At 46.6% G+C, this 115,343-nt stretch carries 105 protein-coding genes, 1 riboswitch and 1 other annotated feature (2 of these 107 only partly in view); of the genes, 62 read left to right on the top strand and 43 right to left on the bottom strand.

Annotation, left to right across the window (positions count from 1 at the left end; all coding sequences use genetic code 11):
• Window positions 1-1,089, bottom strand: partial view of a peptidoglycan DD-metalloendopeptidase family protein gene (locus tag OX890_RS17125; RefSeq protein ID WP_259527086.1) — the 5' portion only. Its footprint begins 318 nt before the window's first position; 1,089 of the gene's 1,407 nt are visible here — the first part of the coding sequence; it begins with the start codon at window positions 1,087-1,089; the stop codon falls past the left edge of the window.
• 126 nt (window positions 1,090-1,215) lie between these two features.
• Here OX890_RS17125 and tyrS point away from each other — a divergent pair, with 126 nt between their 5' ends.
• Window positions 1,216-2,409, top strand: coding sequence for a tyrosine--tRNA ligase (gene tyrS, locus OX890_RS17120; RefSeq protein ID WP_107402375.1), 1,194 nt, complete (start codon window positions 1,216-1,218; stop codon window positions 2,407-2,409).
• Between the two features lie 151 nt (window positions 2,410-2,560).
• On the opposite strand, the gene OX890_RS17115 is transcribed toward tyrS, so the two are convergent.
• The 8 genes from OX890_RS17115 to gltB all read right to left on the bottom strand — a co-directional run bounded on the left by OX890_RS17115 (window position 2,561) and on the right by gltB (window position 12,599).
• Window positions 2,561-2,989, bottom strand: coding sequence for a hypothetical protein (locus tag OX890_RS17115; protein ID WP_006085051.1), 429 nt, complete (start codon window positions 2,987-2,989; stop codon window positions 2,561-2,563).
• 126 nt (window positions 2,990-3,115) lie between these two features.
• Window positions 3,116-3,607, bottom strand: coding sequence for a nuclear transport factor 2 family protein (locus OX890_RS17110; protein ID WP_006080750.1), 492 nt, complete (start codon window positions 3,605-3,607; stop codon window positions 3,116-3,118).
• Window position 3,608: 1 nt separating this feature from the next.
• Complete coding sequence (locus tag OX890_RS17105) at window positions 3,609-4,235, bottom strand: trimeric intracellular cation channel family protein (RefSeq protein ID WP_006080751.1); 627 nt, start codon at window positions 4,233-4,235, stop codon at window positions 3,609-3,611.
• Window positions 4,232-4,609, bottom strand: a complete 378-nt coding sequence (locus tag OX890_RS17100; protein ID WP_006080752.1) for a DUF2721 domain-containing protein — start codon at window positions 4,607-4,609, stop codon at window positions 4,232-4,234. The genes OX890_RS17105 and OX890_RS17100 overlap by 4 nt, the downstream gene beginning before the upstream one ends.
• A 56-nt stretch (window positions 4,610-4,665) precedes the next feature.
• On the bottom strand, window positions 4,666-5,655 hold the full coding sequence (locus OX890_RS17095) for a cobalamin biosynthesis protein CobD/CbiB (protein ID WP_268649612.1): 990 nt from the start codon (window positions 5,653-5,655) through the stop codon (window positions 4,666-4,668).
• A 23-nt stretch (window positions 5,656-5,678) separates the two neighbouring features.
• Complete coding sequence (locus OX890_RS17090) at window positions 5,679-6,389, bottom strand: 5'-methylthioadenosine/adenosylhomocysteine nucleosidase (RefSeq protein ID WP_006085054.1); 711 nt, start codon at window positions 6,387-6,389, stop codon at window positions 5,679-5,681.
• 348 nt (window positions 6,390-6,737) lie between these two features.
• The gene (locus OX890_RS17085) at window positions 6,738-8,144 is read right to left on the bottom strand and encodes an FAD-dependent oxidoreductase (protein ID WP_126492502.1); all 1,407 of its coding nucleotides are present in this window, start codon (window positions 8,142-8,144) and stop codon (window positions 6,738-6,740) included.
• Window positions 8,145-8,150: 6 nt separating this feature from the next.
• Window positions 8,151-12,599, bottom strand: a complete 4,449-nt coding sequence (gene gltB, locus OX890_RS17080) for a glutamate synthase large subunit (RefSeq protein ID WP_268649611.1) — start codon at window positions 12,597-12,599, stop codon at window positions 8,151-8,153.
• A gap of 588 nt (window positions 12,600-13,187) precedes the next feature.
• Between gltB and OX890_RS17075 the strand changes: the two genes are divergently transcribed.
• The 3 genes from OX890_RS17075 to oxyR all read left to right on the top strand — a co-directional run bounded on the left by OX890_RS17075 (window position 13,188) and on the right by oxyR (window position 15,898).
• Window positions 13,188-14,117 carry a TIGR01212 family radical SAM protein gene (locus OX890_RS17075; RefSeq protein ID WP_268649610.1) on the top strand — a complete coding sequence of 310 codons (930 nt, stop codon included), beginning with the start codon at window positions 13,188-13,190 and terminating at the stop codon, window positions 14,115-14,117.
• 204 nt (window positions 14,118-14,321) lie between these two features.
• On the top strand, window positions 14,322-14,687 hold the full coding sequence (locus tag OX890_RS17070) for an Hpt domain-containing protein (RefSeq protein WP_006080758.1): 366 nt from the start codon (window positions 14,322-14,324) through the stop codon (window positions 14,685-14,687).
• Between the two features lie 299 nt (window positions 14,688-14,986).
• The gene (gene oxyR, locus OX890_RS17065; protein ID WP_087486463.1) at window positions 14,987-15,898 is read left to right on the top strand and encodes a hydrogen peroxide-inducible genes transcriptional activator OxyR; all 912 of its coding nucleotides are present in this window, start codon (window positions 14,987-14,989) and stop codon (window positions 15,896-15,898) included.
• Between the two features lie 72 nt (window positions 15,899-15,970).
• Here oxyR and OX890_RS17060 read toward each other — a convergent pair whose 3' ends face one another.
• Entirely contained in the window at window positions 15,971-17,038 is a 1,068-nt protein-coding gene (locus tag OX890_RS17060; RefSeq protein ID WP_006080760.1) for an adenylate/guanylate cyclase domain-containing protein, read from the bottom strand.
• A 122-nt stretch (window positions 17,039-17,160) separates the two neighbouring features.
• Window positions 17,161-17,832: a DNA mismatch repair endonuclease MutH gene (gene mutH, locus OX890_RS17055; RefSeq protein WP_006080761.1), complete on the bottom strand. Its 672-nt coding sequence runs from the start codon at window positions 17,830-17,832 to the stop codon at window positions 17,161-17,163.
• A 690-nt stretch (window positions 17,833-18,522) separates the two neighbouring features.
• Here mutH and rppH point away from each other — a divergent pair.
• The 10 genes from rppH (at window position 18,523) to OX890_RS17005 (ending at window position 27,220) form a co-directional block, all read left to right on the top strand.
• On the top strand, window positions 18,523-19,047 hold the full coding sequence (gene rppH / locus OX890_RS17050) for an RNA pyrophosphohydrolase (RefSeq protein WP_006080762.1): 525 nt from the start codon (window positions 18,523-18,525) through the stop codon (window positions 19,045-19,047).
• Between the two features lie 23 nt (window positions 19,048-19,070).
• The gene (gene ptsP / locus OX890_RS17045; protein WP_012088598.1) at window positions 19,071-21,305 is read left to right on the top strand and encodes a phosphoenolpyruvate--protein phosphotransferase; all 2,235 of its coding nucleotides are present in this window, start codon (window positions 19,071-19,073) and stop codon (window positions 21,303-21,305) included.
• Between the two features lie 59 nt (window positions 21,306-21,364).
• On the top strand, window positions 21,365-22,165 hold the full coding sequence (locus OX890_RS17040) for a sulfite exporter TauE/SafE family protein (RefSeq protein WP_012588262.1): 801 nt from the start codon (window positions 21,365-21,367) through the stop codon (window positions 22,163-22,165).
• 42 nt (window positions 22,166-22,207) lie between these two features.
• Window positions 22,208-23,017 carry a prolipoprotein diacylglyceryl transferase gene (gene lgt, locus OX890_RS17035; protein ID WP_268649609.1) on the top strand — a complete coding sequence of 270 codons (810 nt, stop codon included), beginning with the start codon at window positions 22,208-22,210 and terminating at the stop codon, window positions 23,015-23,017.
• Window positions 23,014-23,808, top strand: a complete 795-nt coding sequence (thyA, locus tag OX890_RS17030; RefSeq protein WP_006080766.1) for a thymidylate synthase — start codon at window positions 23,014-23,016, stop codon at window positions 23,806-23,808. Before lgt ends, thyA begins: the two co-directional genes overlap by 4 nt.
• A gap of 117 nt (window positions 23,809-23,925) precedes the next feature.
• Entirely contained in the window at window positions 23,926-25,095 is a 1,170-nt protein-coding gene (nhaA, locus tag OX890_RS17025; protein ID WP_006080767.1) for a Na+/H+ antiporter NhaA, read from the top strand.
• Between the two features lie 2 nt (window positions 25,096-25,097).
• Window positions 25,098-25,484, top strand: a complete 387-nt coding sequence (locus OX890_RS17020; protein WP_126492497.1) for a hypothetical protein — start codon at window positions 25,098-25,100, stop codon at window positions 25,482-25,484.
• 72 nt (window positions 25,485-25,556) lie between these two features.
• Window positions 25,557-26,465, top strand: coding sequence for a transcriptional activator NhaR (gene nhaR, locus OX890_RS17015; RefSeq protein WP_063884532.1), 909 nt, complete (start codon window positions 25,557-25,559; stop codon window positions 26,463-26,465).
• Window positions 26,466-26,550: 85 nt separating this feature from the next.
• Entirely contained in the window at window positions 26,551-26,799 is a 249-nt protein-coding gene (locus OX890_RS17010) for an FAD assembly factor SdhE (RefSeq protein WP_126492496.1), read from the top strand.
• Entirely contained in the window at window positions 26,780-27,220 is a 441-nt protein-coding gene (locus OX890_RS17005; RefSeq protein ID WP_268649608.1) for a protein YgfX, read from the top strand. The genes OX890_RS17010 and OX890_RS17005 overlap by 20 nt, the downstream gene beginning before the upstream one ends.
• Before the next feature lie 51 nt (window positions 27,221-27,271).
• On the opposite strand, the gene nadB is transcribed toward OX890_RS17005, so the two are convergent.
• The gene (nadB, locus tag OX890_RS17000; RefSeq protein WP_168823426.1) at window positions 27,272-28,885 is read right to left on the bottom strand and encodes an L-aspartate oxidase; all 1,614 of its coding nucleotides are present in this window, start codon (window positions 28,883-28,885) and stop codon (window positions 27,272-27,274) included.
• A gap of 189 nt (window positions 28,886-29,074) precedes the next feature.
• Between nadB and rpoE the strand changes: the two genes are divergently transcribed.
• The 12 genes from rpoE (at window position 29,075) to OX890_RS16940 (ending at window position 39,166) form a co-directional block, all read left to right on the top strand.
• Window positions 29,075-29,653 carry an RNA polymerase sigma factor RpoE gene (rpoE, locus tag OX890_RS16995; RefSeq protein ID WP_006080773.1) on the top strand — a complete coding sequence of 193 codons (579 nt, stop codon included), beginning with the start codon at window positions 29,075-29,077 and terminating at the stop codon, window positions 29,651-29,653.
• A gap of 41 nt (window positions 29,654-29,694) precedes the next feature.
• The gene (locus tag OX890_RS16990; RefSeq protein WP_006080774.1) at window positions 29,695-30,321 is read left to right on the top strand and encodes a sigma-E factor negative regulatory protein; all 627 of its coding nucleotides are present in this window, start codon (window positions 29,695-29,697) and stop codon (window positions 30,319-30,321) included.
• Window positions 30,322-30,333: 12 nt separating this feature from the next.
• Complete coding sequence (locus tag OX890_RS16985) at window positions 30,334-31,266, top strand: MucB/RseB C-terminal domain-containing protein (RefSeq protein WP_006080775.1); 933 nt, start codon at window positions 30,334-30,336, stop codon at window positions 31,264-31,266.
• Window positions 31,267-31,276: 10 nt separating this feature from the next.
• Entirely contained in the window at window positions 31,277-31,750 is a 474-nt protein-coding gene (locus OX890_RS16980) for a SoxR reducing system RseC family protein (RefSeq protein ID WP_006080776.1), read from the top strand.
• A gap of 166 nt (window positions 31,751-31,916) precedes the next feature.
• Entirely contained in the window at window positions 31,917-33,707 is a 1,791-nt protein-coding gene (gene lepA, locus OX890_RS16975) for a translation elongation factor 4 (RefSeq protein ID WP_006080777.1), read from the top strand.
• Window positions 33,708-33,890: 183 nt separating this feature from the next.
• A complete protein-coding gene (gene lepB / locus OX890_RS16970; protein WP_063884535.1) occupies window positions 33,891-34,808 on the top strand; it encodes a signal peptidase I in 918 nt (305 codons plus the stop codon).
• A 1-nt stretch (window position 34,809) separates the two neighbouring features.
• Window positions 34,810-35,490 (top strand): ribonuclease III, encoded by a 681-nt coding sequence (gene rnc / locus OX890_RS16965; protein ID WP_006080779.1) that lies wholly within the window; start codon window positions 34,810-34,812, stop codon window positions 35,488-35,490.
• Entirely contained in the window at window positions 35,487-36,503 is a 1,017-nt protein-coding gene (era, locus tag OX890_RS16960) for a GTPase Era (protein WP_006085067.1), read from the top strand. Before rnc ends, era begins: the two co-directional genes overlap by 4 nt.
• Before the next feature lie 28 nt (window positions 36,504-36,531).
• Complete coding sequence (gene recO / locus OX890_RS16955) at window positions 36,532-37,224, top strand: DNA repair protein RecO (protein ID WP_126492492.1); 693 nt, start codon at window positions 36,532-36,534, stop codon at window positions 37,222-37,224.
• 89 nt (window positions 37,225-37,313) lie between these two features.
• Window positions 37,314-38,051 carry a pyridoxine 5'-phosphate synthase gene (gene pdxJ / locus OX890_RS16950; RefSeq protein ID WP_126492491.1) on the top strand — a complete coding sequence of 246 codons (738 nt, stop codon included), beginning with the start codon at window positions 37,314-37,316 and terminating at the stop codon, window positions 38,049-38,051.
• Complete coding sequence (gene acpS, locus OX890_RS16945) at window positions 38,051-38,434, top strand: holo-ACP synthase (RefSeq protein WP_126492490.1); 384 nt, start codon at window positions 38,051-38,053, stop codon at window positions 38,432-38,434. Before pdxJ ends, acpS begins: the two co-directional genes overlap by 1 nt.
• A gap of 210 nt (window positions 38,435-38,644) precedes the next feature.
• Window positions 38,645-39,166 carry an Mpo1 family 2-hydroxy fatty acid dioxygenase gene (locus OX890_RS16940; protein ID WP_126492489.1) on the top strand — a complete coding sequence of 174 codons (522 nt, stop codon included), beginning with the start codon at window positions 38,645-38,647 and terminating at the stop codon, window positions 39,164-39,166.
• A 100-nt stretch (window positions 39,167-39,266) separates the two neighbouring features.
• Here OX890_RS16940 and OX890_RS16935 read toward each other — a convergent pair whose 3' ends face one another.
• Together OX890_RS16935 and OX890_RS16930 are read right to left on the bottom strand one after the other, a co-directional pair.
• Window positions 39,267-40,541, bottom strand: coding sequence for an HlyC/CorC family transporter (locus OX890_RS16935; RefSeq protein ID WP_006080785.1), 1,275 nt, complete (start codon window positions 40,539-40,541; stop codon window positions 39,267-39,269).
• A 99-nt stretch (window positions 40,542-40,640) separates the two neighbouring features.
• Window positions 40,641-41,429, bottom strand: coding sequence for a cytochrome C assembly family protein (locus OX890_RS16930; protein ID WP_006080786.1), 789 nt, complete (start codon window positions 41,427-41,429; stop codon window positions 40,641-40,643).
• Between the two features lie 289 nt (window positions 41,430-41,718).
• Here OX890_RS16930 and ffh point away from each other — a divergent pair, with 289 nt between their 5' ends.
• The 11 genes from ffh (at window position 41,719) to OX890_RS16875 (ending at window position 52,822) form a co-directional block, all read left to right on the top strand.
• Complete coding sequence (gene ffh, locus OX890_RS16925; RefSeq protein ID WP_006080787.1) at window positions 41,719-43,092, top strand: signal recognition particle protein; 1,374 nt, start codon at window positions 41,719-41,721, stop codon at window positions 43,090-43,092.
• A gap of 218 nt (window positions 43,093-43,310) precedes the next feature.
• The gene (gene rpsP / locus OX890_RS16920) at window positions 43,311-43,562 is read left to right on the top strand and encodes a 30S ribosomal protein S16 (RefSeq protein WP_006080788.1); all 252 of its coding nucleotides are present in this window, start codon (window positions 43,311-43,313) and stop codon (window positions 43,560-43,562) included.
• Between the two features lie 20 nt (window positions 43,563-43,582).
• Entirely contained in the window at window positions 43,583-44,113 is a 531-nt protein-coding gene (gene rimM / locus OX890_RS16915) for a ribosome maturation factor RimM (RefSeq protein ID WP_006080789.1), read from the top strand.
• A 15-nt stretch (window positions 44,114-44,128) separates the two neighbouring features.
• Window positions 44,129-44,875, top strand: coding sequence for a tRNA (guanosine(37)-N1)-methyltransferase TrmD (gene trmD / locus OX890_RS16910; RefSeq protein ID WP_126492488.1), 747 nt, complete (start codon window positions 44,129-44,131; stop codon window positions 44,873-44,875).
• Window positions 44,876-44,909: 34 nt separating this feature from the next.
• Complete coding sequence (gene rplS / locus OX890_RS16905; protein ID WP_006080791.1) at window positions 44,910-45,263, top strand: 50S ribosomal protein L19; 354 nt, start codon at window positions 44,910-44,912, stop codon at window positions 45,261-45,263.
• 260 nt (window positions 45,264-45,523) lie between these two features.
• Entirely contained in the window at window positions 45,524-46,615 is a 1,092-nt protein-coding gene (locus OX890_RS16900) for a 3-deoxy-7-phosphoheptulonate synthase (RefSeq protein ID WP_006085074.1), read from the top strand.
• Between the two features lie 27 nt (window positions 46,616-46,642).
• Window positions 46,643-47,782 (top strand): bifunctional chorismate mutase/prephenate dehydrogenase, encoded by a 1,140-nt coding sequence (tyrA, locus tag OX890_RS16895; RefSeq protein WP_126492487.1) that lies wholly within the window; start codon window positions 46,643-46,645, stop codon window positions 47,780-47,782.
• Window positions 47,783-47,998: 216 nt separating this feature from the next.
• Entirely contained in the window at window positions 47,999-49,663 is a 1,665-nt protein-coding gene (hcp, locus tag OX890_RS16890; RefSeq protein ID WP_126492486.1) for a hydroxylamine reductase, read from the top strand.
• A 130-nt stretch (window positions 49,664-49,793) separates the two neighbouring features.
• On the top strand, window positions 49,794-50,972 hold the full coding sequence (locus tag OX890_RS16885) for a hybrid-cluster NAD(P)-dependent oxidoreductase (RefSeq protein WP_126492485.1): 1,179 nt from the start codon (window positions 49,794-49,796) through the stop codon (window positions 50,970-50,972).
• Window positions 50,973-51,138: 166 nt separating this feature from the next.
• A complete protein-coding gene (locus OX890_RS16880) occupies window positions 51,139-51,474 on the top strand; it encodes a hypothetical protein (RefSeq protein ID WP_006080796.1) in 336 nt (111 codons plus the stop codon).
• Between the two features lie 43 nt (window positions 51,475-51,517).
• Window positions 51,518-52,822: a cation:proton antiporter gene (locus tag OX890_RS16875; protein ID WP_071939190.1), complete on the top strand. Its 1,305-nt coding sequence runs from the start codon at window positions 51,518-51,520 to the stop codon at window positions 52,820-52,822.
• Between the two features lie 165 nt (window positions 52,823-52,987).
• Here OX890_RS16875 and OX890_RS16870 read toward each other — a convergent pair whose 3' ends face one another.
• The gene (locus tag OX890_RS16870; protein WP_126492484.1) at window positions 52,988-54,982 is read right to left on the bottom strand and encodes a chorismate mutase; all 1,995 of its coding nucleotides are present in this window, start codon (window positions 54,980-54,982) and stop codon (window positions 52,988-52,990) included.
• Window positions 54,983-55,023: 41 nt separating this feature from the next.
• Window positions 55,024-55,140 (bottom strand) — a sequence feature (Phe leader region).
• Between the two features lie 1,664 nt (window positions 55,141-56,804).
• On the bottom strand, window positions 56,805-57,161 hold the full coding sequence (gene hpf / locus OX890_RS16865) for a ribosome hibernation-promoting factor, HPF/YfiA family (RefSeq protein WP_006080799.1): 357 nt from the start codon (window positions 57,159-57,161) through the stop codon (window positions 56,805-56,807).
• A 300-nt stretch (window positions 57,162-57,461) separates the two neighbouring features.
• On the opposite strand from hpf, the gene OX890_RS16860 reads away from it, so the two are divergent.
• On the top strand, window positions 57,462-58,154 hold the full coding sequence (locus tag OX890_RS16860; protein ID WP_006085081.1) for a cytochrome b/b6 domain-containing protein: 693 nt from the start codon (window positions 57,462-57,464) through the stop codon (window positions 58,152-58,154).
• A 75-nt stretch (window positions 58,155-58,229) separates the two neighbouring features.
• On the opposite strand, the gene OX890_RS16855 is transcribed toward OX890_RS16860, so the two are convergent.
• From OX890_RS16855 to pepA, 4 genes are all read right to left on the bottom strand, one after another.
• Window positions 58,230-58,679: a c-type cytochrome gene (locus OX890_RS16855; RefSeq protein ID WP_006080801.1), complete on the bottom strand. Its 450-nt coding sequence runs from the start codon at window positions 58,677-58,679 to the stop codon at window positions 58,230-58,232.
• Window positions 58,680-58,996: 317 nt separating this feature from the next.
• On the bottom strand, window positions 58,997-61,888 hold the full coding sequence (locus tag OX890_RS16850; protein WP_126492483.1) for a valine--tRNA ligase: 2,892 nt from the start codon (window positions 61,886-61,888) through the stop codon (window positions 58,997-58,999).
• A gap of 20 nt (window positions 61,889-61,908) precedes the next feature.
• Complete coding sequence (locus tag OX890_RS16845) at window positions 61,909-62,412, bottom strand: DNA polymerase III subunit chi (protein WP_126492482.1); 504 nt, start codon at window positions 62,410-62,412, stop codon at window positions 61,909-61,911.
• A 343-nt stretch (window positions 62,413-62,755) separates the two neighbouring features.
• Window positions 62,756-64,264 (bottom strand): leucyl aminopeptidase, encoded by a 1,509-nt coding sequence (gene pepA, locus OX890_RS16840; RefSeq protein WP_106649869.1) that lies wholly within the window; start codon window positions 64,262-64,264, stop codon window positions 62,756-62,758.
• A 243-nt stretch (window positions 64,265-64,507) separates the two neighbouring features.
• Between pepA and lptF the strand changes: the two genes are divergently transcribed.
• Both lptF and lptG read left to right on the top strand, forming a co-directional pair.
• Window positions 64,508-65,620 (top strand): LPS export ABC transporter permease LptF, encoded by a 1,113-nt coding sequence (gene lptF, locus OX890_RS16835; protein ID WP_268649607.1) that lies wholly within the window; start codon window positions 64,508-64,510, stop codon window positions 65,618-65,620.
• The gene (gene lptG, locus OX890_RS16830; RefSeq protein WP_006085768.1) at window positions 65,617-66,675 is read left to right on the top strand and encodes an LPS export ABC transporter permease LptG; all 1,059 of its coding nucleotides are present in this window, start codon (window positions 65,617-65,619) and stop codon (window positions 66,673-66,675) included. The genes lptF and lptG overlap by 4 nt, the downstream gene beginning before the upstream one ends.
• 127 nt (window positions 66,676-66,802) lie before the next feature.
• Here lptG and OX890_RS16825 read toward each other — a convergent pair whose 3' ends face one another.
• From OX890_RS16825 to OX890_RS16805, 5 genes are all read right to left on the bottom strand, one after another.
• Complete coding sequence (locus OX890_RS16825; protein WP_006082594.1) at window positions 66,803-67,312, bottom strand: RDD family protein; 510 nt, start codon at window positions 67,310-67,312, stop codon at window positions 66,803-66,805.
• Window positions 67,313-67,366: 54 nt separating this feature from the next.
• Window positions 67,367-67,624, bottom strand: a complete 258-nt coding sequence (locus OX890_RS16820; protein ID WP_006082593.1) for a DUF2960 domain-containing protein — start codon at window positions 67,622-67,624, stop codon at window positions 67,367-67,369.
• A 29-nt stretch (window positions 67,625-67,653) separates the two neighbouring features.
• Window positions 67,654-68,004 (bottom strand): DMT family protein, encoded by a 351-nt coding sequence (locus OX890_RS16815; RefSeq protein ID WP_006082592.1) that lies wholly within the window; start codon window positions 68,002-68,004, stop codon window positions 67,654-67,656.
• A complete protein-coding gene (locus OX890_RS16810; RefSeq protein ID WP_006082591.1) occupies window positions 68,001-68,498 on the bottom strand; it encodes a GNAT family N-acetyltransferase in 498 nt (165 codons plus the stop codon). The genes OX890_RS16815 and OX890_RS16810 overlap by 4 nt, the downstream gene beginning before the upstream one ends.
• A gap of 152 nt (window positions 68,499-68,650) precedes the next feature.
• Window positions 68,651-70,156: a carboxypeptidase M32 gene (locus OX890_RS16805; protein ID WP_268649606.1), complete on the bottom strand. Its 1,506-nt coding sequence runs from the start codon at window positions 70,154-70,156 to the stop codon at window positions 68,651-68,653.
• Window positions 70,157-70,219: 63 nt separating this feature from the next.
• Between OX890_RS16805 and OX890_RS16800 the strand changes: the two genes are divergently transcribed.
• The 3 genes from OX890_RS16800 (at window position 70,220) to OX890_RS16790 (ending at window position 73,343) form a co-directional block, all read left to right on the top strand.
• The gene (locus OX890_RS16800) at window positions 70,220-70,786 is read left to right on the top strand and encodes a DsrE family protein (RefSeq protein WP_259569559.1); all 567 of its coding nucleotides are present in this window, start codon (window positions 70,220-70,222) and stop codon (window positions 70,784-70,786) included.
• Between the two features lie 106 nt (window positions 70,787-70,892).
• Entirely contained in the window at window positions 70,893-71,528 is a 636-nt protein-coding gene (locus OX890_RS16795; RefSeq protein ID WP_006085764.1) for a YqiJ family protein, read from the top strand.
• A gap of 36 nt (window positions 71,529-71,564) precedes the next feature.
• A complete protein-coding gene (locus tag OX890_RS16790; RefSeq protein ID WP_006082587.1) occupies window positions 71,565-73,343 on the top strand; it encodes a flotillin family protein in 1,779 nt (592 codons plus the stop codon).
• A 193-nt stretch (window positions 73,344-73,536) separates the two neighbouring features.
• Here OX890_RS16790 and OX890_RS16785 read toward each other — a convergent pair whose 3' ends face one another.
• Entirely contained in the window at window positions 73,537-75,903 is a 2,367-nt protein-coding gene (locus OX890_RS16785) for an OmcA/MtrC family decaheme c-type cytochrome (protein ID WP_268649605.1), read from the bottom strand.
• A gap of 355 nt (window positions 75,904-76,258) precedes the next feature.
• On the opposite strand from OX890_RS16785, the gene OX890_RS16780 reads away from it, so the two are divergent.
• From OX890_RS16780 to OX890_RS16770, 3 genes are all read left to right on the top strand, one after another.
• Window positions 76,259-76,903, top strand: coding sequence for a 4Fe-4S dicluster domain-containing protein (locus tag OX890_RS16780; RefSeq protein WP_006085762.1), 645 nt, complete (start codon window positions 76,259-76,261; stop codon window positions 76,901-76,903).
• 16 nt (window positions 76,904-76,919) lie between these two features.
• Complete coding sequence (locus OX890_RS16775; RefSeq protein ID WP_310473067.1) at window positions 76,920-79,043, top strand: aldehyde ferredoxin oxidoreductase; 2,124 nt, start codon at window positions 76,920-76,922, stop codon at window positions 79,041-79,043.
• 81 nt (window positions 79,044-79,124) lie between these two features.
• On the top strand, window positions 79,125-79,646 hold the full coding sequence (locus OX890_RS16770; protein WP_310454482.1) for a hypothetical protein: 522 nt from the start codon (window positions 79,125-79,127) through the stop codon (window positions 79,644-79,646).
• Window positions 79,647-79,846: 200 nt separating this feature from the next.
• Here the strand turns inward: OX890_RS16770 and OX890_RS16765 are convergent, their stop codons facing one another.
• From OX890_RS16765 to OX890_RS16755, 3 genes are all read right to left on the bottom strand, one after another.
• Window positions 79,847-80,599 carry a substrate-binding periplasmic protein gene (locus OX890_RS16765; RefSeq protein ID WP_006082582.1) on the bottom strand — a complete coding sequence of 251 codons (753 nt, stop codon included), beginning with the start codon at window positions 80,597-80,599 and terminating at the stop codon, window positions 79,847-79,849.
• A 159-nt stretch (window positions 80,600-80,758) separates the two neighbouring features.
• The gene (locus tag OX890_RS16760; protein WP_012197426.1) at window positions 80,759-81,394 is read right to left on the bottom strand and encodes a DUF2913 family protein; all 636 of its coding nucleotides are present in this window, start codon (window positions 81,392-81,394) and stop codon (window positions 80,759-80,761) included.
• A gap of 99 nt (window positions 81,395-81,493) precedes the next feature.
• Window positions 81,494-82,141: a peroxiredoxin-like family protein gene (locus OX890_RS16755; protein ID WP_006085757.1), complete on the bottom strand. Its 648-nt coding sequence runs from the start codon at window positions 82,139-82,141 to the stop codon at window positions 81,494-81,496.
• A 416-nt stretch (window positions 82,142-82,557) separates the two neighbouring features.
• On the opposite strand from OX890_RS16755, the gene OX890_RS16750 reads away from it, so the two are divergent.
• The 3 genes from OX890_RS16750 (at window position 82,558) to OX890_RS16740 (ending at window position 85,553) form a co-directional block, all read left to right on the top strand.
• Window positions 82,558-82,773 carry a TIGR02450 family Trp-rich protein gene (locus OX890_RS16750; RefSeq protein ID WP_107402354.1) on the top strand — a complete coding sequence of 72 codons (216 nt, stop codon included), beginning with the start codon at window positions 82,558-82,560 and terminating at the stop codon, window positions 82,771-82,773.
• A 467-nt stretch (window positions 82,774-83,240) separates the two neighbouring features.
• Window positions 83,241-84,143: a homocysteine S-methyltransferase family protein gene (locus OX890_RS16745; RefSeq protein ID WP_268649603.1), complete on the top strand. Its 903-nt coding sequence runs from the start codon at window positions 83,241-83,243 to the stop codon at window positions 84,141-84,143.
• Window positions 84,144-84,152: 9 nt separating this feature from the next.
• Window positions 84,153-85,553, top strand: a complete 1,401-nt coding sequence (locus OX890_RS16740; RefSeq protein WP_006085754.1) for a basic amino acid/polyamine antiporter — start codon at window positions 84,153-84,155, stop codon at window positions 85,551-85,553.
• A gap of 142 nt (window positions 85,554-85,695) precedes the next feature.
• Here OX890_RS16740 and OX890_RS16735 read toward each other — a convergent pair whose 3' ends face one another.
• Complete coding sequence (locus OX890_RS16735) at window positions 85,696-86,997, bottom strand: DEAD/DEAH box helicase (RefSeq protein WP_011847413.1); 1,302 nt, start codon at window positions 86,995-86,997, stop codon at window positions 85,696-85,698.
• A 406-nt stretch (window positions 86,998-87,403) separates the two neighbouring features.
• Window positions 87,404-88,972 carry a methyl-accepting chemotaxis protein gene (locus OX890_RS16730; protein ID WP_268649602.1) on the bottom strand — a complete coding sequence of 523 codons (1,569 nt, stop codon included), beginning with the start codon at window positions 88,970-88,972 and terminating at the stop codon, window positions 87,404-87,406.
• Window positions 88,973-89,552: 580 nt separating this feature from the next.
• Here OX890_RS16730 and OX890_RS16725 point away from each other — a divergent pair.
• Window positions 89,553-90,818 carry an HD-GYP domain-containing protein gene (locus OX890_RS16725; protein ID WP_268649601.1) on the top strand — a complete coding sequence of 422 codons (1,266 nt, stop codon included), beginning with the start codon at window positions 89,553-89,555 and terminating at the stop codon, window positions 90,816-90,818.
• Between the two features lie 195 nt (window positions 90,819-91,013).
• On the opposite strand, the gene OX890_RS16720 is transcribed toward OX890_RS16725, so the two are convergent.
• Window positions 91,014-92,801 (bottom strand): aminopeptidase P family protein, encoded by a 1,788-nt coding sequence (locus tag OX890_RS16720; protein ID WP_268649600.1) that lies wholly within the window; start codon window positions 92,799-92,801, stop codon window positions 91,014-91,016.
• 392 nt (window positions 92,802-93,193) lie between these two features.
• Here OX890_RS16720 and OX890_RS16715 point away from each other — a divergent pair, with 392 nt between their 5' ends.
• Together OX890_RS16715 and OX890_RS16710 are read left to right on the top strand one after the other, a co-directional pair.
• Window positions 93,194-93,979: an ROK family protein gene (locus OX890_RS16715; protein WP_268649599.1), complete on the top strand. Its 786-nt coding sequence runs from the start codon at window positions 93,194-93,196 to the stop codon at window positions 93,977-93,979.
• Window positions 93,980-94,290: 311 nt separating this feature from the next.
• Window positions 94,291-94,379: riboswitch (cyclic di-GMP riboswitch) on the top strand.
• 115 nt (window positions 94,380-94,494) lie between these two features.
• Entirely contained in the window at window positions 94,495-97,101 is a 2,607-nt protein-coding gene (locus OX890_RS16710; protein WP_268649598.1) for a glycosyl hydrolase family 18 protein, read from the top strand.
• Between the two features lie 96 nt (window positions 97,102-97,197).
• On the opposite strand, the gene OX890_RS16705 is transcribed toward OX890_RS16710, so the two are convergent.
• The gene (locus tag OX890_RS16705) at window positions 97,198-97,668 is read right to left on the bottom strand and encodes an FKBP-type peptidyl-prolyl cis-trans isomerase (protein WP_012587130.1); all 471 of its coding nucleotides are present in this window, start codon (window positions 97,666-97,668) and stop codon (window positions 97,198-97,200) included.
• Between the two features lie 234 nt (window positions 97,669-97,902).
• On the opposite strand from OX890_RS16705, the gene OX890_RS16700 reads away from it, so the two are divergent.
• The gene (locus OX890_RS16700; RefSeq protein ID WP_012587131.1) at window positions 97,903-99,258 is read left to right on the top strand and encodes a short-chain fatty acid transporter; all 1,356 of its coding nucleotides are present in this window, start codon (window positions 97,903-97,905) and stop codon (window positions 99,256-99,258) included.
• A gap of 74 nt (window positions 99,259-99,332) precedes the next feature.
• On the opposite strand, the gene OX890_RS16695 is transcribed toward OX890_RS16700, so the two are convergent.
• The 5 genes from OX890_RS16695 to OX890_RS16675 form a co-directional block, all read right to left on the bottom strand.
• Window positions 99,333-99,800 (bottom strand): Sbal_3080 family lipoprotein, encoded by a 468-nt coding sequence (locus OX890_RS16695; protein ID WP_012587132.1) that lies wholly within the window; start codon window positions 99,798-99,800, stop codon window positions 99,333-99,335.
• An 81-nt stretch (window positions 99,801-99,881) separates the two neighbouring features.
• Window positions 99,882-100,421, bottom strand: a complete 540-nt coding sequence (locus tag OX890_RS16690) for a DUF1294 domain-containing protein (protein ID WP_126492471.1) — start codon at window positions 100,419-100,421, stop codon at window positions 99,882-99,884.
• Between the two features lie 29 nt (window positions 100,422-100,450).
• The gene (locus tag OX890_RS16685) at window positions 100,451-101,656 is read right to left on the bottom strand and encodes a DUF418 domain-containing protein (RefSeq protein WP_172599600.1); all 1,206 of its coding nucleotides are present in this window, start codon (window positions 101,654-101,656) and stop codon (window positions 100,451-100,453) included.
• Window positions 101,657-101,823: 167 nt separating this feature from the next.
• Window positions 101,824-102,261, bottom strand: coding sequence for a nucleoside deaminase (locus OX890_RS16680; RefSeq protein WP_006082562.1), 438 nt, complete (start codon window positions 102,259-102,261; stop codon window positions 101,824-101,826).
• A gap of 65 nt (window positions 102,262-102,326) precedes the next feature.
• Window positions 102,327-103,244: a LysR family transcriptional regulator gene (locus OX890_RS16675; protein ID WP_126492470.1), complete on the bottom strand. Its 918-nt coding sequence runs from the start codon at window positions 103,242-103,244 to the stop codon at window positions 102,327-102,329.
• A gap of 134 nt (window positions 103,245-103,378) precedes the next feature.
• Here OX890_RS16675 and xapA point away from each other — a divergent pair, with 134 nt between their 5' ends.
• Window positions 103,379-104,206, top strand: a complete 828-nt coding sequence (gene xapA, locus OX890_RS16670) for a xanthosine phosphorylase (protein ID WP_126492469.1) — start codon at window positions 103,379-103,381, stop codon at window positions 104,204-104,206.
• A gap of 306 nt (window positions 104,207-104,512) precedes the next feature.
• Here the strand turns inward: xapA and OX890_RS16665 are convergent, their stop codons facing one another.
• Window positions 104,513-105,013, bottom strand: a complete 501-nt coding sequence (locus tag OX890_RS16665) for a hotdog fold domain-containing protein (RefSeq protein WP_006085741.1) — start codon at window positions 105,011-105,013, stop codon at window positions 104,513-104,515.
• Between the two features lie 224 nt (window positions 105,014-105,237).
• On the opposite strand from OX890_RS16665, the gene OX890_RS16660 reads away from it, so the two are divergent.
• Window positions 105,238-106,152 carry a DUF368 domain-containing protein gene (locus tag OX890_RS16660; RefSeq protein WP_126492467.1) on the top strand — a complete coding sequence of 305 codons (915 nt, stop codon included), beginning with the start codon at window positions 105,238-105,240 and terminating at the stop codon, window positions 106,150-106,152.
• Window positions 106,153-106,241: 89 nt separating this feature from the next.
• Here OX890_RS16660 and OX890_RS16655 read toward each other — a convergent pair whose 3' ends face one another.
• Genes OX890_RS16655 through OX890_RS16645 form a run of 3 tightly spaced genes read right to left on the bottom strand, consistent with a single transcriptional unit; the run spans window position 106,242 to window position 108,634 of the window.
• The gene (locus tag OX890_RS16655; RefSeq protein WP_006085738.1) at window positions 106,242-106,901 is read right to left on the bottom strand and encodes a helix-turn-helix transcriptional regulator; all 660 of its coding nucleotides are present in this window, start codon (window positions 106,899-106,901) and stop codon (window positions 106,242-106,244) included.
• A 50-nt stretch (window positions 106,902-106,951) separates the two neighbouring features.
• The gene (locus OX890_RS16650; protein WP_126492466.1) at window positions 106,952-108,226 is read right to left on the bottom strand and encodes an L-cysteine desulfidase family protein; all 1,275 of its coding nucleotides are present in this window, start codon (window positions 108,224-108,226) and stop codon (window positions 106,952-106,954) included.
• A 24-nt stretch (window positions 108,227-108,250) separates the two neighbouring features.
• A complete protein-coding gene (locus OX890_RS16645) occupies window positions 108,251-108,634 on the bottom strand; it encodes a RidA family protein (protein ID WP_126492465.1) in 384 nt (127 codons plus the stop codon).
• A 256-nt stretch (window positions 108,635-108,890) separates the two neighbouring features.
• Between OX890_RS16645 and OX890_RS16640 the strand changes: the two genes are divergently transcribed.
• The 4 genes from OX890_RS16640 (at window position 108,891) to OX890_RS16625 (ending at window position 112,212) form a co-directional block, all read left to right on the top strand.
• Window positions 108,891-110,162 (top strand): amino acid permease, encoded by a 1,272-nt coding sequence (locus tag OX890_RS16640; protein ID WP_006085735.1) that lies wholly within the window; start codon window positions 108,891-108,893, stop codon window positions 110,160-110,162.
• A gap of 292 nt (window positions 110,163-110,454) precedes the next feature.
• Window positions 110,455-111,597, top strand: a complete 1,143-nt coding sequence (locus tag OX890_RS16635) for a transglutaminase-like domain-containing protein (protein ID WP_126492464.1) — start codon at window positions 110,455-110,457, stop codon at window positions 111,595-111,597.
• Between the two features lie 16 nt (window positions 111,598-111,613).
• Window positions 111,614-111,931 carry a hypothetical protein gene (locus OX890_RS16630; protein WP_126493515.1) on the top strand — a complete coding sequence of 106 codons (318 nt, stop codon included), beginning with the start codon at window positions 111,614-111,616 and terminating at the stop codon, window positions 111,929-111,931.
• Entirely contained in the window at window positions 111,928-112,212 is a 285-nt protein-coding gene (locus tag OX890_RS16625) for a heavy-metal-associated domain-containing protein (RefSeq protein ID WP_106649907.1), read from the top strand. The genes OX890_RS16630 and OX890_RS16625 overlap by 4 nt, the downstream gene beginning before the upstream one ends.
• Window positions 112,213-112,475: 263 nt before the next feature.
• Here OX890_RS16625 and OX890_RS16620 read toward each other — a convergent pair whose 3' ends face one another.
• Window positions 112,476-112,982 carry a hypothetical protein gene (locus tag OX890_RS16620; protein WP_012089770.1) on the bottom strand — a complete coding sequence of 169 codons (507 nt, stop codon included), beginning with the start codon at window positions 112,980-112,982 and terminating at the stop codon, window positions 112,476-112,478.
• A gap of 301 nt (window positions 112,983-113,283) precedes the next feature.
• On the opposite strand from OX890_RS16620, the gene OX890_RS16615 reads away from it, so the two are divergent.
• The 3 genes in view from OX890_RS16615 to phrB are tightly spaced (at most 59 nt apart) and all read left to right on the top strand, a layout consistent with a single transcriptional unit that may run on beyond the window.
• Window positions 113,284-114,237 (top strand): YbgA family protein, encoded by a 954-nt coding sequence (locus tag OX890_RS16615; RefSeq protein WP_006082548.1) that lies wholly within the window; start codon window positions 113,284-113,286, stop codon window positions 114,235-114,237.
• A 59-nt stretch (window positions 114,238-114,296) separates the two neighbouring features.
• The gene (locus OX890_RS16610) at window positions 114,297-115,307 is read left to right on the top strand and encodes a MerR family transcriptional regulator (protein ID WP_126492463.1); all 1,011 of its coding nucleotides are present in this window, start codon (window positions 114,297-114,299) and stop codon (window positions 115,305-115,307) included.
• Window positions 115,294-115,343 carry the beginning of a deoxyribodipyrimidine photo-lyase gene (phrB, locus tag OX890_RS16605; protein WP_126492462.1) on the top strand. It continues 1,453 nt past the right edge of the window, so 50 of the gene's 1,503 nt are visible here — the first part of the coding sequence; the start codon lies at window positions 115,294-115,296; the stop codon falls past the right edge of the window. The genes OX890_RS16610 and phrB overlap by 14 nt, the downstream gene beginning before the upstream one ends.

The raw sequence follows: 115,343 nt of genomic DNA, 5'->3' as shown, positions 1-115,343 counted from the left end.
GAATTGATTGTAGCCCGCCTCGATGACTCGTCCGCTACCCGCCGCTTTAATGGGCGTGCCAATGGCGGCGACGTAGTCCACACCGCGATGGGCTTTGACTTGGCCCGTTACTGGGTGCAAACGTCTTGGATTGAAGTTTGAGCTGACATATTTAAAATCGACTGGCGAGCGCAAGAAGGCTTTACGCATGCTAGTGCCATTCTCGGAATAATAGTTACCGTCGGTATAGCGAATGGCAGTATAGCGCTCATCTTGGTTTACAAATTCTGCGGCTAAGATATTGCCGTTACGCAAAAATTCGCCATCGGCATATTCTTGCTCATAAATAATGGCAAAGCTGTCGCCTTCGCGTAAATCTAAGGCAAAGTCGATATCCCAGCCGAATACGGTCGATAACTGCATGATCTGGTTTGCATTCATGCCTGCATCGACGGCAGCGTTCCAGAAGTTGCTCTTAATCTTAGCGCTGGTGAAATGGCTGCGGATTTCCACATCCTTCTCAGAGATTTTTTCTTGGTATTGATTTTGATTCTTGGTGATGATGAGCGTCGAAATTGCATTCACGCGATAACGCACTTCGGTCAAATCACCATTTATATCTTTCGAAATCACGATTTCTTCGCCCGGCATAATCTTAAGTAAATTTTGCTTGGCTAAGGGGAGTTGGGTGATTTCATACACGTCTTTACTGGTTAACCCTGCGCGATCAAATACTGCGGCTAATGTATCACCATTTTTCACGTTAAAATGCTCGACATCCCTGTGATGGGCACTCTCTAAGGATTCAGTGGCTGGATTATTAGCATCACCCGCGGCAAGCGCGTCGGTTGACGATAATGGCGTAGCATTTGTGGCCGCATTGTCTGTTTGGCCCTCTAATAACTCAGGACGTTCAGGCGAGCGAAACGCTAAAGGCACATCATAACGGGTGTTGATTTGAGCTTGGTCATCTATGCTGGTGGTTTGTCTTGAAGCTTGCGCTTCTTCAGAAGGTAGTAGCATGGTTATCATAGTGATAACTGAAAGAATGCTGAGGAGAATTTGATGCTTTTTAGGCAACAATTTAAATAACGTTATAACCTTTCCCATTGACGCCGATACCGATAACCAGAGACTTAAATAATCCCGTTAGTGTACACACTTTCAATTGTGGTGGCTAACAAGTAACATAAGTCTCTTCATTTTATGATCATGGCCTTAGGAGTCCCTGCCGAGATGGCTGATTTAGACCAAGTATTAGCAGAAATTAGACGTGGTACCGATGAGATTTTACTCGAAGCGGATCTGCTGGAAAAACTCAAAGAAGGACGTCCACTCCGTATTAAGTTAGGCGCCGATCCTACCGCTCCGGACATCCATCTTGGACACACAGTAATCTTAAATAAACTAAGGTTATTCCAAGAGTTAGGTCATGAAGTCATTTTCTTGATCGGTGACTTTACCGGTATGGTGGGTGATCCAAGCGGAAAAAACAGTACGCGTCCACCGCTAACCCGTGAGCAAGTATTAGCGAACGCAGAAACCTATAAAGAACAGGTTTATAAGATACTTGATCCAGTTAAAACCCGTATCGAGTTTAACTCAAGCTGGTTAGAGCCATTGGGTGCGGCGGGGATGATCCGCCTTGCTTCGAAGCAAACTGTGGCTCGTATGATGGAGCGCGATGACTTTAAGAAGCGTTATGCCTCGGGCCAATCTATTGCTATCCATGAGTTTATGTATCCTTTACTGCAAGGTTATGACTCAGTTGCGCTGCAGGCCGATGTAGAGCTGGGTGGTACAGATCAAAAGTTCAACCTGTTAATGGGCCGTGAACTGCAAAAAGCGGAAGGCCAAAAGCCACAAGCTGTGATCATGATGCCGCTGCTCGAAGGTTTAGACGGCGTGAAGAAAATGTCTAAGTCAGCACACAACTATATTGGCGTGAGCGAACCTGCCAATGAAATGTTTGGCAAGCTGATGTCGATTTCGGACGATTTAATGTGGCGCTACTTTGAGCTGTTGTCATTCCGTCCACTGGCTGAAATTGAGCAGTTTAAGCAAGATGTGGCAAATGGGTCTAACCCACGCGACATTAAAATCGCCTTGGCGAAGGAAATCATCACACGTTTCCACGATGAAGCGTCTGCAGAAAGCGCACACCAAGCCTTTGTTGATCGTGCTAAGGGCATGATCCCTGACGATATCGACGCTGTCGAGTTAGTGGCGGGTGAAGGTCTGGCGATTGCTAATCTGTTGAAAGATGCTGATTTAGTGGCGTCGACTTCAGAAGCCATGCGGATGATCAAACAGGGCGCGGTGAAGATGGACGGCGAAAAGCTAGACGATAGCCGTATGACTTTGTCTGCTGGTACTGTCGCGGTATTCCAAGTCGGTAAACGCAAGTTTGCCAAAGTGACTTTGGTTTAAGTCGCTTTAGTTCAGATGACAGTGGTTTACCTGGCTCTAGTTTGACTTACAATGGTTTAAGCCATTGTCTGTTAAATGAAAAAGTCGTTAATCGAACAAAAAGAGCGCCTTAGGGCGCTCTTTGTTTTTAAGTCTGTTTCACCCCATAAGATTAAGGCGCTGTGTTGGCCTCGTGCTCGGCGATATTACATCTGTCGGTGCCAAAGTGTTGCCCACCACTGCATTTCCACGCCAGTTGCGCCGAACTCACCTGCCATTGTTTAGCATTCTGCTTCAAGGAAATAATCAACAGCATTTGTGGATGTTGCTTGGAGAGCTCGCTCACCTGATAGGTCAAAATGCTGTCTTTATTGGTTTGGGTTCGCACTAAGGTAAATTTGTTGCCTGCGTATTGGCTGCTGATCTGACTTGGGTCTTCCGACCAAGGTTGATGTTGTGCCTGAGCGACACGCAGTTGCTGATTAAAATGACTGACTGGCTGAACGGCGTAGGACACAATTATGGGCTGTAAGGCCTGTGCTTTGGGAGCCAGCATTAAGCCATTAAGGGCGAGTAGGGCTATCAATCCAAAAAACTTCATACAAACCTCATTGAAACGAAACGACTCAGTCAACCTATCGAAGGCGAAACACTCAGTGGTATTGACTCATTGTTTGTTTCGACCCGTTTTTAGGGATCAAGTTTCAAAGACAGCTAAATTTTGTGACTACTGCATCGCTAATTGGTCAGACATGGTCTGGTAATCGATAAGATCCACATGCTCAGTCACCCTATGGTTGAGCATATCGAGTTTAAGACTCGTGACGCCAGGAATCGCTATGTCGATGATTTTGCCGGGTTTACCGAATTGTTCACCGGGTCCCTTGAAGTGATAGTTACCTATCATCACCACTAAAGAGCCGGCGTTATACATATGTTCTATGTTGAAGTCGTACTCGAGCACGCCCTCGTGGGCGCGCTCGAGAAAGTCGATGATAAAGCGGCCGCCAGTGTATTTACGGTTGGCGGTTTTGTCGAAGAAGACGCTTTCACGGTTATAGAATTTTCTGAGTGTCTTGTAGTCGTGTTCGGTTAGCGCATTCATATACTTTACGGCTAACTGCTGTTCTTGTGGCATTTCACCTGAGTTGGCTTGCGCCGCTGCAGGATTGAGGGCTGGAACAAAAATGAGGCACAAAATAAGACACAATATTCGCAAACTATTCCCTCTTGGTTTTGAGATCAAAGGCCGGTAACGACAGATGCCACTTGATGGCGCTTAAGCGGATAAATAGGGCACTGGTCATCGCCAGAAACAGCGCCGTTTTTTCGCCCATACCGTAGGCTAAACTCACGGTATAGCCGATACCACCTATGATTGAAGCTGTGGCATAGACTTCTGTACGTAACACCATAGGAACTTGTCTGCACAGTAAGTCTCGAATAATGCCTCCTCCCACGCCTGTGATCAAGCCCATTACCACGGCAATCATGCCACTCAAGCCCATATTGAGGGCTTTTTCGGCACCAATCACAGTAAATAAGGCTAATCCAAAGGCATCGGCGACCGGCAAAATATATTCAGGCACCTTACGAGGCCGACGCACTAACAGCAAACAGGCGAGCACAGTTGCGAGAATTACTATGATGTAATTGGGATCGCGGATCCAAAACACAGGTGTTGCGCCAATCAAGGCATCCCGAATACTGCCGCCGCCCACAGCGGTGACTGAGGCGAGCACTATGACGCCAAAGGGGTCCATTCTATGACGCCCCGCGGCGAGTGCGCCAGATAGCGCAAATACAGCGGTACCCCATAAATCAAAAAAGTAGATCCACTGGCTCATTTACTCATCTCTTTGATATGGATATTTAATGCGTCCACAGAGATGCGGATTTCAATCACAGATAAAATCAGTGAATAGAGCAGCAGTAGCAGGCTAGCGCCGAAGATCACTGAGCCAGTTTTATTAAAGCCGACATAGATGAAAATCATGCACAGTACGCACAGGGCAAAGCTCGATACGCCCGCTTCTTGCATACGACGAATAATGGTAATGCGCTGGCTCAGGTTTTTGATTTGATCTTTATGTACGGGTTTTTCACCACTGCTTAAGCTTCGGATTAATGCCGCGAGGGCAAAAAAGCGATTGGTATAAGCAAGTAGTAACAATGAGATAGCAGGAAATAACAACGCAGGGGTTGTTAATGAAACATGCATGTTTTCGAGCAAGATAGTCAGCCTTTAACTTCACGTTGAGATAATGCGGCATCATATCACAGGCTATGTAACCAACGTAAACCTGCCCATAACAAGGGCAGGATAATGATAAAGCTAAACCAGATGGCACAGGCGCGGGAGGTCAGCTTGATTGCAGGGGCAATTGCATCACTGGTCGGCTGCGGACCATAACCTAGTTTGTCCACATTGATACGCACGCCAGCAAACTTTTGAGGTCCACCGAGTTCGATGCGTAAAATACTCGCCACCAGATTCACACTGAGGATATAGCCTCGAATCGCGGGATGATTTTTTGGCGTACGAAATAGCTTAGCGAATGCCTTAGGGCCGCCTTGAATGGCAATTGATAGACTCCACAGCCAAGCGGGGATCGCTAGTAATATGGTCGATACGCCATTCACAGTACTGCAAAAATGTTGATACTTAGGCTGAATGGGTGGCCAGCTTAATTCGAGTTGTTTGAGCATTCGCACCGCCAGCACTAGCGGTGCTCCGGCGATAGCGAAAAAGAAAATGGTCGATGCTGTGCCGTAAATAGGCGCTGTGGCGAGTTTTTCTATGGTGGCTTTGGCTAAGCCGATTTCCGACAAACTATCGGTATCGCGCACTACCCAAGGCTGTAACAGCTTTTTTGCGCTGGCATTGTCTCCACGCTTTAAGGCTTTAGCGATTTCATCGGCGACTTGGCTAAACCCTGCATCGGTTAAGCATAGATAAAGCACCAAAAATTCGAAAAACCATGGAAAGGCGGCCAGTTCGAGCAAAAAGGTGATAATGGCCCAAAACGGAAACAGTAACAGCATCATAGCTAAAAAGCCTGCTGTGGCTTGTTGGCTTGGAGAGCGTTCTGGACGATTTACCTTGGCGGCGAGTTGCTTAGCTAAATGGCCAAACCAAATAAGCGGCTGCATTTCACGTGGCAATGGCGCTAACCGCGCCAATAACAAAGCAAAAAAAAGTACCAAAAAGCCTTCAAACAAAGCGCCATCTATCTCGACAAGTTGTTGATAAAAAGAGGTGTGCATTCGGTACTTTTCCGCTTAAGTGATTATTTTACTGCGCTAGGATTCAGTTGCTCTAGTAGCAGCATCACCATCAGCGCTGAGTGGTAACCCGCTTTGACAATATAAGAATCAAAATCCACTGGCGAGTCATTGTTGGCGTTATCCGATAAAGAGCGGATAACCACAAATGGCACACCAAACTGATGACAAACTTGAGCAATTGCCGCGCCTTCCATCTCACAGGCGGCCATAGTCGGGAAGTTTTTGAGCATGGCTTGGGTGCGAACAGGATCGCAAATAAAGCTGTCGCCAGTACAGATCAACCCTTCAATCGCTTTGACTTCACCCAGCTGAGCAATGGCCTTGTTGGCGGCTTCAACTAAATGTGCGGCAGGAATAAACGCAGCGGGTTGCTGTGCCATTTGGCCAATTTCATAACCAAAGGCGGTGACATCCACATCATGGTGACGTACTTCAGAAGAAATCACGATATCACCAATGGCCAACGTATCGACAAAGCCACCGGCAGAACCTGTGTTGATCACGGCATCCGGCGCATATTTTTCGATGAGCAGTGTGGTCGCAATACTTGCGGCGACTTTACCTATGCCAGAGCGAGTTACGACAACGTCTTTACCCGCAAGAGTGCCAGCAATAAATTCAATACCAGCAATAGTTTGCGATGTCGCATTTGTCATGGCGGCGATCAGGTGAGCGACTTCTGGCTCCATTGCGCCAATAATTCCAATTTTCATGGGAGACCTTTTTGATTCAACACTTAAGAGTGGGACACGAGAATGCTGGCTAATATACCACACAGTTTTGTGCTGTCGTTATGGTGAGATTGGGATTGCTTAATAATGGCAGGGTAAAAAGCGGGAAGGGTTAACGAAAAAAGTGCGTACCCTAAGATGCACACTTTTATCTATTTATTTCATCTGTCTATTTTACTTATCTATTTTTCCATCAACCGATGGCGACAAATCACAAACAAATGGCTGGACTTGTTTGCCTAAGTCCAGCCATTGCAGTGCTTATTAAACGACAGCGGAAAAACAATGTTTCAGCGATAAAACCAACACATTGGCGTTTAAGTTTAGCGCTTAGTCTAGGTAGTTAAGGATGCCTTGAGCAGCATCGCGACCTTCGGCAATGGCTGTCACGACTAAGTCAGAACCGCGCACCATATCACCACCGGCAAACACTTTAGGGTTGGTGGTTTGGAATGGATTTTCGTCTAACTTACTCGCTTTAACTCGGCCCCATTGATCGAGCTCGATACCATGGTCGGCAAACCAAGGTGCTGGACTAGGTTGGAAACCAAAGGCAATAATTATCGCATCGGCTTCGAGCAACTGTTCGCTACCCGCAATCGCTTCGGCCCGTTGACGACCGCTGGCATCGGCTTTACCCATGGCGGTTTCGACGCATTCAATGCCAACTACTTTGCCATCTTGGGTTTTAATTGCCACAGGTTGACGGTTAAACAGGAAATTAACGCCTTCCTCCCGCGCATTTTGCACTTCGCGGCGTGAACCCGGCATGTTGGCCTCGTCACGGCGGTAAGCACAGACTACGCTGCTGGCACCTTGTCTGACGGCTGTGCGCACGCAATCCATCGCGGTATCACCACCACCTAATACCACGACACGTTTACCTTCAAGGTTCAGGTAGGGTGTTTCGTCATTCTGGGTGCCCATTAAATGATGGGTGTTACCAATCAAATAGGGCAGGGCTTGGTATACGCCTTGAGCATCTTCACCCTCAAGGCCCGCTTTCATCGCGGTATAGGTGCCCATCCCAAGGAATACGGCATCGTACTCTTCGAGCAGTTTAGTAAATGGGATGTCTTTACCGACAGTAACCCCGAGTTTGAACTCAATGCCCATGCCTTCTAATACACTGCGACGGGTCGCCATGACGGCCTTGTCGAGTTTAAAAGACGGAATACCGTAGGTGAGTAGACCACCAATTTGTGGATATTTATCAAAGACCACGGCTTTAACACCGTTGCGAGACAGAATATCCGCGCAGCCCAAACCCGCAGGACCCGCACCGACAATCGCTACTCGTTCAGCGCGCGGCGTGACCTTGCTCATATCGGGGCGCCAGCCTTGGGCGATGGCAGTGTCGGTAATGTATTTTTCGACATTACCGATAGTGACAGCACCAAAATCGTCGTTAAGGGTACAAGCGCCTTCGCAGAGTCTGTCCTGTGGACAAACACGGCCGCAGATTTCGGGCAGAGTGTTGGTCTCATGCACTAAATCCGCCGCTTCCATGATGCGACCTTGCTCCGCTAGCTTGAGCCAGTTAGGAATATAATTGTGTAGCGGACATTTCCACTCACAATAAGGATTGCCGCAATCTAAACAGCGATCCGCTTGCTGTGCCACTTCAGGCTGAGCAAAAGGCTGATAAATCTCAATAAACTGAGTCGCACGTTTAGCCGCAGGGTGTTTGGTGGGGTCTTTGCGACCCACTTCAATAAATTGAAAATCGTTACTCATGCGCCATTACCCCGCTTTTACAACTAATTCTGGGCTCGATTTCTCTAACTTGAGCAGATCGGCCACGGCAATATTTTTAGGTTTCACTAATACGAAGCAATCTAACCAGTTACCAAAATCACTTAAGATCATCTTGGCATGTTCACTGCCCGTTTCGGCCACGTGGGCTTCAATCAGACCTTTCAAATGTTGTTGATGAATGGGTGATTCGAGTTTTTGAGTATCGACAAGCTCAGTGTTCACTCGGCGATTGAAGCGGCCGAATTGATCGAATACATAGGCAAAGCCGCCTGTCATACCTGCGCCGAAGTTCACCCCTGTTTTACCAAGGACAACCACTATGCCGCTGGTCATGTATTCACAGCCGTTATCACCGAGTCCTTCGACCACAGCAATCGCCCCTGAGTTACGGACCGCAAAACGCTCGCCCGCTTGACCCGCGGCGAAGAACTTGCCGCCTGTCGCGCCGTAAAGGCAAGTGTTACCGACAATGGCGCTGCGCTCACTTTGGAACGGGCTGCCAATAGGCGGATAAATCACTATTTGGCCGCCAGACATGCCTTTACCGACATAGTCGTTGGCATCGCCGCAGAGTTTTAACTCAAGGCCTGGGCTATTCCACACGCCAAAGCTTTGGCCGGCACTGCCGTTAAAGCTCAGTTTAACCGGCGCTTTGGTGCCTTTGACGCCGAGCGTGCTCGCGATATAGCCTGACAATGTCGCGCCAACGGAGCGGTCGGTGTTGTTGATGCTGTAAGCGGCATCGAAACACTCGCCCTTATCGACGGCGCTTTGGCACTCGTTTAATAAATGTTGGTTAAGCAACCCTAAATCCGCTGGTGGATTGGTTTCTTGCCAAGTGCGTGACGAGGTTGCTGGCACTTTGGGTTGATACAAAATCGGTGACAGATCTAAGCCTTGTTGCTTAGCGGTTTGGCCTTCGAGGGCATATAACCATTCACTGCGACCAACTAAGTCTTCAAACTTACTCACCCCTAAGGTCGCCATCCATTCACGGACTTCCTCGGCGACAAACTCAAAGTAAGTCATCACTCGCTCTGGCAGACCATGGTAATGGTTGTCACGCAGGTTTTTATCTTGCGTAGCTACGCCAGTCGCGCAGTTGTTCAAGTGGCAAATACGCAGGTATTTACAACCTAGGGCGATCATTGGCACTGTACCAAAACCAAAGCTTTCGGCGCCTAACAACGCGGCTTTAATCACATCTGTACCGGTTTTTAAGCCGCCATCGACTTGCAGGCGAATTTTATGGCGTAGACCGTTTTCCACGAGCGATTGATGCACTTCGGCTAAACCTAGCTCCCACGGACTCCCCGCATACTTCACTGAGGTGATTGGGCTGGCACCTGTGCCGCCGTCATACCCTGAAATCGTGATCATATCCGCATAGGCTTTAGCTACGCCGGTGGCGATCGTGCCCACGCCGGGTTCAGACACAAGTTTGACTGAAATCAGCGCTTTCGTGTTGATTTGCTTCAAGTCGAAAATCAGCTGGGCTAAATCTTCGATAGAGTAAATATCGTGGTGCGGCGGCGGTGAAATCAAGGTTACACCTGGGCGCGCATGACGCAGTCCGGCGATTTCAACGCTGACTTTATGGCCGGGTAACTGGCCACCTTCTCCGGGTTTTGCCCCTTGGGCGACTTTAATCTGCAACACATCGGCGTTGACTAAGTAGTGCGCCGTAACGCCAAAGCGCGCCGAGGCAATCTGTTTAATCGCAGAGTTGCGTTCAGTATTAAAGCGGCGAGCATCCTCACCACCTTCACCTGAGTTCGATCGGCCGCCTAAGCGGTTCATCGCGATAGCCAGCGCTTCATGGGCTTCGGGGCTGAGGGCGCCGATACTCATTGCCGCGCTGTCAAAGCGTTGATACAAGCCCGCTGCGCCTTCGACGTTAGCGACATCAATTGATGCCTGCGCCCCCTTGATACCGATTAAGTCACGTAGCGTGGCTATTGGACGATTGTCGACAAGGTCGGCGAACTTTTTATAGGTCGCGAAGTTTTTGTCAATCAATGACGCCTGCAAAGTGTTGACCACATCAGGGTTGAAGCAGTGATACTCACCCCCTTCAACGTATTTCAGCAGGCCACCTTGTGGCAATGGCACATGGGCGCGGTAGGCCGCTTTGTGCAGAATCGCTTGGTCTTGGGCGATTTCTGCAAAACTGACGCCTTCGATACGGCTGATCACGCCTTTAAAGCACAGTTCAATCACATCGCTGGCGATGCCGATGGCTTCAAACTGTTGGCTACAACGGTAGGAACCGACAGTACTGATGCCCATTTTGGACATGATCTTACGCAAACCTTTTTCGATGCCGTAACGGAAGTTCAGCATCAATGCTGTGGTGTCGGTTAACTGGTGACGTTTCGCCAGTTCAGAGATTGATTCATACACTAAGTACGGATAAATCGCGGTGGCACCAAAGCCAAGTAATACGGCAAAGTGATGTGGATCTCGCGCCGATGCGGTTTCAACAATAATGTTGGTGTCACAGCGCAGGCTCTTATTTACCAGCATTTGTTGCACAGAACCGACCGCCATGGCCGCAGGGATCACTTGTGCCGTTTTACCTATGGCTCTATCCGAGAGGATAAGTAAAGTCGTGCCGCTGCGGGCTAAACGCTCGGCTTCGGCTGTGATGCGGCGAATGGCACTTTCTAATCCTTCCTGTGGTTCGTAATTCAAATCGACAATGTTGGCGCGGTAGTAAGTACTATCTAATCCCAGTAACTGATTAAAATCACTGAATAATAAGATAGGTGAGTTGAACATGACGCGGTAGGCATTACCCGTCGTTTCATTAAAGAGGTTCTGCTCACGGCCAATACAAGTGGTCAAGGACATAACGTGTTTTTCACGTAATGGGTCTATGGGTGGGTTAGTCACTTGAGCGAATTTTTGCCTAAAATAGTCATACAGTGAACGTGACTTTTTCGACAATACCGCCATAGGCGTATCGTCGCCCATAGAACCTGTGGCTTCTTCGCCTTGTTTTGCCAGTACCCAAATGACTTGCTCTAATTCTTCACGGGTATAGCCAAATTGTTTTTGGTATTGCAGCAAAAGCTCAGGGCTTAACTCGCTGGCACCATGTTGTTCAGAGGCTAAATCTTCCGCTGGCGTTAAAGTACGGCTGTTCTTCGCCATCCACTCTTTGTAAGGGTGGCGACGTTTCAAGTCGTTATCAATTTCAAAGGATTGGTACAGGCGGCCGTTCAAGGTATCGAGTACCAGCAGCTCACCAGGCCCAACTCGGCCTTTTTCAATCACTTCATCGGCGGCGTAATCCCAAATGCCGACTTCGGAGGCCAAGGTCAAAATACGATCTTTTGTGATCACATAACGCGATGGACGCAGACCATTACGGTCAACTGCGCAGGCGGCATGGCGACCGTTGGTCATCACAATACCTGCCGGACCATCCCAAGGCTCCATGTGCATGGAGTTAAAGTCGTAGAAGGCTTTTAACTCGTCATCCATTTCTGGATTACTTTGCCAAGCAGGCGGGATCAATAGACGCATGGCACGGTATAAGTCCATGCCACCGGATAACAGCATTTCCAGCATGTTATCTAAGGAAGAAGAATCTGAGCCTGTTTCATTCACAAAGGGAGCGGCCTGCTGCAAATCTGGCAGTAGTGGTGAATTAAACTTATAGGCGCGGGCGCGGGCCCATTGACGGTTACCCGTAATCGTATTGATTTCGCCGTTATGGGCTAAATATCTAAACGGCTGAGCTAATGGCCATTTAGGAGAAGTATTCGTTGAGAAACGTTGATGGAATAGGCAGATAGAGCTTTTTAAGCGAATGTCCGCGAGATCGGGATAAAACGCGGGCAAGTCTACAGGCATCATTAAGCCTTTATAGACGATAACTTGGCCAGACAAACTCGCGACATAGAAGTCTTTGTCATCGGTGATCTGCTGCTCTAAACGGCGACGCGCCATATAAAGGCGGCGTTCCAAGTCTTTTTCACGCCAGCCAATAGGGGCGTTGATCAGCACTTGGTAGATTTGTGGCAGGCTAGCCTTGCCGATTTCACCTAATACATCTGGATTGACCGGCACTTTGCGCCAGCCTGCAATACTTAAGGTTTCACGCTCGAGTTCGCGCTCAAGAATAAACTTAGCTTGGTCAGCCAGTTCATCATCTTGACTTAAAAACAGCATACCTACTGCAAATTTACGGCTCAAATGCCAATCATTTTCCGCGGCAATCGCTTCAAAAAATTGCACTGGCAATTGCATTAATAAGCCACAGCCGTCGCCAGTGCGACCGTCGGAGGCAATACCACCGCGGTGCTTCATACGATCTAGACCATGGATTGCCGTGCGCACTATACGATGACTGGCTTCGCCATCCATCTGTGCTATCAACCCAAAACCACAATTGTCCCGCTCAAAACTGGGATGATATAAGCTCATACAAAAACCTCCCTAGACCTCAACTGATTACTACTCGGGGAGAAAATGTAAAGACTTTCTATAGATATGCACCCGAACCACCCAAATTAGCCTGAGATTCAATAAAGGTCAAACCAAAAATTTGCATAAAACATGGGTATTAATTCATGTTTCATACACAAGTCATAATTGCTTTACGTTAACGTCAACAGTAAAAAGTGCTGTATAACATTATGAATAAAAAGAATTTTAAAAATGAAGAAACTGTGGGTTTACCAAAATGTAACATGCAGGTTGGATTGTTTTTGATTTAGAAATAGTGATTTTTATTGCAAACACAGTAATTAAATAAAAAATTATAATTGTTGAATTATTATTCATTATCGATGTGAGCAAGATCTCAGTGGTTAGTGTGTTAATTTGAGGATGCGCACATTTATGACAATAAGGGTATGAGTCAGGCGGGAATTTGATGTAGCGCCAAGAAACCACTCGCTACCTTGTTTACACTAAGCTTTTTCTTCTATTTGTTCACGTATTTTCTTTTCTATTTGTGATTTTATCTTGGTTATTCTCAATGAAGCGATATGAAATTTGGTGGGTGCTCTGATGGGGCTTGATGCATATGTGAACACCTTTGGTGCCGTTTGCAAGGCGCGATATGGTACGCGACTGCGAAAACTCACCATAGATGCCAAGTTTACTTGCCCCAACCGTGATGGCACCTTGGGGCGTGGAGGTTGTACTTTCTGCAATGTGGCGTCATTTAGCCACCAAACTGCTGATGTGCTGAGTATTACCGAGCAGCTCGAACAGGGTAAGAGTCGTTATCGTGAGGCGAAACCTCAGGCGCAAGCCGATAAATTTATAGCGTATTTTCAGGCTTACACTAGCACTTATGATGAGTATCAGGTGTTAATGGCTAAGTACGATGAAGCCGTTAAAGATGGCGAGATAGTGGGTTTGTGTGTAGGAACTCGCCCCGATTGTGTGCCAGATAATGTACTGGATTTACTGGCAAGTTATCAGGCAAACGGTGTTGATGTGTGGTTAGAACTTGGGTTGCAAACCGCTAAAGATGAAACGCTGCGCAAGATCAATCGCGGCCATGATTTCGCCTGTTATTGTGACACTGTGTCGAGGGCGAGAGCTCGCGGTCTTAAGGTGTGCACTCATCTTATTCTTGGCTTACCCGATGAAACCCATAGCGATTATATGGCGACCTTAGCCGCGGTATTGCTGCAGGGCGTTGATGGCTTGAAGCTGCATCCTTTGCATGTCGTCGAAGGTAGCACTATGGCCAAGGCGTGGCGAAGTGGGCGCTTACCTTTACTGAGTCTTGAAGATTATGCTCGCAGTGTCGGCGAGATGATCCGCCATACACCCGCGGAAGTGATTTTCCACCGCGTCACCGCTTATGCGAAAAAACCTATTCTATTAGCACCAGATTGGTGTGCCTATCGATGGGATGGATTGGTGGCAATTGTGGATAATTTACAGCTTTATGGTGGACAAGGGCACGTATTAGCGCAACGATAGAGGCAAGTTAGTGGGATACATTTCCTCCTTAAATGCTATGTCGTCGCTATTATTTTGTAAGTGTTTACTTACGACTATTAGTTTGTTTTTTGTTAATTTTAATCTGAATTTGACCATGGATATCGCTATAAGTTGCACAGACAATTTTAGTGGGTATCATGTGATAAATTCGTTTTAAGCATTGGACCACTTAAGGGAGGCCTCATGGCCACAGTTGAATTAGAAGTAATCCTAGATCTCAATACTCTCGAACAGTACTGTAGCGCCATTGGTGCTGGTACTTTACTTAAGAGTGTGGTGTTATTTGAGCAGTTAATGCCTGAATATGTAGGAAATCTAGTGAAGGCTAACGACGCTGCAGACAGAGATACCTTATGTTCAGAAGCGCATAAATTTAAAGGTGCCGCAGGTTCGGTAGGTTTAAAACGCATTCAGCAAATCGCCCAGTTATTACAACATGGTGAAGAGCCTAGATGGGATGCTGAACACGGCGCTTGGGTTGCTGAGATCGTCGAACATGCGAGTGCGGATCTACAACAGTTAAAGTTATTCCTCCAAGCTAAAGCATAAGATATCGATACGCTAAGGCGCAGCAATAACATCTGTTGTTGCGCCCAATTGAGTGAATGATTGCGTTAGATTATTGGGTTCGTTATTGCGTTAGTTTGACGGCTGAGTTTGTTGCCTTTTACGTTTCCCCGCGAGTGCTTTTCTCCTCTTTGTTTGTTACCCCCACTTAAGTTTTACAGCTAATCGGTTGAATGTCGATTCGGCTCACACTCTTGAAATCTAATGCCGCGTTATTGGCTTTCAGTTATGCTAGAGTAGATTTAATTTCTTAATTCATAACCTTAATGGCAATCGAGAAAATGAAAAGTTTACCTAGCTTAAAAAACTTATTCTATTTGGTGAATCTCCATCAAGAGCAGAATTTTAACCGCGCGGCTAAGGTGTGTTTTGTCAGCCAATCGACGCTTTCGAGTGGGATCCAAAACTTAGAAGAGCAGTTAGGGCATCAGTTGATTGAGCGAGATCATAAGTCGTTTATGTTTACCGCTATTGGTGAAGAAGTGGTGCAGCGCGCCCGTAAAATTCTCACCGATGTGGATGATTTGGTTGAATTGGTGAAAAACCAAGGCGAGCCGATGACAGGCGATATACGTTTAGGGTGTATTCCTACGATTGCGCCTTTCCTATTGAGCCGTGTTATTCGTCAATGCCAGCAATCTTATCCTGCAATGAGTTTATTACTGAAAGAAGATACCACTGAGCGTTTGTTGGATGCCTTAGGTAAGGGTGAGCTGGATTTATTGATCCTTGCTTTGCCTGTGGATACCAGCGGTTATCACAGTATGAAAGTGGGTAAAGATCCATTCAAAATGGTGATCCATAAGGATTTAGCCGGAGAAATCCATCAGCCGATCGATTACCAAGCCTTGCCAGACGAGAGTATTTTCCTGCTGCAAAGCGAGCATTGCATTACGGGTCATGCCATCACAGCCTGTCAGCTTGGGGATAGCGCAAAAGTGAATCCGTTTGCCGCCACCAGTTTGCATACCTTAGTGCAGATGGTGAACAGTAAGCTGGGCACCACATTCCTGCCGCAAATGGCAATCGATGCGGGTATTTTGAATGACACAGATTTGGTGGTGATGACGCCGCCAGGTGAAGCGCCTTACCGTGATATCGGCCTTGTCTGGCGTCAAACGACCAGTCGGATCTTAACCTTCCGCACCTTAGGTTTAATGATCCAAAAGTTATTAACTAAAGAAGAACAATAAGCTCGCTGCAACAGCACAAAGTGTCACTGCAAAAAGTGTTAATGCAACTCAACGCTTAAGTGTGATGAGAAATTAGAGTGGGGAAACGCCAAACACTTCGATGGAGTGTTGTTTCCCTTTTAGTTTGACTGGACCTAGATTCGATAGGTGATATTGCGTGTTGGGATTATCTAAACGTCCCGCGAGTGCGCCGGAGATCAACATGCGTTGCCCCAAGGGATTACACTGATCTTGCAGTCTCGCTAGGGTATTGAGTACATCGCTAAAGAAACTAATCTCTTGTTTTTGCACGCCAACAACCGCTGCTACTACTTGGCCACAATGGGCCGCCGCTTTAAACTTAGGCACAAAGCCATAGTGTTCTTCAAAGTAACGCCTTTGCCAATTAAGCTGCTGACTAAATTCAAAATAGATATTCATGCAGCGGTCGTGGACTATCCCTTCTTCTAAAGGCCAGTGGATCAACACGGCATCGCCCATATAGCGATAAATCTCGGCTTCGTTGTTGGTCACAGTATCCGACAGCAAACTAAAGCTATCTTGGATCAAGCGACTAAAACGGTAATCCCCAAGTGATTCGGCGTGTGTGGTCGAGGCGACCATGTCTAAGTAAAGGAATAATCGCTGTTCGTATCTTGGCTTATGGTATTTACCGAGGCCAATGTTGAGCAGAATACGTGGGCCAACTAACAGCGCCATTTGCTCGACGAAGGCTAAACTGACCCGCACGACCACCAGATAGACGATCAATGCTTGGAATGAAGGACTGTAGAGAATGTGCGCCGTCAGCATTTGTCTTAGGGTCGACATGTGATTTTCGATGGCCCACATATTCAAAAATTGGGTCATGTAAGCTAATGTTGTCGCACCCAGTAATAAAAACAAGCCTTTAAAGATGACAGAAAACACATAGGGGAGGCGATTGATGGCACTGAAATCAGCAATAACGTTCGACATCCAATGCAGGCTGCCAAAAATTATCCCCATATAGATAGCAAGTGTCGCGAGATCGGCCGAACCTACCGCCCATTGGGGCAGTTCTGGTGATTGGGCATATCGAAAAAACACGAATGCAGCCATGGCAATCGCCCAAGCTAAAATCGCAAAAAGGAGTTTTTTCGCTTGTCTACGTGCTCTCACTGCGTGATGGGTATCCGAATACGGCGGTGATTTCAGAATGCCGTAGTTTATAGAAAAGAGTCACCTTAGTGCCAGTGAAATTTGTGATCTGGATCAATCTAAGTCTATATCGTCACTAAATATTAACCAAAAACCTTATTAAGTATCATGGCGGTGAAACTGGTCTTTAAATAAAAACCCCTAGGGTTGGTCATTTTGAGGCTGCCATCTTCGGCAATGCTTTGCGTTAATGCTTTACTGTTGGCGGCTTTGGGACGTAATTGCAGTACTTCGCCGTGGCGTGCGGTGAGTTTTTCGACTTTGCCGAGGGCGATAAGCTCCATGATCTCTTCCCAATCCTGTTGCAGCAATTGCAACTCCTGTGGATCAGGCTCCCACAATATCGGGGTGCCAATACGGCGCTCACCCACAGGAATATGTCTCTCACCTTCAACGGGTACCCAAAGGACGCGCTGTAACTTATGGCTGACTAAGCTGTTTTGCCAGGTTAACCCTTGGATATTCGACAGCGGCGCCACGCAAACATAAGTGGTCTCCAATGGACGTCCCTGTGAATCGATGGGGATAGTTTTAAGCTCGACACCTAAATGCAGAAAATCTTGCTCAGGTTTCGACCCCGCCGTCGCGCCCAGTTCCATTTCGATTAATTGGCCGACCCAGCCTTTATCCCGCTTAAGATCCTTAGGGACACTTAGGCCTCTTTGGGCGGCAATTTGCGCTAAACTCACGCCAGCCATCATATGGGCGCGCTCGAGTAGCTCTGGGAGATTTTCGGGGGGAATAATTCGATTCATGGCTGGATTTTACTTAAAAATAACCGCTTAGCAATGGCGGTCAAAAAATGAACTCCGCAATTTGAGTAAACTTGTACCGAATGTTTTTATTCTAAGTATCTGATTTTAAATTTCATATCCGAGTTACCCCCCGTTTTGCAAAAAAGTGTTCAAAGTTACTCTCTGCTTTCCCTTGCGTTCCCCACATACTTATCCACAGATATTATGGATAACTCAGTAAAATGCGTCCCTTAACCTAATAAAAACCCCAAGTCAATGCGAATAAAGGGCATTTATTCCGGCTTTTGTGGACAGTTGTGGACACTATTTGTGTATAAAGTTGAGTAATATCGTGAGAACCATAGAAATAGCTCTGGCTGGTCAAATAATGAGCTTTATTGCTTTTTTTGCCATTAATAAATTATAGTTATCATTCAAGTTGTTGAATTTAATTTAGATAAAGTTTTAACTCTAAATTAATCAAATGGCGCTAAATAGATGTTTTTTGAGCGTTATAACAAGTTTACCTGAGTTTCAAACAGAGATATCCACAGAAAATGTGGATATCCCCGCATTTCATCCCCTAGCTTTGTTGATAAATGTCTTTTAAGTGTGATTTTATCCAAGACCTAGGGTGAAATAGAGGTTTGCTGAGAGACTAGCTTTATGAAACAATCAGTTTATTAAAATTTAATGTGATTTGGAGTCCATGTGATTGATAGCGACGGCTTTCGCGCAAATGTGGGCATTATAATTTGTAACAGATATGGCCAAGTCATGTGGGCCAGACGCTTTGGTCAACACTCATGGCAATTTCCTCAAGGTGGTGTCGATGATGGCGAGACAGCAGAAGAGGCAATGTACCGTGAGCTATATGAAGAAGTGGGCCTAAGACCCGAACACGTGCATATCCTAACCTCGACCCGTTCTTGGTTACGCTATCGTTTGCCAAAGCGTTTAGTCAGGCAAGACAGTAAACCTGTGTGTATTGGGCAAAAACAAAAGTGGTTTCTGTTACAACTGAAAAGCCAAGATAGTGCGATTAATTTGAGTTCCTCTGGGCATCCTGAATTTGACGATTGGCGCTGGGTAAGTTATTGGTATCCTGTGCGGCAAGTCGTGTCATTTAAGCGTGATGTTTATCGTAAGGTGATGAAAGAGTTTGCGGTAACGGCATTGTCATTCCAGACCCTAGAAATACCTAGGAAACGGGGAAGACAAAAAACAACGGGCTGATTTTCAAAAGAGGATTGAAAACAGTGTTAAATACGCTTAGGGATATTACTCAGGCTGTGGCATCTGCCCACAGTTTGGAAACCGCATTAGAAGTCTTAGTCTCATCGACTAAAGCGGCGATGGAAACCCAATGTTGCTCCATCTATATCCTAGAAGAGCAAGAACTGGTGTTATCTGCAACCGACGGTCTTGAAAAAAGCGCCGTTGGTCGGGTACGTATGCCGCTGACCGAAGGTTTAGTCGGACTCGCAGCCCAGCGGGAAGAGGCCGTTAACTTAGCGGATGCAAGGCTTCATCCCAGATTCAAACTTTTCCCTGAAGTCGCCGAAGAAGAATACCGCGCCTTTCTAGCCGTACCTATCATCTACCAGAAAGCCGTGGTCGGGGTGATAGTGGTTCAGCAGGCGAGTGCGCGCCAATTCAGTGAAGGCGAAGAAGCCTTCCTGATGACGCTCGCCGCCCAGTTAGCAATGGCGGTGCGCGGCTTAAAACAAAAAGCCCAAGTCAGTTCCCATCATCAACAAATTCTATTTCAAGGTACGTCGGCGTCAAACGGTATCGCCATTGCGTATGCCTTTGTGCTCGGTGGAGAGATCCCCCTTGAGCAGCCCGACGTGCGCTCTGATGATATTGCCTATGAGTCGAGCCGCTTAACGACTGCTATGGTGCGTTGTAAAGAAGCGATTGGCGCCTTATCTCAGCGGTTTGACCGCGAGCAAGATGACGAAGTCGTCTCTATTTTCAATGCATTACAGTTATTACTTGATGACGCCAGTTTAGGCGGCGAGTATGCCCGTGAGGTGCAATTAGGTTGGGCCGCTGAATCGGCGGTGAGCCGAGTGTCTTTGCGTTATATTCAGCAATTCTTGGCGATGGAAGATCCTTATCTTAAGGAGCGGGCAAGCGATATCCGCGACTTAGGCCAAAAAGTATTGCGCCAGCTGATTGAGCCAGAGCGTTTAGAGCTTGAACCCGATAAACCTGTCATTTTAATTACCCGCGAAGCCGATGCGACTATGCTGGCTGAGTTCCCAAGGCAGAAACTTGCGGGGATTGTCACTGAGCTTGGCGGCGTAAACTCCCATGCCGCTATTTTAGCCCGCGCCTTAGGTGTGCCGGCCATTACCGGTGTAGAACAACTGTTATCCGCCAATATTGATCAAAAACTCTTAGTGGTGAACGCCAGCCGTGGCCAGCTATTGGTGTCGCCATCACCGGCGATTGTTGGTGAGTATCGCAGCTTAATTTCGGCGCAAAAAGCGCTGCAACGCCAGTATGCTCAAGAGTTAGCACTGCCTTCTGTGACCCTCGACGGCTCACGTATTCGTTTGTATTTAAATGCGGGATTACTCAGCGGCGTGGCTTCTGAAATTGCCGAAGGTGCCGACGGTATTGGGCTGTATCGCACCGAAATCCCTTTTATGCTGCAACAACGTTTTCCGAGTGAATCTGAGCAAGTGAAAGTGTATCAACAGGTCTTGTCGGCGGCGTCTGGTCGACCTGTGGTGATGCGCACTTTGGATGTTGGCGGTGATAAACCTTTGCCGTATTTCCCGATTAAAGAAGATAACCCTTTCCTTGGTTGGCGTGGGATCCGTTTGTCGCTGGATCATCCTGAGCTATTTTTGGTGCAGTTACGGGCCATGTTGCAGGCAGGTGGCGATGGTAAGCAATTAAGTATTTTACTGCCCATGGTCAGTAACTTAGATGAAATCGATCAATCCTTAGAATATCTGCAGCAAGCCTATGTCGAACTTAAAAACGATGTAAACAGCAACATAGTGATGCCACGCATCGGCATTATGCTTGAAGTGCCGGCGATGTTGTATCAATTGGATGATGTGGCAAAACGGGTGGATTTTGTCTCCGTTGGCAGTAATGACTTAACCCAGTATTTGCTTGCGGTTGACCGTAATAATCCGCGGGTGAGCTCGTTATTTGACAGTTATCATCCGGGAATACTGCGGGCTTTGCATCAGGCTCACTTAGATTGTCGATATCATAAGCTCGATATCAGTATTTGTGGCGAGTTAGCGGGCGAGCCTATGGGCGCCATTTTGTTGGTGGCCATGGGATACGATCAATTGAGTATGAATCAGGGCAGTTTAGCGCGGATCAATTATCTATTGCGCCGTGTCGCGCGGGCCGATTTGGATCAATTGCTTGCTAAAGCCTTGAGCCTATCAAACGGCTTCCAAGTGCGCGAGCTGGTTAAAGAATATTTGAACCAGCAAGGTCTCTCAACAATTCTTAATTAACTAATGTCGTCTTTTGCTTTAAGCTAAGGCCCTCAATTTATCACGCTGTAGGTACTCGTGTGGATAGTTTGTTGTCGGTGTTTTTTATTTGCTTAGCATTAGGCGCATTTGTCGGCTTTATGGCAGGGTTATTAGGTATCGGTGGCGGCTTGATTGTAGTGCCTGCACTGCTCTATATTCTGCCCTCGGTCGGTATTAGTTCTGCTCAGTTACCCCATATTGCGATTGCCACTTCGCTGGCGGCCATTATTCTCACTTCTATCTCATCGACGCGAGCACATCATAAGCGTGGAAACATTCCTTGGGATTTATTCAAGACGATGTTGCCTGGGATTATTCTTGGGGCATTAACCTCTGGTTTTATTGCCGAACGTATCTCCGCTGCCGCTTTGCAGCAGGGCTTTGCGATATTTGTGGTGTTGATGTCGATTCAGATGGCGTATCCCTTTAAAGCTGAATCGAATCGTGAGCTACCCAGCGCGCCGATATTATTTGTTGTGGCCGCGTTAGTTGCGATGGTCGCAGGACTGATGGGCATCGGCGGCGGGGTATTGTTAGTGCCGTTTTTAACCTTCTTTGGTCTGCAGATGCGTTACGCCGTTGGGTTTTCGGCGGCGACAGGTTTGTTGATCTCCCTCTCGGGCAGTTTAGGTTATATCATCGCGGGCTTTAATGCGCCCGAGTTGCCCTACGGCACCTTAGGTTTTATCTATTTACCCGCCTTGTTTGGTTTAGTGATCACATCTGTCTTGATGGCGCCTGTGGGTGTTAAAGCGGCGAGCACTTGGCCAACATCGGTACTTAAAAAGATATTTGCACTGTTACTTCTGTGTGTCGGCCTTAAGTTAATTCTGACCTAGTTTTTATGTTTACCTCTGTTTGAGGCTGCTAATGGATGTGTTATGGCGTTGAGTTTCCCCAATATCGATCCCGTGATCGTATCATTTGGACCGTTTAATCTGTTTGGACAAAGCTTTGAACCTGCGCTGCGTTGGTATGGTTTTACGTATTTAGTCGGATTTGTCGCGGCAATGTGGTTGCTCAATCGACAAGCCGACCGCTCAAAGGGAGTATGGTCGCGGGAGCAAGTTTCAGATTTACTCTTTTATGGTTTTCTTGGGGTGATATTGGGCGGGCGTGTCGGTTATGTGCTTTTTTATCATTTCGATTATTTCCTCGCCAGCCCTATGTATTTGTTTAAAATCTCAGAAGGCGGAATGTCCTTCCACGGCGGTTTGATGGGCGTAATTGCGGCGATGATTTATATTGCCAGGAAACAAAAGCGCACCTTCTTTGCGGTCGCCGATATGGTGGCACCTGTGGTGCCTATCGGTCTAGGCGCAGGTCGTATTGGTAACTTTATTAATGGTGAACTCTGGGGCAGAACCACAGACGTGCCATGGGGCATGGTGTTTCCAACAGGAGGCCCCGATCCGCGTCATCCTTCCCAGTTGTACCAATTTGCACTTGAAGGTGTGGCGCTATTCCTATTACTTTACTGGTTTAGTAAACGTACCGATAAAGTCGGTGCCATCTCTGGTATGTTCTTAGTTGGTTACGGTATTTTCCGTATTATGGTTGAAACGGTGAGACAACCCGATGCACAGTTGGGACTCTACTGGGGATTGATGACCATGGGGCAGATACTGTCTATCCCTATGGTGTTAATCGGTTTGTACTTGATTTTTCGTAAGCAAGGTAAGCAGCAATGAAACAGTATTTAGACTTAATGAAGCACATCTTAGCCGAAGGTGTGGATAAATCGGATCGCACAGGTACGGGGACTCGCTCAGTATTTGGCTATCAAATGCGCTTCGATTTGAGCAAAGGTTTTCCTTTGGTAAGCACCAAGAAATGCCACATGCGCTCTATCATCCACGAATTGCTGTGGTTCCTGAAGGGTGAAACTAACGTTGCCTATTTACGCGAAAACAAGGTCAGTATTTGGGATGAATGGGCCGATGACAATGGCGATTTAGGACCGGTTTATGGTGCCCAGTGGCGTAGCTGGCCAACCCAGAGTGGCGATGCTATCGATCAGATTTCACAAGTTATTGCCCAGATAAAATCTCAGCCTGATTCTCGCCGCCTTATCGTTTCTGCTTGGAACGTGGGCGAGCTGGATAAAATGGCCTTGGCGCCATGCCACGCGTTTTTCCAGTTCTATGTGGCTGATGGCAAATTATCTTGTCAGCTGTATCAGCGCAGCTGTGATGTGTTTCTAGGTTTGCCATTTAACATTGCCAGTTATGCTTTGTTAACTATGATGGTAGCCCAGCAATGTGACTTGGCCTTAGGTGATTTTGTGTGGACGGGTGGTGATACCCATTTATATTCAAACCATATGGAACAAACTGCATTGCAGTTAAGTCGTGAGCCAATGCCATTGCCAACCATGACGATTTTACGTAAACCTGAATCAATTTTTGATTATCAATTCGACGATTTCGAGCTAACAAACTACGCTCCACATCCCCATATCAAAGCACCTGTCGCCGTGTAACGTGCATTTTTTCGACCAATACCTCGGAATAACCGAGGTGTTAGGTCGAAACTTACGATTATATTTGTTGTTACAATTCGTCTACACTCAATTCATTATGATTTTTAGGAGTGCACGATGGAAAAAGCAATTAGAAATTTTCTGAGCCAAGAATCGGCTGGCGGTATCCTATTATTGGTTGCTGTTGCCTTAGCTATGCTGATGGCCAATTCCCCTTTATCTGGACTTTATCAAGGCTTTTTAGGCACTGACGTACAAGTTAAAATTGGCGAGCTCGATATTCATAAGCCGTTAATTCTGTGGATCAACGATGGCCTGATGGCCGTATTCTTTTTGCTTATTGGTTTAGAAGTTAAACGTGAGTTACTCGAAGGCGCCTTATCGAGTGTCGCTCAAGCCTCTCTGCCTACCTTTGCGGCCATTGGCGGCATGTTAGTCCCTGCTGGGGTGTACTTACTGTTTAACTATGGCGATCCGGTCACACAAGCGGGCTGGGCGATTCCTGCCGCGACGGATATTGCGTTTGCTTTAGGTATTATGGCGCTGCTTGGGAGCCGCGTTCCCGTTTCACTGAAAGTCTTCTTACTTGCTTTAGCGATTATCGATGACTTAGGTGTCATTGTGATTATCGCGCTGTTCTACAGCACCGACCTGTCAACCATCAGTTTAGTGATTGCCAGTTTAGCGATTGCGGGCTTGGTTGGGTTAAACCGTAAAGGGGTCACCTCACTTTTACCCTATGGCATCTTAGGATTGATCCTTTGGGTCGCCGTACTTAAGTCTGGAGTGCATGCGACTCTGGCTGGCGTCATCATCGCTTTCTGTATTCCATTACGGGCAAAGGATGGCAGCTCACCTTCAGAAGGCTTAGAGCACAGTTTGCACCCTTGGAGCACCTTCTTCATTCTGCCTGTGTTCGCTTTTGCCAATGCGGGGGTTTATGTCGGTAATATGAATTTGGAGACGTTAATTTCTCCTGTCCCCGTTGGTATTGCACTGGGCCTGATGTTAGGCAAACCCATTGGTGTGATGGTGTTTAGCTATATTGCGGTGAAACTCAAACTCGCTCAGTTACCCGATGGCGTAGGTTGGAAGCAAATTGCCCCAGTCGCGGCCATGTGCGGTATTGGTTTTACTATGTCTATGTTTATTGCGTCGTTAGCCTTTGAACATGCAGATCCTATGTACGGTGACTTAGCACGCCTAGGAACCTTAATCGGTTCGATTATGGCGGCGTTAGTCGGGTATTTCTGGTTATCAAAAGTGTTACCTAATAAAGGAGTATAACTATGATAAAGTTGAAATTAATGGGAATGGCAACACTCTTATGTCTATCGACAACCGCGACGGCATCGCAAATATCGGCCTGTAATCAGGATGCGAACTCTCAGACCTGCCAAAGCTATCTTGAAGGGATAGTCGATGGCGCTCTGATGTTTAAATCTGATTCCTTAGGGGCGAGATTAGAAACCAATGGTTATGAATCAAGGGCGCTTAAATATCGCGGCGGTAAACGTTTCCAAGAGGCGAATCGGACCTATTGCGCTGAACGTATCCCTGAACGTCATGTTTTAGTGTCAGGTGTCACTGAAGCGGTAAGTCTGGGTAATGCGACTGATTTGGAGCAATTACAAGGCATAGTCACAAACTTGCTTGATTGCCAGCGTTTGCAATAAACTGATTTATAACAATAGGTTTTAATCCCTCTGCGCCTTGGGCGTATGAGGGACGATTCACAACGGATGAGCATGCTGCACTTGAATTACAACCACCTGTATTATTTTTGGATGATTAAGAAAAAGGGCTCGGTTGCTAAGGCGGCCGAAGCCCTCTGTTTAACGCCGCAAACGATAACGGGGCAAATTCGTGCCCTGGAAGACAGGTTGAATGGCAGTTTATTCAAGCGAGTAGGGCGGACACTGGAAGCCACTGAGTTAGGTGAGTTGGTATTTCGCTACGCAGATAAGATGTTTAGTCTTAGCTATGAAATGCTCGATTTACTTAACTATCAAAAAGATGATGCCATGCTTTTTGAAGTGGGCATTGCTGATGCCTTGTCTAAAGCCTTAGTTAGCCGTGTCTTGTTATCCGTCGTCCCCAATGACAGTTCTATGCATTTAGCTTGTTATGAGGCGACCCACGAAAGCCTGATGGCGCGTTTGCGTGAGCATAAACTGGATATGATCCTCTCCGACTGCGCCGGTGAATCACTGAAGTATCCCGAAATCTTATCTAAAAAGTTGGGCGAGTGTGGTGTGAGTTTTTTCTCCGCTGATACTTATAGTGCTGATTTCCCCGCCTGTTTAGAGCAAGGCCAGCTATTAATCCCCGGCCGCAGAACCTCACTTGGACAGCAGTTATATCGCTGGTTTGACGAACAAAATCTTAAAGTCAGTATCTTGGGTGAGTTCGACGATGCGGCCATGATGAAGGCCTTTGGTTACCTTAAACGGGGGATATTTGTCACGCCGTCGATTTATCGCCAAGAAGTGATTTCCCATGGGATGAATTTGCTCGGTGAAACCACGGATGTGAAAGAGGAATACCATGTGATGTTTGCCGAACGTATGATCCAACATCCTGCGGTAAAGCGCTTGTTAGATACAGATTTCAGCGATCTCTTTGCTGGACGCGATATGCAAGTAAAACAATGCTAATTTTGTGAGCCAATGTGAAGGGTTAATCGACACTTTAGTCACTGAACTGATAGACTAATGCCAAATCTGTGTTGGGAGAAATACCTTGGAATTAATGAACATCGCAAGGGTTCGCTGGGCATGTCGCCGCGGGATGCTTGAATTAGACGTTTTGTTTCAACCTTTTGTTGAAAATTTCTATCAAGAAATGTCCGATCAAGATAAAACCGTGTTTATCCGTTTGTTGGAATGTGAAGATCCCGAATTGTTTGCATGGTTTATGGGTCATGAAGTGTGCCCTGATGCTGAGCTTGCGCGCATGGTAGTGAAAGTCCGTGGAAGACCGGCACCATAGTTTCAGTGTAAAAGCCTCCTTCGACCAACGACTCTCGTTGGTCGTTTTTATTTGTGTCTGCTCTAGCTCATTTCTGCTCTGGCCTCAAAGCGACAATCTCACCTTATCCCTGATTAAGTATCTGTTTATCCTGCTAGTTTGTATTTTCTTGCTGTCACAGTTGTGGCGACTGCAGCATTGGCGTTTAGATTTTGTGCTGAGTGATAAAGGCGAGGGACGTTTGTCAACGGGTGAGCACTTTCAGGTATTAAAGCGAACTTGGGTGACACCCTTTGTTTGCTTGATGTATATCGAAGTGGATACTCAGTTGCGGCTCTTGATGGTTTGGGCGGATATGCTAGACGATACTGACTATCGGCATTTATGTCGGCTGTTATTGCGGGCTAAAATAAAACAGACTAAACCTCATACTGAGGTTTAGTCTGTTTTCAGCAAGCCAAATAAGAACCTAAGCCTATAAACACATAAGCGGTTACTTTTCTGGTAGTAGAATTGTTGGGCGCGGCGCGTCTAATTTCTCAGGGTGATCGATATTAAAATGCAAACCACGGCTTTCTTTACGCTCCATGGCACAGCGAATAATCAACTCGGCCACTTGCACTAAGTTACGTAATTCGAGCAAGTTATTGCTGACTCTGAAGTTACTGTAATACTCTTGAATTTCTTGCTGTAACATCAGGCAGCGGCGTAGTGCTCGTTCCAGACGTTTATCCGAGCGCACAATCCCAACGTAGTCCCACATGAATAACCGCAGTTCGTGCCAGTTATGGGCGATGACCACTTCTTCGTCCGAGTTAGAGACTTTGCTTTCATCCCATGCTGGAATTTGTCCCGGTATTTGAATTTTATGCAGTTGGCTTTCTATGTCCTGTGATGCCGCACGGGCAAATACTAAACATTCGAGTAGCGAGTTACTCGCCAGACGATTGGCGCCATGTAAACCGGTATAGGCGACTTCACCAATGGCATAGAGGCCGTTGAGATCCGTTTGACCGTGCATATCTGTCATCACGCCGCCGCAGGTGTAGTGAGCCGCAGGTACGACAGGGATAGCATCTTTAGTGATATCAATTCCCAGCTCTAAGCAGCGGCTATAGATGGTCGGGAAATGCTTCATCACAAAGTCAGCATCTTTATGGCTGATATCCAGATACACACAATCGGCACCCAGACGTTTCATCTCATAGTCGATAGCGCGGGCAACGATGTCACGGGGTGCGAGTTCAGCGCGTTCATCAAAGTCCGGCATAAAACGGCTGCCGTCAGGACGACGCAGATACGCACCTTCACCACGCAGGGCTTCGGTGAGTAAGAAGTTGCGCGCATCGGCATGGTACAAACACGTCGGATGGAATTGGTTGAACTCCATATTCGCCACGCGGCAACCTGCACGCCATGCCATGGCAATACCATCGCCGCTAGCAACATCGGGGTTTGAGGTATATTGATAAACCTTAGAGCTACCGCCTGTTGCTAACGCAACAAACTTGGCCTTGACGGTTTCGACGTGTTCTTCGTTTCGATTCCACACATAAGCGCCTAACACACGATTACCTGGGCGATTTAACTTACGGGTGGTGATGAGGTCGATGGCGTTATAGCGTTCTAAAACTTGAATATTGGGGTGGGCGAGTGCGCGTTCCTGTAAGGTGGTTTGCACTTCTTTACCTGTGGCATCGGCAGCGTGCAAAATACGTCTGTGGCTATGGCCGCCTTCACGGGTTAAATGGTAAGGTGCGTCTTTTGCATTACCGTCAGTGGTTTCTTCTTTATCGAAGGCGACGCCACATTCGATAAGCCATTGCATCGCACTCTTAGCATTTTCAGCGGTAAAAGTGACGACGTCTTTGTCGCATAAACCCGCACCTGCGATTAATGTGTCTGCAACATGGGATTCGATAGTGTCACTTTCGTCGAAGACGGAGGCGATACCGCCCTGGGCGTAGTAAGTCGACCCTTCCGAGAGTGGGCCTTTTGAAAGCAGAATTACTTTTGCTTTTTCAGCAAGATGCAAAGCTAGTGTCAGACCTGCGGCACCGCTACCTATGACTAATATGTCAGATTGGTGTTCAACTACTTGTTTCATCGGGTATCATGATGTGACTGAAGAGTGCCAACTATGGTAAACCAACTCACGGATTATGGGTACTTTCCTTTTAACCTTACTTTTTTGTATATTTTTTAGAACTTTTTCAAAGTACGCGAGTCTACATAAGTGAATATGATTCGAGCGACTGAGAAATCAGCATTTTAGATTTAGGAGAAGTCGGCTCGGATGAGTGGACAATTAAGTGATCAACAATTAGTTGAGCGCGTACAACAAGGTGATAAAAACGCTTTTAACCTGTTAGTGCTTAAATATCAAAGTAAAGTCATTAGCTTGATATCCCGTTATGTACGGAACCAAGCGGACGTTGCCGATGTCGCACAGGAAGCGTTTATCAAAGCTTATCGAGCTTTGCCAAACTTTCGCGGTGAAAGTGCATTTTATACTTGGTTGTACCGCATCGCAGTAAACACTGCGAAGAATTATCTCGTATCACAGGGGCGTAGAACGCCCGCTAATGATGTTGATGCAGAAGATGCCGAATATTATGAAGGCAGTGATGCGCTGAAGGAGTTCGCCTCCCCAGAACGGCTATTGTTATCGGAAGAAATCAAAAAAGTGATTTTCGATACCTTAGAAACGCTGCCAGAAGAATTACGAATGGCCATCTCGTTGCGTGAACTTGATGGTATGAGTTACGAAGACATTGCCATAGTCATGGATTGCCCCGTAGGGACCGTAAGATCGCGTATCTTCCGAGCTCGAGAGGCAATCGATAAAAAGCTCCAGCCGTTGCTGGAAGCTTAAATTCTTATTTTAAGAAACCCTTATATTTAGACAGGTGAAAAATGGATAAATTAGGTCAAGAATGGGTATCTGCGGCAGTCGATGGAGAGACTGATGCGCAGACCATGGCAGAGTTATCTGCTGATACACATTCACATGATAAATGGCATAACTATCATATGATAGGCGATGCCATGCGTGGCGAGTTGCCGCAGAATATTGTGTTAGATCTCTCTGCTAGCATTGCCGCCGCCATCGAGCTTGAGCCAGCGATAGTTGCGCCTAAGCATCATGCGTCTAAGGTTGCTGCACCTGTAACCCCGCAAATTGCCGCCAATGCGCAGCAAAACCGCGTTGTACCTTTGTTTAAGCAATTTGGCCAATATGCCATTGCTGCGACGGTTGCTATGTTTGCGATTGTCGGTGTGCAGAATTACAATCAGAGCGCCGATGATGCCGCGTCACCATCGCCAGTATTGATTACCAGACCGCTAATTGGTAGCGCATCACCTGTGAGTCTACAAACGGGTCCAGTTCAACAGAATCAAGGTTATACCAATGATCAAGTGAACGAGCAGCGTCGCCGAATTAATACTTATATTCAAGATCATATGTTGCAACAACGATTGAATACCGGTGCGGTTGTAGAGGACAATACCGAGGTCGTACCCGTTCCGGTCAATCAATAACGAGGAGTTAGCTTGCGTCTAATCCTGTTGGCTTTATTAGCCTTGGTCTTTCCTGCGATGGCGCAGGAAGATATGCCTGCCAAAGTCTGGCTCGAGAAAATGAGTCAGGCCTTACGAGAGAAAGAGTTTAAAGCATCGATTATTCAACTTCAGGCCGATCATATTCGGCCTTTGGTTTACCTGCACGGTAAGGTGAATAATCAAGAAGTTGCCTTTCTAGAATACCTTAACGGTCCACCTAAAAATGCTGTGCGTGTCGGCAATCGTGTCACCTTTATTGAGCACGACGAGCCTGCATACAGTATTGTTTCTAATCATATCCAAGGTGTTTGGCCTGCCGCTTTTTCTGCCAATATGGCGGATTTAGAAGTGGGTTATCAGTTTGTGCTTGGTGGTCGCACCCGTATTGCTGGTCGTCCGGGGCAAATGATCCGCCTATTGCCCAATGATGAATTCCGTTATGGCTTTCAAATTTGGCTCGATATGGAAACCTATCTGCCGCTGCGATACGACATGCTGACTCAAGATAAGCAATTGCTTGAGCAGATCATGGTGATTGAACTCATCGAATTCAGCGAGCCGCCAGCCATTTTGCAAGAAGCCTATAAGCAAGAATGGCCGGCAGTTATCGATCAAGCCGAGCGCCAAGACGGTCAAAACTGGCAATTTGCTTGGTTACCCGCAGGTTTTACTGTGGTCGTGCGTGATCACCATAGATTGATTGGTAGCCATGAGGCGGTGGAATACATAGCACTAACTGATGGGCTAGCGAGTATCTCCGTTTATGTTGCGAGAGCAAGTACAAGTCCATTGCCTGAGGAGTTAATCACCCGTAATGGTTTGTCGTTAGTCTCAGAAAAAGTGGGTAATGCCGAAGTGGTTGCTGTGGGTAAAGTGCCGACAGAAACTCTAACGCGCATTGCTAAAAGTCTGACGCTAGAATAGGACGCCGATTATGATGGAAGAAATTGCCCGAGTCGTCGCCAGTGATAGCCAAGGCTGGTTGACGGTTGAAGTCGAACTTAAGAGTACCTGCAAGAGCTGCAGTAACAGTGAGTCTTGCGGGACTTCTGCTGTGGCTCAGGCTTTTTCCTCGAAAACCCAGCAATTTTCGATTCAGAGTGAGCGCCGCTGCGAGGCTGGTGAGTTACTCAAATTAGGACTTCCCGAGAGCGTAATCCTCAAAGCTGCGGCATTAATCTATTTAATGCCGCTGTTTGGTTTGTTTGTTGGCGCGGCGTTAGGCCAATTTTTAGGCCAGTTGCTTGAGTTTAATCCTAACCTCGGTGCCATGGGCTTTGCGGCCGTTGGTGCCTTGCTTGCGTGGTCTTTTGGTAAGCAACAGGCCAAACGCTTAGAAGTCGATGCTCAACCTGTGATTTTGGCCTATTTGGGCATGAGCATCAATTTACAAGAATTAGCTCAATAATTTCAATGTGTTATTTTTTATCAAATAACAGCTAACTGCGGTTTTGGGCGTTGTTTTATCGGTCTGTCCTAAGTAGGAGTGAATGTGATTGGTATTGAAACCGCAATCAGGTACAATTTCGCTCCTTTGAACCGTATCCATTTTCAGTATTAGTCATTGCAGCATAATGAAACAAATTAGAAACTTCTCAATTATTGCCCATATCGACCATGGTAAATCGACGCTATCAGATCGTCTTATTCAGGTTTGTGGCGGTTTAACCGACCGTGAAATGGATGCTCAAGTTTTAGATTCTATGGATCTAGAACGTGAGCGTGGTATTACGATTAAGGCACAAAGTGTCACTTTGGATTACAAAGCCAAAGATGGCCTTGTCTATCAACTCAACTTTATTGATACCCCTGGTCACGTTGACTTCTCCTACGAGGTCTCGCGCTCATTAGCTGCCTGTGAAGGCGCTTTGCTGGTGGTTGATGCGGGTCAGGGCGTTGAAGCTCAGACACTGGCAAACTGTTACACCGCGCTGGATATGAATCTAGATGTGGTACCTATTTTAAACAAGATTGACTTACCACAAGCCGATCCAGAACGTGTTGCTGCCGAGATTGAAGATATCGTCGGTATCGATGCCATGGATGCTGTGCGTTGTTCGGCTAAAACCGGTGTCGGTGTCGACGAGGTTTTAGAAGTCATTGTTGCCAAAATTCCACCGCCAGAAGGCGATCCTAACGCACCATTGCAAGCCTTGATCATCGATTCTTGGTTTGATAACTACCTAGGCGTAGTGTCTTTAGTGCGAATTAAACACGGTAGCCTGAAAAAAGGTGACAAGTTTAAGGTAATGTCTACAGGACAAAACCACACTGCAGATCGCGTCGGTATTTTCACCCCAAAACAAACTGATAAAACCGAACTTAAAACCGGTGAAGTAGGCTTTGTGATTGCGGGTCTGAAAGAAATTCACGGCGCGCCCGTGGGCGATACATTAACTTTAGCCAAAAACGGTGCTGAAAAGCCGTTACCTGGCTTTAAGAAAGTGAAGCCACAGGTATACGCTGGCGTATTCCCGATTTCTACTGACGAATATGAAAACTTCCGTGATGCGCTGAATAAGCTCAGCCTGAACGATGCGTCATTATTCTTCGAACCAGAAAGTTCATCGGCACTCGGTTTTGGTTTCCGCATTGGCTATTTAGGCCTGCTGCACATGGAAATCGTACAAGAGCGTTTAGAGCGTGAATACAACCTAGAGTTGATCACCACAGCGCCAACCGTAGTGTACGAAGTCGTGATGACCAGCGGCGAAACGATTTATGTCGATAACCCGTCTGATCTACCAGCGATTAACAACATCGAAGAAATGCGTGAGCCGATTGTTGAGGCCAACATTTTAGTGCCAAAAGAATACTTAGGTAACGTGATTACCTTGTGTATTGAAAAACGTGGCACGCAAGTGAACATGGTTTACCACGGTAACCAAGTGGCTGTGACGTATCATCTGCCAATGGCGGAAGTGGTCATGGACTTCTTCGACCGTTTGAAATCCACTAGCCGTGGCTATGCATCACTCGAATATAACTTTATTCGTTTCGATCCTGCAGACATGGTGCGTTTAGATATTCTCATCAACGGCGACAGAGTCGATGCCTTGGCTATGGTTATCCATAGATCCAACATTCGTCACCGTGGTTTAGCCTTAGTCGATAAGATGAAAGAGCTGATCCCGCGTCAGATGTTTGATATCGCGATTCAAGCGGCTGTGGGCAGTCAAATTATTGCTCGTTCAACCGTGAAAGCCCTGCGTAAAGACGTAACGGCTAAATGTTATGGCGGCGACGTTTCTCGTAAGAAAAAACTCTTAAATAAACAAAAAGAGGGTAAGAAACGGATGAAGCAAGTGGGTAACGTTGAGGTGCCACAGGAGGCATTCTTAGCGGTACTTAAGCTAAACGAGTAATCGTTAGCATAAGAAATGACCATTTAGTTGACTATTGCGCCGCTGTTTGCGGCGCTTTAGTTAGGTTATCGCATTGGTTTATCACTTTGGTTTACCAAGGTCGAATACGGTAAGTTAACTAAAGTATGATATTCGCTGAGTTAGGCACCTTTAAATGATTTTAAAGCAGGAGTTCAATAAGCAATGGCAGCGTATTTTTCTATTATTCTAGTGCTAATCACCCTGATCTCAGGACTTATTTGGTTAGTCGATGTGCTCGCATTCGCCCCTAAGCGTCGTGAGAATTTAGCGTTAGCCAAGGCCTCGCAAGCGACGTTAACCGAAGAAGCCGAATACCAAATCATTCGTGAATCGACCATAGTCGAAACCGCACACTCTATTTTCCCTGTGATTGCCTTTGTGTTGATCCTGCGTTCATTCATTTATGAACCATTTCAAATCCCATCGGGTTCTATGATGCCAACCCTCTTAGTAGGCGACTTCATTCTGGTGGAAAAATTCAGTTATGGGCTTAAAGATCCCGTATGGCGCACTAAACTGGTTGAAACCGGCGAGCCAAAACGCGGTGATGTGATCGTGTTTAAATACCCTGAAAACCCGACAATTGACTACATCAAACGTGTTGTCGGTTTACCGGGTGATAGAATTATTTACCGTAATAAGCAGTTGATGATCCAGAAGGCCTGTGGCGTTGAGCAAACAGATTGCCCAGAACCACAAGTTATCGCCCGCACTGAAATCAGTCGTGGTGATTACAGCCAAGATGGCGTGCCATTACTGCGTTACACGGAGCAACTGGGCGAAGTCGCCCACGATATTTTGATCAACCCAAGTCGTCCCGACATGTTGGGATATTTTAAACGCGAAGGTAACTTACCTGCGGGTGAGTTTTTAGTGCCAGAAGGCCATTACTTTGCTATGGGTGATAACCGCGATAACAGCACCGACAGTCGTTTCTGGGGCTTTGTGCCAGAAGAAAACCTAGTCGGTAAAGCGGTAGCGATTTGGATTAGTTTTGAATTTGACCGCTCAAAAGCCGACTTCCTCCCAACTTGGGTACCGAGCGGCGTGCGTTTTGAGCGTGTAGGTGGAATTAAATAGCATGGAACCGATTAAAAATTTGCCACGTTTGTGTCGTACTTTAAGTTATGAGTTCAAGAATATTGAGCTGTTGACTCAAGCGCTGACCCACAGAAGTGCGGCAAATAAACACAATGAACGCTTAGAGTTTTTAGGTGATTCAATTTTATCTATTGTGATTTCTGATGCCTTATATCATCAGTTTCCGAAGGCGACCGAAGGCGATTTAAGCCGGATGCGCGCTACCTTAGTGCGCGGTGATACCTTAACGATCATCGCCCAAGAATTTAAGCTCGGCGATTATTTATATCTTGGTCCTGGTGAATTAAAAAGTGGCGGATTTAGACGCGAGTCGATTCTTGCCGATGCGGTTGAAGCCATTATTGGCGCCGTTTACCTTGATTCCGATCTCGAAGTTTGCCGTGCATTATTGCTGAAATGGTATGCCGAGCGTTTGGCCGAAATTCAACCTGGGATCAGCCAGAAAGACGCGAAAACCTTACTGCAAGAACATTTACAAGGGTTTAAAAAGCCACTGCCTGATTACCAAGTAATCAACATAGAAGGCGATGCCCACGATCAGACATTTACCGTTGAATGTCGTATTGAAGACTTGAGCCAAAGCGTCATTGGTGTGGCGAGTTCACGCCGTAAAGCCGAGCAAATCGCGGCCGCTCAAGTATTGGAGTTACTAAAGAAATGACCAAAAAAACAGACTTGTCAGGTATCGATGCTGCAAAAGCGGCAACTGAGCCGAGTTTAGATGAATTACTGGCAAGGATGAATGCGGCCGCGCCAACGCCGTCGGCCCATTACGATGTCACTTATTGCGGCATGGTGGCGATCATTGGTCGCCCTAACGTCGGTAAATCGACGTTAATCAATCGTTTGCTTGGCCAGAAGGTGAGTATTACTTCTAAAAAGCCGCAAACGACGCGCCACCGTATCATGGGTATTCATACCGATGGTCCTAAGCAAATCGTGTTTATCGATACACCGGGTTTGCACATTGAAGAGCAGCGGGCGATTAACCGCCTGATGAACCGCGCAGCGGCCAGTTCGCTTGCCGATGTGGCTATGGTCATTTTCGTGGTCGATGGCATGACATGGACCGCCGATGATGAGATGGTGCTCAGCAAGTTACGCCGTGGCGGCGAAGAGCGTCAGACGATTCTGGCGATCAACAAAGTCGATAATATCAAAGACAAAGAATCATTATTCCCGTATTTGGAAGAAGTCGCCAAAAAATATCCTTTCGATGAAATTTTGCCGATTTCAGCCAGCAAGGGCACTAACGTCCAGCGAATTTTAGAGCTGGCAGCAGCGTCGATTCCTGAAGGACCTTTCTTCTTCCCTGAAGATTATGTTACTGACCGTTCGCAACGTTTTATGGCGTCGGAAATTGTGCGTGAAAAACTGATGCGCTTCCTAGGTGATGAATTACCCTATGATGCGACGGTTGAGATCGAACAGTTTAAGATGATGGAAAATGGCGTTTATCAAATTAATGCCCTGATCCTCGTTGAGCGTGAAGGTCAAAAACGTATGGTGATCGGTAGCAAGGGCGAACGTATTCGTACTATTGCGACTCAAGCCCGCTTAGACATGGAAACCTTGTTTGATAATAAAGTCTTCCTCGAAGTGTGGGTGAAAGTGAAATCTGGTTGGGCCGATGATGAACGCGCCCTGCGTAGCTTAGGTTACGGCGACGATTAAGCATTAATTCCAGCGAGCGCGCTTACCGATGAAACGTGGCTATGTTCTGCATCATCGTCCGTATCGAGAGTCCAGTGTCTTAGTTAACCTCTTAGTTGACGGCATTGGACGGGTCGATGTGGTTGCCCGAACCGGCAGCGGTAAGCGCTCTATCAAGAGTATTCTCCAGCCCTTTCAACCGCTGATCTTCGAATTTAGCGGTAAGTCTGAATTAAAAACCTTAACTCAAGTCGAAGCTGCTGCGCCTGCTGTGCCTCTATCAGGCCAAAGTTTGTTTGCTGGCATGTATATCAATGAGTTATTGGTTCGCACTTTGTCTGTGCAGCACAACGCCGAAGAGTTGTTCCTCATTTATCATCAAGCCTTAGTCGGCCTTGCCGCGAAGTTTTGCCAATCCCAACTGCGTTATATTGAGCTCGCCTTGCTGAGAGAATTAGGTTTTATGCCTTCGCTTAGCCGCGATACTCAGGGCGAACCACTCGTTGCTGAAGATTATTACCAGCTCGTGCCTGAGTTAGGCTTTCAATTTGTGCTCAACTCCCGTGCTCGCAACGCCTATCAAGGTGCTATGTTGACGGCGCTTAACGATAACCAACTCACCGATGTGCATTTTTTGAGCGCTAAGTTATTGATGCGCTCCCTGTTAAAGCCATTACTTGGGACTAAACCTTTGCTGAGTCGACAATTGTTCGTCAGCGCTGCCACGGCCAACCAAGATTGATGGGAATAATTCGCCCTAGCTCCTGTTTTTTTATGTAAGCCTAAGTACAATAAGCCGCAATATCAGCGTTCAACATTAAGGAGTTCCCGATGAGCCGTATCTTATTGGGCGTGAATATCGACCATATTGCTACTCTGCGTCAGGCGCGTGGCACCAGTTATCCTGATCCTGTGCATGCCGCCGCCGTTGCTGAGCATGCTGGCGCCGATGGCATCACTATCCATTTACGTGAAGACAGACGCCACATCATAGACCGCGATGTGTATCTGCTGGCGAAAACCTTGAAAACTCGCATGAATTTCGAATGCGCTGTGACCGAAGAAATGCTTAACATCGCCTGTGAAATTAAACCGACCTATGTCTGTTTAGTGCCAGAAAAGCGTCAAGAAGTCACCACTGAAGGCGGTTTAGATGTGGCGGGGCAGTTAGATAAAATCACTGCTGCGGTTACTCGTTTAGCCGCTGAGGGCATTCAAGTTTCCTTATTTATCGATGCCGATAAAATCCAAATCGATGCCGCTGTTGCCGCTGGCGCACCGCTTATCGAAATCCACACTGGCTGTTATGCCGATGCTAAAACGGAAGCACAAGAAGCAACTGAGTTAGCGCGTATTAGCGAAATGGCAAAATACGCCCACGGCAAAGGTTTAGTGGTTAACGCAGGTCATGGTCTGCATTATCACAATGTGAAACCCATTGCGGCGATTCCTGAGTTATATGAACTCAATATCGGCCATGCGATTGTCGCCCGTGCCGCCATTGACGGTTTAGCGACAGCAGTGAAAGACATGAAAGTGTTAATGCTTGAAGGTCGTCGAGGCGAATAATGGCGATTGTTGGCCTAGGCACAGATATCGTCGAGATTGAGCGTATTCAGGCACATGTGGCGCGCGCAGGCGACAAGCTGGCGAAACGTGTGCTGACCGAGGCTGAGTTGGCCATTTATACTGCCCATAGTCAGCCAAGCCGTTATCTTGCCAAGCGTTTTGCCGCCAAAGAAGCTGCAGCCAAAGCGCTCGGTACGGGTATTGGCCGCGGCGTGTCGTTTCAGCATATTCACATTGGCAACAATGAGGATGGTGCGCCGACGATTCACTTTACCGAGGGTGCTTTAGCGCGCTTACAGCAGCTTAAAGCGACGGTTGGGCATATCTCTATTGCCGATGAAAAATCCTATGCGATTGCGACGGTAATCATAGAGTCTCAATAACCCCGAGTTTTGTGTCTGTCGTCTATCAAAAAGGAACCTTAGGGTTCCTTTTTTCATTTCTGGATGAGTATCAAAATAAGTACCAAACAATAAAATGCAACAATTTGTTTACTTTCGCTGTTCAGCTTAATTGTTTTGCGCTAGTTTATGGCTTGCGCTTCGCTCAATTTGGCGCAGTTAAAAGCAGGGGCAAATGAAGAGGAACCCAAGATGAAATCCGCCGCAGAGCAGTTATCGACCTACAAAAGTGTGCATTTAAATCATCGTAATATTCAGACCCATTTTATTGGTATCCCACTGATTATTTGGTCTGCATTCCTGTTGTTAGCCACTGTACGTATTCCGCTGGGCAGTCTGGGTGAGACCAGTTTAGCTGTGATTGTCGGCGTGTTAGTGTCGGCCTACTATGTCCGTTTACACTTAAGGCTCTCAATGGGGCTGATCTTATTTATGGTTCCTGTACTGCTCACAACTGAATGGGCGGCGCATATTGCCGGTGCCACTTGGCTTGCCCTAGGGGTATTTGTGGTGGGCTGGGTGTTCCAGTTAATTGGCCATAAATATGAAAAAGCCAAGCCTGCCTTTGTAGATGATTTGAATCAGTTATTAATTGGGCCATTCTTCTTGATGGCGGAAGTGTATTTTATGTTGGGCCTAGAAAAGGCGCTCAATAATCAGATAACGCCGATGGCGATTGAAAAGCGCCGTGCACTTGAGGCGAAAAAGATTTAACTCGTTACATCACTTGGGAAAAGTATTGCTCGGGGGAGCAGTCGGCCGGACTACATATTAGTATGTGGTTCGGCCGATTTTTTATGGGGTAAATCGAAAGCTAAGCTCTGGGCGGGTGATAGTGCAGCGGTATGATTCGCACAGTTTTAATCATATTTTCTGCTACATCGATGATCTCTAAGGGATAACCGGCTAAACGTAAACTGGTGTTAGCTGAGGGGATTTCCTCTAGGTATTCTAGGATCAGACCGTTGAGGGTTTTAGGGCCGTCGGTCGGGAAGTTCCACTTCATTTCTTTATTCAAATCGCGAATGGTAATGCTGGCATCGACTAAGTAACTGCCATCTTGCTGCACTTTGATATCTTCACTCGGCGTGGTTAACATTGAAGTAGTAAAGTCGCCGACAATCTCTTCGAGAATATCTTCGAGCGTCACTAGACCTTGAATATCGCCATATTCATCAACCACTAAGCCGATACGCTCTTTGTTCTGTTGAAAGTTAGCCAGCTGTACATTGAGCGGCGTACCTTCTGGCACAAAGTAGAGTTCTTTCACTGCGCGCAGCAGAGATGACTTGCTGAATTGCTCTTTAGATTGTAATCGCAGGGCATCGCGCAAATGAATAAAGCCCACCGCATCGTCAACTGTGTCGCGATACACTAACACTCGGGTGTGCGGGCTTTGGATCACCTGACGATTGATGACTTTAAATTCGTCATTAACGTTAATCCCGTAGATATCTGAGCGCGGCACCATAATGTCTTCAACGGTGACTTTCTCTAAATCTAGGATAGATAACAGCATTTCTTGATGACGTTGGGGGATAAGAGCCCCTGCTTCATGTACGACAGTACGCAACTCTTCTTGGCTCAACGCATCGCTGCTATTAACGGTTTTAATTCCCATTAAACGTAAAAAGCCTGACGTGATGAGGTTTACGCCTTTCACGAAGGGCGCTAATAGGATCAACAACCAGCGCAGTAGTATGCTGGAGGGGAAGGCGATACGTTCGGGATTGAGTGCGGCGATGGTTTTGGGTGTGACTTCAGCAAATACCAATACAACGAGTGTCAGCACACCGGTAGCGATGGCGACACCTAAGTCCCCCCAGAGGCGCATACCAATAATAGTGGCGATAGCCGATGCTAAAATATTGACTAAGTTATTGCCGATTAAGATCAAACCAATCAAACGGTCAGGACGCTCAAGTAACTTCAAAGCTCTAATCGCCCCTTTATGGCCATTGCTGGCTAAGTGGCGTAGACGGTAACGATTGAGTGTCATCATGGCGGTTTCTGAGCCTGAGAAATAGGCTGAGAATAGGATAAGCACTAATAAAACGATCAGGAGTGCGCTTGTCGATATAGCGTCCAAAAAAGGCTCCAATATGGCCAGTAAACTTAAGTAAATACCGACATTTAAAAAAAGTGTCAAGTCGGCAGCGGCATTAACTGCCTTTGCCGACTTAAATGTTTAGTTGAGGATTAACTCTTTGACAATGCGCGCGCCAAAATAAGCGAGCGAAAGTAAGGTGGCGCCAGTCAAAGTGTAAATGACTGCGGTACGAATTTTACAGCCGACCCAATACTGTTGCCACAACATAGTTATGTATACAAACCAAGCCATTATCGACAGGATTGCCTTATGACCTTTGCCATCGGCGAACATGTCTTCAAGGAAGATAAAGCCAGTTGCGAGTGACAAACTGAGCAAGATAACGCCGATAATCACTAAATGATAAAGTTGTTTCTCAACTGTCATCAGTGGCGGAATACCTGGGCTCAGCATAAATTGCTTTTTCTTCAGCTTATTTTGGATCATCGCCAGTTGTATCGCATACAGGGCGGCTATCATCAGGGCACTGTAGGCCATGAGTGACAATACGACGTGGGCTAATACTTCAGGATAAAGCTCAAAATGCGTGATGAACTTAGGCGGCAATAACCAGAGTAGGGCCACCGAGAGCACAGAACAGGCGTAAACCACGGGCACTACAACAATCACCTTCAGCCTGAACATCAACACTGTAAAAGTAAAGGCGATAATCCAGTTCACTAAGGAAATCACGTTCGTCAGGCTAAAGTTTTGCCCATCGGTGGTGAAAATCACTTGGGATAATGCTGCAGCATGCAGAATGACCGCAATAGCAGCTATACCTGCGACGGCGCGGCGATTCGGACCGTCGGGGTGGAACAATCGACTCGTCACTAGTACCAATGCAATGCAATAAAAAAACATGGCTGAGGCAGAAAAGATGACCATGGGTAATTAACCTATTTGTGTAGTTAAAGGTGCCTTATAAACGGGGCATACAGATCAATATTTTCCCTAGAATAACATGAGCTGTCGGCAAATGGGCAGTGACATGAGTTGCAAAATTTAGCAGATTCTTATTGTTAGGGTTAAATAGTGTGTTAACGACAATAAAACATGACTCAGCTCAAGTAAAACACTTAACCACAATCAAGATGGGTGCAGCAGTAGCATAATGCGCATGCATCGTTATAATACAGCCCATCAATCGAGATTCTTAAAGGTATAGAACAGGACGATGTTTGAGAACCTAACCGACAGACTGTCACGCACACTGAAAAATATCAGTGGCCGTGGTCGCTTAACTGAAGAAAACGTTAAGGAAACCCTGCGCGAAGTGCGTATGGCACTGCTGGAGGCCGATGTTGCCCTGCCTGTGGTGCGCGAATTCGTTAATAATGTAAAAGAACGTGCCGTTGGCCAAGAAGTCTCTAAAAGCTTAAGCCCTGGTCAAGCCTTCATTAAGATAGTTCAAAGTGAACTTGAAAAATCCATGGGTGAGGCGAATGAAGCCTTAGATTTAGCCACTCAGCCGCCAGCCGTGATCATGATGGCGGGTTTGCAAGGTGCGGGTAAAACCACCAGTGTGGCCAAACTGGGTAAATTTTTACGCGAACGCCATAAAAAATCGGTATTGGTGGTTAGTGCCGACGTTTACCGCCCTGCGGCGATCAAACAGCTTGAGACATTAGCGCAAGAAGTCGCTGTGGAGTTTTTCCCATCGGACGTCAGCCAAAAGCCAATCGACATTGCGAAAGCGGCGATTGCCCACGCTAAATTAAAGTTCATCGATGTGGTGATCCTCGATACCGCGGGTCGTCTGCACGTCGACGAAGCCATGATGGACGAGATCAAAGGCTTACACGCTGCGGTCAAGCCTATCGAGACCTTGTTCGTTGTTGATGCTATGACAGGTCAAGATGCGGCGAACACGGCTAAGGCGTTTAACGAAGCTTTACCACTGACAGGGGTTATCTTAACCAAAGTCGATGGTGATGCCCGCGGTGGTGCAGCGTTATCGATTCGTCATATTACCGGCAAGCCGATTAAATTCCTCGGTGTCGGTGAAAAAACCGATGCGTTAGAACCGTTCCATCCCGATCGTATTGCCTCGCGTATTTTGGGTATGGGCGATGTGTTATCGCTTATCGAAGAAGTTGAGCGCGGCGTCGATAAAGAAAAGGCCATGAAACTGGCTTCGAAAGTGAAGCAGGGTGGCAGTTTTGATTTAGAAGATTTCCGTGAGCAGTTACAGCAAATGAAAAACATGGGCGGCATGATGAACATGCTGGAAAAACTGCCCGGTGTGGGTCAATTGCCACCAGAAGCCTTAGCGCAAATCCAAGACGGCAAGATGACAGGCCAAATGGAAGCCATCATTAATTCGATGACGTCCAAAGAGCGTAAGAACCCTGATTTAATCAAGGGCTCACGCAAGCGTCGTATTGCTGCGGGTTCTGGCACGCAAATCCAAGACGTAAACCGTTTATTGAAACAGTTTACGCAAATGCAAAAGATGATGAAAAAAATGTCTGCTAAGGGCGGCATGCAAAAAATGATGCGCGGAATGCGTGGCATGATGCCGCCTGGAATGAAATTTCCAGGCCGTTAATCGGACATTTTTAGTTAAACCTAGCACTTTATCAGTCGGTTGACTCTGGTAACAATGAACCGCTAACGAAGGACGCAGGCGTAATAATCGCCATCTTTAGTTGCATTAGTTGGAAACTCAGGTAAAATCTTCCGGCTTTCTATCTGGGACTCTTCGCGAACACGGGGTTCCAGTTTTTATTTTTGCTTCAAAGCAAATCATTAGAGGATTGAAAACGCATGGTTACCATTCGTTTAGCTCGTGGCGGCGCAAAAAAGCGTCCATTTTACAACATCGTTGTTGCTGATAGCCGTAACGCTCGTGACGGTCGTTTCATTGAGCGTGTAGGTTTCTTCAACCCATTGGCCCGTGGCCAAGAAGAAACATTACGTTTAGACCTAGCTCGCGTTGAGCACTGGGTTTCTAACGGTGCAGCTGCTACAGAACGCGTAGCAAAATTGATCAAAGACGCTCGTAAAGCAACAGCTTAATAGCGTTAAGGTATAGATTGATGAGCAGTAACCAACAGCCAGTCGTACTGGGGAAATTAGGCTCCTGTCATGGCATTAAAGGTTGGCTGAAAATCACCGCCTATACCGATTCTGTTGAAGGTATCTTTGACTACTCGCCTTGGCTTATTAAAGAAAATGGTGAGTGGCGCGAAATAAAGGTCACCCAGTGGCGTTATCAAGGCAAGGCCGTTGTTGCCTTACTTGATGGCGTAGAAACACGGGAGCAAGCGCAAATGCTCACAAATTGTGAGATTGCGATTTTGCCGGAACAGATGAACGATTTGCCAGCAGATGAATTCTACTGGCGTGATCTCATCGGTTGCGAAGTGGTCAATACAACTGGCTATAACATGGGAATTGTCGATCAGATCGTGGAAACAGGATCGAACGACGTATTACTCGTTAAAGCCAACGCTAAAGATAGTTTCGGCAAAGTGGAACGTATGATCCCCTTTGTCCCTGAGCAGTTCATCAAAACGGTGGACCTGCAAGGTAAACAGATTTTAGTGGATTGGGATCCTGACTTCTAAGTCGAGGTACAACAGATGTGGTTAGGGGTAATAACCCTGTTCCCAGAGATGTTCCGTGCCGTGACAGACTTTGGAGTTACGGGTCGAGCCGTGAAAAACGGCCTGCTCGAGTTGCACACGTGGAATCCCCGTGATTTCACCCATGATAGACATAATACGGTAGATGACAGGCCTTACGGCGGTGGTCCCGGAATGTTGATGATGGTGCAACCCTTGCGCGATGCCATCTATGCAGCGAAAGCCGCAGCGGGTGAAGGTGCGAAGGTGATTTACTTGTCACCTCAAGGACGCAAGCTGGATCAGCAAGGCGTCACTGAGTTGGCTCAATCATCACGTTTGATTTTGGTCTGTGGTCGATACGAAGGTATTGATGAACGCATCATTCAAACGGAAGTGGATGAAGAGTGGTCGATAGGGGATTACGTGCTTTCGGGCGGCGAATTACCGGCGATGACTCTGATAGATTCAGTATCGAGATTGGTTCCTGGCGTGCTAGGAAAACAAGCTTCGGCGGAGCAAGATTCTTTCTCCGACGGTTTACTGGATTGTCCACATTACACTCGCCCTGAAAGCCTTGATGGTGTTGACGTACCAGCAGTGCTGCTAAGTGGCAACCACGAACAAATTAGACTCTGGCGTTTACAGCAAAGCCTTGGTAGGACTTTACTGAGACGGCCAGAATTATTGCAAAATCTAGCTCTGACTGACGAACAAACGACTCTATTAGCGCAGTTCGTTGAAGCAATGAACAAGCATGCTTAGTCGTAGCTCAGTTAATTCTAGAACGGAGTAAGTTATGAACAACATCATTAAAATGCTCAACGATGAGCAAATGAAACAAGACGTACCTGCGTTTGGTGCTGGTGATACAGTAGTAGTTCAGGTTCGTGTTAAAGAAGGCGATAAAGAGCGTTTACAGGCTTTTGAAGGCGTTGTAATTGCTAAGCGTAACCGTGGTCTGCACTCTGCATTCACAGTACGTAAAATCTCTAATGGCGAAGGTGTTGAGCGTGCTTTCCAAACGCACAGCCCACTGATCGCTAGCATTGAAGTTAAGCGTCGTGGTCGCGTTCGTCGCGCCAAACTGTACTATCTGCGTGATCGTTCAGGTAAATCTGCACGTATCCGTGAGAAGCTGGCAACTAAGTAATAGTTACCGCTACAGAAAAAAAGACGTAGTGTTCGCACAGAAAACCGCCCTAGTGGCGGTTTTTTGTTGCTGTTTTTTGAGTATTTATACTTGATCTAAAGAGAATGAACAGGCATAGTGATCGCCTGATTGTAATGGTGTAGCATTACAAAAGTACATTGCGATGGATTTACGCTATTTTTCTTCCGAAATGAATGCCCAAGCTGACTTGAAGTCCTGCTTCGATAACTGGGTTAAACACTAAGTCTTAGGTGGTAAGCATGCAACAAGATACGATTAACAACGTACACATCAGTTCAGAGAAAGTTTTAATCACGCCGCAAGAGCTTAAAAATGCCTTGCCACTTTCTGAGCATGCTTATCGTTATATCCTCAATGCCCGCAAAACCGTGGCTGATATTGTCCATAAGCGCGACAATCGAGTATTGATCGTCACGGGGCCTTGCTCCATCCATGATATCGCCGCCGCTAAGGAATACGCTTTAAGGCTTAAAACCCTGCACGATGAACTCAGTGATGAGTTTTACATCTTAATGCGAGTGTACTTTGAAAAGCCGCGTACCACAGTAGGTTGGAAAGGCATGATCAACGATCCCGATATGGATGAATCCTTCGATGTCGAAAAGGGTCTGAAAATGGCCCGTGAGCTGATGATTTGGTTGGCCGAATTAGGGCTACCAGTCGCCACTGAAGCGCTTGATCCTATCAGCCCTCAGTACATTTCTGAGCTAGTGACTTGGTCGGCCATTGGGGCCCGAACCACAGAATCGCAAACCCATAGGGAAATGGCATCGGGTCTTTCTATGCCAGTAGGCTTTAAAAATGGCACCGATGGTAAGCTCGATGTGGCGATTAATGCGCTAAAATCAGCAGCCAGCAGTCACAGATTTATGGGCATTAACCAACAGGGCCAAGTCGCCTTATTACAAACTGCGGGCAATCCCGATGGTCATGTGATTTTACGCGGCGGTGCAACACCCAACTACGATGCCGCAAGCGTGGCAGAATGTGAGGCGCAGCTTCATAAAGCCAAACTCAATGCACGTTTGATCATCGATTGCAGCCATGGCAATTCATCCAAAGACTACAGCCGCCAAAAGCCTGTGTGTGAAGATGTGTTCGAGCAGATTTATAATGGCAATAAATCGATCATCGGCGTCATGCTTGAAAGCCATTTAAATGAAGGCAATCAAAGCTGCGATAAGCCATTAAGCGAGTTAGCTTATGGTGTATCTGTGACAGATTCCTGTATTAACTGGGAAAAAACAGAAACCATTTTACGTGACGGCGCGGTGAAGTTATCTTCAATACTCCCGGCACGCTTCGATATGCTTAAAGTAGCTAACGCTTAAATTGGCTACAGCTTAATGGACTCAGGTATGAATGAAAAAACAACGGCCGAATTAGAACATCTTCGCGGTCTGATTGATGGTGTCGATCAGCAATTATTGCATTTACTGCGTAAGCGCTTGGATCTCGTGGCGCAAGTGGGCACAGTGAAACACGGCGCCGGTTTACCGATTTATGCACCGCAGCGTGAAGCCGCCATGCTCGCTAAACGCCGCGAAGAAGCGAAAAACATGGGGATTGCGCCGCAATTAATTGAAGATATTTTACGTCGTCTGATGCGTGAGTCTTATCTCAATGAAAAAGATGTTGGCTTTAAGCAAGTTAAAAAAGATCTCGGCTCAGTGGTGATTGTCGGCGGTAAAGGGCAACTCGGTGGACTGTTTTCACAAATGCTGACCTTATCTGGCTACCAAGTGAATCTGCTCGATAAAGATGATTGGCAGCAAGCAGATAGCCTATTTGCCGATGCGGGCATGGTGTTAGTGACTGTGCCGATTGCGATTACTTGCGAGCTTATTCGCGAAAAGCTGACCCAATTACCAGCCGACTGTATTCTGGCGGATTTGACCTCCATCAAGACAGAGCCGGTTAAAGCCATGCTTGAGGCGCATTCTGGTCCTGTCGTCGGTTTCCATCCTATGTTTGGTCCCGATGTGGGCAGTCTGGCGAAACAAGTCGTGGTGGTGTGCCACGGCCGCTCGCCGGAGAAATACCAATGGTTGCTTGAGCAGATCGCTATTTGGGGCGCGCGGATTGTCGAAGCAGAGCCCGAACGTCACGACAGTGCAATGCAGTTAGTGCAGGCGATGCGCCACTTCTCGACCTTTGTGTATGGTTTGAATCTGTGCAAGGAAGAGGCTGATATTGATACTTTACTGCAATTTAGCTCGCCGATTTACCGCTTAGAATTGGCTATGGTAGGGCGCTTATTCGCCCAAAGCCCAGAGCTTTACGCCGATATTATTTTTGCCCAGCAAGATAGCCAACATGCTATTGGTGATTACTTAGACAACTACCGTGAAGCGTTAGAACTACTAAAACGCGGCGACAGGAACGAGTTTATTAAGCAGTTCCAAACCGTCGCTAAATGGTTTGGGGATTTTGCCCCTCAATTCCAGCGTGAAAGCCGCATTATGCTGCAATCGGTCAATGATATGAAAACCAATTAATAAAGAGTAAGTTACTCTTAAAAACGCCCGTCATTGACGGGCGTTTTTTTATGGATTTTTGGCAGGTTTTATAACCTTTATTAGCGATCACTTAAAGTGATCTTTCTCTAACATTTAGCATCTCATTCTAAAAATGACTGTCGCTTATGGTGTGTTTAGGTAGACTAGTTTTAAACATGCAAAAATAAAGCATGAATTTAAATTAGGAGTCTATCCATGTTCTGTATTCAGTGTGAGCAAACCATTCGTACACCCGCTGGCAATGGTTGTAGTTATTCCCAAGGTATGTGCGGCAAGTTGGCGGCAACGTCTGATCTGCAAGATTTGTTGATTTATATGCTGCAAGGCGTGTCTGTGTATGCGGTTAAAGCCCGCGAGCTGGGCATTATCGATGCTGAAATTGATAGTTTTGTGCCTAAAGCCTTTTTCGCGACCCTCACCAACGTAAATTTCGATGACGAGCGCATTATGGCCTATACCCAGCAGGCGGCTAATTATCGTGCTCAGTTAAAAGCTTCTTACGAAGCGGCTTGTGAACAAGCGGGCATTGCCGTTGAGCAAGTGCCGCAAGTCGCTCAGTTAGTGCTGGGGACCAGTAAGATTGAAATGCTCGCGCAGGCACCAATTGCACTGCTGAATAAAGATAAGCATGACGTTCATGAAGACATCATGGGGTTAAGACTATTGTGTTTATATGGCCTTAAGGGCGCGGCTGCTTATATGGAACATGCTCGCGTGTTGGGACAGACTGATGCCGATGTTGCTGGGCGCTTCCATGAAATCATGTCTTTCTTAGGTGAGCCGAGTGTCGATGGCGATAAACTATTTACCACTGCGATGGATATTGGTCAGTTGAACTACCGCATAATGGCCATGCTGGATGCGGGTGAAACTCAGGCCTTTGGTCATCCAGAGCCAACAGTTGTAAATACTAAGTCCGTTAAGGGCAAGGCAATTTTAGTCTCTGGTCATGATATGAAGGATTTAGAGCTTATCCTTGAGCAGACAGTCGGTAAGGGCATTAATGTGTTTACCCACGGCGAAATGTTGCCCGCACTGGCGTATCCTGCCTTTAAAAAATACCCGCATCTTGTCGGAAATTACGGCAGTGCTTGGCAGAATCAGCAGCAAGAGTTTGCCAATTTCCCCGGTGCTGTGGTGATGACGTCCAACTGCATTATCGACCCCAATGTGGGCAGTTATAGCGATCGTATCTTTACCCGCAGCATTGTTGGTTGGCCTGGGGTGGTGCATATCGAAGGCGATGATTTCTCGGCTGTGATTGATAAGGCGTTGGCACTAGAAGGCTTTATCTATGATGAAATCCCCCACACTATCACTATTGGTTTTGCCCGCAATGCCTTGATGGCGGCTGCGCCAGCAGTGGTTGAAAATGTAAAAAGTGGCGCGATTAAACACTTCTTCCTCGTCGGCGGCTGCGATGGTGACAAGGCCGACAGAAGCTACTTTACTGAACTTGCGAAATCGACGCCTAAGGATTCATTAATTTTGACCTTAGGCTGCGGCAAGTACAAATTCAATAAACTCGAATTTGGTGACATTAACGGTATCCCACGTTTGCTTGATGTGGGCCAGTGTAACGATGCCTATTCTGCGATTCAGTTAGCGATTGCATTAGCTGAAGTATTCGAATGCGATATCAATGAATTACCTTTGAGTTTAGTGCTTTCTTGGTTCGAACAAAAAGCCATTGTGGTGTTGCTGACGTTGTTATCACTCGGCGTGAAAAATATTCGCACAGGCCCGACGCCGCCTGCATTCTTAACCGCTAATCTCGCTAAAATTTTGGAAGAAAAGTTTGGCTTACGCAATACCACCACTGTTGAGGCTGATTTAAAGACCATGTTGAACGTGGCGTAAATCAGTCGGTGCTCATTGCTGAAATCAGCTGAAAATAGCGATTTAAATCAGTAATTAGTCGTTGTTTAACTGCGGTTTTCTTTCGGTTTTGCCGAGGGTTAAACCGCAGTGTGTTGCAGGTAAAAATGCTATGAATGCGATAAATTTGAGTGTGATGACAGAGGCAATATCAGCTTTGCCCCATAAACCTGAGAGTGTTAGTCCATTGGTGCACGCCGAGCCAGCGCGAAACGGACCAGCGCTTAGCGAACTGGTGTGCGTCGAACGTTGGAATGAAACTATCGATGTGGTGAGTTTTCGTTTTCAGGCGGGCGAGCCGATGAAGTTTGACTATAAGCCCGGCCAGTTTATGACCTTTGTGCTCGACATTAACGGCGAGCAAGTATGCCGCAGTTATACCTTGTCCTCATCACCATCGAGACCCTATTCCTTGATGGTGACGATTAAGCGTGTGGCGGGTGGACTGGTGTCTAATTATCTTATTGATCACTTGCTGCCAGGCCAGCGTGTGCGCGTACTGCAACCGACGGGGCAATTTAATTTAATTGATATCCCTGCGGCGAAATACTTGTTTTTGAGTGCCGGTTGCGGCATTACGCCCATGTATTCGATGTCACGTTATCTAACTGACACTCAAATTGATGCCGATATTGCCTTTGTGCACAGCACGCGCTCAGACGCCGATATTATCTTTAAATCATCATTGGAGACGATGGCAAACCGCTTTAACGCATTCAAACTCAGCTATGCGCTGGAGTCTGCGACCGAATCACTTTTATTCTCTCCAAAGATAAGCTTTGATATAGGGCGATTAACTGCGCAGATGCTGCAAACCTTAGTGCCTGATGTTACTGAGCGAACGGTTTATCTCTGCGGACCTGAGCCTTATATGCAGGCAGTAAAAGTGTTATTGGCCGAACTCAATTTTGATATGAGTCAGTTGCACCATGAGAGTTTTGCCACCGCGGAGAAAGCCGCACGTCATCAGCTAATGCAAGCAAATTCACCTACTGAAACGCATGATAATCCACAAGCAGAGGCTTTTACCTTGCCTATTTTTAACTTAGCTATTGGCGATCGCAGCACAAAGCTAGCACAAGGGCAGAGTTTACTTGAGGGAATCGAGTCTGAAGGATTACCGATTATTGCTGCCTGTCGTTCGGGCGTGTGCGGTGCTTGTAAATGCCAAGTCTTGGAGGGAGAAACCACATCAACGAGTGTGATGACACTGAGTCCTGCGGAAATTGACGCGGGTTTTGTACTGGCGTGCTCTACAACGCTAACATCCGATGTGACACTTAAACTCTAGCGCGCTGATTAATTAGTGACAGTTACACAGGGCTTATCAGGCTTATTCTTAAATGGATGGAAATATTTCTAATCCTTAGTTGCGCTTATCTCAGTGAGAACGTAAGGTTAATGACAAGGGCGTATGATGTTTGCGCCCAGTCCATTAGTCTGGCTGGAGTCTCTCAATGACAATGACAACCACTTATGCCGCAAAAATTGAAGACCGTTCTCTGGGGCATTTGTTGTACGCCTTGATGTCGGGCTTTCCCTTATTATTACTTCCCGTGCTGCTAAGTTTGTTCATTAATGTTTCCCAACGTCAATCCCATGGTAATCCATTATTGGCGTCGCATTTGCGTTGGCAACGGCATTCTAATGTCGCCTTTCTTGGCTTGTTAGTGCTCGGCTATTGCGTGCCGTTAACTTGGCTCAGTCTTTCGATTTATCTCTTTGGGATCATTTGGTTTTGCCACAGGATCATTAAAGGGTGGTTAAGTCTATTGGATGGTTTAGAAATCTAAACTTGTGCTAGAGTCTCTAAATTGATGATTTTTAGAGGCTCTTATGTCCAGTTACCAAATTCTGTGTATCCTCTGCGCCTTGGCGCTAGTCACTTCAGTTGTCTCTTCACGCGTCCATAAACTGCAGGAAACTGTGGCCATTACGGCTATCGCCCTAGGCATGAGTTTGTTATTACTCCTAGGGGGAAAGGCCTTAGGCGGGCATGTCTATCTGTATTTTGTCTCAGGCTTAGAGAAGCTCGATTTTCAAGCCTTGCTGCTCAATGGCATGTTAGGTTTTTTACTCTTTGCCGGCGCATTGCAGATCCGTTTAAAAATACTGAGGCATCAGAAGTGGGAGATTTTAATCCTCGCCTTTGTCAGCACTTTATTATCGACCTTTATCATAGGAGGACTGTTATTTTGGGTCGCGCCTATGTTGGGTCTACCGCTACAACTCAGCCACTGCTTGCTGTTTGGCGCCTTGATTTCACCAACCGACCCCATCGCCGTTTTGGCTATTTTAAAGAAAATGGGCGCACCGGAAGATATTGCTATCCAAGTGGAAGGTGAATCTTTATTTAACGATGGCATAGGGTTAGTGATTTTTGTGGCGATATCGCAATTAGCCTTCTCTACTGAACCGCTGACGTTTATCCATATCTCTGAGTTATTTATTCGTGAGGCGTTAGGCGGGGTTATTTATGGTGGCGTTCTTGGTTTTCTGCTGCATCATTTTTTCCGCTATTGCGAGGAAGAAACGCAATTGATGTTGGTCACTTTGCTGATCCCAACCGCGGGATATGTGATGGCTGAAGTGTTTGGGGTTTCTGGGCCTTTAGCTATGGTGAGTGCAGGTATCATCATAGGTAATTTCAGTGTGCCTAAGTTTTTTGCCCGCCACGAGCGAGTGAAACTACTGACATTTTGGTCGCTGATTGAATCTTTCTTCAATGCATTACTTTTCCTACTACTCGGCTTACTGCTTTTGTTAGTCACTTTTAAAGCGCCATTGTGGTGGTTTATGTTTGTGGCTATTCCATTGGTGTTATTGGCGCGTGCCGTGAGTGTGTTATTGCCTTATCTGGGCTTTAGGTTGTTTAAGTCTTACAACCCCTATGCAGAGACGATTCTGATTTGGGGTGGTTTAAGGGGAGGATTAGCACTCGCGATGGCGATGAGTTTACCTGAGGGGATTGTCATAGATGCCATTGGTGGTGTGGAGCTGAGGGAATTATTGTTAGTGATGACCTATGCCGTCGTCGTATTTTCGATTCTAGTGCAGGGCTCTACTATGACAGGGCTTATCCGCAGGAGTAATGCGGTTACCGAACCATCGAGGGCTGTCGGCTCTTCTGAAAATGCATAAAGGATGACTGGGCAGCGATAGTAAACAATATTAAGCCTGTTAGTCATCACGCTGACTTGCAGGCTTATTTCAGTCAATCAGGGATAAAAGAAGTCTCATTTATCCCTGAATACACTTCGAACTAACCACAATTCAGTTAAGATTAAATCACTCAAGATAAAAGCGTTAGTCCGCTCGATATAATTCCCGCACCACAGCGCTAATTAAATTAAGCGACTCATGGTCATCACTGCTATCGAGTGGGCAATTGAGTATCAATCCATCCACTTTAAGCTGCTTAATACCTTGGGTTTGAACCAGTAGGGCATCATCTGATACGGCATAGCTAGGGTTGATCAAAATGGGCAAATGACTCGTGGCTTTAATCTGGATCAGGCTCGTTAAATCGAGTGAGGGTAGATTGGCGTTATTTAAGGTTCTAATGCCAGAGTCACACAGGATCAGTTGCTGATTACCTTGGCTTAAGATCACTTCTGTTGCCGTGAGTAATTCTTCAAAACTTGCCATATCGTTACGTTCAAGTATCAAAGGTATTGGCAACGTACCCGCTTGAGTGAGTAAGGTTTGATTAAACATCTGCTTACCCGCTAGAAACAGCATATCGGCGTGCTGAACGGCTAATGGCATATCGGCTTCTTGCTCTATGGCAATAATGCACACTAGACCATATTGATGCAGGATTTGGCGCAGTTTAGCGAGGGTCACTTCCGCCATAGCCATTTGATTAACAGCATTAAGTAGAACCGCTTGGAATCCCGCTTCTTTAAGCTGTTTCACTTGCTGCTCGAAAGCCGATAACGCTAAGTGTGAAATATCATTATTCAGCGTGATTTGCGCTATGGCACCGACATGCCCGGCACCGATTGTCATTGCACCGCAGTTGATCTCACTAGCTTGCTCTTTATAGGCTTTGCTATATCGAACAGGGCTGGTATTTGCTCCATTCTCGCTGATGACTTGATCCTTAGAGGTGCTAGGTTCAATCAGTAACTGGCTGTTGCTTAGCTGCGTGGGCTTGACTGTTTCACAAGGATAACAGCCTAATACTTTGATAAAACGGGTGATCCGCTCGAGTTGCTTTAAACCCGCCTGCATAGATTCACTGGAGATATTCGCGTCGATATCTAAATAGAACATCTCTTCCCAAGGTGTTCCTGGAATCGGGCGTGACTCTAATTTACTCATGTTTAACTGATGCGCTTTCAGAACCAGCAGAGCTTCCACTAAAGCACCGGCTTTTTGGCCCGTCGCCATGATCAACGTGGTCTTAGCGGGTAACTGCTCTGGCACGGCAACGGCTTTACGGGCAACAACGATAAAGCGGCTTTGGTTGATCTTCTGATTCGCTAAGCCCGCTTCTATCGACTCTAGTTGATAGAGTGCACCACCTTCGGCGCTACCAATCGCTGCTGCGCTGTTATCTGGGCTTTGATTCACCTTGTCCATCGCTTCTGCGCTGCTTGAGCAGTACTCCAGTCTCAAGTCTTTGTGCTGACTTAAATATCTGCTGCATTGGCTAATAGGCTGAGGGTGGGCATAGACAGTTTTGATGTCAGCTAATTTACTGCCAGCTTTGCCTAGTAGGCAATGGCTGACTTCAATCGTCGTTTCACCAACGATCGATAGACTGGTGTGCTGCAGTACATCGTAGACTTCGTTGATTGAACCCGAGGAAGTGTTCTCAATCGGCAGGAAACCATAATCAGCATGCCCAGACTCAACGGCTTGCACTATTTCATCGAAACTTTGGCAACCTAGGTCCAGCATTTCAACTTGGCGGCGTTGGCAATAACGGGTCGCTGCAAGATAAGAGTAAGAGCCTCGTGCACCGAGGTAGGCGATACAATACTGCTGTTTTTGTGTTTCTGGATTGGCACGGCCGTGAAGGTAAGCTTGTTGATTCAATACTGAATCTTCAATGATGCTCTGATAAAGGGAAATAACATAGTGGGCATCTAATCCCTTTTCTCTGCCTTCTTTCACCAGTCTAGCGAGCAGTTCTTTCTCCCTTTGAGTATCTCTGATGGGTCTGACATCCACTTCTTTGCTACGGGCCACTTCTAGACTTAAGCGACGGCGCTCAGCGAGTAATGCCAGCAGTTCATTATCCAGATTGGTGATCTGCTCTCGGGTTTGATTTAAAGGCTGTGGTGTATGCATTCTGACCTCAATTGCCGTCATGTATTTTATCAATCGTTTAAGACAAAAAAGCCTCCCAGTTGGGAGGCTTTGGATTTTTACTTTCGTTTTTACACAGTAAATCCGCCTCCTAGAGTGGGGGTGTAAAAAAGAAAGTAAAAAAAGCTGCTGTTATCATTTTCATGGGCTTAAAACTAAAGGGCTAGGGCTTAGCTGTCAATCAAAACTTTCTCATAAACGACCTAAAAAGAAAGCGCACCCAAGGGTGCGCTGGTTTGAGTATGAATATATGGTCAAGCGAGTTTATCCTCCTTATGGTCAGTGTGGGACAAGGTAAAACACTCGTTTATCTTACATTTACGTGTAACAGTAAAACGTTAACAACTAACTAGATAACGACTTGCATTTACAATGAACATTAACAAGTACTTTATGCGGCATAGCGTATAACATTGAAACTATGCTGTTTGAGTACCAGCGAACTTACGTTGACATGTCTTGCACTTATATTTTAACAATTAACACTTACATGGATCTATAACATTAAAAACTAAAACTAACAAAACGAACATTTAAAATAAACGATTTACGGCTCATTAGTTGTACTAGGTACATATTGCTGTAAAAACAGCTTAGCCTTGTCATGCGTTTAGGTCTTGCTACTTACGTTATTACTTTTTACTTTAAAACCTAACGTGTTAATACATGGAGCGTATAACAAACTCTCATTTACTGTTATTACATTTTTCGTCAAGTCTAGATGCCCTCCTTTTTAGTTGATAATTAAACATTATTTAAGGTGTCTATAAAATATCAAAACTCAACTAACGGTAAAAGTTAACACATTACATGAATAAATATTTATACGATTTACAGTCTTTACTATACAAATAACACTAAGTAAGCTAATAACTTTTAATAAAACCAACGTATTGCACTTGCATTAAACACTTACATTAAATCTCACGCTAAAAACGCTAACTTACATATCAGTCATATCAGTGTAAATATGACTCACTTCAAATCACTAATCTACATCTAACTAAATGTGACAGTTGTTACCTCATTTATCTCAGTGTTTAGCACGAATTGGTGCCGACCCGTTTTACAATAAGCACTTTTGGTAATGTAGCTTATGTTAATATGACTTTTGTTTATTTTTACCTGGGCCTCCATTGTGGATATAAAAAATTGGATAGTTAAAGGTTTCGCTAATGTACTCGTTTGTACTCGTTGCGCTGTACTCGGCTCCTTATGTTAACTCTGGTGTTCAGCAATGCCGCCTGTTTCTGGTGGTCATCCTGTTATTCGGTCAAAATTGAGCACTACTTTTAGTGAATGCCAACATACTTGATTGTAACTAATATCAACAATATCAATATTATCAAATTGTTCGCTTTGCGTTGCCTCCTTTCCTAACTCACTATTGAAAGTGGAACCTAGTTGAAAGTATAACGTTGAGCTTTTGAACGTGGAAATTATAAGTAAAATTAATCATTAACAGTAAATCTTAGAACTTAAAACCCTTAGTACTTAAAACGATATAGCTTAGATTGGTCGTTCTCCTTAGTTATATCCAGTAACGTTATTTATAACTTAATATCTGTTAACCAATATATGTAAATCAAAATTTAAAGTAAATCAACATTTGAAACGATTTAAATTCGCACCACTTCGATTCTTGCTGTCACTTTGTAAAGTGTAGTAGGTATTTAGTCAAACGAACTGTTTTTTTCATCATTAAAATGATTGCACTAAGCTTTTGTAAAAACTGTGATCTGATTAAATATTTCTACTTTATTGCTCTCAAAGTGATGCGTTTCTCGCACTCACTAAACTTAAATTATGCCGCATCTTCCTCCTCGTACTCGTCGTCAACTTCAACAATATTATTAGTCGGTGTTAATGATGTGGAACGTTGTGCTTCCGGTTTGTGTGTTATGCGATTGAGCTGCTTCTCTAATTTTTGGCCCATAGCGTTAATCGCAGTATATAAATTTTCATGTTTTGCTTGAGCGAAGAGTTCTCCATTTGGGATGCCAACCGATGCTTCAATTTTGAAACCAGGTTTCTCCTCCGTAATGATTACATGGGGATTTATCATTTGCACATCATGCCTTGAAAGTTTTTCGAAACGGCTTTCAATACGTTCGCGAATAGGAGATGTGACTTCAAGTTGCTTGCTAGTAATCTTTAGCATATTTCGAACCTTCTGTTGTTTCCTTGGATTTCAGATTACCAAGGTCTGCACTATAAAACGAGATCTAGATCACATTTTTTGTGCCAGTTAGTTACTGTTCGTTGGATATTTGATCACTTAGACAAATATCAATAATTCCTGGCCAAAAAGCCTTGTATTGCCTGCTAAATCGAGTCATATTCGATGGGATAACTCCGCAGTCTTTGCCCTTATTTACTTATATTTACTTTAAGTTTCATCCCAAATCCCGATAAAATACCTCAACTTATTTCATTCGTTCACTTTGAGTTTGCCCATTTTATGAATATTGAACACGTTAAGATTAAGGTCTGGGATTTACCCACGCGAATTTTCCATTGGGGCATGGTGTGTCTGTTGGCACTTTTATGGTGGAGTGCTGACGCTGGCGAAATGCAGTGGCATCAAATTTTTGCTTATAGTTTGCTGATCCTCATTGGATTTAGGATCCTTTGGGGGATCATTGGTAGCGATACGGCAAGGTTTAGCCACTTTGTTCATCACCCTAAGGTTGTGCTCGACTACTTGAAAGCAATCAAAACCAAGGGAATGTCCGTTGTGCTGGGGCACAATCCTATTGGTGGCTACATGGTTGTCGCACTGATTGGGATCATTAGCCTGCAATTAGTCACAGGCCTTTTTGCGACCGATGATATTTTTACCGAAGGTCCGCTCTATAGCTATGTCAGTTCAGATACCAGTGAATTTTTGACTTGGCTACATAAGATGAACTTTAACCTTATCCTAGCGCTGAGTGCCATTCATGTACTGGCAGTGGTTATCCATGCCATCAAGGGCGATAAGTTAGTTGGTGCTATGCTGAGTGGCTACAAGAAGGTCTCTAAGGTGGCACTGTCATCAAGCGTGAATCGTGATCTTACATTCAAGTCAGAGTGGCTTGCCTTAGTGCTGCTGGCTGTATTAGCGGCTGTGGTCTTTGTGTATTTAATGTGGCCGATAGTGCAAGTGCTATAGTTTTACGCTGAGTGTTTGAGTAACAAAAAGCCTGCTAATTAGCAGGCTTTTTGATGGACGAAAAACTAAATAGAACTAGTCTTTCTTATAAACGTCGTGACAACCTTTACAGCTTTTTCCTGTATTCATAAAGGCTTGCTTGATTTCAGCTTGATCACCTTTTTGAGCAACAGTAGCAAGAATGGCGGCATTCTCTTGGAAAGTTTTCATTTTTGCATCGAAATCAGCTCTGTCCTGCCAAACTTTGGCTAAGGCTTCAGTGTCGCCTTTGTCTGAGCCATCAATAAAACCTTCGAAAGGAATTTTTGATAATGCAGCAACATTCGTTGCGCGCATTGCGAAGGTTTCCGCTTCGAAAGGTTTTTTGCCTTTCATCATGGCAGCCATATCGCCGAAGTTATAAGCAATAAGACCAAATGCAGATTGGCGGTATTCAATCGCATCTTTAGAATCTTCGAAATTGTGTGCCTGTGCAGCTGAAGCCAATAGAGTACTGGCAACGAGAGTAAGTAGTAATTTTTTCATCGTATTCTCACAAATTAGCGTCGAAGTGTGACATTGCGCTTCTATTGTACACAAATTAACTTGATGTACTAGAAGCATTTTTGTCAGTTTTTGTTTGGATAAGATGACTAAACGTAACAAGTTATTTGTATGTGGGCTGATGTTGGTTTAATGAGCAACGACTGTTCTGGAACGGTTTTTTTTTATTATGTAAGTCAGTTGTAGTTTAAACCCTTCTAATTTTGTAATGAGTCATAGATACAAGAAGGGCAGCCTAGTGGTTGCCCTTCATTCAGTTAGAACCAATTATAACAAGTGAATCAGAGTAAATGAGAAGCTTAAGCTTCTAACTTAGCGAACTCTGATTTTTGTTCGTTGAGCTTGTCCATGTCACGCTTGAGATCGGTCATCTTAGCGCGCTCTTTGTCGATAACCTCGGCTGGAGCTTTTGCCACAAAACCTTGGTTCGACAATTTGCCTTCGATGCGAGCGATCTCTTGGCCGAGTTTTTCAAGCTGCTTGTCGATACGGGCCATTTCGGCGGCGACATCGATTAAGCCTGCCATTGGGATCAACAGCTCCATCTCGCCAATCAAACCTGTGGTCGACATAGGCGCAGTTTCGCCATCGGCTAAAATGGTCATGCTTTCTAAGCGGGCAAGTGTGGTGAAGAAGGTTTGGTTGGCTTCAACACGGGCTTTATCCTGCGCGCTAACACCACGAAGTAGGGCATTTAGCGGCTTAGATGGGGCAATGTTCAGTTCGGCGCGGATGTTACGCACCGCGACAATTACTTGCTTAACCCATTCTAAATCGGCCATTGCTGCGCTATCGACTTTTGCTGCATCAAATGTTGGGAACGGTGCCAGCATGATGGTATCACCAGCGACACCAGCTAACGGTTTAACGCGCTGCCAGATGGTTTCAGTGATATACGGCATCATAGGGTGCATCAGGCGTTGCATCGCTTCGAGCACTGTCACTAAGGTGTGACGGGTGCCGCGCATTTGCGCTTCGCTGCCATTTTGCAATACCGGTTTAGTTAATTCTAAGTACCAGTCACAGAACTGGTTCCAAGTGAACTCATACAGGGTATTGGCTGCTAAGTCGAAACGGTAGGCTGTCATGTGATCGTCAAAGGTCTTAACGGTTTGATTGAACAAGCCAATAATCCAGCGATCGGCCAACGACAGTTCCAGCGCTTTATTACTAGATTGGCCGCCTTTGTGCTCTGGTGAGCCTGGGCCGCAATCTTGATCTTCTGTGTTCATCAGCACGTAGCGTGAGGCGTTCCATAACTTGTTACAGAAGCTACGGTAACCGTCTAAGCGCTTCATGTCCCAGTTGATGTCACGACCCGTTGATGCCATTGCCGCAAGCGTAAAGCGCAGTGCATCTGTGCCGTGGGCTTCGATACCGTCGGCAAATTCTTTGCGAGTGCTCTTTTCAATCTTGGCGGCCAGTTGTGGCTGCATCATGTTGCCGGTACGTTTTTCAACTAAATCTTCAAGTCCGATACCGTCGATCATGTCTAATGGATCGAGTACGTTACCCTTAGATTTTGACATCTTGTTACCCGCTTCATCGCGGATAAGGCCAGTCACGTAGACAGTTTTGAACGGGACTTGTGGCTTGCCGTCTTCATCTTTGATGAAGTGCATGGTCATCATGATCATACGGGCAACCCAGAAGAAGATGATGTCAAAGCCTGTCACCAACACGTCGGTTGGGTGGAAGGTTTTTAAATCTTCTAAATTGTCAGGCCAACCTAAGGTTGAGAACGTCCACAGGGCTGAGCTGAACCAAGTGTCCAGTACGTCTTCGTCTTGGCGCAGTGTTATTGAGTCAGCGATATTGTGCTTAGCACGCACTTCAGCTTCGTTGCGGCCGACATAAACTTTACCGTTTTCGTCGTACCATGCAGGGATGCGGTGACCCCACCACAATTGACGCGAAATACACCAGTCTTGAATGTCACGCATCCACGAGAAGTACATGTTCTCGTATTGCTGCGGCACAAATTTAATGCTGCCATTTTCAACGGCTTCGATAGCGGTTTTCGCCATTGGCGCAACAGCGACATACCATTGGTCGGTCAGCATTGGCTCGATAACCACACCTGAGCGATCGCCGTAAGGCACTTTCAAGGCATGAGGTGCGATTTTTTCGAGCAGACCTAAGGTGTCAAATTCGGCGACGATAGCATCGCGCGCTTTAAAACGGTCAAGTCCGGCAAAACGTTCAGGCAGGCTGCCATCGAGCGTTTTGTTAAAGGTACCGTCAGAATTCACCACTTCGGCACTTGCACGAATGGCGGCATCTAAGGTCAGTACGTTGAACATTGGCAGGTTGTGACGTTTACCGACTTCATAGTCGTTAAAGTCATGGGCAGGGGTGATCTTCACACACCCTGTACCAAAGGCCATGTCGACGTAATCGTCGGCCACGATAGGAATGCGGCGGTTAACAATCGGCAACAGAATAAACTTACCGACTAGCGCTTGATAGCGTTCATCATCGGGATGCACTGCAACCGCACTGTCGCCGAGCATGGTTTCTGGACGCGTGGTAGCGACTTCTAAATAGTCTTTACCATCGGCAGTCAGTTCACCGTCGGCCAGTGGATAACGCAGGTGCCACATGTGGCCCTGTTTTTCTTTGCTTTCAACTTCTAAATCAGAGATAGCCGTGTGCAGCTTTGGATCCCAGTTGACCAAACGTTTACCGCGATAAATCAACTCGTCTTCGTACAGACGTACAAACACTTCTTGCACTGCCTTAGATAAGCCTTCGTCCATAGTGAAACGCTCGCGGTCCCAATCAACAGAAGCGCCCATACGACGTAGCTGCTTAGTGATAGTGCCGCCCGATTGCGCTTTCCATTCCCACACTTTATCCATAAAGGCATCGCGACCTAGGTCATGGCGATTTTTGCCTTCTTCGGCTTCAAGCTTACGCTCAACCAACATTTGGGTGGCGATACCCGCATGGTCAGTACCGACTTGCCATAGGGTATTTTTGCCTTTCATCCGTTGGTAACGGGTTAAGGTATCCATAATGGTGTCTTGGAAGGCGTGGCCCATGTGCAAGCTGCCCGTCACGTTTGGTGGCGGGATCATGATGCAATAATTGCCTTGGGATTCATCACCGTGTGGCTTGAAGTAACCTTGCTCTTCCCAGTTTTGGTAAAGCGTTTGCTCGATGGACTGCGGATCGTATGTTTTTTCCATGGGAACGTGTCTGTCTCAAACTAATTAAGTGGATGTGTTGCTAAGTCTTGGGTCTGTAAATTGACCCCTAAGCCGCGATACTGTCGATAACGTTCGCGAGCGACCGCTTTATGCTGATCGTCATTGGCAACAAAATCGATAATGTGGCCAAAGTTTACCGCAAATGGGGGCGCTTGGTCTGCAAGATTAATCAGAACTTGGCGACTTTTGTTGGCGCCGAGGCGATCAAAACCAATTTCTACCGGCGATCCCGTCATCGGGCCTTCACCTTTAAGGTTATGAGGTACAAAGGCACTTGGCTCAAACTGCCATAAAAGTTCATCAATCGCATGGGCTTGCTGCTTATCTTGGCAATGGATATAGACCCATTGTTGTTTCACAAAAGCCTGCTGCGCCAGTTGGCATGCCAAAAGATGCATCTCGCAAAGTGCAGGGTTCGAATTCACGGTTGCAACAGGTGAATCAGCCTTGGCCTTGGCAGTTAATGCCACTGGCGGCATGAGATAAAACAGCACTTGAGTCATGATTTCAATGCCTTGCTTCACTTGTTTTAGTGGCGAACGAAAGCAGCAGTTTACACTAAAAGTCAGTATGGGTTAATGCTTGGGGCAAACCTTACGCTGAGCTTTTATCTATCACTGTCTTGCGGGGCTTAATGGGATGCTTTCAAGTCGCTTTTGATGACTTAGGTTTTATTGTTATCTGTTGAAAATATTATTTTAATAGCATCTGTTTTCTAGATTTTCTAACTCAAGCCCTTATTCAGGAAATTGATGTTCAGAATAAAATAGTGAATAAAAAAGGCGAAGATTTTCATCTTCGCCTTTGATTTCTCTGGTCTTTAAAACACTAAGACCAGATAGTCGGCTATTCGCCTAGTTCAACGCCTGCACGATTGATCAGGAACTGAGTCAATAGTGGCACTGGACGACCCGTAGAACCTTTGTTAGCACCGCTATTCCAAGCTGTACCCGCAACGTCTAAGTGAGCCCAGTTGTACTTTTTAGCAAAGCGCGAGAGGAAACATGCTGCTGTGATAGCACCTGCTGGACGACCACCTAAGTTGGTCATGTCAGCAAATGGACTGTCGAGCATATCTTGATACTCATCCCACAATGGCATGCGCCATGCGCGGTCACCACTTTGCTCACCGGCACTTAATAGCTCGTGTGCCAGTGGGTTATGCGATGAGAATAGACCCGATGCGTGTTTACCAAGGGCAATTACGCATGCGCCAGTCAGGGTTGCAGTATCGATAACCAGTTCAGGATCGAAACGCTCAACATAGGTTAATACGTCACACAGAACTAAACGGCCTTCTGCATCGGTATTTAACACTTCAACGGTTTGACCTGACATAGTGGTCAGAATGTCACCTGGACGGTAAGCATTACCCGATGGCATGTTTTCACAGCCAGCCAGAATACCTACAACATTGATAGGTAACTTCATGTCACAGATGGCTTTCATGGTGCCGATAACACCTGCTGCGCCGCCCATATCATATTTCATTTCGTCCATGGCTTCGCCAGGTTTTAATGAAATACCGCCCGAGTCGAAGGTTAACCCTTTACCGACTAATACGATGGGTTTTTCTGTGCTATCGACAGCACCCTTGTATTCCATCACTGTCATGATGGATTCGTTAGCACTGGCGCGACCGACTGCAAGGTATGAGTTCATGCCCAGTTTGGCCATTTGCTCTTCACCGATAGTGGTGACATGCAGGGTGTCGTGCATTTCAGCCATTTGGCGCGCTTGCGAGGCCAAATAGGCTGGATTACAGATATTAGGTGGCATGTTGGCCACATCGCGACATAAGTGCATGCCGGCAGACACTGCCATACCATGCTCGATAGCGCGCTCACCTAAGGTTAATTCACGGCGAGTGGGTACATTGAACACTAATTTACGCAGTGGACGGCGGGTTTCACCTTTGCGGGTCTTTAGGGCATCAAAGCTATAAAGACTGCTATTGGTGGTTTCAACCGCTTGGCGCACTTTCCAATACGTATCGCGTCCTTTCACGTGCAGTTCAGTTAAGAAGCAAACCGCTTCCATTGAACCCGTTTCGTTAAGGGTGTTGATTGTCTTAGTGATGATTTGTTTGTATTGGCGTTCGTCTAGTTCTCGTTCTTTGCCACAACCCACTAATAATACACGTTCACTCAATACGTTAGGAACATGGTGCAGCAACAACATCTGGCCAGGTTTACCTTCCAGATCGCCGCGACGCAGTAGGTTACTGATATAACCTTCGCTAATTTTATCTAATTGCTCCGCGATACCCGACAGACGACGGGGTTCATAAACACCGACCACGATACAGGCTGAGCGTTGTTTTTCGGGGCTACCGCTCTTTACGCTAAACTCCATGAGCACTCCTAGATTCTTAAAGACAAATTTTTATATTTATTGGATAATGTCTGCTTGTCCCGAAAAGGGCCTAAGTTATTACTCCAAAGGTGATTTATTCTCGGCGCTTGAGTCACGCATTTCGTGACGTTAAGTTTACCTAGAACCCCTGAAGCTGGTCAGAAAACTATCAAAAGTAAACAGTTTACATGAAAGTTAGTCTGTTACCAGCAAAAAGATAAGTTTAGAGACCGGATCCTGCCTGTGATTGTATTTAAATACCTTATTCGAGAAGTTTTAAAGGCACAAATTGCGGTACTTTTAGTGCTGTTAACTATTTTTATTAGCCAGCATTTCGTGCGTATACTGGCCGATGCCTCCGACGGCGATTTTCCCGCCTCTTTAATCATGACCCTGATAGGGCTTAACTTGCCTTATCTGGTGATCTTAGTCCTACCGTTAAGTTTGTTCTTGGGGATTTTACTGGCCCACGGCCGTATGTATTCCGAAAATGAAATGGTCATTCTCCACGGTGTTGGGGTCAGTGAGTGGTATGTCACCCGCGTGACGCTGATTCTTGCCGTGATCAATATGTTGTTTACCGGCTATTTATCCCTTTATGTCGCCCCTTGGGCAGAAGAGCAGCAAAACCAAGTGCTCGAAAAAGCCCAGTCCGAAGCCGGGCTTGCGGCCTTAGTACAAGGGCGTTTTCAGGCGAGCCCGAATGGTCGCGCGGTATTATTTGTAGAACGTATAGGTAAAGATAACGAGTTAGATAAAGTGTTTGTGGCCCAGTTGCCAGACCCTGATGACGAAACCGGCGTCACCAATGTGGTGGTGGCCAAAGGTGGGCGAGTGCAGGAAGATAGCTCTGGTGCGCAGCAATTGAACCTGAATTATGGTGTGCGTTATCAAGGCAGCCCGAAGGCGAAGGACTACCAAATGATCGAATTTGGTGGTTATAAAATGCAAATTAAAGAGCAGCAAGTCGACGAGCGTCGGCGTAAGTTATCTGCGCTGCCCGTCGATGAGCTCGTAAAAGTCGAAGGGGCGGAAGCCGTTGCCGAATTCCATTGGCGTCTTGCCATTCCGCTGGCGATTCCGATCATGACTTTGATTGCGGTGCCACTGGCGCGGGTGAATGTGCGTCAAGGTAAGTTCGCTAAAATGTTCCCTGCAGTACTCTTGTACCTTGGCTATTTTGGCCTCATGGTCGCCGGACGTAAGGCATTGCAAGATGGGATTATTCCATTGTATTTAGGTATGTGGTGGATCCATATTTCGGCGCTCTTGATGGGGCTGTTCTTGCTCGGCAAAGATAGGCCTATATTTAGTCGTATCTCGACCCTGTTTGCCCATAAGAAGGTGGCGGCATGAAGATATTAGACCTTTATATCGCCAGAGTATTGTTAAGCACTTCAGCGCTGTGTTTGCTGGTGTTGACAGGCTTGTCGGGCATCATCAAATGGGTTGACCAGCTGCGCTTAGTCGGTCGTGGCACATACAGCATGATGGATGCGGGCATCTATGTGTTGTTTTTAGTGCCACGGGATATCGAAATGTTTTTCCCTATGGCCGTGCTGCTGGGCGCGTTGATTGGCATGGGAATGCTGGCATCGAACTCTGAACTTGTAGTGATGCAAGCTTCTGGCATGTCACGTTTGCAGATCACTATGTCGGCGATGAAAACCGCTGTTCCCTTGATGTTGCTGGTGATGGTGTTAGGGGAGTGGGGCGCACCGATTGCTGAGCAAAAGGCTAATGAGTTGCAAGCCATTAAACTCTCAGGCGGGAGTTTAATTAAGTCCCATCGCGGTATTTGGGCAAAGGACGGTGATTTGTTCGTGAACATTGGTGAAGTTGAAAACATCAATAAACTCAACAACATTACGCTTTATAAGTTCAATAGCGAACTCAAGCTCACCAACGTTGTTCATGCGGACCGCGCGGTGTTTTCCCAAGACCGTTGGCGTTTATTCGACGTCAAACGTACTGATTTAAGCTATGAGAAAGTCGTGCTTGAATATCTGGAAGAAGATCAATGGCAGTCGAGTTTAACGCCGGATAAACTCAGTGTGGTTTCGATTAAACCTGAGGCGTTATCTATCCGCGGTCTAGTCGGTTATCTCGATTACCTTAAGACCAACAGCCAAGATCCTAGCCGCTATGAATTGGCGCTGTGGCGCAAGGTGATGCAGCCGGTGACTGTTGCTGTGATGATGTTAGTGGCACTGTCGTTTGTATTTGGGCCGCTGCGAACTGTGACTATGGGCGCGCGAGTATTGCTCGGGGTTGTTGCGGGTTTTAGTTTTTATATCAGTAATGAGATTTTCGGTCCTATGAGCATAGTGTATGAGTTACCTGCCTATGTGGGGGCTGTGGCACCAAGCTTGCTGTTTACCGGCGTTGCCTTCTACTTTATCCGGCGATGATACTCATCTTATTACTCCCCATTTAGTTTATAAGAATAGTTTATAAGAACAGTCCCTAAAAAATAGCCCATAAAAAACGACGCTTTTGCGTCGTTTTTTTATGCTAACAATTTACTAGAAACTAAACTTAGGCGCCGTGCCAGTTACGCATTTGATTGGCTTCTTTAGACAATACAACCACTTCAGAGCGGGTCATACTATCTTGTAGGGCAAGCTTGTTGCCATTGATGAGGATCCACAGATTACCAATGCCGAGCAGTGACCAAACGATGCGAGCGTAGGCCGTGATCATGCTTAAGTTTTGGCCGTTTGGGTGTTGGATCTTAAGCCGCCAAGCACGCATCCCTAAAGTTTGACCGCCCTTACTCCAGAATAATGCGTAGAAAGTGCCGACACACAAGACGAGCCAGAGTTGATAAATACCATGGTAAATCGGCGTGCCATTGAGCGCGTCAGAGACATGCTCAAAGCCATTCATGCCAGCCAATCCTGAAGCGGTAAGGCCGTAGAAAATGCCAAAGCCTACAGCGCCAGAAACCATATAAACGGCCACGGCTAACAGCGAATCGTAAACGGCAGCACCTAAGCGGCGAAAGAATCCCGCACGGGGAAAGTTAGCATGTTCGGTATTGAGCATCACAGTGTCCTGTTTTTAAAGTGCTTAAAGCGAATACAAAAATGAATAACCTGCCTAGGCTTCTGGTTCTTCGTCTCTAACAAAGTGGATATTGCTAAAGCCAAAGCGGGCAAATTCTACTTTTCTGAATTCTTTTTCAGCCTTAGCACCCTTGCGCGACGTCATGGCGACTTGTTGCTCCATGGCTAAAAATTTGGTCAGATCGATACCTTCGGCTTCGGCCACGGCTTCATATAAATCATGGTGTTTGTCGTAGCTAAAGGCGATAGTTTTAGTCTTACCTTTGAAGGTATAAGTGACTTGACGGGCCATGGGTGAGCTCTCCTGAAATAAGTCTGAAATTAATTAAATTCACTTCTAAAAATAAAATACACAGCACCTAATATGCACAATCCTGCCCACAGATAATCGAGCTTCAATGGCTCTTTCATATAGAAATAGGCAAAGGGGACGAACAGACTTAAGGTGATGACTTCTTGTAAAATTTTTAACTGGCCGACATTCATAACCGTGTAACCGATACGGTTAGCGGGCACTTGCAGCAAGTATTCAAATAGGGCGATGCCCCAACTCACTAAGGCGGCGATAATCCAAGGTTTTGAGCCTAAGGTTTTCAAATGCCCATACCAAGCAAAGGTCATAAAGATATTGCTCAAGCAGAGTAAACCAATAGTCGTTAGGGTTGGATTCATCTTTCATCTCTATGATTAAATTTATAAATCATATACATGGCATCGTCGGTATAACTGCCAAGGCACTTGTCTATGGCCTGAGGCTTAAAGCCCATTTTTAGCCAATAACTGTCGGCGCCTTGAACGGCAACGAGGGACAAGGAATTGAGATTATATCGATCTGCCAGCAGTGTTAAGCGGGTTAGCGCCTTAGCACCTGCGCCTAAACCTTGGGCTTTGGCTGAAAGCGCAATATCGTGCAGGTATAAAGTATCAGCCTTAGGTAAATGGGTGATGGGCTGATAGAGCGCAGGCGGCATATTGGTGGTCCAAGGGTGAGCCAAGCAATAACCGACAACTGAGCCATTTACTTCGAACACAAAACAGGACTGTGGCGATACCTGCCATTTACTTTGCAGCACGTGCAATGGCTCAGGATCCAGTTGTGAGTAACACTCATCTTGGATTGCTAAAATGGCATCCCAATCCTGTGGGGTGATTGCTCGCAGTAACATGGCCGACAATTATCCTGTTTCAAGAGTCCTGATTCAAATAAGCTCGGCATTATAACCTCAAGCAGCTTCAAAATGCAGGCTCCAACGGCAATATAAAGCGCTTTAAAACCCGTATAAACTGAGCTTTCAGCACTTTTAAGTGTCCGCAGCGGTTAAATGCCCAGATATCGTTGGCGCAGGTGACGCTCAAGATATTGACCATTTAAGGTTTCGCCCGTTGCTTGGCGGATCAGTTCATCGGTCGTGAGCAAGGATCCCTTTGACCAAATGTGCTCGCGCAGCCACTGGAATACCGAGTCCAACTTGCCTGCATCGATTAGGGCTTCAATCGGCCCTAAGGCTTTTTCCATCGTAAAACGACATTGAGCGGCATACATGGCGCCTAAGGTGTAACTAGGGAAATACCCTAGCTCACCGACAGCCCAATGGATGTCCTGCATGCAACCGTCGCGGTAATTGCCATCAGTATTGATCCCCAGTAATTGTTGCATCTGCGTCGACCAAAAATCAGGTAAATCATCGACGGTTAAGCTGCCGTCGACAAAGGCTTTTTCCGCCTCAAACCGCAGTAAAATGTGGCAGGGATAAGTGACTTCATCGGCGTCGACGCGAATAAGTCCGGGATTTACGCGGGTGTAATGCTGGGCTAATTCTTGGGCGCTGAAATGACAGTTAAGATGCTGCGCGATTTTAGGCTGCAACTGACGTAGAAATGCCGGATTTGCCCCAAGCTGCATTTCGCAAAATAGACTTTGGCTTTCGTGGACGCCCATAGAACGTGCAAGCCCAGCGGGTTGACCGCGCCACGCTTGAGGTAAACCTTGCTCGTATCTGGCGTGGCCTGTTTCATGAACTATGCCCATGATTGCGCTACTGAAATCGGTCTCATTGTAGCGGGTCGTTATCCGCACATCGCTTGGCACGCCGCCACAAAATGGATGGCTACTCATGTCCAGCCTGCCGTGATTAAAGTCAAACCCCAAAAACGCCATGACGTCACGGCCAAGGGCTTGCTGCGCGCTGATATCGAAGGGGCCATTGAGCACAAGCTTAGGCTCGTTTGCCTGCTTAGACAGCACTTCTTGGATGAGTGTCGGTAGCCAATCTTTCAGGCCGCCAAAGGTTTGTTCCAGCTTTGCCGTGGTCATTCCCGGTTCAAATTTATTGAGCAGGGCGTCATAGGGCGTGATATTTTGCGCTTCGCCGCGGATCTGCGCTTCTTCCTTGGCAAGGTCGATGACCGCTTTTAGATTGGGCTTAAAGCCCAGCCAATCATTATTTTTACGTTGCTCGCGCCACGCATTCTCACATTGATAGGCCATCTTGGTTTTGGCTTGTACTAGGTCGCCGGGCACTAAGTTGGCCTGTTGATACTGGTACAGTATTTCCCGCAGATTGGCTTCTTGCTCTGTTGAGAGTGATTCATCCGCCGCGCCGTGTAAGTGCTCGGCTAAGGCGGCTGAGGTTTTGAGACCGTGGATATGCAGCGCCAGTTCTGCCATAGCATCGCCGCGATCTTGACCGCCGCCCATGGGCATCATGGCCGCTTGGTCCCAGTCACCCAAAGCGCTGAAATGTTCAAAGTGAGAAATTTTCTGGAAATGTGCCGTCAGTTTGTCGTAACTTGGCGTTGGTACTTTAGTCTTAGGTGTGCCCATGGGATTTCCCTTCTGGCGCATAAAACCTGCGCGAATAAATAACAATAACAGGATGATAATACAATGAAGTCAAAATCATATAGCACTAAAACGCTAAAGGCCGCGCTGTGCCTGACCCTTGCCGCTATCGCTTCGACGGCGCAGGCGGGGGCCGATAAATTTGTGGCAGGGCCTGCTATTCCTGAGTTTGGTCAGATTGCCAAAGTCGACAGCATGATGCCCATTCCTAAGGGCATGAAGTTTAAAGTGGCTTTTGATATGAGTAAGGCGGCCGATGTGGGTAAGACGAATCGTCAGCTCGAAAGTTTAGCGCGTTTTATCAACATGCATGTGGCGGCAGGCGTTAAAGAAACCGATATCGAGCTGGCTATGGTGGTGCACGGTGGCGGTATTAGCGATTTAGCGGATGATGTTTTTTATGCCAAGCAGCATTCAGGTGCCGTAAACGCCAATCGCACTTTGGTTAAGGCTCTGGTTGATCACGGCGTGAAGTTTTATATCTGCGGACAGAGCGCCGCTTATTTTGATTTAACCAATGCCTCATTATTACCTGGTGTTGATATGGCATTATCGGCGATGACAGCCCACGCTATTTTGGCGCAGCAGGGTTACAGTGAAAATCCATTTTAGGGTAAATTTTTAGTTTGGAAATATGGCTTGGCTTGCTATTCTGTGGCGCATAAGTCGATAATTACAGTGAAATAAATGGAATGCTGTATTGTTCAAGGAGATGACTATGTGGGCGTTTTTAGTTGAGCAGCCTAATTTACCTTACACCATAGCTTTTGCCTGTGTTCTGGCCCTCGGTGTGTTTGAAGCCTTCGCGTTAGTCATTGGCTTAAGCATGATGAGTGCGCTAGACCAATGGGTGCCTATCGATGCGGATTATGACGCAGATGTCAGCCCTGGCGGACTTACTGGCATTGCCGGTTGGCTGTGCCTCAATCGACTGCCGTTATTGATTTGGTTTGTGCTCGCGCTGACCAGTTTTGCGATAGCGGGCTATATCGTCAATTTTATCAGTTTCAATGTCGCTGGCCTTTTACTGCCGCAATTGTTCACTTTACCGATAGCCATAGTTGCGAGTGCCTTTTCTTGCCGTTATTTCGGTCGAGTGCTGGCCGAACATCTGCCGAAAAATGAATCGAGCGCGATTTCGCTTGATGATTTGAGCGGCTATGTCGCGACTATTACCTTAGGCTGCGCCATCAAAGGCATGCCCTCTGAAGCCGTTGTGCGTGATAAACACCAACAAAAACATTACGTCTTAGTCGAGCCTGAAACCTCGGGCATCGAGTTTGCCTCTGGCACTCAAGTGGTGCTACTTAAGCGTGAAGGCCGTGTCTGGTCTGCTACGCGTTTTGATAATTAATCGTCCCCAGCCATAAATCAATTGAAAGGAAATCAAATGGATGTGTTAACTGATATCGGTTCATCCGGTAGTTTTATTTTGCTCGTTGCCGGTATGGTGTTACTTGGCTTTATCGTGATCGGGTTAATTTTTGCCAAGTTATATAAACGTGCAACCAAAGAAATGGCCTTTGTGCGTACCGGCTTTGGCGGTGAGAAAATCATTAAAGATGGTGGCGCTATCGTACTGCCAGTGCTGCATGAAACCATTTCGGTCAACATGAATACCCTGCGTATCGAAGTGGAAAAAACTCAGAAAGATGCGTTGATCACTAAAGACAGAATGCGTGTCGATGTGAAGGCCGACTTCTACTTACGTGTTGCCCCAAATTCCGATGGTATTTCGATGGCGGCGCAAACCTTAGGTACGCGCACAAACCGCGTTGAAGAGCTTAAAAAGCTGATGGAGTCTAAGTTTGTTGACGTACTCCGCGCCGTTGCCGCTGAAATGACCATGACAGAAATGCATGAGCAGCGTGCCGATTTTGTGCAACGTGTGCAAAATAACGTGGCTAACGATCTGGAGAAAAATGGTCTCGAACTCGAGTCGGTTTCGTTAACGGGTTTCGATCAAACTGATCTACAGTTCTTCAATGAAAACAACGCATTCGACGCCGAAGGTCGTGCACGTCTGGCGAAAATCATTGAAGAGAAACGTAAAGAAACCAACGATATCCAACAGGATAACCGGATTAAGATCGAGCAACGTAACCTCGAAGCCGAAAAAGAATCCCTAGAGATTGAAAAGTCGGAAGAAGAAGCACGCCTGATCCAGCAACAGTCTTTGGAATTTAAACGCGCCGATCAAAAAGCGGAAATCATTAAGCAGAAAGAAAATAAGGCCCGTGAAGAACGTGAAGCCGAAATTGCTAAAGAACGCGCTATCGAAACGGCTCAAATCGAAAAGACGAAAGATATCGAAACCCGCGAAATTGAAAAGTATAAGTCGATTGAGCAATCGCGCATTCAACAGCAAAGGGATATCGAAGTTTCTGAGCAGGAAAAACGCATTGCGGTTGCGGCGAAATCTGAAGAAGAATCTGCTGCCCGTGCCCGTGCTGCTGAAGCCGAAAAACTGAAAGTGGAGAAAGAAGAAGCGGTAATCACAGCGCGCCAAGTGGCCGAAGCGAATCGTCGCAAAGAGATTGAAGTGATTGACGCCCGTAAAGAAGCTGAGCGTGATGCGGTAGGTGTAACTGTACAAGCCGAAGCCGAGAAACGTGCCGCTGAAGACAGATCGAGTGCGATTTTGATTGAAGCGCGCGCTAGCGCCGATGCGAAAAAACTGCAGGCCGAAGCAGATGAGAAAGTCTATGCCGTTGAAGCTGCGGGTAAGCAAGCACTTTACGAAGCTGAAAACGTCTTGAGTGATGAGCAAATTGCCCTGCAAAAATCCCTCGCGATTTTAAAAGCGTTGCCTGAAATTGTGGCACAAGCCGTTAAACCGTTGGAAAACATCGAAGGCATTAAAATTCTTCAAGGCTATGGCGCTGGCAATCAATTTGCCGCGGGTGGCGAAGGCGCTCACCATCAAGGTGGCATTGCCGAGCAAGTCACCAGTGCCGCATTAAACTATCGCGCTAATGCGCCGGTGGTTGATGCCATGCTTAGAGAATTGGGCTTAGTGAACGGTGATACTGGCACCTTGAATGATTTATTGAACGGCAATAATACGTTAACCGCCGAGGCGTTAAGTGGTGTGAAGTCGTCTCATGCTGAGCTTAAAGATTACAGCCAAACGCATGTGGTCGAGAGTCAAAGCGTGCCTAAGCTGTAAAGTCGACTTAGCGAACTCTATGAGGTTAACTTCATGAGGTTAGCTCTATGAGATTAAATCCGCCATGTAAGCTTTTGCGCTGAGTGAAGTCAGCACTGATTCAAGGCTTGATAAATCAGCTTGATTAAATAAAACCGCTCGCATTATTGCGAGCGGTTTTGTTTTGGGGCGAGATAAAATTTAGCGGCACTATTTAGTGCACCTTATCGACACCCGATGAGCGACCTTCGGCGTGACAGATGGCGCAGGACTCTTGCCCCGCTTGATAAATTCGCCCTCCGCTGGCATCGCTTTGATAAACCCCACCAAAGCCACGTGCATGAACCACTAAGCTATCTGTTTGTGTATGACAGGCGGCGCAGGTTGCCAAGGTTGGCGAATACTCGGCAATTTGACCATTGTTGACCGCATCGGGTGCGGCAACTAACAGGGATTGCTCAGCACTCAGTCCCGCGAGATCCAGTTGCCCAGCGCTATGGCAAACACTGCAATTGTTTTTAGCATTCGGGTAGGTGAGTTCTGGGCGTGGGTTGCCAAAACCAACGACAGTACGGGTTCCCGCGTGCAGTGAATGCACTAACTCCCTGTAGCTCAAGGTATTGTTGATGGTGCGATAGGGCTTGATTTGGTCGGCACCTGGAGTATGCATTATGCCTGCATTGAGGTACATGATCGCATCATTGCTATGGCAGCTTTGACATTGTCCATCTGTTAGCGCGGTTGCGGTTTGCGGTGCGTGGCAGGTACCGCAGCTGCTAGTAGGCTCAAAAATCCCCCTCATTTGATGCGCCGACAGGACTCTGTCCTCTAATCCTTGATCATGACATTGGCGACAAGCCTTTTCATCGACCTTAGCCTTTGCCGTAACCGTTTGACCTTGCAGGGTGAGCGTATTCAACGCGCTGAGGTTCACATTGTGATTGGCGATATTACAGTCAACGGCAAAGCCAGTATTTTTATCGGCGCAGAGCACCAATTTACTGTAGAGCTTAGATTGGCTCAGATCGCCAAAGTCAGCAGTCGATAAGTTAGATATAGTGACCGTTAACTGATTCGGCGCCGTGATGTTTAAGGCAACATCGCTCGTGTTTGCCAATAAATCCCACACTTTACGCTGGCCATTATTGACTGGCATGTTGGCGTGATTGGTTTCACCCGCGGCAATTAACCAGAAAGATTTAATCATGGCTTGAGTGGCGGGAAGTTGGTCAAGTTGCTGCACTTGCAGTGTGACGACTAGAGTTTGCGCCTCAACACTGAGCTGCGAGCTCAGTAACTTAACTTGGTAATCGCTCGCCAGTTTAGCGGCCGTGTTCACTGCGGCATTGTGAAATAGCCCGACACCTTGGGGATTATTGCTATCGGGGTGACAGCCGCTACAGCTGAGTGCCCATGGCTTGGCAAAAATCTCCCTATTATGGAATAACCCCGCGACAGTGCCATTCCAGTCGGCGGGAATTTGCGCTTTATGGCAGTCAAGGCAGGCGGTTTTACTGGGGATATTGTAATTGCTGCTTTGCGCCGCTGCGTCAGCGATATGACATTGCTGGCACTGGTTCATGTCGCCGGGAAAGGTCACATTGGAGAAGTCATATAACTGTCCCTTGTGGCCGACGATTTGATATTTAGCTTGGTGGATCTGGTGCGTCAATGTCGCCATATCTAAGCTGTTACCGGTTTCAGGATCGCCAGAATAAGTCGTGTGACACACCACGCAGCCCTCAAAGGCAAAACGTTTACTGCCGTGCATCAAAAGGCGGGTATCGGCATTGGCTAAATCGGCATTATGGCAACGAAAACAGGCTTGCTCAGGTGCGATAACTTTGCGGCCCATGTCCGCTGCGACAGTTTGTCCCGTGGCGGGAACAAAGTCGTATACGCTGTTGATCAACTGAGTGTCGATTGGGCTATTGGCTAACGGTTTGAGTTCTAGGTAAATCCTGTGGGTCAGTTCTGGCGTGTATTGGGTATCGAGCCCCGCAAATTGCGGATAAGCCGTCAGAGGTTTGCTAAAGGTATAACGGTAAATACCCGCGCCTAACGAGGTTAAACACGCCGCTTTACAGCTGCTTTCAATGCCCGCTTGGAATTGTGTTACGGCATTGGGCTGAGCATTGGTCGCAGGTTCCACTTGGTTGTTGATGTAGCTGGTCCATTGCAATGCGGCATCTGTCGTACTGGCGGTCTCACTCGTTGTGACAGCGCTATTCTGCGCCGCAGCGTTAGCTGTGGCTTGAGGGATGTGATAGTGCGCCTGCGGCGGTGCAAGCTTGGCGATACCAAAGCCTAAGGTGTCGAGCTCCTTAAGATTTTCTAGTCCAGTGACGGCAATGCCATTGGCGTTACTGAGAAAGAAATCGACCTGCACTTGAGTTTGCGCATCGATAGCGACTTTTTCGATTGTCGCTTTAAGAGTATCGGCCTGTTCTATGCTGATACTCACAATTCCAGGTGGGCCTTCTTTACCCTCTTCACCATCGGAACAGGCGGTCATCAGACAGACTGCAACAGCAATTGGCGTAAAGATTTTCCATTGAGAACGGTTATTCGTGTTCATCATTTTCCATTCCTTTTTAATTAGATTCTGTCGGGACTCTAATCGGAATGTATGCGTTTTAGATATTAACTGAGTTATGCGTTGAGTGGCAGTTAATTAACCGCTTTTAAACCTTTTTGATTAATTATATTGAGGTAGTTTGAATTAAATCATTATTTTAATTTTCGATATATTTAATTGTTAATTCTTAAAAGCGTTAGTCAGACACAAGTCGTGTAACTTGATCTAATATTGCCCCAATTTGGGTAAGTGTGACGCAGACGTAAAATAATAATAGATATTACTCTAGCATAAATTGTCGGGAATCAAAGTGTATGCATATTTTAATTATATTGCTTTGACTAATAAAGGATCGAATATGATTACCAGAAGAGGAATACTTAAAAGCAGTATGGGCGTTGCTGTCGGTACTGTATATCACGGGACACTGATTAGCTTTCTTACCGGTTGTGGCAGCGACAATGACAGTCAGGAAGTCGTAGAAGTCATGGCCGGTGGTTTAATGGTGGTTAACCCTGTGGTGTGTGTGAGTTGTCGACGCTGCGAGATTGCCTGCAGCTGGAACCACGAGGGCGACAGTAGTCCAACGCTGGCGCGCGTAAAAGTCGAACATAACATGAACTTCGGCCCGCATGGCATGCAATTCAACTATCACATACAGCATGGCGAATGCGGTGATGGCACCATAATTCCTGCCACTTGCCGCCAATGTGAAGTTTGTACACAAGTGTGCCCGCAACAGGCTATTTCAACCAACCCGCTAACCGGCGCCAAAGTGGTTGATGAAGAACTCTGTGTTGGATGTGGTTATTGTGCGGATAAATGTCCGCAGCAAGTGATTAAAGTCGTCCGCAGTAAAATGAAAGCCGTGAAATGCGATTTATGCAATGGCCAGCCTGCTTGTGCTCAAGTTTGTCCTACTGGGGCAATTAAATTTTATCCTTGGGATGAAGCCGAAGCTGCATTAGAACAATATGAAAAATATACCGGCTTAGTTTCTTGAATCGAGGTGAAATATGATGAGTAATATAATTGGTGGTTGGGCAGGAAAAGTCCTTAGAGTTAATTTAACGACAAATACGATTTCGTATGATCCCATAGAAAAATATTATGACTATATTGGTGGTATGGGTATTGGCTATAAAATATTGTGGGATGGTCATAAGGACAATATAAAGGCAATCGATCCTGAGAATATTATTGTCTTCTCTGCGGGGCCATTAACGGGTTCAGGCGTGATTTGTACTGGACGAACAACGATTACTTCCCGTAGTCCCGTAATTGAAAAACACCTTATTGCCGACGGTCACTTTGGTGGCCATTTTTCACCTGCAATGAAATTTGCCGGCTTCGATGCGATTGCAATTGAAGGCAAAGCGGCGAGCCCTGTGTGGCTAAAAATTGTCGATGACAAGGTCACCTTAGAACCCGCCGATGCACTATGGGGCAAAGGCATATTCGATACCCACGCCATGATAGCGCAAATGATGGGCCCTAATGCACAAGTGGCGGCCATTGGCCAAGCGGGTGAAAATCAAGTGCCGCTGTCTGTCATCATGACTCAGGGTGGGCATTCTGCGGGTGGTCATGGCTCAGTTATGGGCTCAAAAAATTGTAAAGGGATCGGCATTATCGGTACCGGCGCCGTCAAAATTGCCGCCAATAATGAAAAGATGCGCGCCTTAGATGACCATATTTTAGGGATTATCGGCGCCAATAATAATGGTGTGGTGCCTTCGACGCCGCAATCTTGGGCCGAGTACTCAGCCCCTATTAGTCGCTGGAAATCACGACCTGGCCTTAAGTGGGGCGCCGCTGATCAAGAAATCGATTTAGGCGAAGTGCCTTGGAATGAGCGTAACCGTATTGGATTTCGTACTTCGATGGCCGAAAGCTACATAGGCGTCGAATATGCCAACAAGTGGATGAAGCGCACTGGCGGTTGCCATTCATGCCCAATACGTTGTTTCTGCGAGCTTAAAGTCCCTGAACTGAAGAGTAAATATGGTCGTAAGACCGAGCATATTGCCAACGTCTGTATGGGATTCCTCGTGCCTCAGTATTTGATGGGCACTACAAACGGCTCTGAAGCACATGCAATGGCGGGAGCCTTGGGGGCACAGATCCTCGATGACTACGGCATTTGGTGTAACTATGGTTTGATTTCTCATATCTTTAAGTTTTTAAAAACACACGATATGTTCAAAGATTTACTGCCAGAAGAGGAATACAACAGCATTCCTTGGGCGCTTTGGGATAATCAAGATCCTGCTTTCTTAATCGATTTCTATCGCCGCATTGCCTACAAAGAAGGCGAAATTTCCCATATGGCGGATGGCTTATATGACTTAATCGCGCGTTGGGGATTGGATGGCACAAACCCCGCATTAGGGTATTGGGATATACATAAAGAGAGTAAAACCAAGGTCTTCAACCGAAAAACCAACGCCGCCGTGCACCATGCGAGTGAAACCGCGGGTCAGGTGGGCACTTTAATCAACGTCGTCTTTAACCGCGATGCCCAGTGCCATTCCCACATCAACATAGTTAACAGTGGGTTACCCCACGATATGACAGTCACTATCGCCGAGAAAAAATGGGGCGAGGGCGCCTTTGATAAGGTGCAGTGGTATACCCCGATTAATGCCGCTAAGGTTCGCTTTGCTAAGTGGTCTTTAGTGAAAAACGTGCTGCATGACTCGCTGACACTGTGTAATTGGATGTTTCCGCTTTTAGCATCGCCCGATAAGAACCGTAATTATGAAGGCGATAGCACCATAGAATCGCAAATGTTCAGCCTAGTTACAGGGATTGAAACCAGTGAAACTGAGTTAGATTTCAAGGCGGAAAGAGTCTTGCATCTGCACCGCGCCTTAACCATGTTGCAGATGAATGAGGGCAATATGCGTGAAGAGCACGATGTTCTCAGTGACTGGGTTTACGATATGGACCCAGACAAAAACTTTGGTGAAGAGGGCACCATCAAGATGGACCGCGCCGACATGCAAACCTCGCTGGACATGTTCTACGAAGCCTTTGGTTGGGACATTCAAACGGGAGCGCCAACGCGGGCCACACTCGACAAGTTTAGTCTGGGCTTTGTCGCCGACAAATTAGCGGCGCGAGGTTTACTACCCGCTTGAACACTCTAGTTGGGCGCTATGATTGGCGTTATGACTGGACATTATGAGTGAACACTATGACTGGGCATTATGAGTGAACAAATGATTGAACTCGTCGGTTATATCCGAGTATTTAGCCAACATGGACGTTTAGTCACGGCGGAGCAAATTGCCGCCGTGGCTGGGCTGGAATGGGATAATAAGCAAACGGTTGCGGGTTATATTCAGTTGATCCTCGATGAGGCTTATGCGGATGTGCAGATGCGTTTGTCGGATAAGCGGCATTTTTTCTATTCCGACAAAAGTATCGTTGAGCGCTATGCCGAGCAATGGTTAGCACTGGAGCGCGGTGATGCATTTGAGGCCATCATAGCTCAAATTCGCCGCAATAGTTGCCGCCATACTGAGGTGTATCAGGAGAGCGTGCTGACTTTTGCCCCCTATCTTTATGATGAGCCCCAATTAGCCAATGTGCGTGAGCAATTGCCGCAGCAGCTTGGGGCGGAAGATATCCATTATGCCGTGGATAAACAGGGCAAAGGTTACTATTACTCGACTCAAGGACTGAGCCACAGCTATGCCGCTGTCCTCGCCAATTACGATCCCTGTGAATGGTCAAACTGACATTAAGTTGAATAAGTTGAGCTATTGATAAGTGTTGATAAACCTTGGATCTGTATCGATAAGCGCCTGTGGGCGCTTTTTTATTGATGGCGGGAAATGTGGACAGATGGCATGCCGATGATGTTATAACGAAAAAAAACGATTGAGCTAAGCCCAAGCTGTAACTGTGGTCTTAATAACGCCAATGCTTGAGCATAGGATCAGCTTGTCAGTGTTTGGGTGTATTTTTTGACTATCGCATCAATCTTACCGTTGGCTTTTAGGGTTGCTATCGCTTGATTGATGGCAGGCAGCAAATCGGCATGTTCCTTACGTAACCTAAACACTAAGTCTCCATCGGAATGCACCGCCGCAAGGGCGACAGGGATCCGCAACTGAGTCGACCAATACAAGGCTGGATAATTACCGGAAATAATCGCATCGACTCTGTGTTTATCTAAGGCTTTGACTAACTCTTGCTCAGAGGTAAAGTCGGCACGGATAAAGTCCTTATCGTCGTGGTATAAATAACCGCGCACTGTCCCGATTTGTTTGCCTTTTATCTGGTCGATATCCTTATATTTACTGACATTTTCAGGCAGGGTGACCACATATTCGGTGATTTGCATTATGGGGGCGGATTTGACAAACAGCGGTCCCAAATCCTGCTTTTCAAACCAACTCGGGCTGACGATATCAAAGTCGAGTTGACCGGTTTCCAGAGCGTTATTAGTGCGCTTTGGCGGCAAGGTGAGGATTTCACCGTCGATTTTAGCGAGGGATAGAATCATCGGGATAAGTTCAGTGATCATCCCCGGCGCCTCGGCTTGATCGCCGATAAAATACGGATACCAAGAATAGGAGCCAGTGATATTGTATTTGAGCTGCTCCGCATAGGCGTGTGGTTGAGTAAAGCAAAGGGCGAACAAGGCAAATCGAACTAAGTGTTTATACTGCAAACATCGCTTAACCATATTGCTTTTATCCTTGTTATCTCTGCTTTAGCCAAGGCCTATCCGATGGCCATTCTACCTAAACTGTGTGAATAAATTGTTTATTGGGTCACAACCAGTCACATCAGCCATAGTTAAACAGTTTTCACCTTTACGCCATTACACTTTACGCTATGACGCCTAAGCCAATAGCTGACACAGGGCGGGCTGCTGATTATGCGGGAAAATTTGGTAGGTTTTATGGTGCTTAACCAAGCTGGTTTTCTTATTGCCTTGGCTCAGTAATAACCCATGGGATAGGGCGATACGCGTTAGGGTCTGTTCATCGGCGCGGACATATAAGTTGATTGGTTTGACCAACTGATTATCTTTAATATGTTGATTAAATTCTTTTGCATCAATTACTAAGCTAGATTGACCATCACCATCGAGTTTGAGCTTGGCGCTGATTTCAGTGTCAGTAAAGACTAACCATTCGGCTTGCTTTAAGGTTGCTATCATGGCATTTAATGCCGTACCCAAAGCTTGCTCCGATGTCTCAACTGTTTGATATTGATGCACTATCCTTTCTAGCAAACGCTTGAGTTCGGCGCCCGCACCTTGGCTACGAGCCAAACGTATCCAAGCCGTGAGATCGTCGGCTACCAGTTTAGAAAAGCGTTTTTCCTTTAAGGACTCGACCATCCAATTACACAAAAAATGACTTTCCTGTGCAGAAGTGCGCTGGGCTTTCTTGGTCTGTGCTGAAGCGGTTAAATCGGCAAGACCCGCAAGGGCGAGTTCGAGCACAGCTTGGTTATAGGTTTGAGAATTCATTATGACTCCGCCGCGGGCTGAAGTGATGTTATCTATTTGAACTTGGACGATATTGATTGCGGCGGAGCTAGTTTAGCAAAGCGGTCGATAAACCGATATTTATTCTTGCGATCCAACTAAACTTGCGGCGGTTAAGATCAGCTTAGGTGCGGGTCTGACCTTGTAGTTAGGATTTACATATTGGAAATGAATCAAACCTTTATCATCGCTAATATAAATGGCGGGCACAGGTAAGACTAAACGTTTGGCTCCCTCGGGAGTCGTCCACATTGGATTATCAACATGAAGACGCGAAGTATAGATTTCAGTGACCTTTTCGCTTGTATAAAAAGCTAAGCCAAAGGCTTGCGCTGCCAGCATTTTTTCATCGGAAAGCAGCAGATACTTAAGCTCATTTTTTGCCGCCGAAGCCTTAAGTTGCGCAGGTGTATCGGGTGAAATACCCACTAACTGAAAGCCCATTTTTAATAATTCAGGCTCAATCGCTTTTAACTGTCCCATTTGATTGTTACAAAATGGGCACCAGCCGCCGCGGTAAAAGAAAAAGATGGTCGGTTTTTGCTGAGTTAATTCGGCCAAATCGACGGTTTTACCCTTGATATCTTGCAAGTTTACCTTTGGAATTTGCTGACCATTGAGTAGCGGACTGATGGAAAACTCATCTCTGGCAATGGGCTGCGCCAGAGTCGTAAAGCTAGTGAGTAATAGTGTGCCTGCGAGGCAAAGTGTTTTTAGTATGGTTGACATGGACATTCCTAACGTTATCTTTCAATGGCTGCGTTTCTAAGCACCGACAGTTATCTTTTGTCTGCTCTAGTACTGAGATCTGCTTGCGTGATCTGCTTATGTAATTTGTTGCTTAAGTCATCTCCGTTGACGAGATCTTCGCTTAAGTGTTTTTTTGTAAGTGCCATTGCGCGGTCTTGCTGTATTGTTCGTATTGGCCAAGGCGCTCTCAAGCGAGTCTCTAAAGGAACGGGGATGAGCGGAAGTTATTGCATAACACCGCAAATTTACTGTTCAAGGACACATTAGACCCAACAAACTCATTTGGTATCGGGGTGGATAGGATATGAGCCCAGTTGCTCAATTAGTTGTTCAATTAGCTGATCAATAAAAGGAATGAGTGATTTCTTTTACATTAGCTGTCACGCGGAGTTTTGATGAATAAAATTAACCCTAAGAAATTACTCAACAGTAAGTGGACCGCCGTTAAGCCAACCAATAAAGAAAAACATTTTTTAGTCACTGAGATTGAATTTGATGAGGAAGGCTTAGTGATCTCGTGCTCAATTGAAGCTGTGATGTCAAAGCGAGTTATATCTATAAACTGGCATGATTTAAAAGATGAAGGCCTTTGGCTGCAGGGTTGGAAATAGTTAAACGACTTGGGTAAATACCAATCTCATATTATCCAAAGACATGGAGGGCACTCATCTTGTTCTCCACTTTTTTGCCATCATCTTCTAGGTTCTCTAGTTCATTTCGCAGCAATATCATTCATCAATGCCCTCATCATGCCCTCCATCAATGCCTTCCATCAACGATCCCATCAATATCTCGTCTCTTGCCGTCAACGGGGCATATTCTCGTAGCGCCGCGGCATCCATTTATTCAAGTTTGAGATTAATCCGTGTTTTTTACTGATATCGATTGCGGCTAAATCGAGATTCCGTTATTTTGTTGTAGCCATCTAAACGTCTAGATGGTTTTGCAGTTATTAAGGTACTCACTGAAGCTATGCATTGTCGTCATCGAACGCAGCAAGGTGCTAGGTAGCAGGATTCTCATTAACTATGAGTGCTCTAGTAAAACGAAGTCGCATAAAAAGATTGAGGTAAGCAAGATGGATAAGCAGCAACTGTGGGTTTTGGATGGTGGCATGGGGCGTGAGTTGGCAAAACGGGGCGCACCCTTTCGCCAGCCTGAGTGGTCGGCGTTGGCATTGATAGAAGCGCCGCAAACTGTGACTGAGGTGCATCAAGCTTACGTAGCCAGCGGTGCCAAAGTTATCACCACCAACAGTTATGCACTCGTACCATTTCATATTGGTGATAAGCGTTTTGTCGCCGAGGGTGAAGCGCTGGCTGCATTGGCGGGCAAACTGGCACGGGATGTCGCGGATGAACACGCAAATGCGGTTCGCGTCGCGGGTTCATTGCCACCCTTGTTTGGCTCTTACCGTGCTGATTTATTTGAGGCCGCGAGGGTGAGTGAATTGGCGCTCCCACTCATTCGAGCGCTGTCGCCCAGTGTCGATCTCTGGTTAGCCGAAACCATGAGTTTGATTGCTGAGCCTTTAGCCATCAAGGCCTTGCTGCCAGAAGATGGCAAACCATTTTGGGTTTCTTTTACCTTAGAGGACGAGACGTTAGGTAGCGAACCGACACTTCGCTCCGGTGAGCGGGTGGCAGATGCTATCGACGCGTTAGTAGCAGTCGGTGTGGATGCGATTATGTTCAACTGTTGTCAGCCTGAGGTGATTGAGGCGGCATTACAGGTGGCCAGCGATAGATTGAGTGCTCTGGGGCGTGCCGATATTCGACTCGGTGCCTATGCCAATGCGTTTCCTCCTCAGCCGAAAGAGGCGACCGCTAACGATGGTCTGGATGAGATCCGTGCCGATCTTGGGCCGCTCGATTATCTCGGTTGGGCTGAGCGTTGGCGCGCGGTAGGGGCTTCGCTTATCGGTGGTTGCTGCGGCATTGGTCCCGAACACATTCAGGCACTTGCTACTCGTTTGCGCTAAGGATTTTGTATGAAAGAGAACAGGATAGGTCTCTGGTCACTCACAGCCCTAGTGTTCAGCTCTATGGTAGGTGCGGGGATTTTTAGCCTGCCGCAAAACATGGCTGAAGTGGCGGGTGTTCGAGCTGTGCTGATTGGTTGGGGGATCACAGGTGTGGGAATCTTGGCATTGGCTGCGAGTTTCCTCTATCTGTCGCGCTTGAAGCCTGAGCTTGATGGCGGCATTTATACCTACGCGAGAGCCGGTTTTGGTGAGCTGGTGGGCTTTTTTTCTGCTTGGGGCTATTGGCTTTGCGCCACCATAGGCGTGGTGGGATATTTAGTGATTGCGTTTGCCGCCCTTGGCAGCTTTGTCGATACGCCGCAGCAAGTTTGGTTTGGCGAGGGCAATACGCTGGCCGCTTTTATCGGTGAGTCGTGCATTTTGTGGGCGGTGCATTGGTTGGTCTCCCGCGGCGTACAGCAGGCGGCGATGTTCAATCTGGTGGCGACATTAGCCAAGAGTTTGCCGTTATTGCTGTTTGTACTGTTTGCCTGCTATTACTTCGACCCTGTGACTTTTGCTCAGGACCAAGCGGCCAGCACTTTAGCTGTGCCAGTGTCGGAGCAAGTGCGTAACACTATGCTGATCACGCTTTGGGTGTTTACCGGTATCGAAGGTGCGGCTGTGTTATCGGCGCGCGCTAAAAATAAGCGGGATGTGGGCACGGCGACTGTCCTTGGCGTCGTGCTGGCGCTACTACTTTATGTGCTTATCTCTGTGTTAGCGCTGGGAATTTTGGCTCGTCCTGAACTTGCTGCGCTGCCTAATCCCTCTATGGCGGGACTGATGGGACACATGAGCGGCTCTTGGGGTAAGGCGCTGATCAGTGTTGGGCTTATTGTTTCTGTGCTGGCCTCCTATGTGAGTTGGACTCTGTTCTCGGCAGAGGTGCCTTTCAGCGCAGCCCGCCACGGTGCTTTCCCTGCCATCTTTTTGCGGCAGAATCGCAATGGCACGCCGATCGCTTCCCTCTGGTTATCTAGCTTAACAGTGCAGTTTTGTTTGATACTGGTGTGGCTGCTAGGTAAGGGGTATACCAATCTGCTACTCATTTCTACGTCGATGATTTTAGTGCCTTATCTATTGATTGGACTGTTCCTGCTGAAGCTTTCTTTGAGTGGACAGGGCAATGGGCTGATGAGAATCGTGGCGCTGGTGGCGAGCGGTTATGGACTCTGGTTACTCTATGCCGCAGGCGTCGAGTATCTGTTGCTGTCCTTGCTACTCTACGGCCCAGGGTTACTCTTGTTTCTCTACAGTCGCCGCCAACTTGTCGATGGTAAAAAGCTTAACGGACGTGAGCGATTGCTCGCGGGGGCGACGTTGCTGAGTTTGTTCCCCGCGTTATGGTCGTTTTGCTATCAATAACGGATTGTTTTTAGTTAAAGTGGGCAGTGCTTTATCGAATTGGGCATAAAAAAATCGGCCACAACAGTTGTTGTGGCCGATTTCACTAAAACACGTTAGATGGGGTTAAACGCTATGCGTTTTACACCGCCCGTTTTAGCGATTACTTAAGCTTTTTCGCTTTGCTAGGTGCTTGACCCACCTTCATTTTTACGCGGCGGCCTTGCATGTTTTTCTCAGCAGTAACTTGAGCGCCGACGTTGTCGGTTCTTTGTTGCTTCTTGGCAAAGCTACGGCGGGTTTGCAATTGTTTTAACAGCAATTCGCGGCTGCCCACTTCATAACCTGGCACAGTGACGCGGCGAATTTGTTGACCGATCAGTTTTTCGATATCGGCTAAGGTACGTTCTTCTTCGCGGCTCACGAAAGAAATGGCTACGCCAGTTTTACCCGCGCGGCCTGTACGACCGATACGGTGGACATAGTCTTCGGCGAGGAAAGGTAAGTCATAGTTGACTACGTATTCAAGGCTTGGGATATCCAGACCACGGGCGGCAACTTCGGTGGCAACCAGTACGCGTACATCACCTGCAACAAACTCACGCAGGGCGCGGCGACGACTGCCTTGGCCTTTATCACCGTGGACCACTTCTGATGGGATCCCATCTAAATTCAATTCTTTGACTAGCGTATCGGCGGCATCACGGGTCGCGGTAAATACCAAGACCTGTTGCCAGTTTTTCTTGCCAATTAGCTCAGACAGCAGTTCGCGTTTACGTCGTTGTTCAACCGGATAAACCACTTGGCTAACCGTATCGGCCGTAGTGTTTTGCTTATCAACGCTGATTACTTGCGGTTTAACCATCATGTCGTTGGCGAGTTTTTTCACTGCACTTGAGAAAGTGGCCGAGAACAACAGGTTTTGACGCTTCTTATTTACCGCTTGAAGGATCTTTTGGATATCGGCGCTAAAGCCCATGTCTAACATACGGTCGGCTTCGTCTAGGACTAAAAAGTCGACGTTCGACAGGCTTAAGTTACAGGCGGTAAGGTGCTCAAGTAAGCGACCTGGGGTGGCAACAATCACATCGGCGCCGCGTTTCAGCTTTTGCGCTTGTGTTTCTATCTTTACGCCACCATAAATGGTTAACACGCTGAAGTTTAAGTACTTGCAGTAAGCCGTAACGTTGTCAGCGACTTGAGCCGCAAGCTCACGGGTCGGCGTAAGGATTAATACGCGGGCATTCGACTTTAACGTTTCGCTTGGATTTTCAACCATCTTTTGCAGGATCGGCAGCGCGAAAGCGGCGGTTTTACCCGTACCGGTTTGGGCACTGGCTAAGACATCTTGGCCGCGGCGGATAGCAGGTATCGCTTGCTGCTGAATAGGCGTCATTTGTTGATAACCGCAATCTGAGATAGCGCGCAAAATCTCGGGGGAAAAACTAAAAGATTCAAATCTCATTTTGGATTCCTATCGTTCACTTATTCAAACATTCAAGCACCGCGAGCCTCTATTATTTACTCGACTAAGGAGAGAGGCGTGCCGACTGGCTCATTCTTCCACACAGATTTTATAAGAAAAATGGCGGGCGCGGAGTATAGCAAAAATTTCGGTTAAAACCTGAACTTTTTAGTGTTTTGGCATTTTATCTGCATCATTTTATCGCCAAGAGATAAAAGCCTTAGCGACGGCTCAGGCGGGATAGGGCCAATTTTGCAAGCACAGGGTTTGATCAGTACTGGATTGAGTATGCTCTTAGTAGAGTATGATTTAAGGTTGAGTGACGGCTGGCGGAAAGAACGGGCTAAAATAACGCGATAGAAAAATGCCGCAGTTTTGGCTGCGGCATTTTATATCTTGCTTATGACTAACCGAAGGTGCGTCTCAAGCCGAGGGCTTTCTCGGCATTATGCTTAAGCAGATGGGCGGCATCACCAATCAGATGGGTTGCGGCCAAGTTCTCTGCGCTTGAATGGGTGATGGAGTGTATGTTGCTGGCAATCTCGTTGACCACTTGACGCTGTTGATCCGCTGCGACCGCATTTTGCTGGGCAAAGGTGTGGATATCACTCACTTCTTGGTAAAGGGTATTCACATTGTCGGCGGACAGTTGGATGTCGCTAGCGCAGCGCTCGGCGTGTTGGCGGCTTTGTTCCATTTCTTTGGCCCATGCGTTGAGCATAGTGAACATCTTATCGACACTCTTTGAAATGCTGTTAGTCGACAGTTGGGTTCGGCTCGACAGCGCGCGCACTTCATCGGCGACCACGGCAAACCCACGGCCTTGTTCACCGGCTCGGGCAGCTTCAATGGCCGCATTGAGGGCGAGAAGATTGGTTTGCTCGGCGATGGAGTCAATTTCGCCCATCGCATTAGCAACTTGCTCGGCTTCTTTATTCAATTGATGGGCATTGTTAGCGGCATCGGCAACAGACTTGGCCAGTTGTTCCACTTTTTGAGTGTTGGCCTTCATATTGGCGCTGCTTTTAAGGCAGAGATCGTAGGCGGTATTGATGCTGGTGGACGTGAGATGGGTATTCTGCGCCACTTCTGTGATGGTTGAACTCATTTCTTCCATCGCGCCAGAGAGCTGTTCTAACTGACTTTTCTCTTGATCTAGGCTGACATAGGTTTGCTCGGTCGCGACCACTAATTGATCGGCAATCGCGTGCAATTGATTGGCTTGATCTTGAGTTCGCCCCAGTACGCCATTCATTTTGGCTTGCAGCATGATGAGCTGGAAATCGAGGATAGAAGACGTATCGGCACCCGAGTAGATGTAACGACTGATAGAGTCGTATTTGGTTTGCATTTCAATCAGTTTAGCGGGAATGCGAAAGGCCTCATCGTAGAAAATAGCCAAGTTTAGACTCATCAAAACCGCCCCCGCGATAATCACGCCCCAGCCCCAAAAGTAGCCTGCGATCAGTAAGCCTGTTGAGGCGACAACCGCCGAGAGGATACGTTTTTGCATTAAGCTTAAGGGCTTAGAAATGGATTTATCCAGTTTAAGTCTTTGGTATATCTCATTTGCTTTGCTGACGTAGGCGGCCTGAGGCTGAATACGTACCGATTGATAACCGACAATGGTGCCGTTTTCAGACAATGGCGAGACAAAGGCATCGACCCAATAGAAGCCACCATTTTTACAGCGGTTTTTCACTATGCCTCGCCAAGATTGGCCCGACTTAAGCTTTTCCCACATTTCTTTAAAGGCGGCGCTCGGCATATCGGGATGGCGAACCATGTTGTGGGCACTGCCAATTAACTCTTGGGCGCTATAGCCTGAGACTTCGGCAAAACGGGCATTAACGTATGTGATAACACCGCGAGTGTCGGTGGTGGAAATGAGTTCGTCCTGCGGTGTTAAGCGGATTTCTTGATCTGATCTCTGTGCATTCAGTGTTCTGTTGGCAGACGCGTTACTCTGGCTCATTTAGTGTGTCCATTCAGGGCCGATATGATTCATTGGGGTTCAGGGGCGCGGTGTTAGGCGCTAATTTTCTTGCGCTTACTCTCATTGGGGTAAGCTTGTTATGTGATAAGACTATCATTTTTGTATGGGTATAGGAGAGCGCTTTTTGATGGCTTACCCATGAAAATCAATCGTTCGTTGTATTTATAAGCTATTGCAAAATATAAAATTTTTAAGTAGTGCAAATACAGAATTAAACGAGCGTTTATCCTGCTGAAACGTAAATTTCAGTATTTTGTATAGGGTTATTTTTCCTCAGATAGTGAGTGGATATTAGACGCTCATGTTATCGACTAAATCTGCTCGGCGATATTGGACTAATGTTGTTGATTCAGTTGCCATATCGCGGCATTCATTAGGGCGCTTTATTCGTCTTAGTCTATTCTTTAATGGGCAACAAACTATGGCTTGCTGGGCGTGTGATTTATCTGGCTTTGCCTCAGTTTTGTCATCTTATTCGCACCCTTTAGCTCATTAGCTTAGGTTCGTAAGATCAGCTTCATTAGCTCATAGCGGGAATGCAACATAAGAGGATTTTCCCATGGCGATATCACTTAGACGTGGCGTAGCTAAATTGGCTACCGCGTCCTTGGGGACAGCAGCGGCACTGCCCCATTGGCGACGTTTGATTTTTGAACGTCTATTTGGCTTTCTTGCGCTTCTCTGCGTGCCCGTATATGTCACCAGCGTGTATTTATGTGTCATCGCCGATCTTTGGTCTATGGTGGTATTCGATACGCTGGCTTATCTTTTTTTACTATTTTTGCTGTATTTTCCTAAGCTTGCTGATAGCACGCGTTTTGGCTGTGGCTGCTTCTTGGGGTTTGCTATTGGCGTTGGTTTTTTGATTGCGATAGGTCCATCGGGTGCGGGGTTCTTCTGGTTATTTATCTTTCCGCCATTAGTTGGCATTTTCTTAGGAAGTCGCGCGAGTTTATATGCCCAATATTTGAATGGGCTGAGTCTGGTTCTGATTGGGCTTGCCTATCACTTTGGCTGGTTAAACTGGCCTGATATTCACGGTTACAGTTTGGGTATTTGGGCCGTTGTCGTGGTCAATTTTATTGTAACCAATGCCATGTTGACGCTAACCATCACTTACTTATTAGGTAAGTTGGCGGATTCACTCGATTCAACCTTAGCCTCACGCCAAGCGACTGTATTAGGGTTAGCCAAACTTGCCGAATACAGAGACAACGAAACGGGCGCGCATCTATTACGTATGCGGCAGTATTCAAAAATGCTCGCGGCGCAGCGACTGCAGGCCGACAATCCTCCGGCTGAATTGAACGATGATTTTATTCAAGATATTAGTCTATCGGCCATTTTGCACGACATAGGTAAAGTCGGTATTGCCGATGCTATTCTGCTCAAACCGGGTAAATTAACCCCGCAGGAGTTTGAGCAGATCAAAGCCCACCCTGTGATTGGTGGGCAAGTGTTACGCAGTTTGTTGGAATATGCGCCCCAATGTACTTTTATTCAGATGGGCCAAGATATTGCTTCGGGTCACCATGAAAAGTGGGATGGTAGTGGTTACCCCTTAGGGTTGAAAGGTGAGGATATTCCGCTTTCGGCGCGCATCGTTGCCTTGGTGGATGTCTATGATGCGCTTACTTCGCCGCGATGTTATAAGCAACCCTTTAGTCACCAAGAAGCCATCGATTTAATGATTGAAGGCAAAGGTAAGCATTTCGATCCTGAATTAGTCGATTGTTTTATGGCAATTCATCAGGAGTTTGAAGTGTTATCTAAGGCATCGCTGGATGATGCTTATCAGCCGATGGCGCAGCCCACTATGGTTTAGAGGCTCGTTTTTTTATCATGTTTTGAAAGCATGCTATTGAAATAGGACTAGGCCTTGAAAATACAGTATCAGCGCTAAAAAAAACGCCCAAGGCTTATAGCCTTGGGCGTTTTATTTTGTAGCATATAACGGATGTAGAAGATGATTTAAATGGCGACTCAAATCGCTACTTACCCGCGGGAGTGCTAAATCGCTCTAAATCGCTTTAGTCACTTTCGTTAACCACGCGAGTTCATCACCGGACATCAGCGGCGAAAGTGTATGGAACACTTGCTGATGGTAAGCATTGAACCAGTCGATTTCCCCTTGCGTTAGCAGGCTCTTATCGATAAGGCGGGCATCCATAGGGATCATAGTCAGTGCATCGAACTCATACATCTCACGCTCAGCGCCTTTCAGTGCTTCACAGTGTTGCACTACGACTAAGTTTTCTAAGCGAATGCCAAAACTCTCAGCGCGGTAGTAACCCGGCTCGTTGGAAAGCACCATACCGGGCATCAGTGCGATACCGTTGACATTTTTACCTATGCGCTGCGGACCTTCGTGCACACTTAAAAAGTGACCCACGCCATGGCCTGTGCCGTGGTCGTAATCAAAACCATGTTGCCATAAATACTGACGGGCGAATGCATCGAGCTGCTGGCCTGAAGTACCTTTAGGGAAGCGAGCTTGGTCTAGCGCGATATGACCTTTTAGCACCAGCGTGACCATTTTTTTATGTTCATCAGTCACTTTGCCAATCGCAATAGTACGGGTCACATCTGTAGTGCCATCAATATATTGCGCGCCAGAATCCACTAAGTAGATGCTGTCCATTGTCATCATCGCAGGTGTGCCATTGTTGTGATTGTAATGGCACATGGCGGCATTGGGGCCTGCTGCTGAAATGGTGTCGAAACTTGGCTCGCGATAGCACTCATCTTGCAGGCGGAAGCTTTCTAATTTATCGGCAAGCGTGGCTTCATCGTGCATACGCTTGGCGGCAACTTCGGCATCTAACCATGCAAGGAAGCGACTTACAGCAACGCCATCACGAATGTGACAAGCGCGCATTCCGGCAAGTTCTGAAGGATTTTTCTGTGCTTTAGGTAAAGAAACGGGATCAATTCCAGCAATCAATTTAGCCCCCGCTTCACGGGCGAGATTTTGCGCCCAAGCGTTAGCCGAGTTCGGATCGGCCAGCAGTTTGACGCCCTGCAAACTGGCAAGGGTATCGGCGAGCGTGGCTTCGTCCTTAAAGCTAACGCCTGCACCGACATGCTCCTCAATGCCCTCAGGGAGTTTGCTTAAATCGGTAAATAGCTGCATATCGCCATTAGCGTGGAGTAGGGCACTGCCGAGCACGACAGGCAGACGCGGAATATCGTTACCGCGAATGTTTAATAGCCAGCAGAAAGAATCTAAGGCGGCAATCAAAGCAACGTCCCCACCGGCTTTTTTCACTAAGGCGCCAATTTCAGTACGTTTTTGCAGACTGGTTTTACCGGCACTCTCGTTACTGAATAGCGTGATCGGCGCACTCGATGGTGCGGGGCGATCCTGCCAATGCAAATCGATAGGATTTTGTTCAACCGCTACTAATTCAATTTGGGCTTTGCTTAAGGTCGCTTTGGCATTTTCATACCAAGCTAAAGTATGTAAGCGTGCATCAAAGCCAACGCGAGATCCCGCTGGCAGCGTGTCACATAACCACTCAATTTGTGGCGTGTCGGTCAGGCTTTCATAGCTGAACAGTGCGGCATCCACTTGCAGACGAACTTGAACCGTATAACGGCCGTCGGTAAAGATAGTGGCTTTATCTTTCAATACGATAGCCATACCTGCCGAGCCAGTGAAGTTTGTTGCCCAGTATAAACGTTCGTTATGTTCTGGCACATATTCGCCTAGATACTCGTCGGCGCGGGGAATGATAAAAGCATCGAGATTGACAGAAGATAATTCGCTGCGAATGGCACCGAGGCGGCTGGCAATTGAATGTGACATATGGGCTCCAAGTGAGACTGGCACGCTGTGCGAGTCGGTAGGCAAAGCTTGCCTAAGGATAAATTGGTTTATGTTTATTTGAGTTCTAACCAGCTCGGATTATCGCAAGCCTAACGCGCGAGATGCAAGGGGAGCGAATAAAGGATTTTGTATACAATCGTGAATTTGTGCTGACTGTGATGAGCAAGCTAAGTGTTTTACCCTTAATTTATTTGTGTGATTCTTAGCATAAAACCTGAGTAAAACAAAATGTCAGTCATATTTTTTGTAGACTTGTTCCTTACAAATTAGCGACTTAAGTTTTATTCAATCGCTAACATTTGGACCCTATGCTAACATTTGCCATCTCCGCTCGGGGTCAGAGTGGGGCGCATGTATCAGTGGAGTAAGCGATGCAAATACTAACAATAGATGTGGGCGGTACGACAGCCCTGTTCGAACTTCAGCTCGCGGGACATACAGAACAATATAAAATCCCCACAGGCGAAGGTTTTAAAATTGAAGAGTTAAATAATCAAATCGCTGCGCTTGAACGCGATTACGATTTACAAGATTACCAATTAGCGATTGGCGTACCTGGACTCGTACAAAATAATCGTTTGGTTGCCTGTAAATCGTTACCCGGACTCAATGGTTTGAGTTTTGACACAGTGAAAACCCAAGGCGAGCTTAAGTTTATCTGCAACGATATGGATGCGGGTATGCAAGCCACGTGCGATGCCAAATATGCCTGTGAGTTGTTGGTCATGTGCGGCACTGGGATAGGGATGTCGATTGCGTTTAATGGGCAAGCTTTTACTGGAGCGACAGGGGTGGCAGGGGAGTTGGGCCATTGCCGCGTGATGACAGAATCAGGCGAATTTAGTTTAGAACAACTCGCCAGTGGCGATTCTGTGCGTAGCCGTAACATCACTACTCAGGATGATTTATACCGTGCGGGCAGTTACCTTGGTATGGGGCTGGCGTGGACAGTGAATTTATTTAATCCCAATCGGATTTGGCTCGCGGGTAACATGATGAACAGTGCTCCTTACTACAAAGGCTGCCTCGAAAGCTTAAAGCAAATGGCATTGAGCGCGCCCTTAGCTGAGATGAAAATCAACCGCGTCGATGATATGGAAACCTTAGTGTGCAGAGGTTTATCTGTGATGCTCGCAAGGGATTATCCACGCGTATAAGGATCATAGATGCTGTTTGCTTATGATTTTGAATTATTAGAGTTCAGCGGCTCAGCCCTAGCAATTTAAGCAGTATTCGCAGCATAAATAGTGAAATTGATAACAGGACAGGTGATGCCTTTGGCTTATCGTGTCCTGTTTTTTATGGCTAAAATAGTCAGCAAACCCTTAATTATCAAAGTAAATATTAGAAATAGTTGAACTGTATTTAATTGCTTTCTTATCAGACCACTACCTTAGTTGATAATATTTTGTTGCATTTTTATTGCGCTTACGTCTATGCTGATTATCGCAATGACAACGTTGTCATTGCGTGTAAAAGGCAAACCAGTTGAAAAACTGGGACGCAAAGCCTCCGGTCTAAGGGTTCGTCTGTACCTATGATAGCGGGGATACCACAGGTTTTTCTTCGTGCAATTGTCAGTCGTGTTGCATGGTCTTAAGAGAGTGTTGTTTCCTGTCTACGCTTTGTTTGCCTTATTGATTCATATAAAAAAATTCAATAGGGATATCTCATGTTCAAGACTCAAATTTCAACATCAGCCTTGCTGGTGGCATCGGCGCTGGCATCTACCGTGAGTGTCAGTGCATTTGCCGCAGCGCCCGGCAAACCGACTATAGGTTGGGGCGAAACCAAGTTCGCTATTATCGAAGTTAATCAAGCCGCTACGGCTTACAATCAGTTGGTGACCATTAAAGATGCTGCCGACGTGTCCGTCAGCTGGAACCTTTGGAGTGGTGATGTGGGCAATAAAGCCCAAGTGCTGCTCAACGGTAATGTAGCTTGGGAAGGCCCCTCAGGCGCTTCGGGCACCGCTAACTTTAAGGTGAACAAAGGCGGCCGTTATCAGATGCAAGTGCAACTGTGTAACAGCGATGGTTGTACGGCGAGCGATGCCAAAGAAATCCTCGTGGCCGATACCGATGGCAGCCATTTAGTGCCACTCAATGCTCCGCTTAAAGAAAACAATCGTCCATACGTTAACAAGTCGGGCAAAGTGGTCGGCAGTTACTTTGTAGAATGGGGCGTGTATGGCCGTAAGTTCCCTGTCGATAAAATCCCAGCACAGAACTTAACTCATATTTTATATGGCTTTACCCCTATTTGCGGTGGTGATGGCATTAACGATAGCTTGAAAGAAATCGACGGCAGTTTCCAAGCGTTGCAACGTGCCTGTAGTGGCCGTGAAGATTTTAAAGTCGCTATCCATGATCCTTGGGCGGCGGTCCAAATGCCACAGGCGGGCGTGAGTGACTACTCCGATCCCTACAAAGGCAACTTCGGCCAATTGATGGCGTTGAAGCAAGCCCACCCCGATCTAAAGATTTTGCCTTCGGTCGGTGGCTGGACGTTATCTGATCCCTTTTTCTACTTTGGCGATAAAACTAAGCGCGATACCTTTGTCGCATCGGTGAAGGAATTCCTGCAAACGTGGAAGTTCTTTGATGGTGTCGACATTGATTGGGAATATCCAGGTGGTGGCGGTGCGAATCCAAACTTAGGTAATGCCAATGACGGTGAAACCTATGTAACCCTGATGCGTGAACTGCGATCCATGCTCGACGAGTTAAGTGCTGAGACGGGTCGTACCTATGAACTGACTTCCGCAATTGGTATCGATGCTCAAAAAATGGCAAAGGTCGATTATCAGGCTGCTCAGCAGTACATGGATTACATCTTCTTGATGAGTTACGACTTCAATGGCGGTTGGACAAATACTGAACTCGGTCATCAAACCAATCTTTATGAGGCGAGTTGGGATCCTGATACTCGCTACACCACAGACAAGGGTATTAAAGCTCTGTTAACTCAAGGTGTTACCCCAGGAAAAATTGTGGTTGGTGCCGCTATGTACGGCCGCGGCTGGACAGGCGTGAATGGCTACACGGGCAATAACCCATTCACAGGGACAGCGACGGGCAAAGTGAAAGGCACATGGGAAGATGGCATAGTGGATTATCGCCAGATAGTGAACGAATACATGGGGAGCGGTTGGACTTACAGCTATGATGAAACGGCCGAGGCGCCATCATTGTTCAAGGCATCAACGGGTGATTTAATCACTTTCGATGATGCTCGTTCCGTTAAAGCTAAGGGCCAATATGTGCTTGCCAATCAGTTAGGTGGTTTATTTGCATGGGAAATTGATGCCGATAACGGCGATATTCTAAATGCGATGCACGAAGGTTTAGGTCATGGCGAAGGAACTACGCCACCGGTGAATAAAGCGCCAATTGCTAATGCGGGCGCGGATGTGAATGTCACAGGTCCCGCCGATGTGGTGCTCAATGGTAGCGGTTCGCGTGATCCTGAAAATGAGGCGCTAACGTATCTTTGGGCTCAAGTGTCTGGCCCAACGATTGCCATCACAAACGCCGATATGGCGAATGCGGCGATTCAATTGGCTGCAACGCAAACTGATGTTGCCTATAGTTTTAGTCTTAAAGTCACTGATCCAGAAGGGTTATCTGCTACAGATTCAGTGACAGTGACCAATAAGGCGGATACTCCGAACCAAGCTCCCGTGGTGAGTGTAGCTGCCACTGCAACAGTGGAAGCGGGTAAAACTGTTAGCATAATGGCGAGTGCCTCTGATGCCGACGGTGATGCCTTAACTTACGCTTGGACTGTGCCCGCTGGCGTGTCGGCAACCGGACAAAATAGTGCCACCTTAGTGGTCACTGGGCCTAATGTCACCGAAGCGACCAGCTATGGTTTGAGCGTGCTGGTTTCCGATGGTGCCTTGGATGCGAGCGCATCGACGAATCTCACCGTGACGCCAAAAGTGATCGGTGGTGGTTGTGATGCAACCGATCCTAATGCCGGTAACTATCCTGCTTGGCAAGCCAGTGTGGTGTACAACACGGGCGATACTGTGAGTCACAGTCAGTTGGTATGGAAAGCGAAGTACTGGACGCAGGGCAATACGCCATCCCGCACCGCTGATCAATGGCAGCTACTCAGCCAAGTTGATCTCGGTTGGGATGCGGGTGTGGTGTATAACGGCGGTCAAACCACCAGCTATAACGGTCGTGTGTGGAAGGCGAGTTACTGGACTAAAGGTGATGTACCAGGCGTTGCGGCGGTATGGGTTGATATTGGCGCAGCAAGCTGTCCTTAATCATCCAACATACTAATATTATTTGAGTTATAGAGAAAAAAGCCCTGCGATAATGCAGGGCTTTTTATGACGCAATTAGGCTCATTGAAGACAGATTTAATCAATCTTAAGCAGTTCTACATCAAAAATGAGCACTGAACCACCGCCAATCTTGCCCGTGCTGCTGTTGCCGTAGGCGAGTTCACTCGGGATAAAGAAACGCACTTTATCGCCAACGACCATAAGTTGTACGCCCTCGGTCCAACCTTTAATCACCCGATTAAGCGGAAATGCGATAGGCTCTCCGCGATCAACCGAACTATCAAACACAGTACCGTCGATCAAAGTGCCATGGTAATGCACTGTCACTGTATCGCTGGCTTTAGGATGAACTGTGCCATCGCCCTTAGTTAACACTTGATATTGCAAACCCGAAGCTGTGGTGATGACACCTTCTTTGGTTTTGTTTTGCGTTAAAAATTCATTGCCTAAACGGATATTCTCTTGTGCGGCTTTTTGGCCGTTCATCGAGGTAAAAAAGTAAAAAATCACCCCAGCAATCACAGCAACGGCAAGTAACATTTTCATATAAAGAGCACCTTAGTTAATTTTCGCCATATTATCAGTTTTTTAGCTTGAGATGCTATTGGCACTCGCACCTGCGTTGAGCGGGATATCTGTTGCTACCACTTCAAGGCGTTAAAAATCCCCTCAAGACTTTATCCCGCTTTAGAGATCGCTTAATCTGTGGGCTTAAGACTCAATAAAAATTCAATAAAAACAGATAAAAACTAGAATTTAGATAATAAACAAGGAAAGTCTATGTTAAACAAAGCGGCAAAACCTTTGGTCAAACTCGTCGACCGATATCTACCCGATCCCTATATTTTCGTCCTTTTACTCACCTTAGTGGTGTTAATTGCAGCTGTGGTCGCAGAACACAAAACTCCGCTGGAAGTCATCAATTATTGGGGCGATGGCTTTTGGACCTTGCTGAGTTTTTCGATGCAGATGCTGTTAGTGCTGGTGGCGGGATTCATGCTGGCAAGCTCGCCGCCGATTAAAAAGCTGCTCGATGCGATTGCAGGATTCGCTAAATCGGCACCGCAAGCCATTATTTTAGTAACCTTGGTTTCACTGGCCGCCAGTTGGGTTAACTGGGGATTCGGGCTAGTGGTGGGCGCGTTATTTGCCAAAGCCTTAGCGCGTAAAGTGAAAGTGGATTATCGGCTGCTGGTCGCCAGCGCCTATTCTGGCTTTGTGGTTTGGCATGGTGGGCTTGCGGGTTCTATCCCATTAACCATAGCAACGGCGGGGCATTTCTCTGAAGCACAAATTGGCATTATCCCCACCAGTGAAACCATTTTCGCGAGCTTTAACTTACTGTTAGTGGCGATTCTGTTTGTGGTTATGCCCTTAGTGAATCGTTTTATGCTGCCTGAAGACAAGGACAGCATTTATGTCGACCCAAGCGCCCTTGACGACAAAGGCAGCGAACCCGCAGCTTCGGCGCTGGAGCTTAACCCTGCCAATGTGAGCGAGCGTCAGCCTGAAAACCGTCCTGCGGATAAGTTAGAAAATAGCCGCTTACTCGGCTGGAGTGTCGGTGGCGCTGGGCTTGTGTACTTAGGCTATTACTTTTGGGTACAGGGCGGCAGCTTAAACCTTAACTTAGTGAACTTCTTATTCTTGTTTCTCGCCATCCTCTTACATCAAACGCCACGCAGTTTATTAACCAGCTTGAATGAGGCCATTAAGGGCGGCGCAGGGATTGTGATCCAATTCCCTTTCTATGCGGGCATTATGGCGGTGATGGTGCAGTCGGGTTTAGCCCAAAGTATTTCGGAAGGTTTTGTGGCCATAGCCAGTGCCGAGAGCCTGCCATTTTGGAGCTTTATTAGCGCGGGAATTGTGAATATTTTTGTGCCATCGGGTGGTGGTCAGTGGGCCGTGCAGGCGCCGATTATGTTACCCGCTGCCGAAGCCTTGGGTGCCGATGTTGCTCGGGTAGCTATGGCCGTAGCTTGGGGTGATGCCTGGACTAACTTGATTCAACCTTTCTGGGCACTGCCCGTGCTGGCAATTGCGGGCTTAAAAGCACGGGATATTATGGGTTTTTGTTTAATGCAGCTGATGATCACAGGCGTGATTATCAGTATCGCGTTGAGCTGGTTTTAAAGATAATAAACAGTGCAAAACTAAACAGGGTAATTCTATGATTACCCTGTTTTTTAGTTAAGGTTTCAATGATATTAATCGCTTGAACCATTTACTTTTTTTGTTGCTTCATCAGCAGTGATTTGACCAAATAGAGCTGACATCATATAGCTAATACGATTCGCAGCATTACCAAACTTACTCGGGTTCGCAGTATAGGGTACTTGAAACTTAACACTGCCAACTCTTTGGCCATTCTGAAATGCGTTAATTTCAGCGCTTTTTAAATATAATGCCAAGTCCCAAGTCCAATTACCTTCATATTCTAATGTGAGTTTATTTAAATCATGTTTAGAACCATCAGGCTGCACTGTGTAGGTGTAATTATTTGCTTTTAGCCATGTCTCCATTGTTTCTTGGAAGCCGTCACGTGTTTCTTTATCCTTAATAATGACTATTTCTACATTGTTAGTATTTGTTTCTATTGGTTTTGCTGTATAGCGAGGTGCGGCACAACCCGATAGTATTGCAACACCCAAAACTGCAACTAAAAATTTTTTCATAATTTAACCTTTGTTTTTATATTAAAATAAGTTAAAGCGTTTTAGTGACAAACTTTAGATTTTCATAGAATCCATAGCTTGCTAGATAAACATATCTACGGCGCCGGTTTTTATGCCATAACCCAGCACGGTTAAGTTAGCGACAACGGTGAGCCAGAAGACGTTTCTAAATGAGGCTTTAACTGACTTGTGCCTTAACACGTTTTGGGCAAACAGGGCGCCGGGCCAACCGCCCATGAGCGCCAGCAGATGCAAAGTGCTTTCTTTAGTGCGCCATTTACCGCGTTTTGCGGCGGATTTATCGATAGCGTAGGCGATAAAGGTTAGCAGGCTCAGTGTGAGGTACATACCCGCAATGCCGTAGGGCAACATATGTTGCTGCGCTGCGCCGATTAAACCAGCAAGAAAAATCACCACCAATAACAGTGGCATAAGGCTTGAGCCTGAAGCGGCTGCATTGGATTTTTGAGTGCGACTACTTTGGGCGCGATTGTTTGTTTGGGCACGATTATTTGAAGTGCGACTGTTCTGAGCGCGATTGTTTTGTGGTCGACTCTTTTGAGCACGATTTGTTTGAGGTGAAGCGCTGTTGCCCGTTTTGGCCGGTTTTTTGTTCGTCATTATCTGGTATCAATCTCGTGTCAGTGTTTTTAAGCTTGCTTGTGTTCTTGTGATGCCGCGTATTTTTTAAACGCGAGGTGGCGCCAAAGTTTTTCCAATGGCCCTTGCTTGAAATAGCGTAAGTACAGGCTGGCTAACAGTAATTGCACTACTGAATAAACCAGTGCCATAGCCATGTATCCCCATCTGTCTAGACTCAATAGCAATTCGGGGGCGAAGTGCCTAAACACTAACACGCCAACGATGGATTGCAGAATATAGAGGCTAAAGGCGAGTTTGCCAACATTTTGCAGTGGCGTGAGTCTATTCGGATTATTTTGGCAAATTTTAACCATAATATGAATGTAAATCAGCGCCATAGGAATAGCGCTTAGCATGATTAACACATCTGAAAACGTGACTAGAATAGGGTTGTCCGTAAAGTCTAAACCGGTATCAAGTAGCGATACTGTCACGCTGGCTAGCACTAATTTAAGCAGTTGTGGTTTGCTAAAACCCCGCTCAAAAGTCCCCTGTTGATACAAGGCCATGCCGAGCAGCATCAAGCCCGCCGTAAACCACATTATGGTAAAAGGGATCACCAGCGCCATATAACCCACTTGCATCAAATGCAGAAACAGTTGGTCGGAATAGCCTGAGGTCCATGCGCTGTATTGCTCTGCAAATAGACTCGATTCTCGAGTGAAAGGTTCATCGCTGCCCGTAAGGCTAATCAGCGTGATGATCACTAAGGCGCTTAAAATAAAAATATTCGCTTTGCGCTTAAGGGCTTCAATACTTAAATCTTTGTAACACAAAGCTAAAAATCCGCTGATCCCATAGGTTAATAAAATATCACCAGGCCAGATAATGATGCCGTGGAGTAAACCAAACACCATTAGCCATTTCAAACGTGAGCGCAGTAAAGGATATGCTTCTAGGCCTTTGGCGCTAAATCGCTGATATTGAATAAAAAGCCCGACGCCAAACAAGATGGAAAACAGACTGATAAAGCGCGCCTCGATGAAAAAGTTACTGAACACTTTGATTATGTGATCCGACAGCGGCGGCGTTTCGTGGGGCGCATAGCCAAAAAAAGTAATGCCCATAAAATAGATATTCATAAAAAATATCCCCAACACGGCTAAGCCGCGAATGGCATCGAGATTGGCATTACGCTGTGCAGGAATCGCCATTACGACTGGCTGCGTGGAGTCTGATCTTGACCAAGGGTCTTTAGGTAAGTTGGCTGGCACGTTAGCTGAGTTCCTTTCGCTAGTAGGCATGTTCGACTTTTCACTGGGATTTGTGAGGGCTAGCTAGCAGGCGCTAGCCCCCAATGAAATACAGCCAATACAAAAAGTGAAATACAAAAAAGATAGCAAGTGAAATATAGAAAGTGACTGAGAAGAGTGAAGATCCACTACTCGCCGATATCTTCGTTCCAGAGTGTGGGATGGTTAGCGATAAAGTCATGCATCAGTTGTTTGCACTCGGCGTTATCGACCACAGTGACATCAACGCCGCGGGATTTGACATAGGCTTCTGGCCCTTGAAAGGTGGTGTTTTCACCGACGATGACTTTAGGTATGCCATAAAGTAATACCGCGCCGCTGCACATATCACAGGGCGATAGGGTGGAATACAAGGTTGCTCTTTGGTACTCGGCGGCGCTAAATCGGCCGGCATTTTCGAGGCAATCCATTTCGGCATGCAGTACTGAACTGCCTTTTTGTACCCGTTTATTGTGGCCGCGCCCGACGATTTTGCCATCGATCACTAATACCGAACCAATGGGGATGCCGCCCTCGGCGAGTCCTTGTTTGGCTTCTTCAATGGCTGCCGCTAAAAATTCATCCATCCTGATATCCTTAAAATATGAACCCTGAATATTAAACTCAGCATAGCACTCGTTTGGGAGACAATCTAAATGGTTTTGATTTGTTGCTTCAATAAGTCCATCAGGCTATCGAGAATCGGCAGCGAAGCCATTTCTGGCCGATAAATCAGGCAGATATCGGCGGGGATGGTTTGTTTTAATTTAATAAACTTTACCCTAGGCCAAGGCTGTGATGCATAACTTTGCGGCACTATGGATACCCTGTTATCGCCAGCGATGATCGCCATTAAGCTATTGGGCTCGACCATTTCCTGTACCAGTTGCGGCATAAATCCTGCGGCCTGACAGCTGGCGATAATCAAATCGCTAGAGGCGGAGTTGGCACGGCTGAGTAAGGTAAATGGCTCATCTTTGAGTTCACTCAAGTCGATGCTTTTACGTCTGGCTAAGGGATGTTTATTTGCCAGCGCTAACACCATAGGTTCGCTGGTGATGGTTTCGGCGATTAGGTGCGGCAGATTTAAGGTGTCGGCGTAGCGCACTAGGCCAAAATCGATTTCTTGATGCGCTAAGGCGACTTTTTGAGTTTCAGGTGATAACTCTTGAAAGATCAGTTCATTATCAGGGCATTGTTTGCGAAAGCTTTTCAGTATGTCACCAAATCCCATCCAAAACAGCGAGCTCATGATGCCAATCCGAATATGGTTTCTATCGAGTCGTCCAAGCTGAGCCACTTGCTCCAATGAGGTATTCACCAGCGCGAATATTTGCTCGCACTTTTCTCTTAACAATTGGCCATAGGGTGTGAGCTCTACTTGCCGAGTGCTGCGAGTGAACAGCTCAACACCAAGGAGCGATTCCAACTCTTTGATTTGTGCGCTCAGCGGAGATTTCGATAGATGCAGTTGCTCGGCGGCAGCGGTAAAGTTTTTTACTTCAGCAACCCGATGGAAATACCGCAGCATCTTCAAGGTGACGAGTTCTGGTGCGTTTATCTTGCTCATCTCAGGCTCACTATTTTTATTTATTGTCCTTTTTATCAGCACAATAGTGCGGTTAATCGCGATTATTTGCAACCCCAAGCCTGCTTATACTGAGGGCGTTTACTCTTTCACTCCTTTGCTATGAGGTACCTTGTATGAGCCATGATCCTGTTATTAATGCCCTTGCGACGATTCGAGCCCGTAAACCGAATTTCTCTCCCCGTGCTGCTATGATTTTGGGCTCAGGGCTTGGCGCGTTTGCCGATAATTTAGATAACAAAGTGGTGATCCCCTATGAAGATTTAGACGGCTTTCCCGTGAGTACCGTCGTCGGTCACTCGGGAGAGCTAGTGCTCGGCAGCTTACATGGCGTAGACATAGTGTGCATGAAAGGCCGCGGGCATTTTTACGAGCACCAAAGCATGAAGGTGATGACGACGCCTGTGCGTACTTTCAAACGCTTAGGGTGTGAATTGTTACTAGTGACTAACGCTGCGGGGTCATTACGACCAGAGCGGATCGGCGTGGGATCATTAGTGATTTTCAGCGATCACATCAACACTATGCCGGGTACGCCCATGACGGGCGCAAACGATGAAAGTTACGGTCCACGTTTTTTTAGCTTGGCCAATGCTTATGATAAAGACCTGAGAGCAGAAGCCTTAAGTGTCGCAAAAGCCGCAGGCATTGCAGCGAATCAAGGGGTATTTGTGTCTTACTCTGGCCCGTGTTTTGAAACCGCGGCCGAAATCCGCATGATGCAAATCATCGGTGGCGATGTAGTGGGAATGTCTGTGGTGCCAGAGGTGATTTCGGCGGCGCATTGTGGTTTGCCCGTCTTGGCTGTGTGTGCCATTACCAATATGGCCGAAGGATTGGGGGACGTGCTGTTATCCCATGAACAAACCTTAACATGTGCCAAGCTTGCCGAAGCCGACTTTATCCGTTTGATTGAGCGTTTTACCGCCAGTCATTTTGCTTAACATCTGGTTTAACTGGGCTGCTATATAGGGTAGTGCTGCGATAAAGGGCTGCTATTTTAAAATCTCGTATTTAACAGGTCGAATTAAGATTTCGTATTTAAGAGCTCATATTTAAGAGCTCATATTTAACAGTTCGGATTTAAAAGTCCGCACTTAAAAATCCTTACTTAAAAGTGAGCGAGCAAGGCGCCGTGCAATTGCGCTAACCGAGTTTTTTAACGAAATACGGCTGAAGGCTAAAAAGTAAAAGGGAGCTTAGCTCCCTTTTTAGATGCAGACATTAAGCACAGCGCTCGTGTAAAACGCTTATTTCTGTGGTTTTTCTGAAATCCACAACTTGATATGTCCTTTCACCACAACCACACCTTGGGTGTCGTAGGCGGTAACGGGAACGAGCATATCGCCAGGAGTCCATTGCTCTGGCGTCACTTCGGCGATACACAAAATATCGCTGCCGGCTTTAGCGGTATAATCCAAACTCATGCCCTTAGGGATCCAACGTAAATGCTTTGGAATTGAGGCTTCGGCCATCACGCCCATCGCCATTTCTAGGCCGTTACAAATCGCAATCACATGCACAGTTTTTATATGATTATGAACAGCATGGCGTTTTTTAATTAAACAGGCGCAATGATTAAGGCGTAATTCAGTGATCAGTGGTTTGATGGTGCCGAAATAGGGCGCCATGCGTGAAACCATGATTGAAAACAGTTTTTGGCCGAAGGGATAACGGCGAGTCTTATGGTAGAGCGCGAGCACTTTATTTGGTTTTTGTTCTGCAGTGCTAGAAGAGTCTGTCTGGCTCATGGTCATCCTTAATAATGGTGCAAAAGGGTATTGTTATCTTGAGCCTGTTCCAAGTTGGGTTTGGACTGCTCTGGTCGGATGAGTGTAACATTAGGATAACAACAAATACCAGTCGACTTAATTAAGCAAACTTCATTTCGCGGTTTTTAGTGTAACACCGTATAATTGCGGCCAATTTGTCGTTTAGCGGCAATGGCATATTGATTTAACTACAAGGACTCACAGTGAAATATTTGCTGACGTATTTTAAGGGAATGGCCATGGGCGCTGCCGATGTCGTGCCAGGCGTTTCGGGCGGCACCATAGCGTTTATTACCGGTATTCTCGATACCTTGCTCGACAGTGTAAAACGCATCAATCCTTCCCTTTGGGGCGTGATTAAGTCGCAGGGCATAAAAGGGGCATTTGCCCATATTAATGGTGGCTTTTTAGTGAGTCTGCTGGCGGGGATCCTGACCAGTATTTTTACCTTTGCTAAGCTGATCTCTTGGTTACTGGCGACGCATCCGATCCCGATTTGGTCGTTCTTTTTTGGGCTTATTCTTATCTCTGTTGTGCATATGCTTAAGCAAGTGAGTGGTTTCACTGTGGCACGTTTAGGTTTATTTGCTCTTGGTGTGCTGGCTGCATGGGCGATAACTGTGTTGAATCCGGTCGCGGTAGAAGCCAGTTACATGAATATCTTCTTCGGTGGCGCGATTGCCATTTGCGCCATGGTGTTACCAGGGATCTCTGGCAGTTTTATCTTATTATTACTGGGTTTATATCCCGTGGTTTTAGCAGCGGCTAAAAATATTCAGCTGGATATTTTGGCCTGTTTCGCCGTTGGCGCTGTGATGGGATTACTGACATTCAGTCATCTATTGTCGGCACTGCTGCGTAAGCACCACGATGCCACTATCGTGTTTCTAACTGGATTAATGTTAGGCACCTTAGGTAAAATTTGGCCATGGAAAGAAACCTTAACTTGGCGGACTAACTCCCACGGTGAGCAAGTGCCTTTGCTGGAGCAAAATATTTCGCCGCTTAATTTTGAGCAAGTGACGGGCCTACCTTCGCAACTCGCCTTTGCGATTGTGTGTATGCTGGCGGCGATTGCACTGGTATGGGGTTTAGAGAAAGTGGGTAAAAGGGATTAATCCTTCATTTTGACTGGATTGGTTTACACAACAAAAAGCAGCGAATATTCGTTGCTTTTTTGTTTTTGATACCCTGAGATAATATTGAATTAAGCTTGATTGGCTTTAATTTCCCGCAGGTAACGGTAAATCGAATGTACCGAAATCCCCAATCGAGTAGCAGCGACTTGGGCGCTGTCTTTGAGCTCAAAAATACCTAACTCATGCAATTGATTGACGATTTCACGGCTTTTTTGTGAGGGTGAAATCCCAGGGTTGGAGCGCACTTCATGGTTGATACTGTCAATCGTGCTATGCAGCGCTTCATCGATATTGCGGGCAAATATCTCTGGTGAGCTGGTTACTTCAGTGCTGAAGAGATTATCCGGCATCATAGTGCGCAGTACAGATTGCAGCGGCGCATCCATGTCGCTGTTAATGCACAGCAAACCTATGGGCTGATTTTTACTGTTGCGGATAACTGTCGTGATCGATCTTAGCGTCTTACCATTGGCGCATTTAGTTAGGTAAGAGTTAGAAATATCCTGACCTGTCTTGAGTTTAAGCAAGGCAAGGTTGGTTATCGGCGCACCCACTTCTCGACCTGTGACATGGCCATTGGCAATTTTGACCACAGACGGATGTTTCGCATCTAGGCTGTGCAATACCACTTCTGTGTGCTGACCATACATAGCAGCGATGCCATCGACGATATTTTCGACCGATTTCAGAATGTCCAGATCACTTTGCGTTAAATCTTGCAGTTTCACAATTTCAACCTTTGGTTATTAACCCGCCATTATTCAGCGGGTTAAAATCATTATGCCGACATAATATCGATAATAGTGACATCTGTGGATGACATGCCATTGAGGATCATTTTGCCAATGTTTTTAATGGTTTTTTCAACATCGGTTGCAATAATACCTTGGCCGGAGACATTGTGACTACTGAGCGCCATCAAAAATGAGCGCACGGCCGCACTGGAGGACGTGCTGACCTTCATGGCGCAGGAAGCTTTAGCGCCGTCACACACCATGCCCGAGCTGTCACTGATCACGTTTTGAATCGCGAAACAGGATTGTTCGAACGAACCTCCCGCCAAATACACCATGGCCATAGACGCGGCGGCGCTGGTGACTGTATTACCACAAAATGCTGACAGCGGCGGATAGTGGGACTTGATATAAATTGCCCCGAGATGGCTCATGATCAACGCGCGGGCGAGTTGTTCTTCAGAAACCTTGTAACATTGCGCCGTTAATACCACGGGAATGGTCGCGGCGATGCCTTGGTTGCCACTGCCAAGATTACTCATGGCGGGCAAATTAGCACCGCCCATGCGCGCATCTGAGGCTGCAGCCGTTAACATCACTATTTTATTCAGTAAATCTTCACCAATAATGCCGGCGGCTATGCCGCTTTTCATGGTGCGGCCGACTTCGAGTCCATAGGGATTGGCCATGCCTTCATCGGATAACTTGCCGTTTAACTCAGAGGCCTCGAGGATGAACTTGATCTCTTCGAAGGGGACTTCTTGGGCGAAGCGATAAATGGATTCGATAGTGATATCCACGCCTTCACAGATGGAACCCGTGGCTTTGGCTTGCGTGCTATCGGCACTGAAGACTGACTCACCGTTGAGGCGCTTTTCGGCAATAAGCGTATGGCCACCACAGATTTTCACTAGGGCTTCGCGGTCGCCTTTTTTTGCGATAACGCAGCAATAAATAAATTCTGCGGTTTCAGTGCGCTCGACTGTGACTTCACCCGCATCGATCAGTGCCTGTGCTCTAGCAACTTGTTCTGGCGTAATCACAGCCAACACTTCCAAGCCCGCATCAGGATTACCGGCAATGGCGCCTGCCGCAGCGGCAATCGCAAGACCAATTTTGCCTGTACCAGGTACAAACACACCCATAGAGTTTTTATAAAGATTGTCAGACACTTGTACAGCAATTGAATCGGGCTCAACACCTAGTAAGGCGCGAGCGACGGCGGCGGCGTAAGCGGCGGCAATGGGCTCAGTGCAGCCTAATGCGGGCTTAACGACTTGTTTGATGATGTTAATATACTGCTGCCATTGGGGTTTCATCAGCTTACAACCTTTTGTTAATACTTAAATTTTCACGTGTGCTATCGCTTCAACTTCCACTTTAACGCCCAGTGGAAGATCCTTCACCGCAAAACAGCTACGCGCTGGGCAGTCAGTTTTAAAATAGGTTTTATACACTTCGTTAAAGGCGGCAAAGTCACTGATCTCAGCAAGATAACAAGTGGTTTTGAGAACCGTTTCTAAGCTACCGCCACCCGCTTCAAGCACGTATTTGAGATTGTCTAGCGACTGAATCGATTGTGCGGTGATCCCACCGTCAACTACGCCGCCTTTCTCTTTACAAACGGGGAGTTGGCCAGAGGTGAAGATGAGATTGCCATAGCTCGTACCGTGTGAATAAGGGCCAATGGCTGCGGGAGCGTTTTCTGCGTGGATAATGGTTTTCATTGTCTCTCCAACGTGCAAATAAAATTGAATGCCGCGGTCGGCTGATGTGCAACATTATTTGTATTTTTTGCATTTATTGCAATTATTTTTTAAAAAATTTCACTTGAGACTGTGATTTATGCGCTATTTATCCCGTTTTTAGTCAAGTTGTGAGCGTTAACTCTTTGTTCAACAAAAGTTGAGTATAATGGTTGCTGAGTTTGTTTTGTTCAAATATATTTGCACAAAATAATAGCAACAAGGTAAAGGTGAAATAATGGATGCAACAATTACTGCTGCACAGTGGAAAGCAGATACCCGCTTCGATAGTACGGATTGGGGCTGGATAATCATGAGTATCGGTATGGCAATTGGCGCGGGGATCGTGTTCTTGCCTGTTCAGGTCGGTTTAATGGGTCTATGGGTGTTCTTACTGTCAGGCATTATTGGCTATCCAGCCATGTATATGTTTCAGCGGTTATTTATCAATACCTTAGCTGAATCACCTGAGTGTAAGGATTACCCGAGTGTGATTTCGGGTTACTTAGGTAAAAACTGGGGCATGTTGTTGGGCGGTTTGTACTTCATCATGCTGGTTATTTGGGTGTTTGTGTATTCAACGGCCATTACTAACGACAGTGCTTCTTTTTTACAGAGCTTTGGGGTGACGAAAGAGTTGTTGTCACATAATCCCTTCTACGGGTTAGCGCTGATCTGCGGCTTAGTTGCTTTAGCATCCCGCGGCGAAAATCTACTGTTTAAGATCTCCACTTTTATGGTGCTGACTAAGCTGGGCGTTGTGGCTGTGTTAGGGCTATTGATGGTGGACAAGTGGGATATCAATAATATTGGCGCTATTCCGGCAACGGGAGATTGGTTAAAAGATGCGGTCGTTATGCTGCCCTTTACGCTGACATCGATTCTGTTTATTCAAAGCTTAAGCCCTATGGTGATTTCATACCGTTCGCGGGAAAAATCCTTAGCCGTGGCGCGCTTTAAAGCGATGCGCGCCATGAATATTGCCTTTGGTGTCTTGTTTGTCGTGGTGTTCTTTTATGCTGTGTCATTCACGCTCGCTATGGGTCATGAACAAGCGGTGCGCGCATCGGAAGAAAATATCTCAGCCTTAGCCATGGTCGCCCAAGGTATGCAGGGACAAACACTGAAATTACTGAGTCTGACACTGAACATTTTTGCGGTAATGACGGCTTACTTTGGGGTGTATCTTGGTTTCAGGGAAGCTTGCCAAGGGCTAACCATGAATATGCTGCGTCGATATATGCCTGAAGATCGCATCAACAAAAAGCTTGTGGGTTACGGCATCATGATTTTCACGATTCTACTGTCGTGGGGCGCGATTGTATTGAATGCGCCAGTGCTGAGCTTTACGTCGATTTGCAGTCCAATCTTTGGTTTGGTCGGGTGTTTGATCCCTGCTTATTTAGTGTATCAAGTGCCTGCACTGCATAAGTACAAAGGCGCGTCGCTGTACATCATTATCATCACAGGTTTATTGCTATGTGTATCACCTTTCCTAGCGTTTAGTTAATATTCACGCGAGTTAAAACCGCTGAAGCAGCTAACATCGCGATAAAATCCAAATATTGCAAAAGCAGGTATTGGATCACTCAATACTTGCTTTTTTATGTGATACTTAATGCTCTGATTGGTCATTTTGTCTAAAGTGAATATGGGTTTATAGACTTAATGAGCTCTGATGTAAGTTTTTTACTGCTGTGTTCCAAGCGTTATTGTGCTCACAGTGGGACGCCCTATAATGGCGCACAGAACTTTAGTAGTACCTCTTTCTCTGGCGCTAAATCATATTAAGGAATGTCATAATGCAAAGACGCAATTTTTTAAAAAGTGCGGCTATTTTGTCGACTGCGGGGTTTATCACGCCGGTACTGGCATCTTCCTCTAAATCGAGTGTCGTTGAACCTAGCTCAAGTGATGGACGCCGCCGTTTTATCTTAACCAACACTTACCATCTTGTTGCTCCTGAAGGCTCTGAGGGCGTGGTTAAGTTGTGGATCCCTTTGCCTGAAGACACGCAATTCCAACGGGTTAGTAAGCTGAATTTCACCGGCAGTTTTAAAGATGCCTATATCAGCTCAAACAACAGTTATGGCGCTAAAACGCTGTTTGCGACTTGGCCAGATGCCAAAGACAGCATGACAATGACCGTTGAGTTAGACATTGAAACCTTAGATTGGGAACCGGTTAAAAGCGGCGCTTTGACTCACTATCGCACACCAACACAGATCCACTATCCTGCAGATGTAGAACGTTATTTACTGCCGACTAAACATATGCCGATTAACGGTATTGTGCAGCAAACGGCGGATAAAATCGTCGGTAGCGAAACTGAGCCACTGAAACAAGCGCGACTGATTTACCTTTGGGTTAGCGCTAATATGTTCCGTGACAATAGTGTGATTGGCTGTGGTACAGGTGATGTGGCCAGCATTTTAGAAAGTGGCAAGTTAGGCGGTAAGTGTACCGACATTAACTCGGTATTTGTGGCGTTAATGCGCGCTGTGGGTATCCCTGCCCGTGAAATGTTTGGTATTCGCTTGGGTCAGGCGATCAAGATGGGTCATTATTCTAAAAAGGCCTTTGGGAGCGCCGATGACAAAGGGGCTGCCGATGTCAGTGGCGGTCAACATTGCCGCGCTATGTTCTATTTAGCGGGTTATGGTTGGTTGCCAGCCGATCCTGCCGATGTGACTAAAATGCGCTTAACAGAGAAAAAAGAACACAGCGATCCTGCGGTTCAGGCAGTGAATGATTACCTCTTTGGTAACTGGGAAATGAATTGGGTTGGCTTTAACTATGGCCGCGACTTTGATTTATTCCCTGAAGCCGAGCAGACACCACTGAATAACTTTGGTTATCCCTATGCGGAAGTCGATGGCGATCCTGTGAATTATTATGAGCCAAAAGTGTTTGCCTATGACTACCAGTCAATCGAACAACGCTAAGGGACTCTTAGCGACGATGGCCGCCGCAGTGATTGCTGCGGTTGCATCAAGCCTATGCTGTATTGCCCCGCTTATTTATTTGGTGTTCGGGGTGTCGGCCGCGAGCCTGTCAGGGATTGAGCAACTGAGCTGGCTTCAAGTGCCCATGTTGATACTGTCTACTGGACTTATCCTGATAGGATTTTGGCGGCTCTATTTTGCAAAAAAGCCACTGTGTACTGCGACGTTGAGTCGTACTCAGATGGTGTGGCTGTACTGGTTAACTGTGCCTGTCGTGCTGGCATTTCAGTTATATCCTTTTGTATTACCTTGGTTATTAGAGGTGTTCGAATGAAGTTAGTGTTATTTCTCGCCTTGAGTTTGTGTTCAGCACCCACTTGGGCGGCAAACGTGCTGGTTACCTTAGATGTAAAGGGCATGACATGTCCGCTGTGTGTCACTGTCGTGAATAAAGCCCTGCGTAAAACCGATGGGGTGATTAAGGCCAAGGCTTCGTTGAAAACTGAGCAAGCAATAGTGACTGTGCCAGAGGATTTTAATCTCGATAATTTGCTCAAGGCCGTTGATGAAACCGGTTATAAGGGCAGTATTAACAAGATAGAGAAACAAGCTTAAGCGTCTTAGAAAAGTTGCTGGTAACGCATTTTAGCAGCTCGTTTTTAGCCACTTTCTCTTAGCCAGTTTTTAGCAAAAGAGTTAGCCAAACAATATTAATGATCAGCCTAAGTTCAAATGCTTAGGCTGATCTTTAACGAATAAACTAATCTTCACGTCATCAGGTTATCTTCCACACCTACACTGCGCTCAATACTCAATACTCTGTACTCTGTACTCAGTACACCTCAATCCGCTTCACCTCTTGGTATACCATTGCTTTGTTAGCTGTAATACACCTCGGGATCGACTCTGCGCTGCCTCTGTTCATTTTTCTCTGAAGACTCCTTTATCAGATCCATTTTTTGCGCTTGCAGTAACTCTAGCTGCTTGGCTTTTTCTTCATCAGACAGGCTTTCATCGTTGGCAATTTTTTCCATTTCAGCCTCTAGCTGCTTCAGTTTTTCCCTATCGATACCTGTACGCTTATCGAGGATCGTCTGCATGGCTTCAGCCAATTTGTCGGTGCTTTTATCTGACTCAGGGGTGCCGGCAATAGCTTGCACATTCCCCGTATAGCCTTGTTTGGCATTAGCTGCGAGATGGCTATAGGTATCGGCTGTCGCTACAGGCGCAGATGAGGAGAGGGTTACAGTATCTTGGCTCGCTGCGGGACCCGATGCCGCCATCGGAGTGTGATCATTGGCTTGGTTACTCTGGCTCGATTTGAGTTGCGTGAGTGCCAAATTAGCATAGGGATTGGTATAGCTGTTGGGGTTGATTGTGCTCATGTCCGATTCCTTTTGGTATGGCCCAGTGGTCGCGATTGAGTCCCTTGGTCACCTTTGGCTTTAATGCTGTGCGGTTAAATGGTGCTACTGGGCGTTCAACTCAATCTAATGATGCTCGGTATTTTATTAAGCAAGTTAGAGGCCAACTCAGGATTATGTGGGGTTTATGTGTGGTTCATTCGTGATTGATTTATCAGAAGTCACGCTTGAACGTGGCTTTTAAAAAATATTTATACAAAAACTTGATCCTTGTACAACTATGGTCCGTAATTAAAGACATAGTGATACAAGGAGTCGACTTATGTACAAGTTTAACCCGCAGCGAATTCAGATTGGGATCAGTGCTTGCTTATTAGGGGAGAAGGTTCGTTTTGATGGCGGACATAAAAATTCTACCTATTGTAATCAAGAGATTAAGCAATTTTTCGATTATGTGCCTATCTGTCCAGAAATGGCGATTGGCCTAGGTGCACCCCGTAAAAGTATCCGTTTAGTCCGTGATGGTGAAACCATCTTAGTGCAGAGCGGTGACGGTAGCTTAGATGTGACCGATAAGCTCAATGAATACAGCGAAAACAAGGTTGAAGAGCTCGATTTCCTCGGCGGATACTTGCTTTGCGCTAAGTCGCCAACCTGCGGCATGGAGCGGGTGACAGAGTATAAAATTGGCACTAACAATGGCTCTAAGTCGGGGATTGGTGTATTCGCCCGTAAGTTGATGGAACGATATCCACTATTGCCCGTGGAAGAAGAAGGCCGCTTGCATGACATGGTGCTGCGGGAGAACTTTTTCACCCGCGTTTATGCCTATCACGATTGGCATCTGATGAAGCATGAAGGGCTGACTAAGCATAAGTTAGTGAAGTTTCATTCCCGCTATAAATACCTGTTAATGGCGCATAGCCCTACATGGTATCGCGAGCTTGGGCCGATAGTGGCCAATATTGAGGATCTTGAACAAAGCGCGACACGCTACTTTGAAGGCTTTATGACGGCCCTCAAAATCAATGCGACCCGTAAAAATCATACCAGTACGCTGCAGCATATTCAGGGCTACTTTAAAAAGCATTTGAGCAAAGAGCAAAAGACAGAACTGTCTGAAGCGATTATGAAATATCGCGAAGGTTTATTGCCTCTGTTAGTGCCTATCACGCTAATCAACCATTATCTGCGGGAATTCCCAACGCCTTACATTGAAGAGCAAGTGTATTTGAATCCTCATCCAGAGGCGTTGAAGCTGCGCTATGCCTATTAGCATTGGCTTTGTCGCACTGCGAAGTTTTAGCTTTGAATTGAGAGAGTTATTTCTGATATATGAAACAAGATACCCAGTCTATGACCAACGATGAACCCGATGATGGCGTGTTACTCCCCATAGGTGAAGTCTCGCTACTCACGGGCGTAAATGCCGTGACCCTAAGGGCATGGCAGCGCCGTTTTGGTTTAGTGATCCCTGCGCGCACGCCCAAGGGACACAGATTATATACGAGTGAAAATATCAAAGAAATTCATGAGATTAATGCATGGTTAGCTAAAGGTGTTGCGATCAGTAAGGTTAAACCTTTGCTGATGAGTGCCGCCAAATTATCAAGTGAAATGATTGAATCCCAAGTTGTCGATCTGTGGGGCGAGCAAATTATTGCGCTGAATGCGGCATTGTTCGACTTCAATCAGCATAAGTTGCAGCAGATATTAGACGATGCATTTGGCTTATATCCGTTTCAATTAGTGAAAGAAAAGTTACTGCAACCTTGGCTTAATCAACTCGATGACTTAGTGGATGAGCGGCTCGATGCCGAGTTAATTCTCGCTTGGTTAAAAAGCGAATTACTCAGCCGAGTGGGTGGGCGTTATGCCTTTACCGGACAGGCCATTGCGGCGCGAATGGCTGTGGTGCAGTTATCCCGCTGCGCTGCCACGCCGCCTAGCTCTACTCGCACTAAAAGCTTGTTTTCTTTGTTGCTATTGCTTGAGTTAGCGTCGCTTCGAGTATCGGTAATCGACCTTGGGGAGCAGGCCATAGGCAGTTTACCGCTGCTGCAGGGCAGGCTTAACGTCGATGCACTTTTGCTGATCCCTGATCCAAATCATTCGGGGTCTGAGCAGACTGAAATGCTCACTGTATTGGCACAAATGAGTTTCCCCTGCCGATTTGTTGGCCCCTTTGTACCGACCTTGACTTCCTTATCGGCCTTCTGGGCGCCTTCGATGACTGACTTGATTGGACAAATGCCATCTCGCTCTGTGGGGAAGGTCAGCAGAAGTCACAAAGGCAAAGGGAAAAGCGAGCAGGGCAATAGTGGAGAAAACAATGACATCAGTTAACGATTCAATGCCAATAGATTCAATGTCAATAAAAGT

It is taken from the genome of Shewanella sp. DAU305, from assembly GCF_026802235.1.
GTDB lineage: Bacteria > Pseudomonadota > Gammaproteobacteria > Enterobacterales > Shewanellaceae > Shewanella > Shewanella baltica.
Note: the sequence above shows the minus strand (reverse complement) of the source record. Positions and strands in the feature narration are given on the sequence as shown.

Coding starts and splice junctions, on each gene's coding strand:
- tyrS (WP_107402375.1), top strand. CDS start 1,216: ATGGCTGATTTAGACCAAGTATTAGCAGAAATTAGACGTGGTACCGAT.
- OX890_RS17115 (WP_006085051.1), bottom strand. CDS start 2,989: ATGAAGTTTTTTGGATTGATAGCCCTACTCGCCCTTAATGGCTTAATG.
- OX890_RS17105 (WP_006080751.1), bottom strand. CDS start 4,235: ATGAGCCAGTGGATCTACTTTTTTGATTTATGGGGTACCGCTGTATTT.
- OX890_RS17100 (WP_006080752.1), bottom strand. CDS start 4,609: ATGCATGTTTCATTAACAACCCCTGCGTTGTTATTTCCTGCTATCTCA.
- OX890_RS17095 (WP_268649612.1), bottom strand. CDS start 5,655: ATGCACACCTCTTTTTATCAACAACTTGTCGAGATAGATGGCGCTTTG.
- OX890_RS17090 (WP_006085054.1), bottom strand. CDS start 6,389: ATGAAAATTGGAATTATTGGCGCAATGGAGCCAGAAGTCGCTCACCTG.
- OX890_RS17085 (WP_126492502.1), bottom strand. CDS start 8,144: ATGAGTAACGATTTTCAATTTATTGAAGTGGGTCGCAAAGACCCCACC.
- gltB (WP_268649611.1), bottom strand. CDS start 12,599: ATGAGCTTATATCATCCCAGTTTTGAGCGGGACAATTGTGGTTTTGGG.
- OX890_RS17075 (WP_268649610.1), top strand. CDS start 13,188: ATGGGGCTTGATGCATATGTGAACACCTTTGGTGCCGTTTGCAAGGCG.
- OX890_RS17070 (WP_006080758.1), top strand. CDS start 14,322: ATGGCCACAGTTGAATTAGAAGTAATCCTAGATCTCAATACTCTCGAA.
- oxyR (WP_087486463.1), top strand. CDS start 14,987: ATGAAAAGTTTACCTAGCTTAAAAAACTTATTCTATTTGGTGAATCTC.
- mutH (WP_006080761.1), bottom strand. CDS start 17,832: ATGAATCGAATTATTCCCCCCGAAAATCTCCCAGAGCTACTCGAGCGC.
- lgt (WP_268649609.1), top strand. CDS start 22,208: ATGGCGTTGAGTTTCCCCAATATCGATCCCGTGATCGTATCATTTGGA.
- thyA (WP_006080766.1), top strand. CDS start 23,014: ATGAAACAGTATTTAGACTTAATGAAGCACATCTTAGCCGAAGGTGTG.
- nhaA (WP_006080767.1), top strand. CDS start 23,926: ATGGAAAAAGCAATTAGAAATTTTCTGAGCCAAGAATCGGCTGGCGGT.
- OX890_RS17020 (WP_126492497.1), top strand. CDS start 25,098: ATGATAAAGTTGAAATTAATGGGAATGGCAACACTCTTATGTCTATCG.
- nhaR (WP_063884532.1), top strand. CDS start 25,557: ATGCTGCACTTGAATTACAACCACCTGTATTATTTTTGGATGATTAAG.
- nadB (WP_168823426.1), bottom strand. CDS start 28,885: ATGAAACAAGTAGTTGAACACCAATCTGACATATTAGTCATAGGTAGC.
- rpoE (WP_006080773.1), top strand. CDS start 29,075: ATGAGTGGACAATTAAGTGATCAACAATTAGTTGAGCGCGTACAACAA.
- OX890_RS16990 (WP_006080774.1), top strand. CDS start 29,695: ATGGATAAATTAGGTCAAGAATGGGTATCTGCGGCAGTCGATGGAGAG.
- OX890_RS16980 (WP_006080776.1), top strand. CDS start 31,277: ATGATGGAAGAAATTGCCCGAGTCGTCGCCAGTGATAGCCAAGGCTGG.
- lepA (WP_006080777.1), top strand. CDS start 31,917: ATGAAACAAATTAGAAACTTCTCAATTATTGCCCATATCGACCATGGT.
- lepB (WP_063884535.1), top strand. CDS start 33,891: ATGGCAGCGTATTTTTCTATTATTCTAGTGCTAATCACCCTGATCTCA.
- rnc (WP_006080779.1), top strand. CDS start 34,810: ATGGAACCGATTAAAAATTTGCCACGTTTGTGTCGTACTTTAAGTTAT.
- era (WP_006085067.1), top strand. CDS start 35,487: ATGACCAAAAAAACAGACTTGTCAGGTATCGATGCTGCAAAAGCGGCA.
- recO (WP_126492492.1), top strand. CDS start 36,532: ATGAAACGTGGCTATGTTCTGCATCATCGTCCGTATCGAGAGTCCAGT.
- pdxJ (WP_126492491.1), top strand. CDS start 37,314: ATGAGCCGTATCTTATTGGGCGTGAATATCGACCATATTGCTACTCTG.
- acpS (WP_126492490.1), top strand. CDS start 38,051: ATGGCGATTGTTGGCCTAGGCACAGATATCGTCGAGATTGAGCGTATT.
- OX890_RS16940 (WP_126492489.1), top strand. CDS start 38,645: ATGAAATCCGCCGCAGAGCAGTTATCGACCTACAAAAGTGTGCATTTA.
- OX890_RS16930 (WP_006080786.1), bottom strand. CDS start 41,429: ATGGTCATCTTTTCTGCCTCAGCCATGTTTTTTTATTGCATTGCATTG.
- ffh (WP_006080787.1), top strand. CDS start 41,719: ATGTTTGAGAACCTAACCGACAGACTGTCACGCACACTGAAAAATATC.
- rpsP (WP_006080788.1), top strand. CDS start 43,311: ATGGTTACCATTCGTTTAGCTCGTGGCGGCGCAAAAAAGCGTCCATTT.
- rimM (WP_006080789.1), top strand. CDS start 43,583: ATGAGCAGTAACCAACAGCCAGTCGTACTGGGGAAATTAGGCTCCTGT.
- trmD (WP_126492488.1), top strand. CDS start 44,129: ATGTGGTTAGGGGTAATAACCCTGTTCCCAGAGATGTTCCGTGCCGTG.
- rplS (WP_006080791.1), top strand. CDS start 44,910: ATGAACAACATCATTAAAATGCTCAACGATGAGCAAATGAAACAAGAC.
- OX890_RS16900 (WP_006085074.1), top strand. CDS start 45,524: ATGCAACAAGATACGATTAACAACGTACACATCAGTTCAGAGAAAGTT.
- tyrA (WP_126492487.1), top strand. CDS start 46,643: ATGAATGAAAAAACAACGGCCGAATTAGAACATCTTCGCGGTCTGATT.
- hcp (WP_126492486.1), top strand. CDS start 47,999: ATGTTCTGTATTCAGTGTGAGCAAACCATTCGTACACCCGCTGGCAAT.
- OX890_RS16885 (WP_126492485.1), top strand. CDS start 49,794: ATGAATGCGATAAATTTGAGTGTGATGACAGAGGCAATATCAGCTTTG.
- OX890_RS16880 (WP_006080796.1), top strand. CDS start 51,139: ATGACAATGACAACCACTTATGCCGCAAAAATTGAAGACCGTTCTCTG.
- OX890_RS16875 (WP_071939190.1), top strand. CDS start 51,518: ATGTCCAGTTACCAAATTCTGTGTATCCTCTGCGCCTTGGCGCTAGTC.
- OX890_RS16870 (WP_126492484.1), bottom strand. CDS start 54,982: ATGCATACACCACAGCCTTTAAATCAAACCCGAGAGCAGATCACCAAT.
- hpf (WP_006080799.1), bottom strand. CDS start 57,161: ATGCTAAAGATTACTAGCAAGCAACTTGAAGTCACATCTCCTATTCGC.
- OX890_RS16860 (WP_006085081.1), top strand. CDS start 57,462: ATGAATATTGAACACGTTAAGATTAAGGTCTGGGATTTACCCACGCGA.
- OX890_RS16855 (WP_006080801.1), bottom strand. CDS start 58,679: ATGAAAAAATTACTACTTACTCTCGTTGCCAGTACTCTATTGGCTTCA.
- OX890_RS16850 (WP_126492483.1), bottom strand. CDS start 61,888: ATGGAAAAAACATACGATCCGCAGTCCATCGAGCAAACGCTTTACCAA.
- OX890_RS16845 (WP_126492482.1), bottom strand. CDS start 62,412: ATGACTCAAGTGCTGTTTTATCTCATGCCGCCAGTGGCATTAACTGCC.
- pepA (WP_106649869.1), bottom strand. CDS start 64,264: ATGGAGTTTAGCGTAAAGAGCGGTAGCCCCGAAAAACAACGCTCAGCC.
- lptG (WP_006085768.1), top strand. CDS start 65,617: ATGAAGATATTAGACCTTTATATCGCCAGAGTATTGTTAAGCACTTCA.
- OX890_RS16825 (WP_006082594.1), bottom strand. CDS start 67,312: ATGCTCAATACCGAACATGCTAACTTTCCCCGTGCGGGATTCTTTCGC.
- OX890_RS16820 (WP_006082593.1), bottom strand. CDS start 67,624: ATGGCCCGTCAAGTCACTTATACCTTCAAAGGTAAGACTAAAACTATC.
- OX890_RS16815 (WP_006082592.1), bottom strand. CDS start 68,004: ATGAATCCAACCCTAACGACTATTGGTTTACTCTGCTTGAGCAATATC.
- OX890_RS16810 (WP_006082591.1), bottom strand. CDS start 68,498: ATGTTACTGCGAGCAATCACCCCACAGGATTGGGATGCCATTTTAGCA.
- OX890_RS16805 (WP_268649606.1), bottom strand. CDS start 70,156: ATGGGCACACCTAAGACTAAAGTACCAACGCCAAGTTACGACAAACTG.
- OX890_RS16800 (WP_259569559.1), top strand. CDS start 70,220: ATGAAGTCAAAATCATATAGCACTAAAACGCTAAAGGCCGCGCTGTGC.
- OX890_RS16795 (WP_006085764.1), top strand. CDS start 70,893: ATGTGGGCGTTTTTAGTTGAGCAGCCTAATTTACCTTACACCATAGCT.
- OX890_RS16790 (WP_006082587.1), top strand. CDS start 71,565: ATGGATGTGTTAACTGATATCGGTTCATCCGGTAGTTTTATTTTGCTC.
- OX890_RS16785 (WP_268649605.1), bottom strand. CDS start 75,903: ATGATGAACACGAATAACCGTTCTCAATGGAAAATCTTTACGCCAATT.
- OX890_RS16780 (WP_006085762.1), top strand. CDS start 76,259: ATGATTACCAGAAGAGGAATACTTAAAAGCAGTATGGGCGTTGCTGTC.
- OX890_RS16775 (WP_310473067.1), top strand. CDS start 76,920: ATGAGTAATATAATTGGTGGTTGGGCAGGAAAAGTCCTTAGAGTTAAT.
- OX890_RS16770 (WP_310454482.1), top strand. CDS start 79,125: ATGATTGAACTCGTCGGTTATATCCGAGTATTTAGCCAACATGGACGT.
- OX890_RS16765 (WP_006082582.1), bottom strand. CDS start 80,599: ATGGTTAAGCGATGTTTGCAGTATAAACACTTAGTTCGATTTGCCTTG.
- OX890_RS16760 (WP_012197426.1), bottom strand. CDS start 81,394: ATGAATTCTCAAACCTATAACCAAGCTGTGCTCGAACTCGCCCTTGCG.
- OX890_RS16755 (WP_006085757.1), bottom strand. CDS start 82,141: ATGTCAACCATACTAAAAACACTTTGCCTCGCAGGCACACTATTACTC.
- OX890_RS16750 (WP_107402354.1), top strand. CDS start 82,558: ATGAATAAAATTAACCCTAAGAAATTACTCAACAGTAAGTGGACCGCC.
- OX890_RS16745 (WP_268649603.1), top strand. CDS start 83,241: ATGGATAAGCAGCAACTGTGGGTTTTGGATGGTGGCATGGGGCGTGAG.
- OX890_RS16740 (WP_006085754.1), top strand. CDS start 84,153: ATGAAAGAGAACAGGATAGGTCTCTGGTCACTCACAGCCCTAGTGTTC.
- OX890_RS16735 (WP_011847413.1), bottom strand. CDS start 86,997: ATGAGATTTGAATCTTTTAGTTTTTCCCCCGAGATTTTGCGCGCTATC.
- OX890_RS16730 (WP_268649602.1), bottom strand. CDS start 88,972: ATGAGCCAGAGTAACGCGTCTGCCAACAGAACACTGAATGCACAGAGA.
- OX890_RS16725 (WP_268649601.1), top strand. CDS start 89,553: ATGGCGATATCACTTAGACGTGGCGTAGCTAAATTGGCTACCGCGTCC.
- OX890_RS16720 (WP_268649600.1), bottom strand. CDS start 92,801: ATGTCACATTCAATTGCCAGCCGCCTCGGTGCCATTCGCAGCGAATTA.
- OX890_RS16715 (WP_268649599.1), top strand. CDS start 93,194: ATGCAAATACTAACAATAGATGTGGGCGGTACGACAGCCCTGTTCGAA.
- OX890_RS16710 (WP_268649598.1), top strand. CDS start 94,495: ATGTTCAAGACTCAAATTTCAACATCAGCCTTGCTGGTGGCATCGGCG.
- OX890_RS16705 (WP_012587130.1), bottom strand. CDS start 97,668: ATGAAAATGTTACTTGCCGTTGCTGTGATTGCTGGGGTGATTTTTTAC.
- OX890_RS16700 (WP_012587131.1), top strand. CDS start 97,903: ATGTTAAACAAAGCGGCAAAACCTTTGGTCAAACTCGTCGACCGATAT.
- OX890_RS16695 (WP_012587132.1), bottom strand. CDS start 99,800: ATGAAAAAATTTTTAGTTGCAGTTTTGGGTGTTGCAATACTATCGGGT.
- OX890_RS16690 (WP_126492471.1), bottom strand. CDS start 100,421: ATGACGAACAAAAAACCGGCCAAAACGGGCAACAGCGCTTCACCTCAA.
- OX890_RS16680 (WP_006082562.1), bottom strand. CDS start 102,261: ATGGATGAATTTTTAGCGGCAGCCATTGAAGAAGCCAAACAAGGACTC.
- OX890_RS16675 (WP_126492470.1), bottom strand. CDS start 103,244: ATGAGCAAGATAAACGCACCAGAACTCGTCACCTTGAAGATGCTGCGG.
- xapA (WP_126492469.1), top strand. CDS start 103,379: ATGAGCCATGATCCTGTTATTAATGCCCTTGCGACGATTCGAGCCCGT.
- OX890_RS16665 (WP_006085741.1), bottom strand. CDS start 105,013: ATGAGCCAGACAGACTCTTCTAGCACTGCAGAACAAAAACCAAATAAA.
- OX890_RS16650 (WP_126492466.1), bottom strand. CDS start 108,226: ATGAAACCCCAATGGCAGCAGTATATTAACATCATCAAACAAGTCGTT.
- OX890_RS16645 (WP_126492465.1), bottom strand. CDS start 108,634: ATGAAAACCATTATCCACGCAGAAAACGCTCCCGCAGCCATTGGCCCT.
- OX890_RS16640 (WP_006085735.1), top strand. CDS start 108,891: ATGGATGCAACAATTACTGCTGCACAGTGGAAAGCAGATACCCGCTTC.
- OX890_RS16635 (WP_126492464.1), top strand. CDS start 110,455: ATGCAAAGACGCAATTTTTTAAAAAGTGCGGCTATTTTGTCGACTGCG.
- OX890_RS16630 (WP_126493515.1), top strand. CDS start 111,614: ATGGCCGCCGCAGTGATTGCTGCGGTTGCATCAAGCCTATGCTGTATT.
- OX890_RS16625 (WP_106649907.1), top strand. CDS start 111,928: ATGAAGTTAGTGTTATTTCTCGCCTTGAGTTTGTGTTCAGCACCCACT.
- OX890_RS16620 (WP_012089770.1), bottom strand. CDS start 112,982: ATGAGCACAATCAACCCCAACAGCTATACCAATCCCTATGCTAATTTG.
- OX890_RS16615 (WP_006082548.1), top strand. CDS start 113,284: ATGTACAAGTTTAACCCGCAGCGAATTCAGATTGGGATCAGTGCTTGC.
- OX890_RS16610 (WP_126492463.1), top strand. CDS start 114,297: ATGAAACAAGATACCCAGTCTATGACCAACGATGAACCCGATGATGGC.